Origin of the sequence: Pelosinus fermentans DSM 17108, assembly GCF_000271485.2 — a bacterium.
GTDB lineage: Bacteria > Bacillota > Negativicutes > DSM-13327 > DSM-13327 > Pelosinus > Pelosinus fermentans.
Map to the genome: position 1 here is coordinate 1,055,073 of NZ_AKVN02000001.1, position 115,343 is coordinate 1,170,415.

Here is a 115,343-nt window from a genome sequence, read left to right on the forward strand (position 1 = left end):
CATAATGATGCAGACGGATTGGTTTCTGGAGCCATTCATTCTACGGCAGACACGCTAAGACCTGCCCTGCAAATTATTAAGACTGCACCGGGTACCAGCTTGGTTTCATCCTTTTTTATTATGGTAATACCTGATTGTGAATATGGAGAGGATGGAGTATTCTTATTCTCGGATTGCGGTTTAAATGAAAATCCGAATGCAGAGCAGCTTTCTGAGATTGCAATTTCATCTGCTAATACTATGCAGAATCTGCTTGGCATTACCCCCAGTGTCGCTATGCTTTCCTATTCAACCTATGGCAGTGCCAATAGTGTCCTCACCCAAAAGGTGGTACAAGCGACTGCCTTGGCAAAACAAAAGGCACCTGCTCTGCTTATTGATGGAGAAATGCAGGTAGATGCAGCATTGGTTGCTAGTACGGCTAAGTTAAAAGCACCAAATAGTACGGTAGCAGGCAAGGCCAATGTGCTGATATTCCCGGATCTCAATGCAGGAAATATTGGTTATAAACTTGTGGAGCGGCTTGCAAAAGCCCAAGCTTATGGACCTGTTACCCAGGGACTTGCCAAACCGATTAATGACTTATCAAGAGGCTGCAAGGCAGAAGACATTGTTGGAGTCATTGCCATGACAGCCGTCCAAGCACAGGCATAATAGTAAGTCGAGATTGCTTCGTGCCTCGCAAAGGTCTTGAAATAAATAACCTTTTTAAGGGGTGGACTCGTAGGGAAAAACATTTTGAAACACGAAGACGCGAAGAGCAGGAAGGTCGCGAAGTAAAAAAATATCCTCCTTTCGTGACCTTAGCCCCCTTCGCATCTTCGCGTTTCAAAAGGCTTTATTTTAAAAGAAAGTGTCAGCGTTTTTAAGGAATTCTGATATCGATAAGGCAATTTTTAATAGCTATTGCTTAGTATTGCAAAAACGTATAAAATAGGTAAAGCAAGAAATAAAATTATGGGCAAGGAGGGATTTATCATGGCAAAGCATATTATTACTGTTAATAAAGCTTCTTTACAGGAAACTGTACATACTGGTGGCTGTGGAGAGTGCCAGACTTCCTGCCAATCGGCCTGCAAGACATCATGCACCGTTGGCAATCAGGTCTGCCAAAAGTAGACCGTCAAGACAGCCCTCTGTCCTAATGGCAGAGGGCTTGATTTCAAGTAAGAGCGGCGAAGGCTTTTGCCTGCGTCTTAGGACTTGGCGTAAGCCAAGTCTCTTCTTAAGTAATGAATCAACCACAAATAATTTGGCTTAAAGGTGAATAACAAAAATGAGTATACATAAGTTTTATTTAAATGGTCTATATATTATATTAGATATTAACAGTGGAGCTGTCCACGTTGTAGATAAATTGGTTTATGATATGATGGATGTTTTTGATGGCAGTAATGATGAAGCGGTATTGGCAGAATTCTCTACTCATTACGCGGTTGAAGAAATAAAGGAAGTATTAGCAGAACTGCATCAATTAATGGATGAGGATAAATTGTTTTCCAAGATGGTAGAAGTACCGCTGCATTTTAGTCAGAAGGCCTTAGTAAAGTCTGTGTGTTTACATGTAGCTCATGACTGTAATTTACGCTGTAACTATTGCTTTGCTGGGACAGGAGACTTTGGGCATACCCGTGGTTTGATGAGTAAGGAAGTAGCCGAAAGAGCGGTAGAGTTCATTATTGAAAACAGTGGACCACGCATTAACAGCGAGATTGACTTTTTCGGCGGTGAACCTCTTATGAATATGAGTACAGTGCGTCATGCGGTATCCTATATTCGTCGTCGTGAAAATGAGACTGGTAAAAAGTTTAAACTGACCTTGACGACCAATGGTGTACTTTTAAATGAAGAGATCAACCAGTATTTAAATGATAATAATATTAGCCTGGTACTTAGTTTAGATGGACGGCGCGAAGTGCACGACAACATGCGTCCCTTTGTAAATGGTGCCGGCAGTTATGATATGATTTTGAAGAATGTAACTAAAACCATTGAGTCTCGCAACGGTCAGAATTATTATCTGCGAGGTACTTTTACGGCTCATAATTTAGATTTTGCTGCGGATGTACTAGATATCGCTGATAAAGGATTCACCCAATTATCCGTGGAGCCTGTTGTAGCCCAGGACTGTGATTATGCTCTTACGAAAGAGCATCTTCCTCAATTGTTCGCTCAATATGATCTATTGGCACAAGCGTATCTGGAGCGTAAACGTAAGGGACAGGGTTTTGAGTTTTTTCATTTTAATTTAGACCTTGATAATGGTCCTTGTGTCGCAAAGCGTTTAAGCGGCTGTGGCGCTGGGCATGAGTATTTTGCTGTAACGCCTGAAGGTGATTTATACCCTTGTCATCAGTTTGTCGGACGGGAAGAATTTCTGCTGGGTAATGTGTTTGAGGGTGTAAAAAATACTACATTGCCAGACCAGTTTCGTCAGAGTCATGTTTTAAATAAAAGCGAATGTCGTGACTGTTGGGCGCGTTTTTATTGCAGCGGCGGCTGTCATGCAAATGCAGACTTATTTAACAAGGATATTAATATTCCCTATGAAATTGGCTGTGAACTGCAAAAAAAACGATTGGAATGTGCCTTAATGATTCAGGCAATATTAAGATTGGAAAGCGGAAAATAGTAGAGGGGACAATACTATGCAGCGTCTTGCCATACACATACGAGGTATTGTACAAGGGGTGGGATTCCGCCCCTTTGTTTATAATCTAGCACAGCGTTATCACATAACGGGTTGGGTGCTGAATAATTCCCAGGGGGTTGAAATTGAGGCAGAAGGGGATTCTCCGGCAGTTTCCTGCTTTCTAGAGGAACTGAACATTTCTGCGCCTCCTCTTGCAGTAGTGGAGGAAGTGATTGTCAATCCAGTCAGTCTGCTTGGAGATACGGAATTTATAATCCGGTACAGCAGGGAAGAGACGCAAAAGACAGCATGGGTTTCTCCCGATGTCGCTACTTGTTCTGATTGCTTAAGGGAAATGACAGACCCTGAGAACAGGCGGTATCGTTATGGGTTTACCAATTGTACAAACTGTGGTCCACGTTATAGCATTATTAAAGATGTTCCTTATGATCGTGCTGCTACCACGATGAATACGTTTCCGATGTGCCCTAGCTGCCAGGCTGAATATGATAATCCCCGTGACAGGCGGTTTCATGCCCAGCCTAATGCTTGCCCGGAATGCGGCCCTGCTTTTCGTCTTCTTACGAGGGAGGGAACACCGATTGCTTGTGATGTCTATAGGGAAACCAGACGGCTGATTGCAGCAGGACATATTGTGGCAATAAAAGGGATTGGCGGCTATCACTTAGCTTGTGATGCCCGTCAGGAACAAGCCGTCAGTCAATTGCGCACTCGTAAGATCAGAGCAGATAAGCCCTTTGCCCTTATGTGTGGCAGTTTAGAAAGAATCAGACAGTTATGTGACGTGTCAAAGGAAGAAGAAAATTTATTGACAAGTGCCGCGCGCCCTATTGTATTATTAGCAAAAAAGGCGGGGGCTGATTTAGCGCAGAGTATTGCGCCAGGCACAGATTTTCTGGGAGTGATGCTGCCTTATGCTCCGATCCATTGGCTGCTGCTGGCAGACCAGGACACATGGGTAATGACCAGCGGTAATATAAGTGATGAGCCGATTGTATATAAAGATCAAGAAGCCCTTCGATTATTAGGAAGGATCGCAGATTATTTTTTGGTGCATAATCGGGAAATTTTTCAGCAAAGTGATGATTCTGTGGTGCGAATAGTGGGGAGCAAGCGACAAATACTGCGGCGCAGTCGAGGATTGGCTCCTAAACCAATAAAAATTTCCCAGGAAATACCGTCTATTTTGGCGGTTGGTGGCGAAGCTAAAAATACTTTTTGCCTGGCTCGCGGATCCTTTGCTTTTCTGAGCAGTCACATGGGGGATTTAGAGAATATGGCAACTTATGAGGCATATCTTACTGCTATTGAACATTATAAACAACTATTTTCTATCGAACCTGCTTTAGTTGCTTATGATTGGCATCCTGAATATTTAGCCTCAAAATATGCCTTGTCTCTGCCTATTTCCCATCTAGGGGTTCAGCATCATCATGCTCATATTGCGTCAGTACTGGCAGAGCATGATATTCGCGAAAAGGTGATTGGTGTCGCTTTTGACGGTACTGGCTATGGATGCGATGGAACCTTGTGGGGAGGAGAATTCTTAGTAGCTGACAGCACAGATTTCCTTCGCCTTGGTCATTGCAAATATTTACCTTTGCCTGGCGGTGCAAAAGCCATTAAAGAACCATGGCGCATAGCGGCCTGGGTGTTATATAATCTATATGGAAAAGAGTTTGCTGCTTTTGATATCAAACTGTGTCATGATTTGTCTCCAGGCTGGGAGTTGATGGTACAGGCCGCTGCAAAAGGAATTAATGCTCCGCTGACTTCGAGTGCAGGCCGCTTATTTGATATTGCTGCAGGAATATTAGGCATTTGTCATACCATTCATTACGAAGGGCAAGGAGCCATTGCGTTAGAAAGAGCTGGGCATAAGCAATATGGAGATGTACTGCCCTATGAAATTTCTCAGGGAAGTCCCTATATTTTAGATTTTATGCTTACCTTTGCTGCCCTGACAGAAGCGCTTCGCAAAGGAAGTTCAGTTGATTTTTTAGCAGCTTGTTTTCATGCAACCATAGCAGACGCGGTTGTCACTATGGTTAAGAAGATAAAAGATGATACAGGTATACGAAAGGTCGCACTCAGTGGCGGTGTGTGGCAAAATACGACTATTTTAAAAAAAGTATTCGGAATCTTGCAACAAGAGGGCATGAGTGTGTATACGAATGAGCTTGTTCCGCCTAATGACGGGGGTCTTGCTTTCGGGCAGGCAGCTGTGGCTGGAGCATGTATGAAAAAGAGGTGATCCTATGTGTTTAGCTGTACCAGGAAAAATTCTAGCGAGGCAGGATATGTTGGCTACGATTGAAGTAGGGGGTGTGACGCGAAATGTGAGTGTTATGCTTTTGCCTGAGGCTCAGGTAGGAGATTTTGTATTAATGCATGCAGGATTTGCGGTTCAGGTTATTGACGAGGAAGAAGCAAAGAAAACCTTGGCCCTATTCAAGGAGTTGGAACAATATGCTGAGCATGACAAATGAAGAAGTAAAAAAAGCTGCTGCTTTTTTTACCAGGGAAATTGAAAAATTAGCAAGCGGGCGATCTCTTCGTTTAATGGAAGTATGCGGTACTCATACCGTGTCGATTTTTAAGTCTGGTATTCGTCAGCTGCTGCCGGAAAATGTAGAACTGGTTAGCGGTCCGGGATGCCCTGTATGTGTGACGCCAAATGAATATTTAGACACTGCGATTGCTTATAGCAGAAAATCTGATGTTATGATTACGACTTTTGGGGATATGCTAAAAGTACCTGGTTCTTCTTCTACATTAGCGAAAGAAAAAGCCCAAGGATCTGATATCCGTATTGTGTATTCTTCTTTGGAGGCGTTGGAATTTGCTGCAAAGAATCCGGATAAAAAGGTGATTTTCTTGGCAGTTGGCTTTGAAACAACGGCTCCCACTGCAGCGGCAGCAATTTTGATGGCGGATGAGACACATCTTACTAATTTTTATGTTTTGTCAGCTCATAAATTAGTGCCGCCTGCTCTTAGGGCTCTGCTGGCATCTGGTAAAAGTCATGTCGATGGCTTCTTGCTACCCGGTCATGTCAGTGCTATCATTGGGCTGCAGCCATATGATTTTTTAAGCAAGGAATATCATATTCCAGGGGTTGTAGCGGGTTTTGAACCCTTAGATATTCTGCAAGCGGTGTACATGCTTCTGCTGCAAATTCACGATCAGACAGCAAGGCTGGAGAATCAGTACAGCCGCATTGTACCCAAAGAAGGCAATCCTTCGGCCTGTAGGATTTTGTCCCAGGTATATCAGCAATCGGATGCTGTGTGGCGGGGCCTTGGCAAAATTCCTAATTCAGGGATGTCCATTCGAGAAAAATATCAGGCATTTGATGCTCTTTTGAACATACCTATAATAGTAGAGGAGACAAAAGAAGCCAGTCAGTGTCAGTGCGGAAAAGTACTGCGCGGACTGCTCCAGCCGTCGAACTGTCTTTTGTTTGGAAAAGCTTGTAGACCTGAACATCCCATTGGATCATGTATGGTGTCTGTAGAAGGTACTTGTGCAGCATGGTATAAGTACGGAGCAGGGAGGTGGCAGGTGTGAGTAATGAATGTGTTCAGTTAGCCCATGGCAGCGGCGGGAAGTTAAGTCATGATTTAATAAAGGATGTAATGTGGCCTGCTTTTGCCAATGAGATCTTAGGAGAAATGAATGATGGGGCGCAGCTTCATATCAGCGGATGCCGATTGGCTTTTTCTACAGACTCTTATGTAGTAAAACCTTTGTTTTTTCCTGGCGGAGATATTGGCAAGCTGGCAGTATGCGGCACAGTAAATGACGTAGCGATGAATGGTGCTCTTCCTTTGTATTTAAGCGCGGGTTTTGTACTGGAAGAAGGTTTTCCTATCGCTGATCTGCAGCGTATTGTTGCCTCCATGCAGCAAGCTGCCAAGGAGGCTGGCGTGCATATTGTAACCGGAGATACGAAGGTCGTGGAAAAAGGAGCGGTGGATGGTATTTATATCAATACTGCTGGAATTGGCAAGATCATGGATGGTATTCATATCTCAGGTAAAAATGCTTTGCCTGGGCAGAATATTATTTTGAGCGGCTATCTAGGTGAGCATTCTTTGGCAGTAATGGGAGAACGACATGGATTACAGTTTCCTCAAAGTGTACGCAGTGACTGTGCACCACTCAATGGCCTGGTAGAGGCGATGCTGACGGCAGTACCTAAGGTCGCTGTGCTGCGAGATCCAACTCGAGGCGGTCTTGCAACAACTCTAAATGAGATTGCTCTGCAATCGGGGGTCGGTATTATGCTGGAGGAAACTCATATTCCTATATCATCAGCTGTACAGGCTGCATGCGATATTTTAGGTTTTGATCCGCTGTATTTGGCGAATGAAGGAAAAATGGTTGTTTTTGTGGAGCCGGAGTCGACCAATCAAGTATTGGATATTATGCAGCAGCATGTTTACGGGAGTGAGGCGCGAGTGATCGGAACCGTTGTGAAGGAACCGCGTGGACAGGTTGGCTTACGTACCAGGATTGGCGGCGTTCGATTACTGGATATGCTGGTAGGTGATCAATTGCCGCGCATATGTTGAATAAGCTATAGGAGGTGATTCCTATCAACCTAGGTTATGGTCTTAAATTAGAATTGAACCAAAAGTTAATGATGACACCTGAACTACGGCAGGCAATCGCCATTTTGCAGCTTTCTGCTTTGGAATTGTCAGATATGATCGAACAAGAAATTATAGAGAATCCTGTATTAGAGATAGCAGAAAAAGAGGTTGATGATCCTGAAGCAGATCCTGTAAATGAAAATCCAAAAGAACAGCTGGATGATTACTTGAACTGGGATGATTACTTTAATCAAGGAATTGATAAGAAGTCCGAGTATATGGTAGTTGATGATGAAAAAACTACTGTAGAAAAGTTCGTCAAAAACAATGTTTCTTTGCATGAGCATTTGGAATTCCAATTGCATTTGGCGGTACGGGATGAGGCTGCCAAACGAATAGGGCATTATCTGATTGGCTGCATTGATGAAAATGGTTATTTATGCGGTACATTGTCAGAAGCTGCGGATACCTTAGGCACTAACGAAGATCGGGTTTTGGAAGTTCTTAACCTGATCCAGACCTTTGATCCTATGGGTGTAGGAGCTCGGGACTTACAAGAATGCTTATTGCTGCAGTGTCAGCAAAAAGGCACTTATACTACACTGGTGGAAGATATTATTTGTCATTATCTGCCTGAGGTGGCAGCGGGTAAGTATAAAGCAATTGCAGAAAAACTAAACTGCAGTCCTCAGGAAATACAACAAGCGGTAGATGTAATTCGTACCTTTGATCCCAAACCAGGCCGCGCATTTGGGAATGACCAGTGCAGTTATATCGTAGCGGATATGACTGTGGAAAGAGTAAATGGCAAGTATGTGATTACTGTAAATGACACGAGTGTTCCTAAATTGACGATTAATCCTTATTATCGCCGTGTGGCGGTTGATGCTGACAGTGAGTCCAAGAAGTTTATTGAAGGCCGTTTAAACTCTGCCGTTTGGCTGATTAAGAGTATTGAACAGCGCCGTCGCACTTTATATAATGTGATGGAAGCGATTATTGAGCTGCAGCAGGACTTTTTTGATAAAGGCGCAAAATTCTTACGCCCTTTGGTCATGAAAAAAGTAGCTGAAAAGATAGAAGTCCATGAATCTACCGTGAGTCGTGCAATTGCTAATAAATATGTAGATACGCCTCATGGGCTCGTCAGCTTGCGCAGCTTTTTTTCGACAGCTGTGCAAAGCAGTGATGGCAGCCAGGATGTATCTGCAACGAAAGTGAAGCAAAAAATTAAAGAATTAATTAATACCGAAGATTCTTCGGATCCTTTTAGTGATCAAGCATTATCAGAGATTCTCTGTCAACATGGAATGAAAATTTCCAGGCGGACTGTAGCTAAATACCGGGAGGAACAGAATATCCCCTCATCGGCAAAACGTAAGCGGTATTGAAGTAATAAGAGGCGTAACTTGTAGTTACGTCTCTTATTATGACGAAAAAGATATGAACCACAAAGGCACAATGCCGCTGACGCGGCACACAAAGGAGTAGGCAAAAATATAAATAAAAACCACTTTGTGTCCTTTGCGCCTTTGTGGTTCAATTCGTCCTGATTGCTTTTATTACCCCTGTCTATCTTTTCTTTGTGCTCTCTGCGGTTTGTTTTCTTATATTTATGCAGCAGAATACGCACTTGTCAGATTATTAAATTGGCAATGATTGTGTGCAGTGAGAAAAGAATGTATACTATACGTTAGATATTGTGATTTATATGGGGTTATTTTGCACCTTTGATGCACACAAGGGGGGTTAGGATATGGTATTGGAGTGGGAGATGGCGATTCGACTATTACTGGCCAGTTTTCTGGGCGGTTTTATTGGCTATGAACGGGAATCACATCATAAAGCGGCAGGACTCAGGACGCATATTTTGGTGTCCATTGGTTCTTGTTTAATCATGATCTTATCAATTAAAATCTATGCATCAGTACAGGGATATACAAATGCCGATCCTACCCGGCTGGCAGCCCAGGTAGTCAGTGGCATTGGTTTTCTAGGTGCAGGCAGTATTATGAAAGAAGGTTCTACAGTTAGAGGATTAACAACGGCAGCCAGCTTGTGGGTGGTATCCGGTGTGGGCTTGGCTGTAGGCAGCGGATATTATATGGGAGCTTTCATGACGACTGCTTTTGTATTTCTGACATTAAGCATTTTATCCCGTATTGAAAAAAAAGATCATTATTCCCTTGTGGAATTGGCGATTACAACCATTGACACACCCGGGCAAATCGGGAAAATTGCTTCTATACTGGGTGTATATGGCATCCAAATTCGAAATGTAGATGTTCGGGAGCAAAAAGAATTGCTTAAAATAGTCTTTACGGTATATATTCCTAAGAAAGCAGAACGGAATCAGGTGACAGTTGGTCTTTTAAATATCTCTGGGATTACCAATGTAGCATTTGATGCACAATGATACAGTTGTGAATGGGGGTAATGGGTTGTGAATTACAATTTGTTGCTGAATATACTAAAAGCTGAAGTATTGCCAACGGTGGGGAGCCTGGAGGCTGGGGCAATTGCATTGGCTGCTGCTCATGCCAGTGAGACATTAGGCGGAAGATTTGACAGCATTTCCATCATCGTGAATGCAAAGGTGAATACAGATGGTGCTGCTGCAGTTATTCCCGGTACAAAGGAAACAAGTTTGGAGATTGCAGCAGTGCTAGGAGCCATAAAAAGACAACCTGAAAAGCAGCTGTCTATATTAGCGAGTATAACGACTGAAGAACTGGATCAAGGAAAAGAATTTTTAAAACAAAAAGACGTTACCATTTCCATTGATGATAGCAGGAAAGGTTTATGGATTGAGGCATATCTTAGATTCGGCCAGGAAGAGTGTCATGTTATTATCAAAGATACACATACGAATGTAGTCAGTATTACAAAAAATGGACAATTTATTTTTAAACAAGATGGGAGTGGGGAGACGGCAAAGGAACGTGCTGTTTTTCAAGGAGATGAAATACGCATTGCAGATATGATTTCCATTGTTGAGAAGATGCCTTGGTATGAGATGGAGTTTCTGCTGGATGGTGTAGAAATGAATTGTTTTGCCGCAGAAATTGGTATTGCCAGAAAAATGGGCCTGGGTATTGGAGCATTCTTTCACTCCTTAATAGCAGAGGGTGTGTTATCAGATGATATTGTCAATTATGCAAAGATGTTGACAGCCGCTGCTGCTGATGCCCGTATGTCTGGTGAAAACATTAAGATTATGAGCTGCGCAGGCAGTGGCCGCTATGGAATAACGGCGATTCTTCCCGTGTATGCTGTAGGTAAAAAAATACGTGTTTCCAAAGAACGATTAGCCAGGGCTATTGCCATTAGCCTTGGGATTACCATTTATATAAAAGTTCGTACCGATCATCTGCCAGCTTTATGTGGCCGCCCGGTGGCAGCTGTATCAGGTGCCAGTGCTGCCATTACATGGTTGATGAATGGTGATAGCACAATGGTTGCAAATTCCATGAAAAATGTGTTTGGCAATTTGGCAGGGATGATTGGTGATGACGGTAAAGCGGAATGGGGGATAAATTTGTCTATAGCAGCAGCGGTTGCCGTAGAGAGCTCTTTAATGGCTCAGCATCATATTGCTGTACCAATTCACGGCGGAATGACTGATGATACCATTGAACAGACGATCAAAAATTGTGGTAAGTAGTCATAGGGCTGTAGTAAGCATACATGCCTCTTCTATACAAAATGTATGAATGAACATACAATTTGGCATAGTAAGAGGCATTTTTATATAAATTGAGTAATATGTAGAAATAAATAAAAATGAACCATTAAAAGTAAAAAAAATCCAACTAAAGATAGAACATATTTTTACGAATAGATGAAACTTAACAAAAAATGACAAAAAAACCCATGGTAAAATATTCAATAAATGTTATAATTAGAATATAACGACAATTTTTCCGGGATTTTCGATTGCGGAGGCGCTAATCGAGAAAAAGGGAAAAAATTATATTTTTTAGTATTATAAGGGGCGATTTTATGCTCGTGGAATGTTTATGTCTATTTGGAAGCAGTGACCTGCTTATCTGCCTGTAGTAGAGAGGTAAGACTTAGGTACAGGAAATTCATCTATTACTATAGCAATAAAATAGAAAGGGAGTTAAGAGAAAATATATAGTCTTGGACTAGAGATAAAGAGAAGTCCATTTATTCCTCGATATAAATCATTATTGAGGTATGAATGGATATCTTTTTTGTCTCAAAGTGCTTTTAGGTGTCAGATTGGTAATAAAGAATAAAAAAGCTGATTCATCTTTTTTATTTCCTTCATGGGATGATTCTTCTAGCTGTATGATTTTAAGCTAAGCACAATATTCAAACAATGTGTGTTGTATAAAACGTTTCAAGAAGAAGAAGCTTTAGGAGGGGAACTATGGACTGGTATGTGCTGCGCACTTTATGTGGAAAAGAAGAAGTAGTTTTATCAATCTTAAAAAAAATGGAAGTATTTTCAGATTTTGAAGTTTTTTGCCCTAAAAGGAGAATCGGATGGCGAAAAAGTGGACAGGTCGTCAGTATCATCAGACCTTTATTTGAGGGCTACCTATTTGTATCGGTAAATAAAAAAGATATTGGTAAATTTGATCGCTTATTGCGTGTCTACAAAATTAATGTAGTCAAACTAGTGAGAAGTGCAGGGTCCTTAGTCCCCATATCCTATCAAGAACGAACGCTGCTTCAGGGGCTGATGGATTATGGAAGAATCGTTGAAGTAAGCAAAATAGAAAGAACAGAAGAAAAAATAAAGGTGATCGATGGGCCATTGCTGGGATTTGAGCATATGATTAAAAAATTTTCCAGCAGAAATCGGCGTATTACTGTAGAAGTACCAATATTGGAGGAAAAAAAGATCATAGAGTTGGAAGGTATTTTGATAAATGCTAAAAAAGAGAATGTGTAAGAGGAAGATAAAAGACGATAAAAAATATTCAGCAAATCACATCTAGGATTTACTGAATATTTTTTATCTTGTGACATTTTATCTGCTTATCTTATTTAGTTTTCAGTTTTAAAGATTCGTATCAGACAGGAAGGTCTTCTTTATGTTAAGCATACTGCAGAAGAGCGAAACTTAAAGAAACACCGGCAGGCACCTCGCTGAAGTGACTATGATACAGCTGGATGAATGTAAAACTCCAGCTGCAAACTAGGAGGTTGGATGTGCGTACTTTTTTTATCGATCGTCCGAATTTTGCTATTGTTTTATCACTGTTTATTGTGATTGTTGGCTTAATTGCAGCATTTCACTTGCCTATTTCCCAATATCCCCAGATTGTGCCTCCAAGAGTGAATGTCAATACGAGCTATTCTGGTGCAAATTCGGAAGTAGTGGAACAGTCAATCGCTCAACTGCTTGAACAGCAGATTAACGGAGTTCAAGATATGGTAGAAATGCAATCTACCAGCCAGGATAACGGGTATTATTCGCTGAATGTCAAATTTGAATTAGGTAAAAATGAAGACATGTCATTAGTGCAAATCCAAAATGCAGTAGCCCAGACCAATGCAAATATGCCTCAAGAAGCGCAGCAGAATGGAATCATTGCCCGTAAAGTAACACCGGATACGGTTTTATATTTTGTACTGTGGTCTCCAAATGGAACTTATGATCGTGTACTTATGAAAAACTATGCTACGATCAATATAAATGATGAGATCAGGCGCATAAAAGGTGTGGGGAATGTCAACGAATATGGAGCTGATTTTGGAATGCGGATTTGGCTGCAGCCAGATAAGATGGCTCAGCTAGCAATCACAACAAGTGATATATATGATGCCATTCAGAAACAGAATGTGCAAGCGCCAGCAGGGATCATCGGTCAGGCACCTTATGCCCCAGGGCAGGAATATCAGTATACTGGTCGAGTAAAAGGAAGATTAACAGAAGAACGGGAATTTGAGAACATCATCCTTCGAGCCAAATCCGACGGTTCGCTGGTACGACTTAGTGATGTCAGTAAGGTTCAATTAGGCGGCAGGCATTATGCTTATTCCAGTGACTTTAACGGGAAAGATGCTGTGCTGTTTGGTATACAGCTAACTCCAGATGCCAATGCTTTTGAGACAGTTGCTCAGGTAAAAAAAGTAATCAAGCGTGCACAGGCGGAATTTCCTTCTGATCTACAATGCAATATTGGTGTTGATAATACTAGTTATGTGGATGAATCCTTAAGAGAAGTAATTAAAACTTTTGTGGGATCGATTTTATTAGTACTTTTCATTGTATTTATATTCTTAGGCAGCTGGAGGGCCACTCTCATTCCGATGCTGGCAATTCCCGTTTCGCTAATTGGGACGTTTGGTGCATTTTTACTGTTGGGCTTTTCGATTAATACGCTAACTTTATTTGCTATGGTATTGGCTGTAGGATTAGTTGTGGACGATGCGATTGTCGTGGTTGAGGCAGTTGAACGCCATATACGTTATAGCAAATTGTCTCCCAGAGAGGCGACAAAACAGGCAATGGGCGAGGTGACCAGACCGGTTATAGCGATTGCTTTTGTACTGGCGGCTGTGTTTATTCCCGTAGCCTTTATGGGAGGGACAGTAGGAGTATTATACAAACAGTTTGCTTTAACGATTGTAGTATCAATGCTGCTGTCGGCCTTTGTGGCACTTACTACGACGCCGGCACTTTGTGCAATGCTCTTAAGGCCGTATAACCCCAAGGATTATACTGGGGCATTAGGAAAAATATTAGAAGGTTTTAATACGTGGTTTGAACGAATGCTTGAGAAATATGAGGTTGGTGTTGGATGGGCTATTCAAAAAATACGTCTCTGTCTGATGCTGTTATTAGTTTTGATCATTATGATCGGTATGCTGATTCATGTTCTGCCATCTTCTTTTGTGCCTGGTGAAGATCAGGGAAATTACATTGCGGCTATAAGTTTGCCGGAAGGGGCAACTATGAGTCGTACAAGGGAGGCAGCCAATAAAGTATGTGAAATCTTTGCAGATATACCTGGTGTTGAATCTACTACCGTATTTACTGGGTATGATGTATTGGCGGATGCTGGAAAACCGAATGCTGCAGCAATCTTTGTCCTGCTCAAACCTTGGTCTGAGCGGCAAGAACCAGAACTGCAGATTGAAAATCAGATACGCACTGCGTTCATGAAAACAAGTCAGATTTCAGAAGCAATGATATTGGTTTTCGAACCGCCTACACTTCCAGGGGTTGGTACCTATGGCGGATTTACATATATGCTTCAGGATAAGACCGGTGGCAGCATTGAGAATCTAGATGATATTTCTCGAAAGTTCATAGGTGCGGCCAGGCAAAGGCCGGAAATTGGACTGGTGTATTCCACTTTTCGAACGGATACTCCCGGCTACCGTTTTGAAGTGGACCGTGAGAAGACGATGAAACTGGGAATACAGGTAAAAGACGTATTTAATGCTTTGCAAACCTTTCTAAGCGGTTTGGAGGTTAATGATTTTAATCAGTTTGGGCGTACTTATAAGGTGATTATGCAGGCAGAAGCCCAATATCGAAGTAGCGTAGATGCTACACGGTTCTTATTCCTGCGCAGTGCTGCAGGAGAAATGATACCTCTTAACACGCTGTTAAAAACAGTGCCGATTAATGCGCCAACTGTTATTAAACGATTTAACGGCTTTAGAGCAGTACAGATTGGAGGAAATCCTGCGCCTGGCTATAGTTCTGGACAAGCTATGGCGGCATTGGAAGAAGTGGCAGCTCAAATCCTGCCGCCGGGTTTTAGTTATGAATGGGCCGAGCAAAGCCGGGATGAAAAAATTGCAGGTGAGCGTGCTCCCATCATATTTACTTTTGCACTGTTATTTGTATTTCTTTGTTTGATAGCACTTTATGAAAGCTGGATTGTACCTTTTGCAGTTCTCTTATCAGTCCCTACAGCCATTTTTGGATCGTTCCTGTTCCAATATGTAAGAAATCTTGAAAACAATATTTATATGCAGATTGGGCTGATAATGCTCATTGGGCTAACTGCCAAAAATGCGATTCTAATTGTAGAATTTGCTAAAGTTAGAGTGGATCATGGCATGGACCCTGTTCATGCGGCAATTGAAGCGGCAAAGCTTCGCTTACGTCCCATAGTAATGACTTCAATGGCTTTTATACTTGGATGCATCCCTCTGGCAGTGGCTACTGGTGCCGGCGCCGGTGCCCGTATTTCTATGGGAACTTCGGTAATAGGAGGGATGCTTATGGCTACAATTATGGGGATTTTTATTATTCCGGTGTTATATGTGGCTGTTGAACGGATTGCCAAGAGATTGACAGGCAAGAAGCAAAAAAAGCAAGATCCGTCTATTCCTATAGGCTAATGCAATTGTAGAAATACGTATCAGAATTTTGCTGCAGAGGTTGAACGAAAGAGATAAGAAAAAACATATCGTTGGAAAGGAGAAAAATGCTTGAAAAAATCCAAAATATTTATGTTTTCAGGTCAAGGATCACAGTATTATCGTATGGGCAGGGAGCTGTATGCCACGAATATAACGTTTCACCATTGGATGTCTAGAATGAATCACATAATACAGCAAAATGCTGGAATTAACATTCTAGAAGAAATATACAACCCAGCAATACATAGATCTACCGTATTTGATAAGCTGTCCTACACGCATCCGGCTATTTTTATGGTGGAATATTCCTTAGCACGAGTATGCATAGAAAATGGGATTGAACCGGATTATGTGTTAGGAGCAAGCTTAGGAGAATTTGTTTCAGCAGCGATTACTGGCATTTTATCATTGGAAGCAGCGTTAGAATGTCTATTGATTCAGTCTGCGTTAATCCAGAGTGATTGTCGGCCAGGCAGTATGACAGCGATTGTTCATCATCCTGAATTATATAAGCAAACTTCTGTTATCCATGACCATTTTGAGCTTGCTGCGATCAATTATTCTTCCCATTTTATTATATCCGGCAATTATCGTGATGAATTGATGACTGTAGAAGCATATTTAAAGAGGGAGGGAATTATTTTTCAGACACTTCCTGTAAGGTATGGCTTTCATTCTGCCAATATTGAACCGATAGAGAGGGAATATAAGAAAAAATTAAGTAATTTAACATTCAATCATCCTCAGGTACCTTTCATATCATGTGTATCGGCTGGCAGCGTTGACGATATTGATTCGGAGCATTTTTGGAATGTACTTCGGCAGCCGATTGATTTTCAAAAAACGATACAAAGGCTGGAAGCAGGTAATCAGTTTATGTATATTGATTTAGGTCCATCTGGAACATTGGCTAATTTTGTGAAAAGAAACCTAACTCCTGACTCGGAGTCAAAAGTGCATACTATTTTAACTCCTTTTGGACAGGATGTCAGGAAACTGCAAAAAGTAATAGAATCATTAAATTAAATGATGAAAGGGGTTATTGTGCATGATTACATATGTTTTTCCTGGTCAGGGTTCCCAGAGTAAAGGGATGGGGGGATCACTTTTTGATGAATTTAAGGAATTGACGTTAAAAGCAGATGAGGTTCTGGGGTATTCAATTAAGCAGCTTTGTCTGGAAGATGCAGAGTCCAATTTAGGTGAAACACAATATACTCAGCCTGCTTTGTATGTAGTGAATGCATTAGGTTATCTTAAAAAAGTTAAAGATACAGGAAAAGAACCCGATTATGTTGCTGGCCATAGCCTGGGGGAATATAATGCCTTATTTGCTGCAGGAGCATTTGATTTTACGACGGGATTAAAACTTGTACAAAAGAGGGGACAACTTATGAGCCGCGCTGTTGGAGGCGGCATGGGAGCAGTAATTGGTCTAAATGAAGAACAAATATCCGATGCTTTAAAGAAAAATAATATGCTGACGATCGATATTGCAAATTATAATTCGCCTACGCAGATTGTAATTTCTGGATTAAGAAAAGATATTGAAGATGCACAGCCTGTTTTCGAAGGAATGAAGGATGTGCAAATGTTTCTTTTACTGAAAACAAGCGGCGCATTTCATTCTCGCTATATGCAGGAAGCCAGAAAGGAATTTGAAATATTCTTGCAGAATTTTACATTCTCTGATCTGCGCATCCCTGTAATTTCAAATGTTTATGCCAGACCCTGTAAACAATTCGCTGTAAAGCAAAACTTAATTGAACAGATCACTCAACCCGTTAAATGGACTGAAAGCATTCGATACCTGATGGGACTTGGAGAAATGGAATTCGTAGAAATTGGATCTGGTAATGTCTTAACAGGATTGATTAGACGAATTAAAAGAGAAGCACAGCCATTAAAACTTACAGATATTGAAAGCAAGAATGATTTGAAAAAAGATGATCTTTCTATACCGCCAGAGAGAGCATCTTTTTTAATTGATACAGAAACAGCTGAGGTACATAATCAGAAAAGTAATAATGAAAAAGCAAAAGAAAATAATAGAAAATTTGAAGGAATATCCTCATCATCTTTGGGAAGTGCTGCGTTTAAGAAAGACTATAATATTCAATATGCCTATATAACTGGTGCAATGTACCGGGGAATTGCTTCAAAAGAAATGGTAGTAAAAATGGGGAAGGCAAAAATGATGGGGTTTCTTGGAACTGGCGGTCTAAACGTATCACAAATTGAAGCAGCCATTCAATATATTCAAAAGGAGCTTTCCGAAGGACAGGCCTATGGGATGAATTTGCTCCATAATCCAATTGATCCTAAGAAAGAAGAAGAAATAGTAGATCTTTATTTGTTGCATGGTGTGAAAACTTTGGAAGCAGCGGCTTTTATCAGTATTACTCCAGCCTTGGTTAAATACCGGGCCAAAGGAATGACGCGAAATCCTCAGGGCGAAGCTATTGCATTCAACAGGATCATTGCTAAAGTATCACGGCCGGAAGTGGCAGAAACATTCTTTAGCCCTGCTCCGGAGCGGATTGTTGCGAAGCTGCTGGCAGAAAAGAAAATTACAGAGGAAGAAGCAGATCTATTAAAGGCGGTTCCTATGGCTGATGATATTTGTGCCGAAGCCGATTCGGCAGGGCATACAGATGGAGGAGTAGCTTCTGCGCTAATACCGGCAATGATTACGCTGCGAGATCAGATGATGAGAAAATATCAATACCAGAAAAAAGTACGAGTTGGCGCAGCCGGAGGCATTGGGACTCCTGAGGCTGCAGCTGCGGCCTTTATTATGGGGGCAGATTTTATCGTGACGGGTTCCATTAATCAGTGTACAGTAGAGGCATCTACAAGCAGCAATGTAAAAGATCTGCTGCAGCAGATGAATGTTCAGGATACGGATTATGCGCCTGCAGGAGATATGTTTGAAATGGGTGCCAAAATTCAGGTATTAAAAAAGGGACTATTCTTTCCGATACGGGCGAATAAATTGTATGAATTGTATCGGAGGTATAATTCATTGGACGAGATTGATGAAAAAACTAAGGTACAGATACAGGAAAAATATTTTAAAAAAAGTTTTAGCGATGTATATCAAGATATTAAATCCTTTTATCCTGCTGAAGAAATCGAAAAAGCAGAACGAAATCCTAAGCACAAAATGGCCCTCATTTTTCGGTGGTATTTTGGTTATAGTACTCGATTGGCTTTAGGAGGAAGTGAGGAAAATAAAGTTGACTATCAAATACATTGCGGACCTGCTCTCGGGGCATTCAATCAATGGGTTAAAGGAACAAATTTAGAAGATTGGAAGCAGAGGAACGTAGATGTGATTGCAGTAAAATTAATGAATGAGACTGTAGAATTATTAAATCAGCGCTATAAAAACTTCTTGGAGAATTGCAATTAATAGATGGAACCCTAATGCCATCTTAACGAAGGAAGAGAGAGCAGAAGAATAAGAGGAGGTTCTTTTTATGATACGCTGTGACAAATGTATAATGCCGGAAACAAATCCCCATGTTGTTTTAGATGAAAAAGGGGTATGCAATATCTGCAATCAGCAGAAAGACAGGAAGGATGAGGATACCAGCAGCAGCCAAGACAAAAATTTTGAAGTGTTAAAAGCTAAAATAGAAAAATCCAGATCCAAAAATACTGGGAAATATGATTGTGCAGTGGGGCTTTCCGGCGGTAAGGATAGTACGATGACCTTATATCTGGCTAAAAAAGAATTAGGATTGAATCCATTGGCAATTTTTATTGATAACGGGTTTGCTCTTGAAGAAATGTACTATAATATACAGACTGTTACCAGTAAATTAGGAGTAGATCTCATTGTTTATAAGCCAGGTGAAATTAAAGATTTCTTAATCTACCTTTTGAAATCGAAGAAGCCCATATATTATTGCAGGCCCTGTCATGAATTGCTTGATGTGTATGTCAGGGATATAGCATCCAAACACGGGATAAACTTAATCCTGGGGGGATACACTAAAGGACAGGAGTATGTTAAGAATACGGAGTTATACTGGTTATTTGATATATCTGATAAAAGTATTCATGATGAACTTAGCAAAGAACCTGATTTTAAAGATATCTTATCTATTTTAGATGACCATGCGCTATATCTATATGAGACGTTTGAATCTATGGTTCAAATAAACCCTTTTCAATATATGAAATATGATGATGAAAGCATAATTAAATTTCTTACCCGGGAATTTAACGTCAGATTTCCTAAGAAGAGTTGGCCGGCAGATTCAACAAATTGCTTTTTTAACTACGTGTCTCAGCATTTAGCAGTAAAAAACTTTGGTTATTCACAGCATGAGACTGAACTAAGCACTCTCATCCGCAAAGGTGAATTGAGCAGAGAGAGGGCACTTCATATTATTAATGCACCAATTCCCATGGAATATGTTGAGGATGCCCTTAGCAGACTTGGCTTAAAATATGAGGACGTAATATAAGGAATTTTTTGCAGTTATAACCTGCCTGGCTGAAAGCCGGCAGGTTATAACTGTTTTCTAAACACGTAGGATAGTACGAAATGACGATCAGTCAAAGAAAATCGATTGAGGAGAGGGATCGTATGGGTAATGACGGTAAATTCAGCTGCTATATTATTGGTGACGGGGCATTACTTACTGCTTGCGGGGAACTCATAATTGATTCCGGTCATGATATTTACGGAGTTATTTCTTCCAATCCTTCCATTCGGGAATGGGCTGAAGACAAAGGAATAACATGTGCAGATCATGACAGCGATTATGGGGATTTCTTAAAACAAAAGCCTTTTGATTATTTATTTAGCATCGTTTATCTTAGCCTAATACCCAGAAACATACTTGCATTGCCGCAAAAAATGGCGATAAATTTTCATGATGCATTATTGCCCGAATATGCGGGGATACACGCGACTTCTTGGGCTATAATGAATCAGGAGAAACAGCATGGAATCACCTGGCACGAAATGGTCTCTGCGGTTGATAAAGGAAATATTCTAAAACAAATGATAATACCAGTCGAAGAGGGGGAGACAGCACATTCTTTAAATGTGAAATGTTATAAGGCGGGGTTGGAATCTTTTAGGGATCTGGTAGAGGAACTGGCTAAGGGCAGCTATTCACTAACCTTTCAAGATTTAAATCGTCGAACGTATTATGGAAAATATCAGCATCCTCCTGCCGGATGTGTTTTATCATGGGGCTCTTCTGCTGAGGAAATGGATGCAGTTGTAAGAGCGCTGCAATTTGGAAAATATCAGAATCAACTTGGAATTGCCAAGTTGGCAGTGAATGATGAATATATTATTGTTGACCAGATTTTTGTTACCAAAAATAAATCAGATGCAAAGCCTGGAACGATTGTTGCTATTACAGATTTGAACTTTACAGTGGCGACGGTAAGCAATGATATTGAGATACGTTCAATCAGATCTATTCATGGAGCCCAATGGCCAATTTCTGATTGCATAAAAAAATATCATTTAAAGGCAGGAGGCTTATTGCCTGGAATTGCTAGGAAAACAAGTACGAGAATTACAGCATTGCATAAGGAAATAAGCCGATTCGAAGACTATTGGATTAAAAAATTGTCAAAAATGGATGCTGCTATCTGGCCAGGTGCTATTCAAAATGCAGAGGACATAGATAGCATTCATAATTCCTTCGTAGATTTTACAATAGCGGAAGGGTTTATCACTTATGCAGAGCAGGATTACGGCAGTCGATTGGCAAGTTGTTTAGCTGCCATTAGTACGTTTTTATCCAAAGAATGCAAGACAAACAGTGTTCAAATTTTTCTTGGATACCAGGAATTAAGAGCCGATTTTCAAGGCGTGGATACGCTGTTTGCTGTCCATGTGCCCGTGGAGTTGGAATTGAATGATACTTTTACTTTTAGAGATATTTGTGATATTGCAAGGGCAGAAATACAATCTGTAAAGGAGCACCAGACTTTTCTTCATGATCTTATTGTTCGAACTCCTCAACTGAAGGCGAATTCTGTTGTACATGAAAAAAAATTGCTGTCATTCACAGTGGAATATGTAAAAGAGCTTACGGATTATTCTCAGCAGGCCTGCAATAGGTACGGCATTTCATTAATTGTGCCAGAAATGGGCAATACTTGGCGGATTGTTTTTAATGAGGCGCTGTTAACAACAACAAAAGCTGTTAACGGTACGAATCGGCTTGCAGCATGTATGGCGCGAGCTGCTGCCACGCCAGATGCTCCCATAAGTAAATTGACTGCCTTGACAGATGCTGAATTTCACAAAGCAATATATGAGAGAAATCATACAGTTGCTGAATATCCAAGAGATAAGTGCATGCATGAATTATTTAAAGAGAGAGTTAAGCAATCACCGGAAAAAATTGCTGTACTGTACAGGGATGAAAGTCTGACGTGTATGGAATTAGAAGAAAAAGCATCACGTCTTGCTTCCTTTTTAAATCGAGTTGGGGTAGGCAGAGGGAACTTGGTAGGGATTTTTATGGAACGATCATTGGATATGCTGGTGGGATTACTGGGCGTATTGAAAGCGGGAGGAACCTATGTGCCGATTGATCCCCTTTATCCTGGAGAAAGAATTTTGCACATGATTGAAGATGCAGATATTAAAATGGTTCTGACACAGAATGAGATCAAGCATAAGCTACCTGGCAGCAATGCCAGGATCATTTGTCTGGATACAGACTGGGAGGAAATATCTAAGAATAGCGGCAAAAGCTCTTCGCGGAAATATTACTCTTATGCGAGCAAGACTATCAGACCTGAGGATTCGGCATATGTTATTTTTACATCAGGTTCAACGGGAAAGCCAAAAGGTGTGGAAGTAACCCAGAGGGGATTGACAAATTTTCTTTGTGCGATGGCGAAGTGTCCAGGTTTTACAAAAGAAGACCGAGTTCTGGCGTTAACGACAATCTGCTTTGATATTGCAGGTCTTGAGTTATATTTGCCTCTTATTACTGGAGGGCAGGTTGAAATATTGCCTACAGAAATCGCCCGAGATGGATTTGCACTAAAAGAACGGATTGAGAAGGAATGGGCTACTGTTGTTCAGGCTACGCCTGCAACATGGGAGATGCTTCTAGAGGCTGGCTGGGATAAAAGAACATCGATTAAGATATTATGCGGCGGAGAAGCGTTAAGCAGACAATTAGCACAAAAGCTCTTAGACAGAAGTAATGAAGTTTGGAATATGTATGGACCGACAGAAACGACAATTTGGTCTTCTGTTTCCAAAATCAATTTTGGGGAAGAAATAACGATCGGATATCCTATTGGAAATACTCAATTTTATATAGTAGATGAGCATCTAAATCCAGTACCTGATGGAGTGGAAGGGGAACTGTGTATTGGCGGTGACGGGTTAGCAAAAGGATATTTGAATCGTCCGGAATTGACCAGTGAGAAATTTATTTTGAATCCATTTGCTGCGGATTTACAATTAAAAATGTATCGAACTGGAGATTGTGCTACGTATTTACCGGATGGCAGAGTAGTTTGTTTAGGAAGAATCGATAATCAAGTGAAGTTGAGAGGATTCAGGATTGAGCTTGGTGAAATTGAGGCAGTCTTACAAAAACAACTTCATGTCAAGCAGGCAGTAGTCGTAATGAAAGAAGACAGCACAGGATATAAAAGCTTAGCTGCATTTATGGTGCCAGGTAAATTCCAAGATATTATCGCAGGAAGCAAGCTTAGGGAAGCAATGAGAGAATTCCTTCCCGATTATATGATTCCTGCCTCCTTTGTGTATCTGGAGATGTTACCCTTGACTCTTAATTTGAAAGTAGATAGAAAAGTGCTGACAGCTGTCCCTGACTTTCAGCTGATAGAGAAGTATGGCTATAAAGAAATGAATCATCATATATACGTCCCTGCTAATGACAGCATAAAGACTCTTGAATGGAAAGAAGAGGCGCCGAAGGCTGCAGGTCATTTTGCAGAGGACCTGACTAAGATCATTGCAGGAGTAGTTAAAATTTCGGCTGAGGAGATTCATGCTGAAATTCCCATGGGTGAATATGGTTTTGACTCAATCCGCTTTACCGTACTAAGTAAAAGAATCAAAGATGCATATAACATATCGGTTACTCCTGCCCAGTTTTATACTTATGAAACCGTTAATAAACTAATTGACTACATGTCAAGGGCTTATCAGGAGGAACTTGACAGGCATTATGGCAAAGAGTCGAAAGGGATACAGGATTCACTTTCCAAAAGTAAAGTTGAAGCAGCCGATTCAGCGCATGAAGCAGCTTTTGAATTCGATTCAGATCAGAGGAAATGGAAAAAAGAGCCCGTAGCAATCATTGGTATAGGAGGTACATTTCCTCAAGCCCCTGATTTGGATACTTTCTGGGATCATATTGTAAATAAGAGAGATTTGATTACCCCAATACCTTGGGAGCGTTGGGATTCCAATCATTATTATGCTAAAATCGCAGAGGAAAAGAAGATTCCTTTTGCAAAGTGGGGAGGTTTTTTAGAAGATGTTGATAAATTTGATGCAGCATTCTTTAATATCTCACCCCGTGAAGCTGAGCAGATGGATCCTCAGCAGCGCATATTTCTTGAAACGGTATGGAAAGCAATTGAGATTGCGGGCTATAAGGCATCAGAATTCTCTGGTACTAAGACTGGCGTATATGTTGGAGCAGTAAGTTCAGATTATTGGGATATGATGTTATGTTCCGGACTTGAGGCTGATTCGTATACCATTTCAGGGAATATCAACTGTGTGATTGCAAACAGGGTTTCTTATTTATTGAATCTTCAAGGAGCCAGTGCAACCATTGATACCGCATGCTCAAGTTCTTTAGTAGCAATCCATAGAGCTGTGGCCGCGATACAACATGGTGATTGCGACATGGCAATTGCTGGCGGCGTTAATGTTATATTGAATCCTTTCATGCATACTGCTCTGGGGATCAATGGAATGCTTAGTGTGGATGGGCGGTGCAAAACCTTTGACAGCCAGGCAAATGGCTATGTAAGAGGGGAAGGGGCAGGAGTACTCATTTTAAAGCCTCTCAGCAAAGCCATTGAGGATGGTGACAATATCCATGCAGTTATTAAAGGTTCTTCTGAAAACCATGGAGGAAGGACAAATTCATTAACGGCTCCGAATCCTAATGCACAAGCCGATTTGCTTATCAGTGCTTACAGTGAGGCACAAATCGATCCATCGACAGTAACCTATATTGAAGCCCACGGGACAGGGACTAGCTTGGGAGATCCAATTGAAATTAACGGCATAAAGATGGCCTTTGAAGAATTGGGTAAAAAGTGGGGAAGGATAGGAGCTGAAAAGTACTGCGGTCTTGGATCCGTAAAGAGCAATATAGGACATTTGGAGGCTGGTGCCGGTGTCGCAGGGCTGCTAAAAATAGTACTGGCAATGCAAAAAGGCGTCCTGCCTGGAATGATTCATTTTAAAGAACAAAATCCGTACATCAACTTAGAAGGAACGCCGTTTTATATTGCAGCTGAGACACAGGAATGGAAACGGATAAGGGATAGTGCAGGGCAAACCGTACCAAGGAGAGCCGGTGTGAGTTCTTTTGGCTTTGGCGGCTCCAATGCACATGTTGTTCTAGAGGAATATTGCAGTACGAAAACAAATGCTGAAATAAACGATAACATTCCCAATGTTTTTCTGCTTTCTGCCAAGAGTGAGGACAGGCTTAGAGCATATGCTGCCGATATGCTTGCATTTTTAGAAGAATTTGCAGCACGTGAAGAAAAAGGAGAATGGATAGGGACTCTTTTTACTGATATGATGTATACCTTGCAGATGGGGCGCGAGGCTATGAATAAACGACTTGCCATCGTCGCTTCTAATATAAAAGAGCTGACTGAGAAGCTAAGACAGTACTGTGCCGATGAAAAAGAAATAACACAAGTCTATACAGGAGCCGGCGGACTGGAAACAAAGAACATTTCAGCCCTGCTTGAAGGAAGCAACGGCAAAGAGTTTCTTGCAGCGATCATAAGACAAAAGGAATATAAGAAATTGGCTCATCTTTGGATTGGGGGAGCAGCGGTAGATTGGAGTTTGCTATACAGCCATTCGAAGCCCGCACGAATCAGCCTGCCATCATATCCTTTTGCCAGGGAGCGCCATTGGCTGCCTATCAATAAAAATGTACTGGTAAGTAAATCTGAAGTACAGCCAGGCCGGCTTCATCCTTTGCTGCACCAAAATACCTCTGACTTTTTTGAACAGCGTTTTAGTTCAGTCTTTTCAGGGAATGAATTTTTTCTTAAGGATCATATTGTTAAGGGGCAGCGGGTGCTGCCAGGAGTTGCTTACCTTGAAATTGCTCATGCGGCAGTCGTACTGGCTTCAGGTATGAAAGAGAAACAGAATAGTATTAAGATCAAGAATGTGACTTGGATTCGTCCGATGATTGTGGGAGATATAGAATTGCAGGTACAAATCAGGCTCTTGCCGGAAGAAAATGGAGATATCAATTATGAAATATATAGTCAGTCAGCCTTAGGCGGCACTGCAGCAACCGTACATAGTCAGGGGCGTGCTGTACTGAGTCCGGTTACCGAACCTTCCGCATTAGATCTGCAAGCCTTACAGAGACAATGCAGTCATGGCACTATTTCATCTGGTCAGTGCTATGAAGCTTACAGGACGATGGGAATTGATTATGGACCAGGACATCAGGGCATCAGGGAAATCTATGTGGGAGAATATCAGGTTCTGGCAAAGATCTCTATGCCATCGTATGTTCGTGATATGCAGGAAGAGTTTATCATGCATCCCAGCATAATGGATTCAGCCTTACAAGCATCAATTGGCTTAATCATGAGCTATGGCGAAATAGAGCCTTCAAAACCAATTGTACCCTTTGCCTTACAAGAGATTGAGATTTTTCAGAAATGCACTTCTGCTATGTGGGCTCATGTCCGTTATAGTAACGGCAGTAAACCAGGCGATAAAATACAAAAATTAGATATTGATGTATGCGATGAGCTGGGAGGAATTTGTGTACGATTAAAAGGCTTCTCCGCCAGAGTAATGGAGAAAGATAATATTCAGAAGGAATCATCAGCGGTTCTGGAAACGCTGATGTTCCATTCCAGCTGGATAGTAAAAGATGCCAATGCAGAAGCTGCTTTCCCGGATGATACGCAGCAGATCGTAATCTTTTGTGAACCAGATGAAATGGTTAAGGAAAAAATCAAGGAAAAGATGAACAGCAATCGTTACCTTATTTTACAGTCGAATCAGGAGCAGGTAGAGGAGCGGTTTCAATCCTATGTATTTCAAGTATTTGATGAAATTCAAAATGTACTTAGAAGCAAGCCTAGAAACAATGTTTTAATCCAAATTATCATCTCAATACAAGAAGAGCAGCAGCTCTTTTCTGCACTTTTTGCCTTAATAAAAACAGCTCATCTTGAAAATCCCAAGGTATGGGGACAATTGATTGAAGTGGAATTAGGGGAGTCTTGGGAAAGACTTTCGGAAAAGCTGGCAGAGAATAGTCGATGCCCGATGGATAGGAGAATTCAATATCTGAATGGGAAACGCCGGGTTGCTGTTTGGAGGGAAATAGAAAGCTCCCTGGAGGTTTTACCAACTCCATGGAAAGAGCAGGGAATCTATTTGATCACAGGAGGTGCAGGAGGCCTAGGGTTACTATTCGCTCAAGAGATTGCACAGCAAGTTAAGAATCCGGTCATTATTTTAACTGGCCGATCTGCCCTTAATGAAGAAAAGCGTGAAAAACTGAAGAGATTGGTGGAATTGGGGGCTAAGATCGAATACAGGCAGGCCGACATAACGGATAAGAAAGGGGTTATCAGATTGATCCAAACCATTCAGGAGCAATTTGGTGATCTTCATGGCATTATTCATGCTGCAGGAGTAATCCGGGATAATTTTATTATAAAAAAGACGAAAGAAGAAATACAGGAAGTTTTGGCTCCGAAGGTTTCAGGGCTAGTGTATCTGGATCATGCCACTAGAAATATGAAGCTGGATTTTTTCATTCTGTTTTCCTCTATATCAGGAAGTCTGGGCAATGTGGGACAGGCTGATTATGCTGTGGCCAATGACTTTATGAATGCATATGCCGGATATCGTAATGCTCTGGCTGCAGCAAAACAGCGGCAGGGTCAGACGCTTGCCATAAATTGGCCTTTATGGCAAGCGGGCGGGATGAATGTTAATGAAGCAATCGAAAAAATGATACGAAATATGGGTATGGCAGCCATGCCTACTGCCAGCGGTCTAAGATTATTCTATTTAGGGATGAATACAGATAAGGATCAAGTGCTGGTAATGACAGGCGATCCAGGGCGAATACAGGAAAAGCTGCTTTTAACAGCACAGCTCTCCCAGCCTGATAAAATCATTGCAGCATCAACTTTTACGGAAGCGGCTTATGGCAGTAATCTGCTGGACATAATCCAGTCACTTTTAATACAAATGACATCCAAGCTGCTTAAGGTCAGGATAGAAGAAATAGATAGCAACACGGAATTGAATGAATATGGTTTTGACTCCATTACATTCACTGAATTTGCAAATCAGCTCAACCAAGAGTATAAGCTTGAATTAACACCTGTTATATTTTTTGAATATCCAACTCTCCATCGTTTTGCTGAGTACTTGCTCGAAAGTTACCAAGCTGTATTTTCATCACAATTAGCAGCGCAAAAGGATACAGATCTCATTTCACCTAAAGTCATTGATAATGGCAGTCTGCTAGAGAATATACAGATGATTTTAATCCAAGTCGTATCGGGATTGCTCAAAGTTAGAGCCAATGATATAGACAGGAATACGGAACTAAATGAATATGGATTTGACTCCATTATGTATACTGAATTTGCTAATCTACTGAACCAGGAATATAAATTTGAATTAACTCCTGCTGTATTCTTTGAATATTCTACCATTCAAAGTTTTGCAGAATATCTCACTAAAGAGTATCGCACTCTGCTGGTATCACAATTTGCAGCAGCTGTGAATGTTGAACAAACCACGATACATGTGCCCACAGAGGGCCTGCATACGAAAAGCTATTCTCGATTTATAAGGACAATGCCCCTGACGTTGTCCAAAGTGGATGAAAAGGATCAGGAAGCCATTGCAATAGTTGGGGTCAGTGGCATATTCCCCATGGCTAAAGATATGAATGAACTTTGGAAGAATCTTCTGGAGAATAAGGATTGTATTACAGAGATTCCTAAAAGTCGCTGGGATTGGCGGGAGTATTATGGTGATCCTGTAAAAGACATCAATAAGACTAACATTAAGTGGGGAGGATTTATTGATGGCATAGAGGAGTTTGACCCTTTATTCTTTGGAATTTCTCCACGAGAAGCTGAATTAATGGATCCGCAGCAGCGCCTGTTAATGACTTATGCCTGGAAGGCAATAGAAGATGCCGGTTACTCGGCTCAAAGTCTTTCTGGCACGCAAACAGGAATTTTCGTAGGGACTGCAAGCTGCAGCGGCTATAGCGGCTTACTATCGCTTTCTAATACAGCACTTGAAGGATATTCTTCCACAGGTACGCTGCCGTCGGTAGGGCCGAATCGGATGAGTTATTTCTTAAATATCCATGGGCCCAGCGAACCGATTGAAACGGCTTGTTCAAGTTCCTTAGTAGCGATTCATCGGGCTGTAACTGCGATAGAAAATGGAGCCTGTGAGATGGCGATTGCCGGTGGCATTAATACAATGGTAACACCGGAGAATCATATCAGCTTTAATAAAGCAGGTATGCTCTCAGAGGATGGACGCTGCAAGACCTTCTCCGACCAAGCCAACGGTTATGTACGAGGCGAAGGAGTGGGAATGCTGTTTCTAAAGAAGCTAAAAGATGCGGAGGCAGCCGGAGACCATATTTATGGGATTGTTAAAGGAACTGCTGAGAATCATGGAGGGCACGCTAATTCTTTGACGGCTCCCAATCCCAAGGCACAGGCCAAGCTGCTGGAAACTGCATATACAAAAGCAGGAATTGATCCCAGGACCGTTACCTATATTGAAGCCCATGGAACGGGCACTGAGCTTGGCGATCCTATTGAAATCAATGGACTGAAAGCAGCTTTTAAGGAATTGTACCAAGCAACAGGAGAGGCTGCAGTGACAAGCAGGCATTGCGGTTTAGGTTCAGTGAAGACCAATATTGGTCATTTGGAGCTGGCAGCAGGAGTAGCAGGCGTGATCAAAGTGCTGCTGCAGCTAAAACATAAAACTCTGGTGAAAAGTCTTCATTGCGATACGATAAATCCATACATACGGCTTGCAGGGAGCCCGTTTTACATTGTGCAGGAACAGACAGAATGGAAAGCCCTGCAGGACGCAGCAGGAAAAGAAATTCCAAGACGGGGCGGAGTGAGTTCCTTTGGTTTTGGCGGTGTAAATGCTCATGTGGTAATTGAAGAATATATCTCCAAAGAGCAGAACACGAATCCAATTCCGGTCAATGCTCAGAATCCGGTACTGATTGTATTGTCAGCCAAGAATGAAGAGCGGCTGAAAGAACAGGTGCAGCAGCTCTTGGTCACGATGGAGGAACAGCATTTTGAGGATCATCACCTGGCTGATATAGCGTATACCCTTCAGGTAGGACGAGAAGCTATGGAGGAACGCTTGGCAGTGATGGCGGAATCCATTGCACAACTTAAGGAGAATTTAAGAAGCTTCTTAAAAGAGCCGGAAAATAATAAGGACGTATATCGCGGACAGGTCAAGCGCAATAAAGATACTGTCGCTGTTTTTACAGCTGATGAAGATTTTGAACAAATCATTGGTATTTGGGCAGCCAAAAGAAAGTATACCAAGATTTTAAATTTATGGACGAAGGGACTGTCTTTTGACTGGAATAAGCTTTATGGTGAGGCAAAGCCTCGAAGAGTCAGTCTGCCTACATATCCATTTGCCAAGGAACGTTATTGGGTATCCAGTGGGGCTAAATCTGCTTCTGGTTTAACATCTGCAACCGTTCTGCATCCGCTGCTGCATCAAAATATCTCTGATTTTTCTGAACAGCGGTTTATCTCAAACTTTATGGGACAAGAATTTTTTATAAATCATACTGCTGTGAATGATCATAGGTCTTTGACAGCAGTTGCTTATCTTGAAATAGCGCGAGCAGCAATCTCCCATTCGGCGGGATCTTTTTATAAAGACAGAAATGAAATACGGCTGAAAAATGTGGTTTGGGCCAGCCCGGATGCAATCGGCGAGCAGGGGATTCAGCTATATATCGGACTTTGTCCTGAAGATAATGGAGAAATTTCTTACGAAATTTATAGTGAGAATGAAAAGTCTGATGCAAAGCTGCAAGTTTACAGCCAGGGAAGTGCAGAATTATTTTCCGCTGAAGAATCTCCAGCATTAGATATTGAAGCATTGCAAAAGGAGTGCTGCCAGACGATCCTTACATCTGTTCAAATTTATGAGAGGTTAGAGCGTATCTATAAGACAGAGTATAAAGGGATTGAAAAGGTGTACGCAGGAGTAGGACAGGCACTAGCAAAACTGACTTTGCCGTCCTCTCTTGCAGATACACAGCATCAGTTTATCCTGCATCCTGTTTTAATGGATGCTGCCTTGCAGGCAGCAATGGCTCTAATGGATGGATTTGGTAATGAAAGCATGTATGCTCTCCTTGCATTACAAGAAATCGAGATCCTTTGCCCGCCGGATCTTACAATGTGGGCTCTAATTCGTAATCCTAATGGCAGTGAAACCCAGGATAAATTTCCTGCGTTTGATATCAGCTTATTGAATGAACAAGGGAAGATTTGTATTCGGATGAAAGGCATCAAAATACAGGAGAATACAGAAAGGAAGCTATTGAAATGATGACATTTGAAGAAGTCTGGCAGGAGAAAACTTTGCCAAATCATGGGCCGGTTAAGATCAGAACACTGGTTTGTTTTCTGTCCAATGCAGAAAATCAAAACAAGGCAGCAGAAGAGCTTCAAACCCTTGATCCGCAAACAAAAATACTCTTCATCTCTCAACATCCAAATCATACAGCATCCTCCCATACCATTTATTCCATTTCCCGCAAAGATCCTTCTAGCTATGAACAGGCATTTCAAAGCATCCGGGAGGAGTACGGCGAGATAGACGGGATGCTGTATCTGTGGCCAATAGAAGATGCCACATGTATTGAAGACTATTCCGTCATTGTGTATCTGCTGCAAAGTATTGCTGCCGTAAAACTAAAAGCCAGGCGAGTCTTGCTGGGAGCACAGTTTGAAACAGGGCTGGAACGCTGCTATCTGGATTCCTGGATTGGTTTTGAGCGCTCTTTAGGGCTTGTTCTGCCCAATACGCAAGTAGCTGTGATGTATCAAAAGAGCAGCGGGCCAGATGCAAAATCGACTATGGAAGATTGGCTGACCAAACTCTGGTCAGAACTGGAGACCGAGAAACTCCAAAGCGTTTTCTACCAAGGGGGAAAACGCTATGTATACCAGGTTCAGGAAACGTTTCTAGAGACAGGCAGCAGCCTTTTACAGGCAGGAGGAACCTATCTCATAACAGGAGGGTGCGGAGGACTGGGCTTTCTATTTGCCAGGCACTTTGCCAAAACCCATGGGGCGAATCTAATCCTAACAGGCAGATCAGCCCTGGATGAGGAAAAGCAGGCAAAAATCCGGGAATTAGAAGCACTAGGCAGCCATGCCCTATACCTGCAGGCAGACAGCTGCGATGTAAGCAGTATGAAGAGGGCTTTGGGAGAGGCGAAAGCAAAATATGGCAAGATCCATGGAGTGATTCATGCAGCGGGTCTGGCAGGCAGCCAAAGTCTATTTGAAAAAGACCTGGCAGGATTCAGCAAGATAATCGAACCGAAAATTAAAGGCACTCTGGTGCTGGATGAAGTGCTTCAGGAAGAGGCGCTTCATTTTATGTGCTATTTTTCCTCTTCATCGGCCATCCTAGGGGATTTTGGTTCTTGTGACTATGCCATCGGCAACCGTTTTCAGATGGCGTATGCTCACTATCGGCAGGAAAAACAGCTGGAGGGAAAGGCATATGGCAAGAGTCTGGTGATAAACTGGCCTTTATGGAAGGATGGGGGAATGGGAGTCGGTGAGGAAGAGAACAGCAAGCTCTATTTAAAATCCAGCGGACAGCGTTTTTTAGAAGCGGAAGAAGGCGTTGGGATATTTGATCAATTGTTAACGCAAAACAAAGCCCAGCATTTAATCGTAGTTGGAGAGCGCAGCCGGGTACAGCGCTTTTTAAGGCTGTCATCACAAGAACAGCCTGTTGTATCAGCGGCGACTGCTTCTATGTCTGGCCGCCCGGGAAGACGAGCCGAAATGAAGGGATTTACCCTGGAGCAATGCATTGAATGGGATCTGAAAGAACAAGCCAGCCAGCTGCTGAAAATTCCGCGGGACAAGTTGGAGCGGGATGAAAATCTGGCAGAGTTTGGTTTTGATTCCATTGCTTTAACTCAATTCTCAAACTTGTTAACTCATCATTATGGAATAGAAGTGACTCCTGCTATATTTTTCGGGTATTCAACCCTTGAGCGGTTAACACAATATTATTTGAAGGAACATCAAGACATGCTGCAGCTTTTCTATCAAGAGACGCATGCAAAGCTGGTTATAAACCCGCAGCAAATTCCGGCAGTTACCTTAACCTCCAAACGCCAGGCAGCCACGCAATTCAGATTTATAAAGAAACCAGCTTCTCAACAGATACAGGGGCAGGAACCCATTGCCATCATTGGAATGAGCGGCCGCTTCCCGGAAGCCAGAACCGTAGATGAAATGTGGCAGATTCTTGCCGCAGGCAAAGACGTAATCCAAGACTTTCCGGCAGACCGCTTCTCAGGAAAAGGGAAAAGTCCATATCAATACGGTGCCATTCCGGGAGTCAGTGAATTTGACCCGCTGTTCTTTGAGATATCCCCCCGGGAAGCCGAAAGCATGGACCCCAGACAGCGGCTGCTGCTGCAGGAATCATGGAAGGCCTTAGAAGATGCAGGCTATGGAAGCTCCCAGATCCAAAAGAGTAAAATCGGTATGTTTGTGGGAGTGGAAGAAGGGGATTATCGCTTGCTGCTCAAAGAAAAGAGCAGCATTACGTCCAATCATAATGCCGTTTTATCGGCCCGCTTAGCCTATTTCCTAAACCTAAGCGGACCGAATATGGCAATTAATACGGCCTGCTCCTCCGGCTTAGTGGCAGTACATCAAGCCTGCCAAAGCATCCGCCAGCAAGAATGTGACACCGCCCTGGCGGCCGGCGTGAATCTGCTGCTGACACCGCAGATGTTTCAAGGAATGAGTGAAGCGGGTATGCTGTCAGAGGATGGGAAGTGCTTTGCCTTTGATAAAAGAGCCAATGGGATGGTTCCAGCGGAAGCGGTTGCGGTAGTGGTACTAAAACGCCTGTCCCAGGCAAAGGCAGATAAAGATCCGATCTATGCCGTAATCAAAGGAAGCGGTATTAACTATGACGGAAAAACCAATGGAATCACCGCTCCCAGTGGTGCTTCCCAAACGAAGCTTCTAAAATCGGTGTATGATCAGTACCAGATAAACCCCGAAGACCTTGAATACATTGTCACTCATGGGACGGGGACGAAATTAGGAGATCCCATTGAAGTCAATGCTCTGTATGATGCATTTAAAGACTATACGAAAAAGCAGGGCTACTGCGCCCTGACGTCGACCAAGACCAACTTTGGACATGCACTGGCGGCTTCCGGTCTGGTGAGCTTAATTAGCCTGGTTCAGGCATTTCGTCATGAAACCATACCAGCCAGCCTTCACTTTCAAGAAGAGAATGAATACATTCATTGGTCGGGAAGTCCGTTCTATGTAAATAAAGAAAGCAAAGCTTGGCCTGAACAGGAAGAAAAGAGGAGAATGGGTGGGGTAAGTGCCTTTGGAATGAGCGGTACGAATGTGCATATGGTACTGGAAAGCTATTCGGAGAACAGGATAGAAGTACAAAAACCATTCCCCTGCTATCTGCTGGCCTTTTCTGCCAAAACCCAAGAGAGCCTGCAGGAAAAATGCAAAGAAATGATCGTCTGCTTAGAAACGGAAAAGGCAAAAAGCTTAGGGGAGATTAGCTTTACCTTGCTGGAAGGGCGTCAGCACTTTGCCCATCGCTGTGCGGTGGTAGTGCAGGACAAAGAAGATGGGATCTATGTACTGCAGCAGATGGGGAGTAAAGAAAAACTCCCCAATCTGTTTAAAGGGACAGTAGCCCGGGATTTTACAGGGCAGAAAGCGATCGAGGAATATGGTCAAGAGTTGTTAGCGCAAAGCTTCTCCCAGCAGGCAGATATAAATCGCTATAAAGAGATACTGCATGCTTTGGCAGATCTCTATTGCCAGGGATATGACCTTGCCTGGCGGCAGCTATATGGTGAAGAAAAACCGAACCGTCTTCATCTGCCCGGCTATCCCTTTGCAAAAGAAAGCTATTGGACATCAGGCAGTGGGAGTCCATTTGTCAGCATAGGCTGCGAAAGGGAGAACTTGGTCCTTCATCCCCTGCTGCAGCAAAATACATCGGATTTTTCAGAACAGCGTTTCAGTTCCAGTTTTACGGGCGAAGAGTTTTTCCTGAAAGATCATGTGGTGAAGGGGCAGCGTATACTGCCTGGGGTAGCGTATCTGGAAATGGCCCGGGCTGCAGCCCAGCAGGCGGCAGGAAGAAGCGGGAAAGAAAACGTTGGGATACAGATGAAACATGTGGTTTGGGCTCGTCCAATGCTGGCAGGAGAAGAGGCTGTTCAGGTACATATAGGACTTTTCCCGGAAGAGAATGGGGAGATTGCCTATGAAATCTACAGCCATTTGGATGAAAGTCTTGAAGAAGCAGTGGTGCACAGCCAGGGAACTATCCTATTGCGTCCGGCATGTGAAGTTCAGTTGCTGCCGATAGAACAGATACGGAATCAGTGCAGTCGTGGAATGTTGAGTTCCTGCCAATGCTATGAGCAATTGCGAAAGATGGGACTGGAATACGGACCAGGGCATCAGGGAATTGAAACATTGTACATTGGGGACAATCAGGTTCTGGCAAAACTGCTGCTGCCTGCCTTTCTGTTGGATACGCAGGATCAGTTTATCCTGCATCCCAGTATAATGGACTCCGCCCTGCAGGCATCCATGGGTCTGATGATTGGCTCCGGCAGCCTTAAACCTGCGCTGCCCTTTGCCCTGCAGGAACTGGAATTAATGGAAGCCTGCACCCCCAGTATGTGGGCAGTAGTACGGTACAGCCCGGGCAGCAAAGGGGAAGATAAGGTACAGAAACTGGATATTGATCTATGCAATGAAGAAGGAACCGTTTGTGTACGCATGAAGGGCTTTTCTGCAAGAATCCTGGAAGGAGAAATCGATTCAGGGGCAAAGGAACAGATCGGCATGTTACGATATCAGCCCGTCTGGAAAGAGGAGCAGGCAATAGTGGAAACAACTGCCTCCCCATATCTTCAGCATGTGGTAATGCTCTGCGAGCTGAAGGAAAGTATTCAAGAAGATCTGGAAAACCATCTGCCTGGAGTACGCTGCATTACCTTACAAGCCGAACAGAAAAACATCGAAGAAAGGTTTCTGTCTTATACTGAGCAGGTATTTCAGGAAGTGAAAAAGATACTGGAGAACAAGCCCAAAGGGCAGGTACTCTTGCAGCTTGTCATTTGCAGTCAACAGGAACAGCGGCTCTTTTCCGGTCTTTCCGGACTGTTGAAGACGGCTCATCTAGAAAACTCCAAACTGATTGGACAGGTAATTGAGGTAGAAGATACGGAACAATTGGCGGAGAAACTGCAAAAAGAGAGCAGCATGAGCTCGATAAACAGTCATATTCGCTATCAGGATGGCAAACGATGGGTTGCTGAGTGGAAGGAAATGAAAGATACGCAAGATACTGTGAAGATTCCCTGGAAAGACCAGGGAGTCTATTTAATTACAGGAGGAGCAGGAGGGCTGGGCCTTAGTTTTGCTCAGGATATTGCCCGGCAGGCAAAATCGGCCACCATAATCCTTACAGGCCGATCTGCCCTCACCCAAGAAATACAGACGAAATGGCAAGGAATTGTGACATTGGGGGCACGGGTGGAATACCGGCAGGCAGATGTAACAGATCAGCAGGCCGTGAGTCGTTTGATTGCAAAGATTCAGGAAGAATTTGGCGGTTTGCATGGTATTCTGCATTGTGCCGGCGTAATCCGTGATAATTTTATCTTGAAAAAGACACAGGAAGAAATGCAGGAAGTTCTGTCGCCCAAGGTGCTGGGGCTGGTGAATCTGGATCAGGCTGCAAAGGACATGAAGCTGGATGTCTTTATCTTGTTTTCCTCCATAGCCGGCAGTCTGGGGAATGCAGGCCAGGCTGATTATGCTGCTGGCAATGCCTTTATGGATGCGTATGCCGAATATCGCAATGAATTGGCTGCCCGGCAGCAGAGGCATGGGAAAACGCTCTCCATGAACTGGCCGTTGTGGCAAGATGGCGGAATGGGTGTTGATGAAGCAACGAAAGAAATGATGATGCGCAGTATGGGTATGATTGCGCTGCAGACAGCAAGCGGTATCCAGGCGCTGTATCAAAGTATAGGCGACGGGAAAAATCAGGTAATGGTAATGGAAGGCAAGATGATGCGAATGAGGCAGAAGCTGCTTGCAGTTACAAACCCCATTCCTGTCCAAGCAAAGATATCTTCAGAATCGGATGCCAATGGGCAGATTGATTCGAGCCAGCTGCTGGGCAAAATAGAAAATGCATTGATGCAGGCAGTATCCCAGCTGCTTAAGGTGAAGCTGTCTGATATCGATATCAGTACAGAATTGAGTGAATATGGTTTTGATTCCATAACATTTACGGAGTTTGCCAATAAGCTGAACCAGGATTATAAAATGGAATTAACTCCTACCGTATTCTTTGAATACCCAACCATTCAAAGCTTTGCAGAATATTTGAGGTTAGAATATTTTACCCTTTTTGCATCACAGTTTACGATACCAGCTGATGCGTCTGGTATACACGTTGTGGAAAAGAAATTTGAAGAAGAGACATTTCATAGGATTAAATCCCGTTTTATTCAAAAAGCATTGCCAGCAGCCAAGCCAATTGGAAATACTTCTGAACCTATTGCGATTGTGGGAATGACAGGTAAATTCCCCAAAGCAAAAGATGTAAATGAATTCTGGGAAAACCTGTTGGAAGGGAGGGACTGCATTGCAGAAGTTCCCTCCGGCCGATGGGATTGGCGGGAATATTACGGCGATCCGGCTAAAGAAGTCAATAAAACCAATATCAAATGGGGTGGTTTCATTGATGGTGTAGAGGAGTTTGATCCCTTGTTCTTTGGGATTTCTCCCCGGGAAGCTGAACTGATGGATCCTCAGCAGCGTCTCTTAATGACATACGTCTGGAAAGTCATTGAAGATGCCGGATATTCCCCTCAGGATTTGTCGGGAACGGAAACGGGAATTTTTGTGGGGACTGGGAGCAGCGGTTATGATGGGCTGATTTCTAAGGCAAATGTAGCAATTGAAGGTTATTCTTCCACGGGAATCGTTCCGTCAGTAGGTCCGAATCGGATGAGTTATCTGCTAAACCTTCATGGACCCAGCGAACCGATTGAAACGGCATGCTCCAGTTCCTTGGTAGCCATCCACCGGGCCGTACAGGCTCTGGAAAGCGGTGCCTGCGAAATGGCAATTGCCGGGGGTGTCAACACGCTCGTGACACCCGATCTTTATATCAGTTTTAATAAAGCAGGCATGCTTGCAGAGGATGGACGCTGCAAGACCTTCTCCGATCAAGCGAATGGCTATGTGCGGGGTGAAGGAGCAGGAATGCTGCTCCTCAAGAAACTAAAAGATGCAGAGTCTGCCGGAGATCATATTTACGGGATCATTAAAGGAACTGCTGAAAACCATGGAGGACGTGCCAATTCTTTAACGGCACCCAATCCCAAGGCACAGGCCAAGCTGCTGGAAACTGCGTATACAAAAGCAGGAATTGATCCTAGGACCGTTACCTATATTGAGGCTCATGGAACGGGTACTGAACTTGGCGATCCTATCGAAATCAATGGACTGAAGGCGGCATTTAAAGAATTGTATGAAGCAACAGGAGATGCTGAGGTGACAAATAGTCATTGTGGCTTAGGTTCTGTGAAGACGAATATTGGTCATTTAGAGCTTGCAGCAGGAGTGGCGGGCGTGATCAAAGTGCTGCTGCAGCTGCAGCATAAAACCCTGGTGAAAAGTCTTCACTGCGACAAGGTGAATCCATATATACAGCTTACAGACAGTCCCTTTTATATTGTCCAGGAAAAAAGGGAATGGAAATCCCTGCAGGATGAGACGGGAAAAGAGATCCCAAGACGAGGGGGAGTGAGTTCCTTTGGTTTTGGCGGTGTGAATGCTCATGTGGTAATTGAAGAATATATCCCTCCAAGACGCAAACAAGAGTCAATACCAATTAATGACCACAATCCAGCATTGATTGTATTGTCAGCCAGGAATGAAGAGAGGCTGAAAGAGCAGGCACAGCAGCTGTTGCGTGCGATTAAAGAAGAAGGATTTTCCGATTGTCATTTAGCTGACATGGCTTATACGCTGCAAATAGGACGTGAAGCTATGGAGGAACGTTTGGCAGTGATGGCAGGTTCTATTAAGGAGCTGGAAGAAAAGCTGCAGAGCTTTGTGAGCAGTCAGGAAAAGAGTGAGGATGTATATCGTGGTCAGGTCAAACGTCATAAAGAGACCTTAGCTTTGTTGGTGATCGATGAAGATATGACAAAGGCGATTGACGCCTGGATCAGTAAGAAAAAATATGCAAAGCTGTTAAGTCTGTGGGTTAAAGGATTATCTTTTGACTGGACTAAGCTGTATGGTGAGGCAAGACCTCGGAGAATGAGTCTTCCTACCTATCCTTTCGCCAGAGAAAGCTATTGGATTCCAAAAAACGAACTGGATTTAGAAATGAATTATGGGTCAAAGGAAGCATTTAGCGTTGCTGATGGGAATGATTTGACACTGGCTTCTGTAGATTATATTAAAAAACTAATTGCAGAGGTAACAAAAATCTCCACGGACCGACTTGATTCTGAGGCATTGTTTGAAGATATAGGTCTGGATTCCATCATGATTTCTCAACTTAATCAAAAAATTCAGCAATGGGTAGGAAATTTAGATGCAACTTTATTTTTTAAATATAATACGATTCAATCATTAGCAGCTTATTTTGTAGAAAGCTATCCAGATATAATTGCCCCATTGATTCCTAAACATCAAAAAAATGTGTCAAATGCTCAAGCATTGCAGACTGCAAATTCAATACTACGGCAAGTAAAAACTTCCCAGGGCTATAAGGCGCCTGAAAAGAATGCAGCAGTTTATGATGTCGCAATTATTGGGGTTGCTGGGCGCTATCCCAAAGCAGCGACACTGGATGAATTCTGGCAAAATTTATATGAAGGCAGGGATTGTATTGAGGAGATTCCTCCTGAGCGCTGGCCCTTGGAGGGCTTTTTTGAACCTGACCGCGTTAAGGCTGTAGCAAAGGGTCTTAGTTATTGTAAATGGGGTGGATTTTTAGAGCATGTAGATTCTTTTGATCCCTTATTTTTTAATATTTCTCCTAGAGATGCCATGTTTATGGATCCTCATGAAAGATTATTTCTGGAAGTTTCCTGGGAATGTTTAGAGGATTCAGGATATACCCGAGACGCTTTGAAAAAAGATGGATATGGCAATCAAATCGGAGTATTCGTTGGTGCAACATTTAATAATTATCAGCTGTTTATGGCAGAAGCTGCCCGGCATATCAATCAAAAGATGTATGCCGTCAATAGTCAGATATTCTCGATTGCCAATCGTGTGTCTTATTTACTAAACTTTACTGGACCTAGTTTGACTGTTGATACTGCCTGTTCTTCATCGCTTTATGCGATTCACCTGGCTTGTGAAAGTATTAGGAGCGGGCAGTCGCGTATGGCAATTGCAGGCGGTGTCAATTTGTCTCTTCATCCGAGCAAGTATATTACCTTGTCAAAAGGTCAATTCAGTGCGTCTGACGGGCGGTGTCGGGCATTTTGTGAAGGAGGTACAGGTTATGTTCCTGCAGAAGGGGTGGGAGCAATTTTCTTGAAGCCGCTGCAGGAGGCTATTAGAGATAATGACAGTATTTATGGCGTGATTAAAGGGAGTGCTGCCAGTCATGCCGGTAAAACCAATGGATACACTGTTCCAAATCCAGTGTCGCAATCCATGGTCATTGAACATGCTCTTACCCAAAGTCAGATTGATCCTCGAAGTATCAGCTGCATGGAAGCGCATGGTACAGGAACCGCTTTAGGGGATCCAATTGAGGTAACTGGATTGACGGATGTTTTTCGCAAGTATACGAAAGAGACCGGATTTTGTTCCCTGTCCTCTGTCAAATCAAATATTGGCCATGCAGAAGCAGCTGCAGGAATTGCGCAAATGACAAAAGTTATTCTGCAATTAAAGCATCAAACCTTGGTAAAGAATGTAATGCATGGAAAAGGCTTAAACCCTAACATTGACTTTGCTCAAACTCCTTTCAGCGTGCAAGAAAAAACGGAAGAGTGGAAGCGTCCTACGCTTCAGGGACAGGAAATTCCGCGGCGAGCCGGCATTTCATCTTTTGGAGCAGGAGGAGCAAATGCCCATGTGGTGGTAGAAGAATATATTTCTAAGGAACCAGAGCAATCAAAAATTTCCAATACTCTTCTAGTTCCTTCACTTATTTTACTTTCAGCCAAAAACAGAGAAAGGCTTAATGTACAGCTGCAGCAGTTTTTGACTGCGATTGAAAATCAGCGTTTTGTTGATGCTGACTTGAAAGATGTGGCTTACACTCTGCAGATTGGGAGAGAAGCCATGGATGAAAGAATGGCTGTCATTGCAATATCAATCAATGAGCTCGAAGAAAAGCTAAGGAGTTTCTTGGCAGAGGTGGATGATGTCACAGATCTTTACCGGGGTCATGTAAGTCGTAGAAAGGATAATATAACAGTTCTGTCGGAAGAATGTCAGGAACAAATGGAAGAATGGCTGGAATGTGCTGACTACAGGAAGCTTGCTGACAGTTGGGTTAAAGGAACAGACGTTGATTGGAATAAGTTGTACGGTGAGAAAAAGCCGCGTAGAATCAGCTTGCCCACATATCCCTTTTCTAAAGAACGCTATTGGATTTCGGAAGAGAAACAGACAATAGCAGATACCCGTCTTGTACAGCAAAATGAGAGTCGGTTCAATGAAGCGTTATACACTCAGGTGATAGAGGAAATGGTAAGTGAAAATATAAGTATTGATACTGCTGTTCAGAGGTTAAAAACGATATCTAAATAAAACTGATAGGTAGGAGGCAAATATGAAGGATTTTCTGGAGTATATTCTGTATGAAGTAAAAAACAAACGCTTACTAAAAGCAGATGCGGTAGATTTGATACATCAATTTCAAATGAAAACGGTTTCAAAACATGATTTGCTTCATCCGTTGTTACAGCAAAACACTTCTGACTTATCTAGGCAGTGTTTCAGTTCCAGTTTTACGGGTATGGAGTTTTTCCTGAAAGATCATATAGTAAAGGGGCAGCGTGTACTGCCTGGCGTGGCATATTTGGAAATGGCCCGGGCTGCAGTAAAACTGGCTGCAGGGCCATTAATGGAAGGGAAAACTGGAATGCGCCTGAAAAATGTGGTTTGGGCTCGGCCAATAGCGGTAGGGGAAAGAACAGTTCAGGTACATATAGAGCTTTCTTCAGAGGAGAATGGAGAGATTGCCTATGAGATTTACAGTCAGCCGGAAGATGATGCTGAAGAAGCTGTAATTCATAGTCAAGGGAGTGCTGTTTTTACAAATTTTATTGAGAAAAAGGAAATGCTGGATCTTGGGGCATTGAAAATGGAGTGCAGCCAAAGTATTTTATCATCGACTCAATGTTATGAAGCATTTAGCAAGATGGGAATTGCTTATGGACCAGGGCATCAGGGGATTGAAACACTGTTTTTAGGAGCAGACAAAATAGTAGCGAAACTGACATTACCTTCTTCTGTAATGGATACTCAGGATCAGTTTATCCTGCATCCCAGTATAATGGACTCCGCCCTGCAGGCATCCATGGGTCTGATGATTGGCTCCGGCAGTCTTAAACCCGCGCTGCCCTTTGCCCTGCAGGAACTGGAATTAATGGAAGCCTGCACCTCCAGTATGTGGGCAGTAGTACGGTACAGCCCGGGCAGCAAAGGGGAAGATAAGGTACAGAAACTGGATATTGATCTATGCAATGAAGAAGGAACCGTTTGTGTACGCATGAAGGGCTTTTCTGCAAGAATCCTGGAAGGAGAAATCGATTCAGGGGCAAAGGAACAGATCGGCATGTTACGATATCAGCCCGTCTGGAAAGAGGAGCAGGCAATAGTGGAAACAACTGCCTCCCCATATCTTCAGCATGTGGTAATGCTCTGCGAGCTGAAGGAAAGTATTCAAGAAGATCTGGAAAACCATCTGCCTGGAGTACGCTGCATTACCTTACAAGCCGAACAGAAAAACATCGAAGAAAGGTTTCTGTCTTATACTGAGCAGGTATTTCAGGAAGTGAAAAAGATACTGGAGAACAAGCCCAAAGGGCAGGTACTCTTGCAGCTTGTCATTTGCAGTCAACAGGAACAGCGGCTCTTTTCCGGTCTTTCCGGACTGTTGAAGACGGCTCATCTAGAAAACTCCAAACTGATTGGACAGGTAATTGAGGTAGAAGATACGGAACAATTGGCGGAGAAACTGCAAAAAGAGAGCAGCATGAGCTCGATAAACAGTCATATTCGCTATCAGGATGGCAAACGATGGGTTGCTGAGTGGAAGGAAATGAAAGATACGCAAGATACTGTGAAGATTCCCTGGAAAGACCAGGGAGTCTATTTAATTACAGGAGGAGCAGGAGGGCTGGGCCTTAGTTTTGCTCAGGATATTGCCCGGCAGGCAAAATCAGCCACCATAATCCTTACAGGCCGATCTGCCCTCACCCAAGAAATGCAGACGAAATGGCAAGGAATTGTGACATTGGGAGCACGGGTGGAATATCGGCAGGCAGATGTAACAGATCAGCAGGCCGTGAGTCGTTTGATTGAGAAGATTCAAGAAGAATTTGGCGGTTTGCATGGTATTCTGCATTGTGCCGGGGTAATCCGCGATAATTTTATCTTGAAAAAGACACAGGAAGAAATGCAGGAAGTTCTGTCACCCAAGGTGCTGGGGCTGGTGAATCTGGATCAGGCTGCAAAGGACATGAAGCTGGATTTCTTTATCTTGTTTTCCTCCATAGCCGGCAGTCTGGGGAACGCAGGCCAGGCTGATTATGCTGCTGCCAATGCCTTTATGGATGCTTATGCCGAATATCGCAATGATTTGGCTGCCCGGCAGCAGAGGCATGGGAAAACGCTCTCCATGAACTGGCCGTTGTGGCAAGATGGCGGAATGGGTGTTGATGAAGCAACGAAAGAAATGATGATGCGCAGTATGGGTATGATTGCGCTGCAGACAGCAAGCGGTATCCAGGCGCTGTATCAAAGTATAGGCGACGGGAAAAATCAGGTAATGGTAATGGAAGGCAAGATGATGCGAATGAGGCAGAAGCTGCTTGCAGTTACAAACCCCATTCCTGTCCAAGCAAAGATATCTTCAGAATCGGATGCCAATGGGCAGATTGATTCGAGCCAGCTGCTGGGCAAAATAGAAAATGCATTGATGCAGGCAGTATCCCAGCTGCTTAAGGTGAAGCTGTCTGATATCGATATCAGTACAGAATTGAGTGAATATGGTTTTGATTCCATAACATTTACGGAGTTTGCCAATAAGCTGAACCAGGATTATAAAATGGAATTAACTCCTACCGTATTCTTTGAATACCCAACCATTCAAAGCTTTGCAGAATATTTGACAGAAGAGTATCGATCTTTGCTGGCATCACAATTTCTAGCGTCAGACAAGGCAGATTGTTTAGAACAGCCAGTGGTAAATGAGCCTAAAGAAAATCTTAAAAATAAAAGGCAACACTCTCAATTTGCAAGAATGATGCCGCCAGTTTTAGCAAACACAGAAGAAAGTGACAAAGAACCTATTGCGATTGTGGGAATGGCTGGGAAATTCCCCAAAGCAAAAGATGTAAATGAATTCTGGGAAAACCTGCTGGAAGGGAGGGACTGCATTGCAGAAATTCCCCCCGGCCGATGGGATTGGCGGGAATATTACGGCGATCCGGCTAAAGAAGTCAATAAAACCAATATCAAATGGGGTGGTTTCATTGATGGTGTAGAGGAGTTTGATCCCTTGTTCTTTGGGATTTCTCCCCGGGAAGCTGAACTGATGGATCCTCAGCAGCGTCTCTTAATGACATACGTCTGGAAAGTCATTGAAGATGCCGGATATTCCCCTCAGGATTTGTCGGGAACGGAAACGGGAATTTTTGTGGGGACTGGGAGCAGCGGTTATGATGGGCTGATTTCTAAGGCAAATGTAGCAATTGAAGGTTATTCTTCCACGGGAATCGTTCCGTCAGTAGGTCCGAATCGGATGAGTTATCTGCTAAACCTTCATGGACCCAGCGAACCGATTGAAACGGCATGCTCCAGTTCCTTGGTAGCCATCCACCGGGCCGTACAGGCTCTGGAAAGCGGTGCCTGCGAAATGGCAATTGCCGGGGGTGTCAACACGCTCGTGACACCCGATCTTTATATCAGTTTTAATAAAGCAGGCATGCTTGCAGAGGATGGACGCTGCAAGACCTTCTCCGATCAAGCGAATGGCTATGTGCGGGGTGAAGGAGCAGGAATGCTGCTCCTCAAGAAACTAAAAGATGCAGAGTCTGCCGGAGATCATATTTACGGGATCATTAAAGGAACTGCTGAAAACCATGGAGGACGTGCCAATTCTTTAACGGCACCCAATCCCAAGGCACAGGCCAAGCTGCTGGAAACTGCGTATACAAAAGCAGGAATTGATCCTAGGACCGTTACCTATATTGAGGCTCATGGAACGGGTACTGAACTTGGCGATCCTATCGAAATCAATGGACTGAAGGCGGCATTTAAAGAATTGTATGAAGCAACAGGAGATGCTGAGGTGACAAATAGTCATTGTGGCTTAGGTTCTGTGAAGACGAATATTGGTCATTTAGAGCTTGCAGCAGGAGTGGCGGGCGTGATCAAAGTGCTGCTGCAGCTGCAGCATAAAACCCTGGTGAAAAGTCTTCACTGCGACAAGGTGAATCCATATATACAGCTTACAGACAGTCCCTTTTATATTGTCCAGGAAAAAAGGGAATGGAAATCCCTGCAGGATGAGACGGGAAAAGAGATCCCAAGACGAGGGGGAGTGAGTTCCTTTGGTTTTGGCGGTGTGAATGCTCATGTGGTAATTGAAGAATATATCCCTCCAAGACGCAAACAAGAGTCAATACCAATTAATGACCACAATCCAGCATTGATTGTATTGTCAGCCAGGAATGAAGAGAGGCTGAAAGAGCAGGCACAGCAGCTGTTGCGTGCGATTAAAGAAGAAGGATTTTCCGATTGTCATTTAGCTGACATGGCTTATACGCTGCAAATAGGACGTGAAGCTATGGAGGAACGTTTGGCAGTGATGGCAGGTTCTATTAAGGAGCTGGAAGAAAAGCTGCAGAGCTTTGTGACGGGGCAGGATAATAATGGTTTATATCGAGGGCAGGTTAAGCGCAGTAAAGATACGGTTGCTATTTTTACTGCAGATGAAGATTTAGAAAAGGCGGTTGATGCCTGGATCAGTAAGAGGAAATATGAGAAGATTTTAAATCTGTGGGTCAAAGGGCTAGCCCTTGACTGGAACAAAATATATGGAGCTGCAAAGCCTCAGCGAATCAGTCTGCCTACCTATCCTTTTGCCAGGGAAAGCTACTGGATACCGAAGAAAGAACTGCAGTTTGCAGCCAGCACCATTGCAAAGCTAACACCTTTGCTGCATCGGAATACGTCTACTTTTTCTGAGCAGCGGTTTAGTTCAACCTTCACTGGCCAGGATTTTTTCCTGAAGGATTATTCTGTGAAGGGGAAGCGAATCTTCTCAGAAGCTGCTTATCTTGAAATGGCCCGGGAGGCTGTGAGCCAGGCAGCGGGTTTCTCAAAAGGACAGATGGAGATTCGGCTGAGCAATGTGTTATGGATGCAGCCTTTCGTTTTCAGTGAAGAGGAATTTGATATGCATATTGAACTAATACCGGAGGAAAGCGGTCAAATTGCCTTTGAAATATATGGTCAGCCTGGAGGCAAAAATAAAGAGGCTATCGTATATAGCCTGGGAACTGCTGTACTGAATGGAGTCCCTGGAAAAAGCATGCCGTTGGATTTGGCTGATCTTCAAGTGCAGTGCAGCGGCAGATGTTTTAATGCCAGTCAATGTTATGAGGCGTTAGCTGGTATAGGGATTGATTGCGGTCCAGGATACCAAGGAATTGAGGCAGTATATGCAGGAACGAAACAAGTACTTGCTCAATTGACATTGTCTCCTTGTGTCTTAGACACGCACGACCAATTTGTACTGCACCCCAGTTTGCTGAATTCAGCTATTTGGGCATCCATAGGTTTCATGATGGATTCAGAAGAATGTGAGACGAGGCTGCCAGCTGCCTTGCAGGAACTTGAAATTCTTGGTCCTTGCTCACCTGCCATGTGGGCTTGGATTCGTTACAGTGAAGGCAGTGCTGCTGCTGCTTCATTACAACAGTTTGATATTGATCTGTGCGACACCCAGGGTAAGGTTTGCATACGTATGAAAGGTTTGGAAATGCAAGGGGATACAGAAGAAAGCACGTCTGGCGATTCTGTAGAGGTGGCAAGACAAAGCATGGCAGTTCCTAAAAAACAGGAAGCTTTTGAAATGATGACATTTGAAGAAACCTGGCAGGAGCAAGCTTTGTCAAATCGTGGTCCGGCTAAGATCAGAACACTGGTTTGTTTTCTGTCCAATGCAGAAAATCAAAACAAGGCAGCAGAAGAGCTTCAAACCCTTGATCCGCAAACAAAAATACTCTTCATCTCTCAACATCCAAATCATACAGCATCCTCCCATACCATTTATTCCATTTCCCGCAAAGATCCTTCTAGCTATGAACAGGCATTTCAAAGCATCCGGGAGGAGTACGGCGAGATAGACGGGATGCTGTATCTGTGGCCAATAGAAGATGCCACATGTATTGAAGACTATTCCGTCATTGTGTATCTGCTGCAAAGTATTGCTGCCGTAAAACTAAAAGCCAGGCGAGTCTTGCTGGGAGCACAGTTTGAAACAGGGCTGGAACGCTGCTATCTGGATTCCTGGATTGGTTTTGAGCGCTCTTTAGGGCTTGTTCTGCCCAATACGCAAGTAGCTGTGATGTATCAAAAGAGCAGCGGGCCAGATGCAAAATCGACTATGGAAGATTGGCTGACCAAACTCTGGTCAGAACTGGAGACCGAGAAACTCCAAAGCGTTTTCTACCAAGGGGGAAAACGCTATGTATACCAGGTTCAGGAAACGTTTCTAGAGACAGGCAGCAGCCTTTTACAGGCAGGAGGAACCTATCTCATAACAGGAGGGTGCGGAGGACTGGGCTTTCTATTTGCCAGGCACTTTGCCAAAACCCATGGGGCGAATCTAATCCTAACAGGCAGATCAGCCCTGGATGAGGAAAAGCAGGCAAAAATCCGGGAATTAGAAGCACTAGGCAGTCATGCCCTATACCTGCAGGCAGACAGCTGCGATGTAAGCAGTATGAAAACCGCTTTGGGAGAGGCGAAAGCAAAATATGGCAAGATTCATGGAGTGATTCATGCAGCAGGTCTGGCAGGCAGCCAAAGTCTATTTGAAAAAGACCTGGCAGGATTCAGCAAGATAATCGAACCGAAAATTAAAGGCACTCTGGTGCTGGATGAAGTGCTTCAGGAAGAGGCACTTCATTTTATGTGCTATTTTTCCTCTTCCTCTGCCATTCTAGGGGATTTTGGTTCTTGTGACTATGCCATCGGCAACCGTTTTCAGATGGCGTATGCTAACTATCGGCAGGAAAAGCAGCTGGAGGGAAAGGCATATGGCAAGAGTCTGGTGATAAACTGGCCTCTATGGAAGGATGGAGGAATGGGAGTCGGTGAGGAAGAGAACAGCAAGCTCTATTTAAAATCCAGCGGTCAGCGTTTTTTAGAAGCGGAAGAAGGCGTTGGGATATTTGATCAATTGTTAACACAAAACAAAACCCAGCATTTAATCGTAGTTGGAGAGCGCAGCCGGGTACAGCGCTTTTTAAGGCTGTCATCACAAGAACAGCCTGTTATAGCAGCAGCGACTATTTCCATGTCTGGCCGCCCGGGAAGACGAGCCGAAATGAAGGGGTTTACCCTGGAGCAATGCATTGAGTGGGATCTGAAAGAACAAGCCAGCCAGCTGCTGAAAATTCCACGGGACAAGTTGGAGCAGGATGAAAATCTGGCAGATTTTGGTTTTGATTCCATAAGTTTAGCTCAATTTGCAGGAATATTAACAAATCATTACAGCATCGAATTTACTCCTTCTTTATTTTTTGGATATTCAACACTTGAAAAATTAAAGAAATACTTTTTAATCGAGTATCAGGAGACCATGAAGGAGTATTACCAGGAATCTGCTGCTGAGGATATCAGCGAGAAAGTTCCAGTAATTGTAATGGCATCCAAACGGCAGGCTGCTAAGAAGTCTAGATTTGCAAGACAAAAGACTGTCCTAGCCTTACAGGAGCAGGAGCCCATTGCCATCATCGGAATGAGCGGCCGCTTCCCGGAAGCCAGAACCGTAGATGAAATGTGGCAGATTCTTGCCGCAGGCAAAGACGTAATCCAAGACTTTCCGGCAGACCGCTTCTCAGGAAAAGGGAAAAGTCCATATCAATACGGTGCCATTCCGGGAGTCAGTGAATTTGACCCGCTGTTCTTTGAGATATCCCCCCGGGAAGCCGAAAGCATGGACCCCAGACAGCGGCTGCTGCTGCAGGAATCATGGAAGGCCTTAGAAGATGCAGGCTATGGAAGCGCCCAGATCCAAAAGAGTAAAATCGGTATGTTTGTGGGAGTGGAAGAAGGGGATTATCGCTTGCTGCTCAAAGAAAAGAGCAGCATTACGTCCAATCATAATGCCGTTTTATCGGCCCGCTTAGCCTATTTCCTAAACCTAAGCGGACCGAATATGGCAATTAATACGGCCTGCTCCTCCGGCTTAGTGGCAGTACATCAAGCCTGCCAAAGCATCCGCCAGCAAGAATGCGACACCGCCCTGGCGGCCGGCGTGAATCTGCTGCTGACACCGCAGATGTTTCAAGGGATGAGTGAAGCGGGTATGCTGTCAGAGGACGGGAAGTGCTTTGCCTTTGATAAAAGAGCCAATGGGATGGTTCCAGCGGAAGCGGTTGCGGTAGTGGTACTAAAACGCCTGTCCCAGGCAAAGGCAGATAAAGATCCGATCTATGCCGTAATCAAAGGAAGCGGTATTAACTATGACGGAAAAACCAATGGAATCACCGCTCCCAGTGGTGCTTCCCAAACGAAGCTTCTAAAATCGGTGTATGATCAGTACCAGATAAACCCCGAAGACCTTGAATACATTGTCACTCATGGGACGGGGACGAAATTAGGAGATCCCATTGAAGTCAATGCTCTGTATGATGCATTTAAAGACTATACGAAAAAGCAGGGCTACTGCGCCCTGACGTCGACCAAGACCAACTTTGGACATGCACTGGCGGCTTCCGGTCTGGTGAGCTTAATTAGCCTGGTTCAGGCATTTCGTCATGAAACCATACCAGCCAGCCTTCACTTTCAAGAAGAGAATGAATACATTCATTGGTCGGGAAGTCCGTTCTATGTAAATAAAGAAAGCAAAGCTTGGCCTGAACAGGAAGAAAAGAGGAGAATGGGTGGGGTAAGTGCCTTTGGAATGAGCGGTACGAATGTGCATATGGTACTGGAAAGCTATTCGGAGAACAGGATAGAAGTACAAAAACCATTCCCCTGCTATCTGCTGGCCTTTTCTGCCAAAACCCAAGAGAGCCTGCAGGAAAAATGCAAAGAAATGATCGTCTGCTTAGAAACGGAAAAGGCAAAAAGCTTAGGGGAGATTAGCTTTACCTTGCTGGAAGGGCGTCAGCACTTTGCCCATCGCTGTGCAGTGGTAGTGCAGGACAAAGAAGATGGGATCTATGTACTGCAGCAGATGGGGAGTAAAGAAAAACTCCCCAATCTGTTTAAAGGGACAGTAGCCCGGGATTTTACAGGGCAGAAAGCGATCGAGGAATATGGTCAAGAGTTGTTAGCGCAAAGCTTCTCCCAGCAGGCAGATATAAATCGCTATAAAGAGATACTGCATGCTTTGGCAGATCTCTATTGCCAGGGATATGACCTTGCCTGGCGGCAGCTATATGGTGAAGAAAAACTAAACCGTCTTCATCTGCCCGGCTATCCCTTTGCAAAAGAAAGCTATTGGGTGCCGGAGATGGAAAGTTCACTCACTGACAGGAGCCATTTAGGAAGTGCAACAGTCCTTCATCCCCTGCTGCAGCAAAATACATCGGATTTTTCAGAACAGCGTTTCAGTTCCAGTTTTACGGGCGAAGAGTTTTTCCTGAAAGATCATGTGGTGAAGGGGCAGCGTATACTGCCTGGGGTAGCGTATCTGGAAATGGTCCGGGCCGCAGCCCAGCAGACAGCAGGAGCATTAATGGAAGAAAAAACAGGGATGCGGCTGAAAGACATAATTTGGGCACAGCCGATAGTAGTGGAAGAAGAGGCAGCTCAGGTACACATAGGACTTTTCCAAAAAGAAAATGGAGAAATATCCTATGAAATTTACAGTCAGATGAAAGACAATGTAAAAGAGGCTGTTATACATAATCAGGGGAGTATTGCTCTGGTAAGTTATTTGGAAGAAAGGAAAGTTTTAGATCTGAAAGCATTGCAGGCTGAATGCAGCCAAGGCACTTTATCAGCTGCTCAATGTTATAAAAGACTTAAAGCAGCAGGAGTGGAATATGATACGAGATACCAGGGAATCGAGAGTGTGTATCTGGGAGTGGATCAGGTCCTGGCTAAGTTAATGATCCCTTCTTCTATCTTGGATACCCAGGAACAATTTAACTTGCATCCATGTTTACTAGATTCGGTTATGCAGGTAATCGGTCTGCAGATGGCTGCCGAATGTTGCAGACCTGCTGCTATCATTGCTTTACAAGAACTTGCAATAATTGGTCAATATATTTCAGCACCTTGGGTTCGAATTTGCAGGGATAGGAAGTCGGAAAGATTTGATGTGGATTTCTGTGATGATCAAGGAATGGTTTACATGCAAATGAAAGGGCTGGAAATACAGGCGTATACAGAAGAGATGAATATGATACCTTCTGAAACCAATTCCCTATACCCTGAGATTCACAACAGCCAGTATCCAGTTGCCCAAGGAAGACGAGCTGAAATGAAGGGATTTACCTTGGAGCAATGTATTGATTGGGATTTGAAGGAGCAAGTCAGTCAGCTGCTTAAGATCTCCCGGGATAAATTAGATCGGGAAGAAAACCTGGCAGAGTTTGGTTTTGATTCCATAAGCTTATCCGAATTTGCAGGAATCATAACAGATCATTACAGCATCGAATTTACTCCTGCTCTATTTTTTGGATACTCAACGTTAAAAAGTTTAACTCAATACTTTTTAACAGAGTATCAGGATGTTATGCAATTGCATTATCGAGAAGCTGTTATGGAAGAGGGCAGACAAGTCGTTCAGGCAGTGCCGGCAGCTACCTTACCCTCTAAACGTCAGACCTCGACACAATCCAGATTTATGAATAAATCAGTTTGCCAGGAGATACAGGAGCAGGAACCCATTGCCATCATCGGAATGAGCGGCCGCTTCCCGGAAGCCAGAACCGTAGATGAAATGTGGCAGATTCTTGCCGCAGGCAAAGACGTAATCCAAGACTTTCCGGCAGACCGCTTCTCAGGAAAAGGGAAAAGTCCATATCAATACGGTGCCATTCCGGGAGTCAGTGAATTTGACCCGCTGTTCTTTGAGATATCCCCCCGGGAAGCCGAAAGCATGGACCCCAGACAGCGGCTGCTGCTGCAGGAATCATGGAAGGCCTTAGAAGATGCAGGCTATGGAAGCGCCCAGATCCAAAAGAGTAAAATCGGTATGTTTGTGGGAGTGGAAGAAGGGGATTATCGCTTGCTGCTCAAAGAAAAGAGCAGCATTACGTCCAATCATAATGCCGTTTTATCGGCCCGCTTAGCCTATTTCCTAAACCTAAGCGGACCGAATATGGCAATTAATACGGCCTGCTCCTCCGGCTTAGTGGCAGTACATCAAGCCTGCCAAAGCATCCGCCAGCAAGAATGCGACACCGCCCTGGCGGCCGGCGTGAATCTGCTGCTGACACCGCAGATGTTTCAAGGAATGAGTGAAGCGGGTATGCTGTCAGAGGACGGGAAGTGCTTTGCCTTTGATAAAAGAGCCAATGGAATGGTTCCAGCGGAAGCGGTTGCGGTAGTGGTACTAAAACGCCTGTCCCAGGCAAAGGCAGATAAGGATCCGATCTATGCCGTAATCAAAGGAAGCGGCATTAACTATGACGGAAAAACCAATGGAATCACCGCTCCCAGTGGTGCTTCCCAAACGAAGCTTCTAAAATCGGTGTATGATCAGTACCAGATAAACCCCGAAGACCTTGAATACATTGTCACTCATGGGACGGGGACGAAATTAGGAGATCCCATTGAAGTCAATGCTCTGTATGATGCATTTAAAGACTATACGAAAAAGCAGGGCTACTGCGCCCTGACGTCGACCAAGACCAACTTTGGACATGCACTGGCGGCTTCCGGTCTGGTGAGCTTAATTAGCCTGGTTCAGGCATTTCGTCATGAAACCATACCAGCCAGCCTTCACTTTCAAGAAGAGAATGAATACATTCATTGGTCGGGAAGTCCGTTCTATGTAAATAAAGAAAGCAAAGCTTGGCCTGAACAGGAAGAAAAGAGGAGAATGGGTGGGGTAAGTGCCTTTGGAATGAGCGGTACGAATGTGCATATGGTACTGGAAAGCTATTCGGAGAACAGGATAGAAGTACAAAAACCATTCCCCTGCTATCTGCTGGCCTTTTCTGCCAAAACCCAAGAGAGCCTGCAGGAAAAATGCAAAGAAATGATCGTCTGCTTAGAAACGGAAAAGGCAAAAAGCTTAGGGGAGATTAGCTTTACCTTGCTGGAAGGGCGTCAGCACTTTGCCCATCGCTGTGCAGTGGTAGTGCAGGACAAAGAAGATGGGATCTATGTACTGCAGCAGATGGGGAGTAAAGAAAAACTCCCCAATCTGTTTAAAGGGACAGTAGCCCGGGATTTTACAGGGCAGAAAGCGATCGAGGAATATGGTCAAGAGTTGTTAGCGCAAAGCTTCTCCCAGCAGGCAGATATAAATCGCTATAAAGAGATACTGCATGCTTTGGCAGATCTCTATTGCCAGGGATATGACCTTGCCTGGCGGCAGCTATATGGTGAAGAAAAACCGAACCGTCTTCATCTGCCCGGCTATCCCTTTGCAAAAGAAAGCTATTGGACATCAGGCAGTGGGAGTCCATTTGTCAGCATAGGCTGCGAAAGGGAGAACTTGGTCCTTCATCCCCTGCTGCAGCAAAATACATCGGATTTTTCAGAACAGCGTTTCAGTTCCAGTTTTACGGGCGAAGAGTTTTTCCTGAAAGATCATGTGGTGAAGGGGCAGCGTATACTGCCTGGGGTAGCGTATCTGGAAATGGCCCGGGCTGCAGCCCAGCAGGCGGCAGGAAGAAGCGGGAAAGAAAACGTTGGGATACAGATGAAACATGTGGTTTGGGCTCGTCCAATGCTGGCAGGAGAAGAGGCTGTTCAGGTACATATAGGACTTTTCCCGGAAGAGAATGGGGAGATTGCCTATGAAATCTACAGCCATTTGGATGAAAGTCTTGAAGAAGCAGTGGTGCACAGCCAGGGAACTATCCTATTGCGTCCGGCATGTGAAGTTCAGTTGCTGCCGATAGAACAGATACGGAATCAGTGCAGTCGTGGAATGTTGAGTTCCTGCCAATGCTATGAGCAATTGCGAAAGATGGGACTGGAATACGGACCAGGGCATCAGGGAATTGAAACATTGTACATTGGGGACAATCAGGTTCTGGCAAAACTGCTGCTGCCTGCCTTTCTGTTGGATACGCAGGATCAGTTTATCCTGCATCCCAGTATAATGGACTCCGCCCTGCAGGCATCCATGGGTCTGATGATTGGCTCCGGCAGCCTTAAACCTGCGCTGCCCTTTGCCCTGCAGGAACTGGAATTAATGGAAGCCTGCACCCCCAGTATGTGGGCAGTAGTACGGTACAGCCCGGGCAGCAAAGGGGAAGATAAGGTACAGAAACTGGATATTGATCTATGCAATGAAGAAGGAACCGTTTGTGTACGCATGAAGGGCTTTTCAGCAAGAATTCTGGAAAGGGAAATTGATTCAAGGGAAAAAATTGACATGTTACTGTATCAGCCTGGATGGAAGGAAAAAAGCATTGATCGAGCAGCGGCAGCCCCACACATTGACCAGCACGTGGTAATCCTATGCGAGCCGGATCAAGGAATACAAGAGAGTATGGCAATGAATATGAATGGAGTACGTTGTATTGCTTTGCAAAGGAAAAGAGGAAGTATCGCGGTACGGTTTCAAAAGTATGCAGATGAAATTTTTGAAGAGATTCGAGCCATTCTCAAAGAGAAGACAAATAGCAAGGCCTTAATTCAGATTGTAATTTTCTCCAAAGAACAGATGCCGTTCTCTGGATTCTCAGGGTTATTAAAGACGGCTCATTTGGAAAACGCAAGACTGGTTGGACAAATTATTGAGGCAGAACCTGAGGATAGTGCTCAAAGCATCAGGGAAAAACTGATAGAGAATAGTCATCAGCCCTTCGACAGTCATATTCGCTATCAGGATGGCAAACGATGGATTGCTGAGTGGAAGGAAATGAAAGATACGCAAGATACTGTGAAGATTCCCTGGAAAGACGAGGGAGTCTATTTAATTACAGGAGGAGCAGGAGGGCTGGGACTTATTTTTGCTCAGGATATTGCCCGGCAGGCAAAATCAGCCACCATAATCCTTACAGGCCGATCGGCCCTCACCCAAGAAATGCAGACGAAATGGCAAGGAATTGTGACATTGGGAGCACGGGTGGAATACCGGCAGGCAGATGTAACAGATCAGCAGGCCGTGAGTCGTTTGATTGAGAAGATTCAAGAAGAATTTGGCGGTTTGCATGGTATTCTGCATTGTGCCGGCGTAATCCGCGATAATTTTATCTTGAAAAAGACACAGGAAGAAATGCAGGAAGTTCTGTCACCCAAGGTGCTGGGGCTGGTGAATCTGGATCAGGCTGCAAAGGACATGAAGCTGGATGTCTTTATCTTGTTTTCCTCCATAGCCGGCAGTCTGGGGAATGCAGGCCAGGCTGATTATGCTGCTGCCAATGCCTTTATGGATGCTTATGCCGAATATCGCAATGACTTGGCTGCCCGGCAGCAGAGGCAGGGGAAAACGCTCTCCATAAACTGGCCGTTGTGGCAAGAGGGCGGAATGGGGGTTGATGAAATAACGAAAAAAATAATGATGCAGAATATGGGGATGATTGCACTGCAGACAGCAAATGGTATCCAGGCGCTGTATCAAAGTATAGGCCCAGGGCAAAATCAGGTAATGGTCATGGCAGGGAAAGCAGATCAGCTCAGGATGGCTCTGGAACAAAATCATCCTGATGAAAGGGGTGAACACAGCAGTGTATATGCTGCTGCAGGCGACAAAATCATAAATCAGGATTTATATCAAAAGCTTTTCGATGAAATAGCAGCCGGAGTGTTATCAGAAGAAGAATTTAGTACATTAATGAAGGTGTGAAGAGGGGGAGAAAAAGAGAAATGGAGAGTCAATTATCGTCTTTATATAAGCAGATAAAAGATAAAAAAATAAGCCGAGAAGATGCGATAAAGCAGATTCAAGAGTATAAAGCAAAGCATACACAGCAACACATACTTCCCATCCTAGAAAATCATGCGTTATCTAAGACTGCTACTCTGATAGAGGAAATACAGACTGTTTTGCTGCAGATGGCATCTGAATTATCCAGGGTAACAATTGAAGATATTGATCTAGAGGCCCAGTGGAATGAAAACGGGCTGGATCAGGTTATGCTGGCTGCATTAGCGGATCGGCTAAATCAGGACTATAAGCTTGAACTGCTTCCGAGCATATTTTATACACAATTAACCATACAGAGCTTTGCCGAATACTTGGTTAATGAACATTGCGATATGCTTGCTGGCCAGATGCAAGCAAAAGAATTATCACATCCCATAACTGAGAAAAGCAAAGTAATGACAGAATTTGAAGAAGAGCTGCTGAAGGAAAAAGCAATACGTTATTTCAAGCAGCAATTATCTTCTGTTCTTAAGCTTCCGGTGCATCGAATAGACGAAAATGCGCAAATGGAAAAATACGGGATCGATTCGATTATGGTTATGCAGTTAACCAATGAGTTAGAAAAAATATTTGGTTCTCTGCCAAAAACATTATTTTTTGAATACGAGAGTCTCCACCAGATAACCGACTACTTCCTTGCCGCTTATCGCACTGAGCTGATCAGAATTTTAAATGTGGAAGACGGGACTGCCATTTCGGCTAAATCTGACAGCAGTACTGGTGCAGAAAAGAAAAACTCATTGTTTAGGAGTTCCAGGAAGCTGCGTCCTCCAGAGTTTAGTGAAGGCAGCATTCGGCAAAAAGCAGCAGCGGGGGTGGATGTTGCGATCATTGGCGTTTCTGGACGTTATCCTGGTGCAAGAAATCTTCAGGAATATTGGAGAAACTTGCGGGATGGCAAGGATTGTATCACAGAAATTCCTAAAGATCGCTGGGATCATAGTTTATATTTTGATGAAGACAAGAATAAATTTGGTAAAACCTATAGTAAATGGGGTGGTTTTTTAGAGGGTGTAGACCAATTCGACCCTCTCTTCTTTAATATTTCGCCGCGGGAAGCCCAATTTATTGATCCACAGGAACGATTGTTTCTGCAATGTGTATTTGAAACGCTGGAAGATGCAGGATATACCAGGCAAAGCCTTGGATTAAAAGAGAATTTTAATATTGAAGGAAACGTAGGAGTTTATGTAGGAGTGATGTATGAAGAGTATCAGCTCTACGGTGCTCAGGAACAAATCCAGGGAAGGCCCATTGCTCTCAGCGGAAATCCATCGTCGGTTGCCAATCGAGTATCCTACTTCTTTAATTTTCATGGACCTAGTATGGCTATTGACACCATGTGTTCTTCTTCTTTGACAGCAATTCATTTAGCATGCCAAAGTTTGCAGCAAGGAGGATGTGAACTTGCAATTGCAGGTGGTGTAAATGTCTCAATTCATCCCAACAAATATCTGATGCTGGGACAAGGAAAGTTTATTTCAAGCAAGGGAAGGTGTGAAAGCTTCGGTCAGGGAGGTGATGGCTATGTACCCGGTGAAGGAGTTGGCGCTGTACTGCTCAAACCGCTGACGCAAGCCATTGCTGATGGTGATAATATATATGGAATTATTAAAGCAACAGCAATCAATCATGGCGGGAAAACGAATGGCTATACAGTTCCTAATCCCAATGCGCAAGCTCGGGTTATTAATCAGGCTTTTGCTGAAACTAGAATCAACCCCAGAATGATCAGCTATATTGAAGCACACGGTACGGGAACTTCTTTAGGAGATCCTATTGAAATCGCAGGACTGAGTAAATTTTTTAAAGAGCATACCAGAGACAAACAATTTTGTGCAATTGGATCTGCCAAATCAAATATTGGGCATTGTGAAAGTGCAGCCGGCATTGCAGGAGTGACTAAAGTATTGCTGCAGCTTAAATATCGCCAGCTAGTACCATCATTGCACTCCAAAACACTAAACCCGAATATCGATTTTAACAATACGCCATTCTTTGTTCAGCAAGAACTTGCAGAATGGAAAAGACCATTGATTAACATACATGGAAAAACAGAAGAACAGCCGAGAATTGCGGGTATTTCATCTTTTGGTGCGGGAGGATCAAATGCTCATGTTGTGATTGAAGAGTATATCCCGGAGAAGCAAAATCCGGTTATACATCAGATTTCACAGCAGCATCCAGCAATGATTGTATTATCAGCCAAAAATGAAGAGCGTCTTTTAGAAAAGGTAAGACAATTGCTGCTTATGATAAAGGAAGTGGGGTTCTTTGATGCAAATCTGGCGGAGATAGCTTATACGCTGCAAATTGGCCGGGAAACAATGGATGAACGTTTGGCGATTGCAGTGAATTCTATTAAAGAGCTGGAAGAAAAATTGAGTCGCTTTTTGGAAAGAGATGAGGATATCGAAAATTTGTACCGAGGGAAAAATAAGAACAATAAGGAAATATTGGCTGCTTTAGGCCCGGATGAAGATATGGCAGTTATGATTGATTCTTGGATGAGAAAAGGAAAATATACGAAGCTTCTCGAGGTTTGGGTGAAAGGACTAATCATTGACTGGAAAAAGTTATATGGAAAGGCAAGGCCTCGCAGAATCAGTCTGCCCACATATCCTTTTGCCAGAGAAAGATATTGGGTACCTGAAATTGAAACAGCGGCTGCCAATCCTATTCTGACCAGTACTGGAAATGCACGAATGCTTCATCCTCTGCTTCATCAGAATACATCGGATTTAGCAGAGCAGCGTTTTACCTCTACATTCTCGGGGAAAGAAACCTTCTTCGTGAATCATGTTAAAGGATTTAGAGCTCTGCCGGAGGCTGCCTGCCTTGAAATGGTGCGAGAGGCTTTACAGCAGGCTGCTGGAAGGCTACAAGAGGGACAGAAAATTTTGCTTACCAATATCAGGTGGATGTTTCCTATTGGTGTAGATGAATCTTTGCTTGAAGTACATATTGGACTAATACCTGAGGACAGCGGCGAAATTATCTTTGAAGTCTATAGCCAGGCCGGAGGCAGAGAGGAAGAAACGATCGTATACAGCCAAGGAACTGCTGTATTTAGTGGAGTTTCTGCAGAGAATATAGAATTGGACTTGGCTGCTATTCAAGAGCAGTGCAGGAATCATTTCAATGCCAGTCAGTATTATGAGGCATTGAGAAATGCCGGATATAATTATGGTCCGGAATACCAGGGAGTAGAAGCTGTATATGTCGGAAGAGAGCAAGTATTGGCAAAGCTGGTGATACCTTCCTGCATCGCAGAGACCCACCCGCAATTTATGCTGCATCCCAGCCTGCTGAATGCTGGGATGCAAGGGACAATCGGTTTCACATTGAATTCAGAAGACAGCAGGCTAATGCTGCCAGCTGCCTTGCAGGAACTTGAAATTCTTGGTCCTTGCTCGCCTGCCATGTGGGCTTGGATTCGTTACAGTGAAGGCAGTGCTGCTGCTGATCCATTACAACAGTTTGATATTGATCTGTGCGACACCCAGGGTAAGGTTTGCATACGTATGAAAGGTTTGGAAATGCAAGGGGATACAGAAGAAAGCACGTTTGGCGATTCTGTAGAGGTGGCAAGACAAAGCCTGGCAGTTCCTAAAAAACAGGAAGCTTTTGAAATGATGACATTTGAAGAAACCTGGCAGGAGAAAGCTTTGTCAAATCGTGGTCCGGCTAAGATCAGAACACTGGTTTGTTTTCTGTCCAATGCAGACAATCAAAACAAGGCAGCAGAAGAGCTTCAAACCCTTGATCCGCAAACAAGAATACTCTTCATCTCTCAACATCCAAATCATACAGCATCCTCCCATATCATTTATTCCATTTCCCGCAAAGATCCCTCTGCCTATGAACAGACATTTCAAAGCATCCGGGAGGAGTACGGCGAGATAGACGGGATGCTCTATCTGTGGTCAATAGAAGATGCCACATGTATTGAAGACTATTCCGTCATTGTGTATCTGCTGCAAAGTATTGCTGCCGTAAAACTAAAAGCCGGACGAGTCTTGCTGGGAGCACAGTTTGAAACAGGGCTGGAACGCTGCTATCTGGATTCCTGGATTGGTTTTGAACGCTCTTTAGGGCTTGTTCTGCCCAATACGCAAGTAGCTGTGATGTATCAAGAAAAAAGCGTCCGAGACCGGAAAGCGGCCATGGAAGATTGGCTGACCAAACTCTGGTCAGAACTGCAGACCGAGAAACTCCAAAGCGTTTTCTACCAAGGGGGAAAACGCTATGTATACCAGATTCAGGAAACGTTTCTAGAGACAGGCAGCAGCCTTTTACAGGCAGGAGGAACCTATCTCATAACAGGAGGGTGCGGAGGACTGGGCTTTCTATTTGCCAGGCACTTTGCCAAAACCCATGGGGCAAATCTAATTCTAACAGGCAGATCAGCCCTGGATGAGGAAAAGCAGGCAAAAATCAGGGAATTAGAAGCACTAGGCAGCCATGCCCTATACCTGCAGGCAGACAGCTGCGATGTAAGCAGTATGAAAACCGCTTTGGGAGAGGCGAAAGCAAAATATGGCAAGATTCATGGAGTGATTCATGCAGCGGGTCTGGCAGGCAGCCAAAGTCTATTTGAAAAAGACCTGGCAGGATTCAGGACGATAATCGAACCGAAAATTAAAGGCACTCTGGTGCTGGATGAAGTGCTTCAGGAAGAGGCACTTCATTTTATGTGCTATTTTTCCTCTTCCTCTGCCATCCTAGGGGATTTTGGTTCTTGTGACTATGCCATCGGCAATCGTTTTCAGATGGCGTATGCTCACTATCGGCAGGAAAAGCAGCTGGAGGGAAAGGCATATGGCAAGAGTCTGGTGATAAACTGGCCTCTATGGAAGGATGGAGGAATGGGAGTCGGTGAGGAAGAGAACAGCAAGCTCTATTTAAAATCCAGCGGCCAGCGTTTTTTAGAGGCCGAAGAAGGTACGGTTATGTTTGACTGCATTCTGTCCCAAAGTACAATCCAGCAGTTAGTATTAGTGGGGCAGCCCAGTCGGATAAAACGATTTTTAGGCTTAACTCAGGATGATGTTTCTCTTTCCCTCGTAAGCCTTAATTCACCGTCGAGAGGAAGACGGCCAGAAATGAAAGGCTTAAATCTGGAACAGTGTGTTGAATGGGACTTGAAAGAATATATCAGCCAATTGCTGAAGATTCCGTTCAATAAGCTGGATAAAGAAGACAACCTGGCAGACTTTGGCTTCGATTCCATTAGTCTGGCGCAGCTTGCTGCCTTATTGCGCAGCCATTATGGAATTGAAGTGACAGCAACACTGTTCTTTGGATATTCTACGATTGAAAAACTGACCCAGTATTTTGTAACTGACTATCGTAATATCATGGATGAATTCTATAAAGAAGAAGCTGTTTGGCAGCCTGTGGAGCAAAAGCACTCTACAGAAAAAGCAGTAGTGGGTCCCAAATTCCAAAATACCAGATTTGCTAGAAGGAGAGAAAAAAATGCTGAGGATACAAAACAGCAGGGTTCTATAGCAATTGTAGGTATGAGCGGTAAATTTCCTATGGCTGAAGATGTGCATGAATTATGGGAAAATATTGCGGAAGGCAGGGAATGTATTGCTGAGATTCCAAAAGAGCGCTGGGACTGGCAGGAATTTTATGGAGACTCTGTCAAAGAATTCAATAAAACCAAAATAAAATGGGGGGGCTTTATTACTGAGATTGATGAGTTTGATTCATTGTTCTTTAAAATTTCGCCAAAAGAAGCTGAAAGCATGGATCCTAAACAGCGTATGCTCATGACATTTGTCTGGCGGGCCATGGAAGATGCAGGGATTACCCCAAAAGAAATGTCAAAGAAATCTACGGGAGTCTTTATCGCAGCATGTCCCAGTGAATATACGGATTCGGTGTCGATGCAGAATAACAGTTTGGCACTGACATCTACTACGCCGACAGTGCTTCCTGCCCGTATTTCCTATGCCTTAGATTTGCAAGGCCCCAGCGAATATTGCGATACAGCTTGTTCCTCCACGCTTGTTGCATTGCACCGGGCAGTACAAGCTATTCAAAATGGTGAATGTGAACAGGCCATTGTAGGTGCTGTCAATTTACTGCTTTCGCCTTTAGGATTTGTTGGTCTTGATTCATTGGGGTATCTCAGCCCGGACGGAAAGGTAAGATCATTTCAGGCGGATGCTAATGGATATGCGAGGAGCGAAGGAGTCGGCGTACTCATTATAAAACCCTTGCAGCAAGCGATTAAAGACAAGGACCAAATTTTTGCAGTCGTGAAGGGAACGGGGGTTTCTCATGGCGGCAAAGGGATGTCGTTAACTGCCCCAAATGCAAATGGAATGAAAGCGGCTATGATTCAGGCATACCAAGCCGCAAAAATTGACCCGCGGACAGTGTCTTACATCGAAGCTCACGGGATTGCCTCTCTCTTAGGAGATGGTATTGAAATTGACGCATTGAAGGCAGGTTATCAGGAACTTGTGGCACGGCAAGCTTCAGAACATGTACAAAATCAGCACGTATGTCATATCAGCAGTTTGAAGCCATGCATTGGCAATGCTGAAGTGGCTTCAGGAATGGCTGCATTGATAAAAGTCATTTCAGCCATGCGCAATCGGATAATTCCGGGTATTGCTGGATTTACTGCTTTATCCGATCAGATTTCTTTAGAAGGGAGTCCGTTTCAAATTGCCGCGGGCAACTATGAGTGGAGTGCGTTAAAGAATATTCATGGCAGCAGTTTGCCTCGGCGTGCCAGCATCAATGGCTACGGATTTAGCGGGGTTAATGCACATGCAGTCCTGGAGGAATATGTTCCTAAGCGGGAAAAGGCGATTCTTCCAGAAGAAAATTTACCTTATATAGTGCCTTTATCAGCAAAAAACAGAGCTCGTCTTGATGATTATGTTCGAAAGCTCCTTCTATTTCTAAAAGCAAGAGATGGGTCAGCGGCGGATTCTGCCCTGCATTTAGCCGATGTAGCCTATACCTTTCAAGTAGGGCGCGAAGCAATGGAAACCAGAATCGCCTTTATTGTCAAAGACATAAAGGAGCTGATGGAAAAGCTGGCGAACTTCATCAATGGAACAGAAAATATTGAAAATTGTTTTATCGGAGATACTAAGCAAAGAATTGCTGCTCAGTTATTTGGGACAGATGATGATTTTGACGAGTTGCTTCATAAGTGGATTACAAAGGGAAAAATGAAAAAGGTGGCAGAACTATGGAGTAAGGGGATTTCCATCGAATGGGAATTGCTCTATCAGGATAGGAAACCCCAACGAATCAGCTTGCCAACCTATCCCTTTGCGAAGGATCATTATAAGATTTTTTCACAACAGGAAAAAAAATCTTCGGTTATTATCGAAAAGGCAGATATACAATCCGGAAATGAGAATCCTGTTCAAAGTAATCAGAAGGATAATTTGGAATATATTACCAGACTAGTTCAGGATACATTAGGGCTGCCTGCAAATGTTGCAATTGATCCTCAGAGCCAATTAAGAGAATTTGGAATGGACTCGATATCCGGGATTCAAATACTGGAAAAGATAAGGCAGAAACTAGGTGTCCAATTAGACGGCAGAAAATTTTTTACGGAATTTACGCTGCAAAGCATTATCAGTCAATTAGATGCAGTATCCCAGCAGGATACAACTCCTCTATCACCATGGGAAATGGACAAAAAACTACCTATGAACGTAACATTAAAATTGAAGAAAACTTCCTTTACGCATACTTCCTTGCCGGAGAACATCCTTTTGACTGGAGCAACTGGACTAATAGGGGCTTTTCTGTGCAATGAAATTCTACAGCAGACGTCTGCAACTGTCTATTGCCTTGTTCGCGCCGAATCAGCATCTTTAGGATTGCAGCGTCTACAAGAAAATTTAAATAAATTTGCATTGTGGCAATCGGATTATCATTCCCGAATTATTCCTGTTTTAGGAGATATAACAATGCCCCAATTAGGAATAGAAGAAATGATATATGACAAATTAAGTCATTCCATTGATGTGATTTATCATTGCGCCGCACTTCCCAACCATATATTAAATTATTATTCACTGAAAAGTGCGAATGTGAATGGTACCTTAGCGATGATAGAATTTGCGGCAAAGGGAAAAGTTAAACCAATACATTTTACGTCAACTATTGCAGTTTGCTCTCAGATGGATGGCGATGCCATATTGCCGGCACATCAAGAGGAAACTTTACTGGAACAAGGCAAGAATTTGACTAGTGGTTATGCACAGTCTAAATGGGTCTCAGAGCATCATCTCATGCAAGCTCAAGAAAGAGGGATTCCGGTTACCGTTTTCCGATGTGGAGAAATTACTGGATCTAGTCAGACGGGATATGGAATTGCTGAAGATATGGTGCATAATTTTTTAAAGATCTTTAGTGAAGTCAAAGTAATTCCAGATTGGGATGAAGGTGTAATGGATATCGTTCCCATTGACTATGTAAGTAAAGTAATTTTAACAGTGAGTCAGCAAAAAGACTGCTACGGGAAAATTTATCATTTAAATCATATACGGCCATTTCCAGTCAGAGATTTTTTTACCTATCTAGAGAGAAGAAATCCTTTGCTCACAAAAACGACCTTTGATGAATGGGCGGATTCTTGTTTACGCTATATTAGCGAATTAGCGGAAAGTCCAGTGAAAACGATCATGTTAGGATTTTTTACAAAACTTGATTCCGGTCCGAGAATATTTGAGTACTATTTTACTGATTTGGGCCTGAAAAATGAGAACCTTCAAAAGGTCTTGCAAAATCTTGACATTCACTTTCCACAGATGAACGATCAATGGTGGGAAAAGTGTATGAAGCAAATGCTGTTATTTGGACAAAAAGACACCCAGCTGGTAGATGGGGTAAAAGTTTCAGCATCTGTTTAAAAAGGGCGCATAGTTAAAGCTGATTTCCTCCCAAATACGGGTGTGTTTTTGGGAGGAAATCAAAAGAGTTGAAGGATGATAATTTGTAAAAAAATAATGAATTGGGAGTATAAGCGATTGAAGAGAAGTCGTGTTTATATAGATAAGCTGGACTTGATTAGAGCGGAAGGCAGCTACACAGCGTATCTATGCTGCTGCTATTTATCTGAAAAAATCGATTATGAAGGAGTGCTTCCTTATCTGCATGATCAAGAACGCCATTACTACAATACATTAAAATTTGAAAAGCGGATGAGAAGTTATCTGATAGGACGTTTTGCGGCTAAACAGGCAGTTGGTGCTCTAAATGGTGAAGAGAATTTAACAAACATTTTAATCGGATCGGGTATTTTTAACCAGCCCATTGTAGTTTCCAATAGACAAAACATTAAGGTTAGTATTACGCATTCGGGAGATCTTGGAGCAGCCCTTGCTTTTCCGGAAGCTCATCCTATGGGAATTGATCTTGAAACTGTTAATTGTCAGCAAAGAGAAGCTTTGGAAGGGCAGGCAACAGAGTGGGAAAAACAGAAGATTGTCTCTTTGCCAATAGAGTATGATGCAGGTCTTACGTTGCTATGGACAGCAAAAGAAGCACTCTCCAAACTTTTGAAAACCGGATTAATGACTCCATTTGAAATTTTTGCAATTTCAAAAATGGAACTAAACGACCATTATATAATGTGTTATTATAAGAATTTTCCTCAATATAAGGTTATTGGATTTACGATTCATAATTGTATATGTTCCATTGCTTACCCTTTAAAGACCGAACTAAATTTCAATCCATTAACCTTAAAATTAAAAATTTTTGATTTGCTAACACCAGAATACAGATGAAATCTTTAAGTTCGGTCTAGTGATTAGTAGTAAACTTTTAGTATTTTTTTGTAAAGTGATGATTCATAATAGAAATAAATTTCTTTGTTTGGTATAATGAAGCGACGAAACTGCTGAGATAAACTTTTTTTGTGTGATTGACAATGAAATCTAATATTGTAAACAATGTTAGATTTATAACATCATAGAATTAATAATCTAAATAAAAATAGTAGTTTTTTTAGATCAGTTCTTCAAATCTTTAGAGGGTGACTGCGTTCGAAATTTGAAATTTAGAGTACTGTTCAATTTCATTTTGCTAAAGTCTGAGCTTATGGTAATGAAGTAATTATAAATAAAAATGAATGGAGTGGAAAAATGACAATGGACGTTCTTAAATTTTTAGCCAGTGGCCCTGTAATTCCGTCGGCCCGTTCTATGGAAGATTTTAAGGTGGCTTTAACCCATACGGTTTCTCCCAGTGTAGTATTACTTTTTGGTGATATTAATACATTGCCAACTCTTATTTCCCAAGCAAATGAATATAAAAAACGCATTGTTCTGCACTTAGATCTATTTGATGGTATTGGTAAAGACAAAGCAGGTATTAAATTCTTAGCACGACTAGGGATTCACGCTATTATTACAACTAAATCCCATTTGTGCCGATTTGCGCGGGATGAAGGAATGATTGTGGTACAACGTTTATTCTTAATGGATTCAGATTCATTGCGTACCGGTTTGAATTTAGTGCGTAATTTTAAACCAGATGCCATTGAAATATTACCTGGATCGGTGCCTGAAAGTGCAGTACAGGAACTAGTTCGTGAAACTGGTCTGCCAATTTTAGCCGGTGGTTTAATACGCACAAAGGAAGATGTGAAGAATGCGATAGAAAGAGGAATTTCGGCAGTGAGTACCAGTCGGCGGGATTTATGGGATGATATTATGGTTAATGACAAGTAAAAAGATAAAGCCCATTATTACCGTATAAAAAACACATTTTAAAAAATTATTAAATAATATGATAAATTCAGTTTATTTAGCAGGAGTTTTAACTGCTGTGTAGAAGTATAACAACATAGAGAAAAAGAATCCGCTTGATAGTTTAAATACATGAATGTTGCAACAAAGTAGTAACTAAAAATTTAGTTTTAAAATGTTAAAATTTTCAGTCTATTTAGCAGGAGATTTCAATATGATGTAGAAGATATAATTAAAGTAGAATTTGTTTTTTCTATTATGGGATTCAAAATAAATAACTTTGGACTAGAGATTAAAGAGAAGTCCGTTTATTCCTCTGAATATGTATATATAGAGGCGTGAATGGAGTTCTCTTTTTTGTCTAAATATTTAATGGTAAAGGATGGTGGTTATGGAAATAAAAAGGTGAGAGTTTGGTGAATAAAAGAAAAAACTCTATTCGAAAAATTAAGGAGGAATTGGACTAATGCCAAATTTATTATTAGGTGAATTTATTGGATCTGCGATTTTCTTTGCTTTTGGTTGCGGTGTTGTAGCTAACGTATCATTGAATAAGTCAAAAGGTAATGGTGGTGGACCTATTGTAGTTTATACTGGATGGGCAATGGGGGTAATATTAGGTGTAACTGTGTCCCTTGCCATTGGTAATACTGGTGATTTGAATTGTGCGGTTACTTTTTATAAAATGTTAATGGGCTTGTATACGGTACCTGTTGCTCTCAGCATAATGGCAGTGCAAATTCTTGGTGGTGTTCTTGCTGGTGCGCTGGTTTGGTTAGCATACCTTCCTCACTGGGAAGCTACTGAGGACAAAGGTGCTAAACTGGGTGTGTTCTGCACTAGCCCTGCGATTCGTAGTTATGGTGCCAATGCGCTTTGCGAATTTTTGGTAAGTACAATGTTATTTTTAGTATTCTTTAGTATGGGTAGCAAGTTTGTGTCCGGTCCTAATGGTTTTCCTAGTGGATTCGGTACTTATATGGTCGGTTTGTGCGTTTGGGCAGTTGGTTTGAGTTTCTGCGGTCCTACTGGGTATGCTTTGAACCCTTGCCGTGATCTTGGCCCTCGTATTGCTCATGCTATTTTGCCTATCGCTGGTAAAGGTGGTTCCGACTGGGCTTATTCTTGGGTACCAGTAGTAGCTCCTATGGCTGGTGGCGGCGCTGCTTATGTAATTGCCAAAGCGCTTGGACTTATTTAATAGTTAATATTGAAGTTAGTTGTTTAAAGTACATTTATTTAGTAAATCTTGGAGAGCATAAGTATAAGATAAATTATTAAGAGGTTAAAGATCTTGAAATATTAAAGGAGTGACTTTTAAAATGACAAAAAAATATGTAATGGCCCTTGATGCAGGTACGACAAGTAACAGAGCGATCATATTTGATCAAGATTCTAATATTATTGCAGTAGCACAAAAAGAATTTACACAAATTTTCCCTAAAGCTGGTTGGGTTGAGCATGATGCGGATGAAATCTGGAGCACACAAATTGAAGTAATGAAGCAAGTTGTGCAGCAAGCTGGTCTGAATGCTACTGATATTTCCGCGATTGGTATCACCAATCAACGTGAAACTGCAGTGGTTTGGGATAAAACTACTGGCAGACCGATTTATAATGCAATTGTATGGCAGTCCCGCCAAACAATGGATATCTGCAATGATTTAAAAGCCAAAGGTTTGGAAGCTGAATTCAAACAAAAAACAGGTTTGGTTGTAGATGCATATTTCTCTGGAACCAAAGTAAAATGGATTTTAGATCATGTAGAAGGTGCTCGCTCTAAAGCAGAAAAATGCGAATTGCTGTTTGGTACCATTGATACTTGGCTAATCTGGAAATTAACTGGCGGAAAAGTACATGTTACTGACTACTCCAATGCTTCCCGTACGCTGATGTACAACATTCGCGAATTAAAATGGGATGAAAAACTTCTTGAGTATTTAACTGTACCGGCATGTGTACTTCCAGAAGTTAAATCTTCCAGTGAGGTATATGGTCAAACAGATGTTGCTGTCTTTGGTGCTGCTGTGCCTATTTCTGGTGCTGCTGGTGATCAGCAGGCTGCATTGTTCGGTCAAACTTGCTTCCAGCCTGGTATGGCAAAAAATACCTATGGAACTGGCTGCTTCATGCTGATGAACACAGGCAGTAAAGTATATGAATCTAAAAATGGCTTATTAACTACCATTGCTTGGGGTCTTGATGGTAAAGTGGATTATGCTTTGGAAGGAAGCATCTTCGTAGCTGGCTCGGCAGTACAGTGGCTGCGCGATGGTTTGAGACTGATAGAAGCGGCTCCTGATTCTGAATATATTGCTAAAAAAGTAAAAGATGCTGATGGCGTATATGTAGTACCTGCCTTTGTTGGTCTTGGTGCTCCATATTGGGATATGAAAGCTCGCGGTGCGATTCTTGGTTTGACCCGTGGAACCAGCAAATCTCACGTTGTTCGTGCGACGTTAGATTCTATGGCTTACCAGACAAAAGACGTACTGAGTGCCATGGAAGCTGATTCCGGCATTAAATTGCAGGCATTAAAAGTAGATGGCGGCGCTGTTGCTAATAACTTGTTAATGCAATTCCAGGCAGATATCTTAGGCGTTCCAGTGGATCGTCCTAAAGTGACTGAAACGACTGCTCTTGGTGCAGCTTATCTTGCAGGTTTAGCTGTTGGCGTATGGAAAACCAAAGAAGAGCTGATCAGTACTTGGCAGCTTGACAATCGTTTCGAGCCTACCATGGATGCTGCCCAAAGTGCAACATTGTACAAAGGCTGGCAAAAAGCGGTTAAGCGCGCTATGGACTGGGAAGACTAAATCCAATTTAATAGCTATTAAAGGGCTGAGATAAGAGATCCCTTTGTGTTCGATCAAACGGATACAAAGGGATCGTATTTGCTTTTTCCTGATTCTCAATAGAGTTTGTAAATTTGGGGAAAAAGCGCGGAAAGAATACGGATAACCGCAGAGACGCAGAGCGCACTGAGGGGTATTTTTTATATCTATCTATTTTTCTCTGTGTTCTCTGCGCCTCTGCGGTTAAAAACACAGGTGCAGCTAAGTTTTGGTTCAAGGATTTACTTTAGAAAAGGGGGATTGAGATGCAAAAGACGACAGTTGTAGTAATTGGTGGCGGTGCCACAGGGGTTGGTATTCTGCGTGATTTATGCATGCGGGGAGTTGATGCAATTCTTCTTGAGCAGCAGGATTTAGCCTATGGTACCAGCTCGCGTTATCATGGACTTTTGCATAGCGGTGGTCGTTATGCGGTAAAAGATGCCGAGGCAGGCAAGGAATGTATTGAGGAAAATACAATTTTACGTAAAATTGGCAGACATTGTGTAGAGCAAACAGAAGGATTTTTTGCTCGCACGCATTTAGATGACGAGGCATTTGAAGGAAAATGGGTGGAAGCATGCGCAAAAGTAGGAATTCCTACTATTCCCATTTCCGTAGAGGAGGCTCTTCGTTTAGAACCCAATCTAAGTCCCAAAATTAAGTCTGTATATCGGGTGCCGGATGCGGCCATCGATGGTTTTCGCATGGTCTGGCAAAATGTAGCATCGGCACGCAAATATGGCGGACGGGTACTAACCTACACTACCGTTATAGGTATCGAACAAAGTAATAATCAAGTGGTGGGCATTAAGGTTCGCAACACATTAACTGGTGAAGTCAGTAACATTGCTTGTGATTTCATTGTCAGTGCTGCTGGCTCTTGGGCTGGAGAAATTGCTGCTTTGGCAGGGATTAACGTAAATGTGCAGCCAGACAGAGGAACTTTAATTGCTTTTAATCATCGGATTACCAGCCGTATCGTGAATCGTTTGCGTCCGGCTTCCGACGGAGACATTTTTGTTCCCCACGGCTCCATAACGATTTTAGGTACCACATCTGCATCAGTAAACAAGCCGGATGATACGGTGCCGAACGCAAAAGAAGTAGTAGAACTCTTGAATATTGGGGAAGCTTTATTTGAAGATATCAGAAGCTATCGCATGCTCAGAGCCTTTGCCGGAACCAGGCCGCTGTATAGTGCGGATCCAAATGCAACAGGCCGTGGAGCATCTCGTGGTTTTGTGACTCTTGATCATGCACACGACGGATTAAAGGGTTTTGTCAGCGTAGTAGGGGGGAAATTCACTACCTATCGCTTAATGGCAGAAAAGGTAACCGATCTAGTATGTGGTTACTTGAATGTCAAAACACCTTGCCGTACAGCGGTAGAAAATCTTGTTGAGGATACTTCTCCTGCACTGATGGCAAAAGCTCGCTTGTATTTTCCTGCTTATGGTGCTGAACTTGCTGCTTCACGATTAGGTTCAGAAGGCTTGGAAAAGGTAATTGCCCGTATACAGGAAAAACCGGAAAAACGCCAATTATTGTGTGAGTGTGAAAATGTAACAATGGCTGAAGTGGAAGAAGCGGCAGCTGACAGTACCAGCTATATGATTAGCGATGTTCGTCGTAAGACTCGTATGGGGATGGGAACTTGTCAGGGAGCTTTCTGCACATTCCGCAGTGTAGGCGCAGTGGATGCCAATGGATTGTCATGGGGCAAAGATACCAATGTGTTATTCAAAGAATTCCTGCAAGGCCGCTGGAAAGGGATTCGTCCTATTTTGTGGGGCAATGTCATGCGTGAAATGGAACTGACCCGGGGAATTTATGAAGGAACTTTAAACATAAATGGAGCGATTGACAATGAGGGAATATGATATTGTAGTAATTGGCGGCGGCTTAGCAGGTTTAATGGCGGCGGCTGCAGCGACAAAACGCGGCAAGAAAGTAACACTATTGTCTTTAGGTTCGGGAACCTTAACCATTGGCGGCGGCATCGTTGATGTAATGGGATATTTGGAAGGCGGCATACCGGCAGCTACTCCAAGTGCAGGGCTGCTGCAAGTCGGTGAAGGTCATCCATACAAAAAAATTGGTCGCCCGGCAATCGAAGAATCGATTCGCTTCTTTAAAGAAATTTGCGAGCAAGAAGGATATTCCTATATTGGAAATCTAGACAAAACCCAATGGATACCGACTGCTGCTGGTACATTAAAACCAACTTGTCTTGTTCCCAAAACAATGGACACGACAGAACTTAAAAAAGCAGACAAAGTAACTGTATTGGGATTTGATGCATTAAAGGATTTTTATCCTAGCTTAATCGCCAAAAACTTTAAAAAGATTCCTGCATTTGCGCAAAAAGAGTATGAAGTCGTGATGGTTGATCCAAAACTATCTGAAGGCCGGGATGTTACTGCTTTGGATGTGGCTCGTTGGTTAGATACAGAGGAAGGTCTTGCAAGCTGCATTGAAAAGATGCGTAACGTGATTGATTCCGGCAGTGTGGTTATCATTCCGCCCGTATTAGGGACTCGTCCGGATTATGCAGTTAAAGAAAAATTAGAAAAAGCTTTAGGGTGTCATTTCATAGAAACAGCTTCTGTGCCTCCATCCATTACTGGTTTGCGCCTGCGTACCATGTTAGTACGATATCTGAAAAAAAATGGCGTACGAATTGTAGAACAAGCTATTGTAGCAAAATCCATTGTGGAAGACGGCAAATGCGTGGCAGTGATCACAGAAGGTGTGGATCGGGAACGTACCTACTATGCTAAATCCTTTATTTTAGCAAATGGCGGTTTCTATGGCGGTGGTCTGCTTGCAGAGCCAGGTAAGGTGATCGAGCCTATTTTCAATTTACCTGTAGAGGCTCCAACGGATCATGAATTGTGGGCGAATTATTCTTTATTCTCCAGTGAAGCACAGCCTTTTGCGAAACTTGGTTTAGATGTTGACGAAAAAATGCGTCCTCTTGATGCCAACGGCAAAGTGCTACTAAATAATGTTTATGTTGCGGGACGTAATCTGCGCGGCTATGATTTCAGCTTTGAGAAATCAGGGAATGGTGTAGCAATTGCGTCAGGTTATCAAGCGGCTATGTCAGTGTAAGGGGAGAAAAAAACAATGAAGAAACATCATAATAATCCAGATAGCTGTACAGCTTGTACGGTGTGTATTGCCAATTGCCCGGTAACAGCTGCGACTCGGAAGTTTCGTGGGCCTAAAATGGTTGGTCCTACCTTAGAAAGAATGAGATTATCACAAGATGATATAGAACCTTCCTTGGAGTATTGTTCTAATTGTAAGAATTGTGATATGTCATGCCCTTCTGGCGTTCCTATTTCAACTCTTAATATGTTAGCTCGAGCTAAATATTTTAAGAATCGTAAACGCAGCTTACGGGATTGGATTTTATCTCACGGCGAAAAAATGGCTAAATTGAGTGCTGCTACTCCAGGTATGGCTAATTTTGGAATGAAAATGAGCCGGGGTATATTGAAAAAGATCGGTATCTCTGATAAGGCGCCATTGCCGGCATATGCATCAAAATCTTTTAGCAAATTATTTAAAAATCTGAAACAAACCAGTTACCCGGATAAGGTTGTATTTTATCCTGGCTGCTTTATTAATTACAACGATCCCCAAGTTGGTATGGATTTTGTAGCAGTTATGCAAGCGAATAAATTGGAAGTGATTGTAGAAGAGGATTTTGTTTGCTGCGGTTCTCCATTAGTGGTAAACGGATTTTTGGATGAAGCAGAAGAAAATGCAAAACAGAATGTTCAAATCCTCAAGAAATGGACAGATAAAGGATATCCGATCATTACTTGCTGCACCAGCTGCGGTTTGATGTTGAAACAAGAATATCAGGAACTGTTCCATATTGAAGGTGTGGCAGAATATGCAAAACATTTGTATGATGCAGATGAATTTTTACTGGATCTTCATGATCAAGGACGTTTGAATACAAATTTTGGCACATTAAATGAAAAATATATGTATCATGCTCCTTGTCATTTAAGAGCGCAAGGTATGGGGTTACCAGGAGTCGAGTTGTTAGCTTTAATTCCAGGGCTTGATGTGCAGGATGCAGATGCTGGCTGTTGCGGTATTTCGGGTAATTATGGTTTTAAAGACGACAAATATGATATTTCCATGGAGATCGGCTCAGGCTTATTCAAAGCAATTAAGGATAGTGGCCGTGATACCGTTGTTTCGGAATGTGGAACATGCCGTTTGCAAATTGGCCACGGAGCCAATGTAAAGACATTGCACCCATTGACATTAGTGCGTAAATCCTATGAAGCGTATCACAAATAGGATTACTCTTGATTTAATTCCTTGAATACTCTCTACCTGGTGGCTAATACCTAATGCAGCAAATCATAGTTGGGTGAAAATTGGCCCTGCAGTAGAATTCGGTTTGATTCATAGTTGCTAAATGCTGAATACACATATGGGAGGGAAAACCTTATGATACAGAAAAGAGTAGGTCTGTTTCACTTGATAATTGTGATGCTCGTTGGTATAATAGCACCATTTCTAGTGGAGTATATAGGGAATTTGGGAGCAATAGTCAGTGTTTTGGTAGTGGCTGGTGTTTCAACAGCCGTTTTAATCAGAACTTGGCCTCGGACTGGAGACATAGAGAGAAGTCAGGTCCAATCTTCTGTAAAACAAACTCAATCGATGCCCCAGGTGGATATGTACGGTATTTCCGAAGATTTATCCTTTATATCCCAGCAGTTGGCTTGGGTTGCAGGGCATAGCAACACCGCATTAAAAAAGCTAACCAAACAGTCCAATACCATAGCCCAAGAAAGTGAAACCACGGCAAGCAGTGCCCAGGAGGCTTCTGCAGGTGTAGAAGAAATTGCTTCTAATGCAGCGGTTGTGGCAAATGCTTCCCAGCAAGCTTTAAAACAGTGCCAGAGTTCCACGCAATTAGCACTGAATAATCAGCTGCAAATTACACAGGCAAGCAATACCATGCTGGAAGTAGCCCAGGTAGTGGAAACTTCGGTACGTGATATGGAAGAATTGAATGTAGCATCAAAGCGGATTGGTGCTTTTGTCGGCAAAATTCAAGGGATTGCCAGTCAAACAAACTTATTGGCTTTGAATGCAGCCATTGAGGCAGCCCGTGCAGGAGAACAAGGCCGGGGGTTTGCCGTTGTGGCAGAAGAAGTACGCAAATTGGCTAGTGAAAGTGAAGCCGTAACTCATGAAGTGGAAGAAACAGTGAGGGATATCACCAATCGTACGAGCTATGTTACGGCACATATGCAAGGCAGCAAGGAAAAAATTCAGGGTATTGAGCAATTGGCAAGAAAATCTGCAGAGAGTATGCAGGAAATAGTGAATACTGTTAACGAAATCGAAAGCACAGTAGAAAAATTGTGCAGCCTTTCCAATGACCAGCAAATGACTACAGAACAAATGGCCCAAGCGGTAGAGAGTATTGGGAGTGCTACCGTTGAAATTGCTGCTGGCACGCAAGAAGCATTGAAAAGTATTGGCCAGCAGGAACATGATATTGAAGAAGTATATGCATTAACGAAAAAAATGACAGCTGCTGTAGATCAAATACAAGAAGTTGCCGCTATTTTTAAAACCGGCAAAGAATTAGTATTTGGTTTTAACCCATTTACAGCGCCACAAGTAATTAAAGAAAATTATACGCCGATATTAGAAGCGATTGCCAAGAAATTAGGACTAGAACCTAAAATCATTATCGTTTCTGATTATGATTCTTTGGGGCGGTCCTTATTGAAAGGTACAATTGATGTAGGGTGGTTTTCTCCTTTTGCCTATGTTTCTGCAAAAGATAAAGGTGAGATTACTCCTTTAGTGACTACGGTAGTGAACAAAAATGCTTCCTATCATGGTTATATCATTGCTCGTAAAGATAAAGCGTTTCAGTCGATAGATAGTCTGCAAGGTAAACGTTTTGCCTTTGTTGACAAACAATCAGCCTCTGGATACGTATATCCAAAGGCCATGTTATTAGAACAGGGGAAAGATCCGGAAACATTTTTCTCAGAGACGGTCTTCTTAGGCAGTCACAATCGGGTCATTGATGCAGTCCTGGATGGTACGGTTGATGCAGGCGCTACTTATTCAGAAGCTGTAGAAACTGCTAAAGAGTATGGACTTGCTGTACATAATTTGGTAATATTAAAGCAAACCGATGCGATACCCAAAGATGTTATTGCTGGGCGACCTGGACTTGATGAACAATTGTTGGCAAGTCTTAAACAGGTTTTTATAGAAACTACCGATAGGACATCTGCACATGCTTCAGTGATGAAAAAAACTGGATTAAATGGTTTTATTGAAGCCCAGGATCAGGTGTATGATGTGATCAGAAAAGCAGCCAATGTACTAAAATAAAAAGTGAAGAGAGTGTGAATGTAGTAGTATGATCAAGAAGACGAAAATTGTATGTACAATGGGTCCTAGCACAGGAAAGCAAGAAATCATGGAAAAACTAATAGAGGCGGGTATGAATGTAGCGCGCTTTAATTTTTCCCATGGTGACCATGCAGAACACAGTGTTCGTATCAACATGCTGCGTGCCGCGTCGGCAGCCAAGAAAACTCCGGTAGCCGTATTACTTGATACCAAGGGACCCGAAATGCGCCTTGGCAATTTTGTAGAAGGCAAAGTGACCATTGAACAAGGTCAAAAATTTATCCTAACCTCCAGAGACATAGAAGGAACAAAAGAGATTTGCTCCGTGAATCATCGTCATTTGCCCCAAGAAGTAGCTGCCGGCAATCAAATTCTGCTATCCGATGGACTGATTTGTCTTCAAGTTGATAAAGTAGAAGGAGATGATATTCATACTACGGTATTAAATACGGGTGTGATTGGGAATCGCAAACGTGTAGCAGCCCCAGGTGTATCGGTCAATTTACCCCCTTTATCGGAACAAGATATTAAAGACGTATTGTTTGCTGCCAAAGAAGGCATGGATTTTATTGCAGCCTCCTTTATCCAAAGAGCAGCTGACGTATTGACCATTCGCAAATTATTGGAAGAAGCCAACTCCGATATCCATATTATCTCTAAAATTGAAAATGCCGAAGGCGTAAAAAACATTGATGAAATCATTAAAGTATCCGATGGAATTATGGTTGCCCGAGGTGATTTAGGAGTAGAAATTCCAACGGAAGAAGTTCCATTGGTGCAGAAAATGATCATTGAAAAGTGTAATAAGCTAGGCAAACCTGTAATTACCGCTACTCAAATGCTGGAATCCATGATCAACAATCCTCGCCCTACCCGTGCAGAAGCCAGTGATGTTGCAAATGCCATTCTGGATGGAACGGATGCCATCATGCTCAGTGGTGAAACCGCCAGCGGCGATTATCCAGTAGAAGCAGTAGAAATGATGTCAAAAATAGCAGTACGTACGGAACAAGGCTTAAAGTACAGTGAAATTCTGCATAATAAAGGCATGTTAACCCAGCGTACCACAACGGAAGCCATCAGTCATGCAACGGTACAAGTGGCTCATGAACTCAGTGCAGCGTCTATTATTACAGATACCCAAACCGGCTACAGTGCCAGAATGGTATCCAAATACCGTCCTTTGGCTCACATTGTAGCGGTAACGCCTTATGAAAGAACCGTTCGTAAAATGCTTCTGCTATGGGGTGTACAGCCAGTTCTTCGTGCCGCATCAAAAAATAGTGATGAAATGGTGCAAAATGATATTAACAGTGCAGTTGCCTCTGGAATTGTCAGTGAAGGTGACTTAGTGGTAATTACGGCAGGTGTTCATGCAACAGGCACAGGAACGACGAATATGATTCGGGTGCATGTAGTAGGCAACATTTTATTACGAGGCGTTGGTATTGGCGCAACAGCAGTAACGGGTAAAGTTTGTATAGCCCATTCCATCAAAGATGTGCAGAGCAAATTTAAAGAAGGCGAAATACTAGTGGTTTCCCATGTGGATGATGAAACGGCAAAATATGCAGCCAAAGCGTCAGCTGTGATAGCAGAAGAAGGCGGCTTGACCTCACATGCAGCAATTGTAGGCATTAGTGCAGGCATACCGGTGATTGTGGGTGCAGATGGTGCTACGGAACGCTTAACCGATGGTGCGGTTGTAACAGTAGATGCAGCTCGCGGACTAGTTTACAGCGGCGAAATTAACGCACGGTAATAGTTTGAAAATTGTTTACAATTTTTCTCGTAATTTTTGTTAAAACTAGCAGGAGTTACTTATTGTATGGCGAAGTTAGTATATTAGAAATAATGTACCTTCGCTGGTAGTATATTTTTTTGACAAGATGGGACAAAAATTGTGCCATGGGGACGTTAAATGTCCCGAAGGAAGAGGTCATGTGGAAAAAAGCCGTCCAGCTTCAGCGTAAAATTGCTCCTGAATTTATTGCAGCCATTGAAGAACGATATGATATTTTGAGATCCATTCAGCATAGTGAACCTGTGGGGCGAAGAGCATTAGCCGCCATGTTAGAAAAAGGCGAGCGGGTGGTGCGTGCCCAGGTAGAATTTTTGAAGAATGCTGGATTGGTAGATTTCTCTCAAATGGGCATGACAATCACGTTGGAAGGTCAGTTGTTGCTGAAAGATTTATCTGAATATATCAAAGCTCTTCATGGACTAACGACATTAGAAGATGAACTTTCGGAAAAGCTAGGACTTAAACAAGTCATTATTATTCCTGGTGACAGCGATAGTGACACTGGGGTACGCAGGGAATTAGGGCGTGCTGCTGCTAATGTACTGGCTCAACATTTAAATAAGAATGATATGATTGTTGCGGTAAGCGGCGGAACCATTATGGCCAATGTGGCAGAAGCTATTCATTTTACTCAGCCTTCTGTTACTGTTGTTCCAGCCCGGGGCGGGCTTGGGGAGAAAGTAGAGAACCAGGCCAATACCATTGCAGCTGCTATGGCTACCAAATTAGGCGGCAAATATCGTATGATTCATGTGCCTGAGGGGATCAGTGAAGAAATGCTCGGTGTGATGGTGGCTAATAATAGCAATATTCTTACTGTAGCAGATATGATTAAACATGCAGATGTTCTGATACATGGCATTGGTCAAGCGCAGGAAATGGCTGTTCGCCGAGGGTTTGATGAGGAATTTGTTTCTAAACTCATCAATAGCGGTGCTGTTGGCGAGGCATTAGGGCATTATTGTACCGTAGAAGGTAAAAACATTTATATTACAAGCAGTGTGGGGTTACATCTGGATGATTTGGCGGATATCGGTGTAGTAGTAGCTGTAGCAGGAGGCCAAAGGAAAGCAGAGGCCATTGTGGCTGTTACGAATGCCGGTGGGCAGGATGTGCTGATTACAGACGAATCTGCAGCCAAAGCCATTCAGAGTATTATATAAGCCCTAATGGCATATCCTATGGAATGGTATTAGGCGAAAATAAATAAATTATAATTGGGAGGTATTTTTAACAATGGCAGTAAAAGTAGCGATCAATGGTTTCGGGCGTATTGGACGTCTTGCATTTAGGCAAATGTTCGGGGCAGAAGGATATGATGTTGTTGCAATCAATGACTTAACAAGCCCTAAAATGCTGGCACACTTATTGAAATATGATTCAACTCAGGGAACTTATGCTCTAGCCAGCAAAGTAACTGCAGGTGAGGATTCTATCACTATTGACGGCAAAGAAATCAAAATCTATAAATCAGCAAAAGCAGAAGAACTGCCTTGGGGTGAAATTGGTGTAGACGTTGTTCTTGAATGCACAGGTTTCTATACTTCCAAAGAAAAAGCTTCTGCGCATATCAAAGCTGGCGCTAAAAAAGTAGTTATCTCTGCTCCAGCAGGAAATGATCTGCCTACTGTTGTTTTTAATGTAAACCACGATATATTAAAAGCTAGCGATACAGTTATTTCTGCAGCTTCTTGCACGACAAACTGCTTAGCTCCTATGGCTAAGGCACTTAACGATTTGGCTCCAATTAAGAGTGGTATTATGTCCACAATCCACGCTTATACTGGTGATCAAATGACTCTTGACGGCCCTCAGAGAAATGGTGACCTCAGAAGATCCCGTGCTGCAGCAGTTAATATTGTTCCTAACTCTACTGGGGCTGCTAAAGCAATCGGTTTAGTTATTCCTGAATTAAACGGTAAATTAATCGGTTCAGCACAACGTGTTCCAACCCCAACCGGTTCTACTACGATTTTAATATCAGTTGTTGAAGGCACAGTTACCAAAGAACAAGTCAATGCAGCTATGAAAGCAGCAGCTGATGAATCTTTCGGTTACACGGAAGATGAATTGGTATCCAGTGATATCGTTGGTATCAGATATGGTTCCTTGTTCGATGCTACACAAACTATGGTAGCTCCTATTGATAACGGATTGACGCAAGTCCAGACTGTTTCTTGGTATGATAATGAAAGCAGCTACACAAGCCAAATGGTTCGTACTATTAAGTATTTTGCTGAACTTGCATAATTATTAAAAGATCTTACGGCCCGGCCTTTTTGGGCCGGGCAATATTTTTAAGGAGAAACAAAAATGTTGAATAAAAAGTCTATTAGAGACATTGATGTAGCGGGAAAGAAAGTCTTTATTCGTGTAGATTACAATGTTCCCATGGACAAAGCGGGTAATATCACAGAAGATACTCGCATTCGTGCTACTTTGCCAACATTAAAATATTTATTGTCACAAAATGCTGCGATTATTATTGCCAGCCACTTAGGACGCCCGAAAGGTGAAGTAGTGCCTGCCTTTTCCCTAGCACCTGTGGCAAAACGACTTTCCGATTTACTTGGCCAGGAAGTAGCCATTGCATCTGATTGTGTTGGTTCCGAGGCAGAAGCAAAAGCGAAAGCCTTGCAGCCAGGTCAGATTTTGATGTTAGAAAATCTTCGCTATCATAAAGCCGAAGAAAAGAACGATCCGGAATTTTCTCGTCAATTGGCAAGCCTAGCGGATGTAGCTGTTAATGATGCCTTTGGTGTATCTCACCGGGCACACGCTTCTGTAGAAGGAATTACGAAATATCTGCCTGCAGTAGCTGGTTTCCTCATGGAAAAGGAAATTTTGTTCGTAGGTCAAACCGTAGCAAATCCTACTCACCCTTTTGTAGCGATTATTGGCGGGGCAAAGGTTTCTGATAAAATCGGCGTAATTGAGAATTTATTGAAGAAAGTGGATACGCTAATCATTGGCGGCGGTATGGCCAATACATTCCTTGCTGCCCAAGGTTATAATATTGGAAAATCGCTGCTGGAAGCTGATAAGGTGGAATTGGCAAAAAGTCTGATTGTTACGGCTAAAGAACGGGGTGTAAGCTTACTTTTACCTACTGATGTCGTGATTGCGGATAAATTTGCTGCAGATGCCCAGCATAAAGCGGTAGCAGTTGCTAACATTGACAGTGAGTGGATGGCTCTTGATATTGGACCTGAAACAGCAACGGTATATGCGAAAGCCGTAGAAACAGCTCAAACCATCGTATGGAACGGACCAATGGGCGTATTTGAAATGGATGCTTTTGCAAATGGCACGGAAACAGTAGCTAAAGCAGTTGCAGCATCTAAGGCAACCAGCATTGTAGGCGGCGGCGACTCCATTGCGGCATTAGAAAAAGTGGGCTTAGCGGATAAGATTACCCACATCTCCACTGGCGGCGGTGCATCCTTAGAATTCCTGGAAGGTAAAGTACTCCCAGGCATCGCAGCTTTAGCTGATAAGTAAGCACAGACAGAATAAAGAAGTTGTGAACCGCGAAGGCACGAAGATTCACGAAGAACACGAAGGGGTAAAAAACAAATAAACCCTTTGTGTCCTTTGCGGCTTCGCGGTTCAAAGGTTTTATCTTTTAAGACGCGAAGTGTTTCTTATGAACATATCAAAAATGATAATGGAGGATTACAAGATGCGTAAACCAATTATTGCGGGTAACTGGAAGTTACATAATACAAGCAGCCAGGGTGTGGCATTAGTGCAGGAACTTGGTAAATTAACTGCTGATGCAAAAGATGTTGACATTGTAGTTTGCCCTACTTTTACTACATTAACTGCTGTAGCAAATGCACTGCATGGCACGAATATTCACTTAGGTGCTCAAAACTTGCATTGGGAAAAGAAAGGTGCTTTCACAGGTGAAGTGACAGCAGAGATGCTGCGTGATGTCTGCTGCGAGTATGTACTTGTAGGACATTCTGAGCGTCGTCAATATTTTGCTGAAACAGATGAATCGGTGAACAAAAAAGTGAAAGCTGCTTTGGAAGGCAAATTAGTACCGATTGTATGTGTTGGCGAATCCTTAGAAGAACGGGAAGCGGGAACAACCGAAGTACTTGTTGGCAAGCAAGTAAAAGCTGCTTTAGAAGGTCTGACAAAAGATCAGGTAGCCAGCCTAGTCATTGCTTATGAGCCTATCTGGGCAATTGGTACTGGACGCACTGCAACTGCTGATCAAGCGAATGAAGTATGTGCCTTTATTCGTCGTACGGTAGGGGAAGTCTTTGGACAAGATACTGCTGATAAAACCCGTATCCAATACGGCGGCAGCGTAAAAGCTGATAATATTGCAGAATTAATGGGCAAAAGCGATATTGACGGCGCATTAGTTGGTGGTGCAAGTCTTGACGCTGCAGGCTTTAGTAAAATCGTTAAATTTTAGGAGGCGTTTTGGTGAGTAAATTAAAAGCACCAATTGCACTAGTAATTTTAGATGGTTGGGGCCTGGGAGATGAGAAAGACGGATATAATGCAATTGTCCGCTCTGAACCACCTCATATGAAACTGCTATCGGAATTATATCCGACAACAACATTAACTTGCTCTGGCGAAGCGGTAGGATTACCTGAAGGACAAATGGGCAATTCAGAGGTAGGTCATTTAAATATTGGTGCAGGTAGAGTTGTTTATCAGGAATTAACTCGTATTACCAAAGAAATCCGTGAAGGATTCTTTTTTACAAATCCAATTCTGGTAAAGGCAGTGGAAGAAGCTATCGTGAATGATAGTGCCTTGCACTTAATGGGGCTTTTATCAGATGGAGGCGTTCATAGTCACAATGATCATTTATATGCCCTTTTAGAATTAGCAAAACGCTATAATTTGAAAAAGGTATATATCCATGCCTTCCTAGATGGCCGTGATGTACCACCTTCCAGCGGAATTGAGTATATCAAAGCCTTGGAAGAAAAAATCAGGGAAATCGGTGTTGGTCGTATTGCAACAGTTGCCGGACGTTATTACGCCATGGATCGGGATAAACGGTGGGAACGAATCGAAAAAGCATATAATGCTATGGTTTGCCGTGAAGGTGTACATACAACTTCTGCCATTGATGCGGTTGCCGAATCTTATAAAGAGGGTAAAACAGATGAGTTTGTTTTGCCATCGGTAATTGATGGATGCGGTGATTGCGGCGTTAAAGCAAAAGACAGCGTTATTTTCTTTAACTTCCGCCCTGATCGTGCCCGGGAAATTACCCGTGTTTTTGTAGACGAAAACTTTGATGGTTTTGCCCGCTGCGGTGGTCGGCTGCCATTATACTTTGCCTGCATGACACAGTATGATGAAACGCTGGAAGCATCGATTGCCTATAAGCCTCAATTCTTAAAAAATACCCTGGGTCAAGTGTTGGAAAATGTTGGATTGACGCAATTGAGAATTGCGGAAACAGAAAAATATGCTCATGTCACATTTTTCTTTAATGGCGGAGAAGAAAAACCCTATCAAGGTGAAGAACGTATTTTAGTTCCTTCCCCGAAAGTAGCAACGTATGACTTACAGCCGGAAATGAGTGCCTTTGAAGTCACTGATAAACTTATTGATGCGATAAAATCAGGTAAGTTTGATGTGATTATCTTGAACTTTGCCAATACGGATATGGTAGGACATACAGGAAAACTAGATGCGGCAATGAAAGCTGTGTCTGCTGTTGATGTTTGTGTTGGACGTATTGTGGAAACCATGCGTAGCCAGGGAGGGATTACTCTCATTACTGCTGATCACGGTAATGCAGAAAAAATGCTTGACCATGTTACATGTGAGCCCTTTACAGCCCATACTACGAATGAAGTGCCTCTGATCTTGGTATCGGAAAAACATCGTGGTGCTGCCTTGCACAAAGGCAGTTTGGCAGATATTGCCCCTACGATTTTAACTTTGGCGGGTGTTGAAATTCCTGCTGAAATGACTGGAAAATCTTTAATAAAATAAATGGAGGTTCAAATAAATGATAATTACAGACGTTATAGCAAGAGAAATAATGGATTCCCGTGGCAACCCTACGGTAGAAGTAGATGTAGTGATTGAAGACGGTATAATGGGTCGTGCAGCAGTTCCCTCGGGAGCTTCCACAGGCGTTCATGAAGCCGTAGAACTTCGTGACGGCGACAAAGCACGCTACCAAGGCAAAGGCGTACTAAAAGCAGTAGACAACGTGAACAATCGCATTGCTGCTGAAGTAGTAGGCATGAATGTATTTGATCAAGTGGGTATTGACCAAGCGATGATCGAACTGGACGGCACTGCTAACAAATCCGAATTAGGAGCCAATGCCATTCTTGGCGTATCCATGGCAGTAGCAAAAGCAGCTGCCACTGCTGTTGGCTTACCTTTATACCAATACCTTGGCGGCTTTAATGCCAAAGAACTGCCCGTACCGATGATGAACATCTTAAATGGCGGCGCACATGCCGACAATAACGTAGACATTCAGGAATTCATGATTATGCCTGTTGGCGCACCGAGCTTTGCCGAAGCCCTCCGCATGTGTGCGGAAGTCTATCATACCCTGAAAAGCGTATTAAAAGGTCTTGGTCTTAACACTGCTATTGGTGATGAAGGCGGCTTTGCTCCGAACCTGACTTCCAATGAACAAGCCCTGGAAGTCATCGTTCAGGCGATCAGCAAAGCTGGTTACAAACCAGGTGAAGATTTCTGCCTGGCTCTTGATGTAGCTGCATCTGAAATTTACAAAGACGGTAAATACAACCTTGCTGGTGAAGGCGTTGTCAAAACCTCGGAAGAAATGGTTGAATTCTATAGCCAATTAGTAGCTAAATACCCAATCATCTCCATTGAAGATGGTATGTCCGAAGATGACTGGGCTGGCTGGAAGCTGATGACAGAAAAATTAGGCAGCAAAATTCAAATCGTCGGTGATGATTTATTTGTTACGAACACTGAGCGTCTAGTTCGGGGCATTGAAACCAGCACTGCCAACTCCATTTTGATTAAAGTAAATCAAATCGGTTCCCTAACGGAAACCTTCGATACCATTGAAATGGCAAAACGCGCAGGCTATACTTGCGTAATTTCCCATCGTTCCGGTGAAACGGAAGATTCCACGATTGCGGATATCGCAGTAGCAGTAAATGCTGGTCAAATTAAAACTGGCGCACCGACCCGTTCAGACCGTGTTGCCAAATACAATCAATTGCTTCGCATTGAAGAAGAATTGAGCACGATCTCCCAGTACAAAGGCCGCAAAGTATTCTATAACTTAAAATAATTTTCTCCAAAAAATAAACACCGAACTGTCAGCAGCCTGCACTGCTGCCCGTTCGGTGCTTTTATATTATATAATCCTATCTACCTGTCATTGTGAGCGCCAGCGAAGCAATCTCTTGGCAAAGGAGGGGATTGCTTCGCTGACGTTCGCAATGACAAAAAGGGCAAATAGAACGATTTAACCGCAGAGACGCAGAGGACGCTGAGGGGGATTTTAACCCTATCTATCTTTTCTCTGTGGCCCTCTGTGCCTCTGCGGTTCGGTATCTTTACTTCGTGTCCTTCATACTCTTCGCATCTTCGCGTTTTAAAATATTTATTTTTTTACTCTTCAAATAATATTTTACACAGTATCGCATGATTCAAAAAGCCGCATGGATCGAGGCCTGTGATTTCTTTGAATTTTTTCAAGCGAAATAATAAGGTGTTGCGATGGATGTAAAGACTTTTTGCTGTACTGGTAATATTCATGTTATTGTTGAGTAAACTAACAATGGTATTTTTCATATCATACTTTCGTGTCAGACTGGTGGTTAGCTTTGCTTTGATGATTTGTAATGGCTGACAAGGTTCTTTTGCATTCATTTCCTTTATGAGATAAGAAGATAAGATATCAAAATCATGTATGGCAGCAAGGGGAGCTTGCTTTGTAGCCATATGCAGAGCAAACAAAGCCTCTTGATAGGATTGTCCTAACGCGGTGTATTCCATAGCGAGGCTGCCTAAACCCAGGCATAGGGAGAGGTTCATCGTGTTCAATTGTCTTAACAGATCAGAGGCCCATGTTTTATAAGACAGTTCCCATGTCTTGTATTCAAAATGTTTAAGAATGATGAGCTTATCTTCGATGAAAACAACTAAATCCTGATGAGCGATATGAGAGGGATTGGATAATAATTTCATGATACTTTCTCGTGTTCTGGATGACACCAAATCATTAAGGCCAAAATTTTTATGGGCATGATCAAGAAGAGGTCCAATATCCACTACAAGTACCAAGCGGGGAAGAGACAACTCGTATTTTAGCAGTTTAGCGGTTTTTAACAATTTGTCATAATTCGTACTTGCATGATCCGATAAGAGGAGCGCTGCAAAGGTTTCCCGCAATTGAAATTGAGAGCGAACCTCTTCTTGCAGGACTTCCTGTTCTAAGATTAGCTCTGTTACCATTTTCACCATTCTGGCGATATCACGTACTTTGTCCGGATGACCAGAAATACCAACTACACCGATGATTTGATCATGCAGTACAATAGGCATATTAAGACCTGGCAGTGATCCTGTGTATCGGTCAAGATTGCCAGGAAAAATTTCTACGATTTGAAGACTGTTGATTACATCTTTTGCTCCTTGGTGAAAGGTATTGATCCTGTGCTTATGCCCGGAAGCGATGATCACACCCCTGCTGTCCATAATATTAATGTTTTGCTGGGCAATCGGCATGATATGATCTACGATGGGTTGGGCTAGATTGTTTGTCAGTAACAAATGCATTCACCTCGATTAGTTAAAATGTACAATATGATTCATAAATACCGGGCAGCGGGCATTCCCTCAAATAATGTTTCCATTGTACTTATTATAGTGAAAACTACTAATTGGGGCAAGCTTATTCAGGATTGTTCTATTATAGAGTCCAGGATTGATAGTAGGATTTATTGTTGCTCATTGATTAGATACTTTGCACAATATTCAGCGGCATAGAAGGAGATCTGTTATATATTTTGATCATTGTAATGGATTGATTTCTTACATACAATAGTACTATCAGTTGGAATACACCAAAGTATAAAGAGAAAGGATGGATGAAGATGCGTATTGTAGTTGCTCCCGATTCTTATAAAGGAAGTGTATCAGCAGTCGGTACTGCTAACGCTATGGAAAAAGGAATTAAGGCAGTTTTCCCTGACGCAGAAGTGATTAAAGTACCAATTGCTGATGGTGGAGAAGGTACCGTAGAGGCCCTTGTTACGGCTACTGCCGGGCAGGTTATACACCAGGATGTAGTGGGTCCCCTTGGTGATACGATACAATCCTATTGGGGAATTTTAGGGGATGGAAAAACTGCTGTTATCGAAATGGCATCTGCTTCTGGATTGCCTCTTGTTCCCAATGACAAAAAAGATCCTCGCATTACCACCACCTATGGGACGGGTCAATTAATACAAGCAGCTCTGGCAAAGGGTTTGAAAAAAATTATTATTGGAATTGGCGGCAGCGCTACGAATGATGGCGGATGCGGAATGGCTCAGGCCTTAGGCGGAAAGTTTTTGGATGCTGATGGACAAGAACTGCCTTATGGAGGCGCTGCTTTGGCTAAGTTGGATCGGGTTGATCTTTCTGGGCTCGATGTACGATTAAAGGATGCTGTGATCATCGTTGCCTGTGATGTGGATAATCCTTTATGCGGCGTAAAAGGAGCCACTGCTGTATATGGTCCTCAAAAAGGAGCAACTCCTGAAATGGTGCAGGAGCTTGATGCAACATTAAAGCATTTTGCCAGTAAAGTGAGCAAAGTGACTGGTAAAGAGATAGCAGAGTGTCCAGGGGCAGGTGCTGCTGGTGGGCTTGGTGCAGGGCTGTTGTTCTTCACCAATGCGACACTTAGGCCTGGAGTCGAAATTGTTCTCGAAACCACTGGATTTGACTCTTTAGTTCAATCTGCCCAGCTGGTTATTACAGGAGAAGGACGAACAGATTTTCAGACTGCTTTTGGAAAAGCCCCAGTGGGGGTAGCCAAATTGGCAGAAAAATATAATGTTCCTACATTGTGTCTTTCTGGTGGTTTAGGCCAGGGATACGAAGATGTTCTACAGCATGGTATAGATGGAGTTATGAGTACGGTACCAGGTCCGATGACGTTGGAAGAATGCATGGAGCGTGGAGCAGAACTCATTGAATTGGGAACCAAACGCCTCTGCCACGTTGTCAAAGTAGGTATAAAAATAAATGGGATGGTGAACTCATGATCAAGAAGACGAAAATTGTTTGTACAATGGGTCCTAGCACAGGAAAGCAAGAAATCATGGAAAAACTAATAGAGGCGGGTATGAATGTAGCGCGCTTCAATTTTTCCCATGGTGACCATGCAGAACACAGTGTTCGCATCAACATGCTGCGTGCCGCGTCGGCAGCCAAGAAAACTCCGGTAGCCGTATTACTCGATACCAAGGGACCCGAAATGCGCCTTGGCAATTTCGTAGAAGGCAAAGTGACCATTGAACAAGGTCAGAAATTTATCCTAACCTCCCGAGATGTAGAAGGCACCAAAGAGATTTGCTCGGTGAATCATCGTCACCTGCCCCAAGAAGTAGCTGCCGGCAATCAAATCCTGCTATCGGATGGACTGATTAGTCTTCACGTTGATAAAGTAGAAGGCGATGATATTCATACTACGGTATTAAATACAGGTGTGATTGGGAATCGCAAGCGTGTAGCAGCCCCTGGTGTATCGGTCAATTTACCCCCTTTATCCGAACAAGATATTAAAGACGTATTATTTGCCGCCAAAGAAGGCATGGATTTTATTGCAGCCTCCTTTATCCAAAGAGCAGCTGACGTATTGACCATTCGCAAATTATTGGAAGAAGCCAACTCCGATATCCATATTATCTCTAAAATTGAAAATGCTGAAGGCGTAAAAAACATTGATGAAATCATAAAAGTATCCGATGGAATCATGGTTGCCCGAGGTGATTTAGGAGTAGAAATTCCAACGGAAGAAGTGCCATTGGTACAAAAAATGATCATTGAAAAATGTAATAAACTAGGCAAACCTGTTATTACGGCCACTCAAATGCTGGAATCAATGATCAACAATCCTCGCCCTACCCGTGCAGAAGCCAGTGATGTTGCCAATGCCATTATGGATGGAACGGATGCCATCATGCTCAGTGGTGAAACAGCCAGCGGCGATTACCCAGTAGAAGCGGTACAAATGATGTCCAAAATAGCAGTACGTACGGAACAAGAGTTAAAATACAGTGAAATCCTGCATAATAAAGGCGTGTTAACCCAACGTACCACAACAGAAGCCATCAGTCATGCAACGGTACAAGTAGCACACGAACTTAATGCAGCCTCCATTATTACCGATACCCAAACCGGCTACAGTGCCAGAATGGTATCCAAATACCGTCCTTTGGCTCACATTGTAGCGGTAACACCTTATGAAAGAACCGTTCGAAAAATGCTTCTGCTATGGGGTGTACAGCCAGTGCTGCGATCAGCAACAAAGAATAGTGATGAAATGGTACAAAATGATATTAACAGTTCAGTTGCCTCCGGAATTGTCAATGAAGGTGATTTAGTTGTAATTACGGCTGGTGTTCATGCAACGGGCACAGGAACAACGAATATGATTCGCGTGCATGTAGTAGGCAACATTTTATTACGAGGCGTTGGTATTGGTGCAACAGCCGTAACGGGTAAAGTTTGCGTGGCCCATTCCATCAAAGATGTGCAGAGCAAATTTAAAGAAGGCGAAATACTAGTGGTTTCCCATGTAGATGATGAAACGGCAAAATATGCAGCCAAAGCGTCAGCTGTGATAGCAGAAGAAGGTGGCTTGACCTCACATGCAGCAATTGTAGGCATTAGTGCAGGCATACCGGTGATTGTGGGTGCAGATGGTGCTACGGAACGCTTAACCGATGGTGCGGTTGTAACAGTAGATGCAGCCCGCGGACTAGTTTACAGCGGCGAAATTAACGCAAGATAATAAATGGAGGTTTCATTGCATTGAAGAAGAATTGAGCACCATTTCCCAGTACAAAGGCCGCAAAGTATTCTATAACTTAAAATAATTGTTTATTTAAAAAAACACCGAACTGTCAGCAGCCTGCACTGCTGCCCGTTCGGTGCTTTTATATTTACGATAGAATCTATGATGGAAAAGAAGTCGTTGGGGTAAAAACAACGGAAACGCGAAGATGCAAAGGACACTGAGATCACGAAGGGGATATGATGTTTACTTCGTGTTCTTCATTCTCTTTGCATCTTCGCGTTTCAAAATGTTTTGTTAGGTGGTATAGACAAGGCGCTTTTTGTCTATAATGGGAGAAGTAGCAGTAAATGTATTCAAAATACTGGAGATTTTAATAATAAGTGGTTAAAACATTGTCAATTTGATTTTGAGTATGTTACAATAAAATTACTAGACATGTTAGGGGGTTATAATTACATTGGTTACATTTTTAATGATTTTAGAAGCCATTATTTGTATCGCATTGATTGCCGTTGTTGTGTTGCAGTCAGGCAAAGGAGGAGGACTAGCAGGTTCAATCGGCGGAGGAGCTGATAGTGTACTCGGAGGCGGTCAGAAAAAAGGATTAGATGCAGCCTTATCCAAAATCACCATGTTCCTTGGTGGGTTATTTGCTATTATCACTTTGATTTTAGTAAAACTGATGAGCTAAACATTTCAATACGGGACCAGATATGCGACAATTTATAGAACAGGTAATGCAGTACAATTAAAGTATGTAGAAGTATATGCCTAACCATTTAGCACCGGACCTTAGTGACGAAGAAATTTGTTTAATATAGGGAGGAATTGTTATAATGGACTTATTGTATATTGCGCCACTGGCCGGAATAGTAGCATTACTATTTGCGGCATATTTTATGAATAGCGTGCTTAGTGAAAGTTCTGGTAATGAAAGAATGCAGGAGTTGTCCCAGGCTATTTTTGAAGGGGCAATGGCCTATCTCAATCGACAGTATAAGACGCTAATTCCTTTTACTGTCATTATTTTTGCCGTTTTATTCTTTGTTGATGGTTATAGATTAGCGGTATCTTTTTTAGTAGGGGCTGTATTTTCGGCAGTTGCCGGTTATGTGGGAATGACTTCAACAACCAAGGCCAACGCAAGGACGACAGAAGCTGCTCGCCATAGTCTCAATAAAGCATTGAGCGTTTCATTTAGAGCGGGAGCAGTTATGGGTCTGTCTGTCGTAGGTCTTGGTTTATTAGGTGTATCTGTATTGTACATAATCTTCGGTGATCCTGTGGTGATTAATAGTTTTGCCTTTGGTGCCAGTGCCATTGCATTCTTTGCCCGTATCGGCGGTGGTATTTTTACTAAAGCAGCAGATGTGGGAGCGGATTTAGTTGGTAAAGTTGAAGCCGGTATTCCAGAGGATGATCCTCGCAATCCTGCCGTTATTGCTGATAATGTAGGTGATAATGTAGGCGATACAGCAGGCATGGGAGCCGATTTATTCGAATCCTATGGTGCTACAGCGATTGCCGCCATGTTAATCGGAAATACCTTATATGGCGTCAATGGAGTATTGTTTCCTTTATTAATTGGTGCAGCTGGTATTTTTGCTGCCATTGTCAGTATATTTTTAGTGCGGACAGGCGAAGATGGAGATCCCCAAGCTGCTCTGAATCGGGGATTGTGGAGCACCAACTTTTTGACAGCGATCATGGCTTATGCCTTATCCACCATGATCTTTGGTGACAAAGGTTTTGGTATATTTATCGCCATTGTAGCAGGTTTAGTGGTTAATGTACTGGTTGGTATGATTACCGAATATTATACTTCCAGTGCCAAAGCACCAACACAGCATATTGCTGATGCCTGCCAGACGGGGGCTGCCACGAATATCATCGCAGGTATTGCCACTGGTCTTAGAAGTACAGGTCTTCCTATGGTGGTATTCTCTGCAGCGATTTGGGTAGCGTTTAATCAGGCAGGGATTTACGGTATTGCCATGGCAGCCATGGGGATGCTGTGTACAGCAGGTATGGTAGTTGCTGTGGATTCTTTTGGCCCAGTTGCCGATAATGCAGGCGGTATTGCTGAAATGGCAGAACTGGGACCAGAGGTGCGTAAAACAACGGATAAACTTGATGCTGTAGGTAATACTACCGCTGCTATTGCCAAAGGCTTTGCCATTGGCTCAGCGGCCTTAACAGCATTGGCTCTTTTTACGGCTTTTGGTGAAGAAGTTGCTAAGAATCCTAAATTATCCGGATTATTGGTAAATGGTCATCTGGTTATCAATTTAACAGAGCCTACGGTTATCATTGGACTTTTCCTTGGTGCAACTCTGCCTTTCTTAGTATGTGCAATGACTATGGAAGCAGTAGGGAAAGCTGCATTTGAGATGATCGAAGAGGTTCGTCGGCAGTTTAGAGAAATTCCTGGAATTATGGAAGGCACTGGTCGTCCTGATTATGCAGCCTGCGTGGATATTAGCACCAAAGCTGCCCTTCGCGAGATGCTCATGCCAGGTATCTTTGCCGTAGGAATGCCTTTAGTAGTTGGTTTTCTTATGGGTGCTAAAGCGCTGGCTGGCTTTTTGGCAGGGGCAACAGCAACAGGGGTTCTGTTAGCCTTATTTATGTCTAATGCTGGCGGGGCTTGGGATAATGCTAAAAAGTATATTGAGACAGGAAAATATGGCGGTAAGGGTACACCTGCCCATGCTGCCGCTGTTATTGGTGATACAGTGGGTGATCCCTTTAAGGATACTTCCGGACCGGCAATGAATCCGCTAATCAAAGTAGCGGGTACGATATCATTAATTATTGCGCCCCTTTTATTATCATAGATAAAAAAGAACGGAAACACGAAGACGCGAAGAGATCTTAGTTCTCTTCGCGTTTTCGTAATTCAAAATGCTTTTTTTCTCTGTCATTGTGAGTGCTAATGAAGCAATCCCTTCCCAAGGGGGATTACCTTGTCTAACACAATATCTATGTCGGAGAGGAGAGTTATTGGGGGAAAAACGGAAACGCGAAGATGCGAAGGGAGTTAAGGTTACGAAGGGGGAATATCTGCTTCGTGTCCTTCCTATTCTTCGCGTCTTCGCGTTTCAAAATGTTTTTTATGCGTCTCTAGTAGCCGTTTACAACGACCTCTAGTTCTCCTGTATGGGGATTAAACATGAGTCCGTGGATGGGGACATCTTTTGGAATGAGAGGGTTTTTACGGATTTTTTCAACGACTTCTTTTACATTATTAATAGGATGATGAAAATTGTCAAGCCAGTCTTCTAATTCTTTTTCGATCATTTTGATTGCATCAGGGGATATTCCCCGAGCCAGCATTTTTTCCGTAAGACCCTGGGATGTTGTGTGGGAAACACCACAGTCTAAATGACCAATGACGAACACTTCTTTTACGCCTAGCTCAAAAATTCCTACAATTAAGCTGCGAATCGTGGCCTCAAATGGACCAGTAACTGAATTACCCGCATTTTTTATTACTTTTGCTTCACCACGTTTGATTCCCATTGCTGGTTCTAAGAAGTCCACCAGCCTGGTATCCATACAAGTAAAAATGGCCAATTGGCGTTTCGGTAATTTGCTGGGCTCAGAAAAATAGTGTACAAATTGATCAGATAAATTCTTAGTGAAAGTTTGATTTGCAGCTAATACTTGCTCTAAAACCTGCATCATGATTCCTTCCTTTTTCTAATAATACTGTCGTATATTTATATGTTAACCCAATTAAGATTATTATTGCGAAAATAAATGGCAATAATAAAAATGCTGTGTCATTTATACGTACCTGTTACTTGGCTGAGAACATTATGAAGAAAATAGTAATTTTTCATTTCGACGAGAATATGTTTTTATCCTGCCGTTGCCTAAATACGCCGAATAATCCGACTACAGGAAAAGAAAATAGGAGTCAATTCCTTCTATAATTTGGAATCTAATTAAGTTTTCTTTCTGGCAGGTAGAATTTTTATTCTATAAAATGGTATAATTGTAACAACAGCAATAACTTTAGGGGGGTTTGCTTTTGACAATAATGGAGGGAGCAGAACCATTTTTTTTACTCGGCGGTGAAAAAGGTGTTTTATTGTTACATGGTTTCACGGGTTCACCTGCTGAGATGCGCTTGCTTGGTGAAAAATTGCATCAGGAAGGCTATACTGTTTTTGCACCGCGACTTACTGGACATGGAACAACAGTGGAAGAATTAGCAAAAACAAAATGGCCTCAGTGGTATAGCGGAGTCGAAGATGGGTATCATATAGTAAGATCAGTATGTAAAGAAATTTCAGTTGTAGGATTATCCATGGGAGGGTTATTAGCCTTAAAACTGGCAGCGGAATATCCTGTCAATAAGGCAGTTTCTCTTAGTACTCCTATTTACATTGCTGACAAACGTTTGGACATGCTGCCTCTATATCGTGTATTATATCAATTTGTCCCGAAGAAACGTAAATCCTTTGCAGGTGTTGGCTCACAGTATTGTGTAGGTTATAATGCTACCCCTCTTAGCAGTCTAAGCAGTTTACTGGATTTAATTGAAGATGTGGATGTGCGTTTACCTGCAATAAATACGCCTTTATTAGTAGTACAAGCTCGCTTTGAACATACTGTACAGCCAAGAAGTGCGACTTATATTTTCGAACATGTGGGCAGTACAGAAAAAAAACTAGTCTGGCTGGAGAAATCCGGTCATATTGTCACTCTTGACATAGAACGTGAACAGGTATTTGAGGAAATAATTGATTTTCTACAAAGTGAAAAAAATGAAGACATAGTACATCTCTAGGTTTACTTGTAACGGTTTTGAATAAAGAATTGAGGTGATGCGAATGGAATTAAAGGATCAGTGGTGCTTTGCTTGCGGAAAGGACAATCCAATCGGGTTAAAACTCGAATTTGTAGAAGAGGAAGATACCTATCGTACGACATTTACAGCAAAGCCGGAACACCAAGGATATGATGGTATTATGCATGGCGGCCTTGTCAGTACTCTTTTAGATGAAGTCATGGCCCGTTACATTAACATGAAAGGCTTTAATGCAGTAACAGCACGTTTGGAAGTACGGTTTCGTCAGCCGACTCCCCTTGGACAGCAATTGACAGCAAGAGCCAGGATCGTATCTCAGCGTGGTAAACTGTACGAAATAAAGAGTGAATTATCACTGCCGGATGGGACTGTTACCGCAGAAGGTAAAGCCACCATTGCAGTGGTGGAGGATACAGCATCATGATAGTATTAAAAGAAAAAATTTTAGAATTCATGAGAACAGAAGCATATAAACCTTTGACTGCGGAAGAATTAGCCGAGCATATGGAGCTGAAGGGGACAGAATTAAGCGAATTATGGAAGGTTATTGAAGAGCTGGAAAGTAATGCAGATATTATTAAAACCCGCTATGATAAATACGGTGTACCTGAACGTATGAATTTAGTAGTAGGGAAGTTAAGCGCCAGCAATAAGGGATATGGCTTTGTAATTCCTGAAAAAGTTAAAACACCCAATGAAACAGATATTTTCATTCCTCCAGACGGGATGTTAAGTGCCATGCATCATGATCGGGTAGTTGTTCGTGTTCACACCCAGAGCGGGCAGGGCAAATCCCGGGATGGGGAAATCATCCGCATTGTAAAACGGGCTAATACCCGTATTGTGGGAACCTATGAAGCCAGCCGCAATTTTGGTTTTGTAACTCCTGATGATCTTCGTTTAGGTCAGGATATTTTTATTCCCAAGGATGGACAAAATATCGTCCCGAGTGGCGCAAAGGTGGTAGTAGAAGTCACCAAATGGCCAGAGAAAAAACGGAGTGCTGAAGGCAAGATCATAGAAGTTCTGGGGAATACGGGAGACAGCGGGATTGAAATTCTCTCCATTATCAAAAGGCACAATTTGCCGATTGATTTTCCAGCTGAAGTTGCCCAGGCTGCCGAGAATGCTCCAGATGCCATTAGTGAAGAGGAAATATCCGGTCGGCGTGATCTGCGGCATTTGCCCATTGTAACCATTGATGGAGAAGATGCCAAGGATTTGGATGATGGGGTATATGTCGAACGTTTGAAGAATGGCAACTATCTTCTGGGAGTTTACATTGCAGACGTCAGTTATTATGTTCGTGAAAATACGGTACTGGATAAAGAAGCCAGTGAGCGGGGAACCAGCGTGTATTTGGTAGACCGTGTATTGCCCATGCTGCCTCGCCGCTTGTCAAACGGTATCTGCAGCCTCAATGCCGGGGAAGATCGTTTGGCCATGTCGGCTCATATGGAAATTGACCATAAGGGACAAGTGGTTAAGTATGAATTATTCCCCAGTGTCATAAGAGTACAGAAACGTTTTTCCTATACGGTAGTGCGTAAGATTTTGGTAGAGCATGATGAAGAATTAATTCATGAGCATCAGGAATTGCTGGGACAATTAGAAAATATGGAGCGGTTGTGCCGAATCCTGCGGGAACGAAGAATGCGCCGCGGTGCCATCGATTTTGACTTCCCGGAACTAAAAGTGAAATTAGATGAAACGGGAAAACCTATTGAGATTATAAAACGAGTCCGCAGTCTAGCCGAATCCATCATTGAAGAATTTATGCTGGTGGCAAATGAAACTGTGGCTGAGCATATGCATAAGTTAAAGGTTCCTTTTGTTTTCCGTGTGCATGAAGAACCGGATTCGGAAAAAATGGTAAAACTAAATAATCTATTGCATAATTTTGGGCAGAGCTTATCCAAGGTAGATGAAGTACAGCCCGCTGCCTTGCAGAAAATTTTAAATCATATCTCAGGACGTCCAGAAGAAAGGATTATCAGTACGGTTATGCTGCGCTCATTAAAGCAAGCTCGCTATGAAGCACAGAACCTGGGACACTTTGGATTGGCAGCAACCTACTACACTCATTTTACATCCCCCATACGACGTTATCCTGATTTAATTGTACATCGCATCCTGCGGGAGACCTTTAATTCAGGAGATATATCAACAAAGCGCAAAGCAAAATTAGCAGCCATGCTCCCGGAGATTGCCCTGCATTCCTCTGAAAGAGAGCGGGCGGCTGCAGAAGCAGAACGGGAAACTGTTTCTCTGAAAACCGTAGAATATATGGCGCAGTTTGTAGGAGAGCATTTCGACGGGATCATTAACGGCGTTACGGCCTTTGGGATTTTTGTAGAGCTGGAAAATGGAGTAGAAGGTTTAGTACGTGTATCCAGTATGGAAGATGACTATTATCAATATGTGGAAGAACAATATTCCTTAATTGGTGAGCGCAGTCATAAGATATATCGTCTGGGTGATGCAGTAAAAGTTATCCTCACCAGAGTCAGCCCGGAAGAGCGCAACATCGACTTTGTCTTAGAGTCCAACAGCGCCTGGATTGAACGATCGATAAATCGAAGACCGAGCGGAGGAAGACCTCAAGGAAATGGTGTGAAGAGTGAGGGCGCTGGCAATGGCCGCAGAACTGTCTCTGCTGCGAAAAATAAGAGCAGTAAGGCGAAGAAGGTTGTGGTAAGCCGTGCCAAACCAAAACCAAAAAGAAATAAGCCCAAGAAGAAGTAAAGAGATAATGCGGTATCGAGGTGAGTTTTTTTGAAAGATGCAACAGCCAGTATTAAAATCATTACAGAAAACAGGAAAGCCAGACATGACTATCATATACATGAGAGTTATGAAACGGGTATCGTACTGACAGGGACAGAGGTGAAATCTCTGCGGGCGGGCAAGGCCAATTTAAAGGATGCCTATGCTAGGATTGAGAAATCCGAGCTCATGCTGCATAATGCCCATATTAGTCCCTATGATGCAGGGAATCGCTTTAACCACGAACCGCTGCGGGTTCGTAAGCTGTTAATGCATCGCAGCGAAATTGATAAATTGCTTGGTAAAACCAAAGAAAAAGGATATACCTTGGTGCCTTTGAAAATGTATTTTGCTCATGGTTTAGCAAAATTGCAATTAGGATTGGCTACAGGAAAGAAAAACTTTGATAAACGTCAAGATATGGCTGAGCGGGATGCCAAACGGGAAATGGACCGGGAATTTCGTGAAAGACAAAAAGAATGAATCAAGAGCAGGCTCTTCTGTGAGCCTGCTTTTTATTATTTTAAAAGAACGTGGCAGGAAGGTTTTTTTGTAACATCGACGAAGGATATAATGGGGAAAAACCAGGGAGGCAAAAGACGGTGAAAGATGTTCAAGATAGCAGTAAAGTAAGGCTGGCTTTAATTTCAACCTATCCAGGGATGTCCATGATATTTAAACAGGTAGCAGAACGGGCCGGATTCGATCCGTATATTACAGTAGCTGCTCTTGGCGAGGCGGCGATAATTGCAAAGAGTATTGAGCCGCAGATCGATGTGATTTTGAGCAGAGGCGGAACTGCTGAATATATAAAAGAAGCAGTTGAGATTCCGGTGGTGGCAATTCCTGTTACGCCATTTGATGTAATGCGCTCTATATCTGAAAATAAAAAATGTATGGAAAAACTTTATAAAAAAATCGCATTATTTTCTTATAAAGAAAAAATGTCTGGTATTCGTGATATCGAAAAAATGCTTGGATTAGAGATTTATGAGTATACGTTTCATTTGCAGGAAGATATAGAAGCGGGTATCCTGGATGCAAAGAAAAAAGGAATTGCCCTTGTTATGGGAGGTATTTTAGCGATACGATTAGCTCAAACCTATAATTTAGAAAGTATTTTAATTGAGTGCGGCGAGGAGGCGCTCTATCGTTCCATGTATGAAGCGGTAAATTTAGCTGAGCTGAGGCGTGTGGAACGCAGCAGAGCCGCTCGGATTAAAGTGGTATTGGATTCTGTTGTTCAGGGTGTTATTGCCACAGATGAAATGGGATATGTAACGATATATAACCCTGCAGCCCAGAGGATATTTAACATCCCGAGTGAACAGGTACTGGGAAAAAAGGTGCAGGATGTGATTCCCAATACGCAAATGCACAAAGTGTTAGAGAGCGGTGAGGTGCAAATGGCGGAATTACAGGAGGTAAATGGCGGCATTATTGCAACGAGCCGAATTCCGATTTTGGTTGACAGCAAACGGTTTGGTGTTGTTAGTACCTTTGAAGATGTGACTAAAATTCAATATTTGGAGCAGCAAATTCGGAAACAAATGCATGCCAAAGGCTTTATCGCCAAATATACCTTCAAGGATATTTTGACAATAAGTCCTATCATGATTGAACTAAAGGAGATGGCCGTCTTGTATGCCACCACGGACTCTTCTGTACTGATCCAAGGGGAGTCTGGCACAGGAAAAGAGCTGTTTTCACAAAGCATCCATTGTCACAGCAGGCGCAGCAGCGGACCCTTCGTAGCTGTTAACTGCGCTGCCATACCAGAGCATTTGCTGGAAAGTGAACTATTTGGCTATGAAGGCGGAGCTTTTACGGGGGCCAAAAAAGAAGGTAAACAAGGATTATTTGAATTAGCTCATAAAGGGACGATCTTCTTAGATGAGATTGGGGAAATTCCTAAAGCTTTGCAGGCAAGGCTGCTTCGGGTGCTGCAAGAAAAAGAAATTATGCGAGTCGGCGGGGATAAAATCATACCCATTGATATTCGAATCATTAGTGCCACGAATAAAAATCTTGAGAAAAAAATGGAACAAGGTGAATTCCGTGAGGATTTGTACTATCGTTTGAATGTATTTAATTTAAAAATACCTCCTCTTAGGGAACGAAAAGAGGATATTATTGTGCTTGCCATGGCATTTTTGGAACGGTTTTCTACAGATTTAGATTCCCCTGCCATAGCACGGGAACTAAAATCCTCATTGGTTGTATATGATTGGCCGGGCAACATTCGGGAATTATATAATATTATGGAACGTTTATCCTTAATGATTAGTATTTCAAAAAAAAAATGGAGCCTGGAAAAAATGCTGCAAAAAGTGATGTATGATTCCATCTCTAATCCCAATCATGATTCCATTGCGATCAAAGTGGATTTAGACCAGGGATTAAAGCCGGCAATTGAACAAGTGGAAAAAATAATCATTGATACCATGCTGGCAAGATGTGATCAAAGACAAGAATTGGCGGCAAAAAAGTTAGGGATTGGGCGTACTACTTTGTGGCGAAAGGGTAAAATTAGCGATAAATAAAAAACGTTTCAATAGTGGAATTTGATGTTTCTAAAATGATACGGAATATTAGTAAAAGAATTAAAGAAGATTAGAATTAAAAAATGAAAGTTACGTTTCAATAATGAAATAAGGTTTTTGATAAGCATGCCAATACTAAGGATTTTAGTATTGGCATGCTTTTTGCAACATATAGTGATAGGCGGCCTGAAGAGTAAGAACATTGGGAAGTCCTTTCAAAAAAACTAAACAGGTAGGAGGAGTTACAGATGCAGTATAATGGCGCATTAGCAGGAGTAAAAGTTTTAGATTTGACGAGGGTGCTTGCCGGACCTTTTGCCACGATGATGTTGGCGGATATGGGAGCAGAGGTAATCAAAATTGAGGTTCCCGGAAGTGGAGATGACAGTAGACAATTCGGACCATTTATAAATGGAGAAAGTTCTTATTACATGAATTTGAATCGTAATAAAAAAGGTGTCACTTTGAACTTAAAGGGGCGAGGCAAAGAAATCTTTTTGGAGATGGTAAAAAAGGCTGACATTGTAGTAGAAAATTATCGTCCAGGAACCATGGAAAAACTTGGGCTTGGTTATGAAGAGTTGAAAAAAGTTAATCCAAAGATTGTTTATGGAGCGGTGTCTGGGTTTGGTCATTATGGACCGTATAAAGATCGGGCAGGATATGACATCATTGGTCAGGCTATGAGCGGGCTTATGAGTACGACAGGCTGGCCTGGTGGTGAACCAACAAGGACGGGGACGGCCATGTCAGATATTTTGGCTGGACTTTCCGTTGCCATCGGTCTTTTAGCTGCCTTGCGTCATCGGGATGTTACAGGATATGGGCAGAAGGTGGATGTTTCCTTAGTGGATGCAACAGTGGCAAGCATGGAAATTATTAATCAAATTTACTTGGTAGAAGGGCGCCTGCCTCAGCGGATTGGCAATCGATATGAGTCTACCTATCCCTATGACTCTTTTAAAGCAAATGATGGGAGTTTGGTGATTGGTGCTGCCAATGATAAGTTATGGCAAAAACTATGTGTCATTATGGGGCAGCCGGAATTGGGGGAAAAGGCTGAATTTGATACCAACTGGAAACGGGTACAGCGGCATGAAGAGGTAAAAGTCCTTGTCGAAGCTTGGACAATTACGAAACCTGTGAAGGAAATTGTTGATGCATTGCTTGCAGTTGGTATTCCCGCAGCTCCGATTAATAATATCGAGCAAGTTGTCAATGATCCGCATATTGCTGGTGCTCGGGAAATGTTTGTAGAAGTGGATCATCCCAAAGCTGGCAAGATGAAAATTACGGGCAGCCATATAAAACTTTCGGATACGAAACCTTGTATTAAAACGCCGGCTCCCTTGCTTGGTCAGCATAATGAAGAGGTATATAAGGATTTTCTAGGCCTGAGTGCAGATGAAATCGCGGCTATGAAAAAGGATGGTCTATTATAAGAGGGGGAGAAGGATATGTTAGCGTTTCCTAAACAAGTTCAGATCGTTGAGGTTGGTCCTCGGGATGGTTTTCAAAATATTAAAACTTTTATTGAAACTAAGGTGAAGCAGCAGGTAATAGATGGTATAATCGCTGCGGGAGTGCAGGCTATGGAAGTGACGTCTTTTGTTCATCCTAAGGCGATTCCTCAGATGGTGGATGCGGCCCAGATCGCAAAAGCAGCTGCTCAGGCGGCGGGAGATACCTTTCGGGGACTCGCTCTTATCCCTAATTTAACAGGGGCAAAAAAAGCCTATGAGTGCGGCATTAGGGAAGTAACCTATGTGATATCAGCAAGTGAACAGCATAATCTTGCGAATATAAATCGAACAAGAGAACAGTCGTTGGAAGATCTTCAAAAGATTGTTACCCAAGTACCAGAGCTGGCAGTGAGGCTGGATGTTGCAACAGCCTTCGGCTGCCCTCTTGGGGGAAAGGTAGACGATGAAATGGTTGTTAGCCTGATTGAGTCAGCGCTGCAAATTGGTGTGCAGTCAGTAGTTTTATGCGATACCATTGGAGTTGCCCATCCTAAGCAGGTATATGAGCGGGCAAGAACTGTGAAAAATAGATTCTCCGATGTTTCTTTTGGTCTGCACCTTCATGATACTCGTGGTATGGGGCTTGCCAATACGCTGGCGGGTCTGGATGCTGGCATTACCATATTTGAGTCTTCCATCGGCGGTTTGGGCGGATGCCCCTTTGCTCCGGGAGCTGCTGGCAATACAGCTACAGAAGATTTGGTAAATATGTTTCATGGTATGGGGATCTCTACTGGTATTGATTTGGAACGATATTTAGCCGTGGTTCAAATGGTGCGAGAAAAAATTCAAGATGTATTGACGGGGCACATGGCATATGCCCGTCAATATGACGATATATAAAAAAATGCAGTTGGTGCAATTATAAAAGGAGGATTCATAATGACCCTAGCTGAAAAAAACGCTACCGCAGCAAAAAAGACTATGGGAAAAATGACAAATTACCGCTGGTGGGTGATGATGTTTATCTTTGTAATCTATACAGTTGCCAATGCTGACAGGGCAAATATCGGTTTTGCTCTGCCCTATATCCGCGAAGAGTTTGCCATGAGCAATACGGAGGCGGGAGCTCTTATTAGTTTATTTTTTATCGGATATTCCCTTGGGCAAATCCCTTCGGGATTTTTGACGAGCCGATTTGGTATTCGCAAAATGTTTACTGCGGGCATGTTTTTAACTTCTGCCTTTACAGGAATGATGGGAGTTGTAGACTCTGCCTTTCATCTCAAAATTCTTCGTACAATGGTGGGGTTGGCAGAGTCTCCTGTTGTGATTGGCTGCACAGCGACGATCAACAATTGGTTTCCTGCAAAAGAAAAGGGAACGGCTACGGGAATATTCTTGGCGGGATCTAAAGTCGGCCCTCTGATTGTTCCTCCATTATGTGCTTGGATTATTATGACCTTTGGCTGGCGAGAAATTTTTCTATTCTTCATGATACCAGGAGTGTTATTGTCGATATTCTGGTATCTAATGGTCAGAAGTCAGCCGGGAGAAAGCAAATTTGTTTCAGCGTCAGAACTTCAATATATTCAAACAGAAGAAACGGCTGTAGCGAAGGCGGAGCGAAATAAAGAATACAAACTTTGGTGGCTGGATAAAATAGTTCGTGCAAAAAAGGTTATACCCCTCAATAGTTCTAAGCAGGTGTTTCGTTCCTGGGATATATACGGTGCAGCACTGGGGTATTTCTTTATTATTGGTATTTCCAGCATTATGATGTCTTGGCTGCCGACATACTTGGTTACTATAAAAAAATTCGCGATTATGAAAACTGCTTTTGTTGCGGCATCACCTTTTGCCGGGACAGTAGTAGGTAATTTTCTTGGTGGCTGGTTATCGGATAAATATTTAAATAAGCGCCGTAAGCCATTGATGATGGTTACCGCCTTTTCCGCAAGTTTGATGATGTATTCATTGGTGCATGCGCCTAATGATCCTGTTTTGCTGGCGATGCTGCTCTTTATTACAGGCGTGTTCTTTAGCTTAGGATATTCGGCTTTTGCCTGCTATCCTATGGGACGGGTTGATAAAGAAAATTATCCAATTGCGTGGGGGATTGTTAACACGGGCGGCCAGCTTGGCGGAGCTTGTTTTCCTCTTATTGTCGGAATCATTTTGGATAAATTCAGCTGGAATGCGGTATTTGTCTCAATGGCTGTTGGTTCAATGATTTGCCTGTTAATTGTTTCAACGATTGTTGAGCCTGTTGAAGATCCGCTGGAGCGCCCCTTCCGCTGATAGGCAGTATGATGTAACTTTATAAAATTCATGATAAAATAAGATCACTTTTGTATTAAAACAAATTGTGGTCTTATTTGTCTGATAACTGGGAATTTTTGCTTAATTGTTTTTGAAGATTATATAATGCAGCAAATTATCATTTAGGAAAATTGTGCAGGAATTTTCTATTTAATGATAAATTAAAGAAATAATAAGCAACTAAGGAGTCTAAAATTATGCTGATTGTTCTTGTAATGTTTGCATTAGGGTTATTACTTGGTTTTATTGGTGCCGGGGGTGCCGGTGTGGTGATAGCGGTTTTAACCGTAGTATTCGGTATTCCTATACACACTGCTTTGGGAACGTCTCTTAGCGCTATGATTTTTACTATGATATCGGGTGCATACAGCCATTTTCGAGAAGGGAATGTGGTGGTGAAAAATGGCGCAGCAATTGGTATCTTTGGTGCTATAGGTGCTTTTATTGGAGCGCAGATTGCAGCTGGTTTGCCGGCGAAAGAGCTTAAGTGGATGACGGCCTGTATGCTGCTGCTATCAGCTCTTTTGCTTTGGTTAAGAATCTTTTTTGCTAATAAGGGAATTTTTGCACAAAGTGAAAGTGAAGCTGGTCCTACTGGAATATCTTTCTGGTTAACGGCCTCCGGTCTTGGTCTTGTTACAGGGGTTTTATCGGGAACCTTTGGAATTGGTGCTACTCCGTTTATTCAAATTGGCTTATTGGTCTTCTTTCATATGTCTATCCACCAGTCGGCGGGTACAACCATGCTTGTCATTCTGCCGATTGCATTATTGGGCGGCTTGGGCTATTTAACAGCTGGTCACTTGGATGTACTGCTGCTGTTTAAAGTAACCATAGGGCTGATTGTTGGCGCTTACATTGGCGCAAAATTTACCAGACGCTTAGATCCATTTATTTTAAAGATTTCCATGGTAGCCGTACCCATATTTGGCGGGCTGCTGCTGCTGTTTGGCCGCTAGAATTGAAGGGAAAATATGCAATACATAGATATTGTGTAAGATGTTATTTGAGGAGTAAAAAATATTTTGAAACGCGAAGATACGAAGAGTAGGAAGATCGCGAAGTAAAACATGATATCCTTTTTGCATTTTGGCTGTTCAATCGTTTTATTTTTGCTCGGTCTGTCATTGCGAGTGCTAGCGAAGCAATCCCCTCCTTGGAAAGAGATTGCTTCGCTGCTGCTCGCAATGACAGGTGGATTCAGAGAAAAAGCATTTTAAATCGCGAAGACGCGAAGAGTAGGAAGGTCACGAAGTAAACATGATATCCCTTCGTGATCTTCGAATTCATCGCGTCTTCGCGGTTCAAAAGTTTTTTTACGGCTATTTTAGTAGTTGTTTTCTTTTAGTATTACATCATGGGCTCCGCCTTCTACAATGCTGGTAGAGGAAACGATGGTTATTCTTGCAACTCTTTGCAGTTCTTTGGGAATGTCGAGGGGACGGGGTTATTGACAACACCTTTGTTCTAAATTGAGAAAGAAGCAAGGAAAACTCGTCAGTATCCAAGGGGGCGAGTAAAGCTGAAAACCCAGTCTTTACATAATAGCGAAGAATGCGAAAGAAATGGTATAGCGCATCAAATGTGAAATAGATGCTTGCAATCCCAACAAAAAGTACTATAATTAGTAATAGGTGGAAATTAAAAAGTCGCCGTGTCCTAAGAGTGTCTCACCACTCTCAGGCACGAGCAGGTGTGTTGGCACCTACACGTAACAGCTAAACTGTCCACGACGACAGATTTATTATACCGTGAACGTTTCTTGATTACAAGCAAAGGTATGTTCGAGGCGGTATCATAGAGAATGTAGTTTTGGCAGAGGCTAGCGGCTGTATTGAGTCATCGATTTGTCCTATCCAGTAACAGGCTGTAATTTCGGCAGGAACCTTTATTCATAAAGGGGGATTTTCTGCGATGTCTTTGTGGTACTCCAGCCGGGTTATAGGATATGGATACAAACGACGCAACAATAGCGCATGTGTAGGTTATAAAAAAACCTGGCATGCGCTTTTTAATTTCCCCATTAATAAGGCTGTTGCTGGATGTTCCCACAAGGGTGGCTTGCATCCTCACACAGCCAAAATGGGGGAATATAGAGTGATATTCAATCATTGCAAGTTGTACCTTACTGCAAAGGAGTTATTGCGATGAGGATTTTTGAAACAGCTGCGCGAGGGTTAAGACACATGCATGATGCAGAAGAGCTAAGATGCTTAGAGAATGTTTCAGAAGGGTATTATCAGGCAGAGCAGGCAAATGATCAGTTGAAAAAAAGGTTATTGGAAATCTTGCCGAAAGAGGGCATAGAAATTGTGGACAAAATGCAGGAGAACTTTACGAAGAAAGAAACTCTTGCAGGAGAAATCTATTATAATCAAGGATTCTGTGATGCCGTAAAGCTCATAATGCAGTCGTTAGCATGGGAGCCGGTTCGCAGGTAGAAAGCAAAAGAAGCAAAGGAATCATCCCTTGCTTCTATTCCTGCTCATGCAAAAGCCAGAAGACGTATTTGATTACTGCCGGACGAGGCTGTCCGATTCATACTGAAAAAATGGAAAAACATCCCCCGTTTTGATAACGGAGGGATGTTTTTTGCAGGTATTATAATTCCATGGTTGCGGAAAGCAGCAGCGTGCGTGGTGCACCGATGGCCAAATAACCTCCAGTAGTTCCTATCCAGTGACGTTTATTGAAAACATTGGCTACCGTGGCCCGCACGGTCACTGGCGTACCGCCTTGTTTGAAGGTATAGCGGGCACCTACGTCAAAGCGGGTCCAGGGAGCAACTTTAAGAGTATTGGCATTGTTTAGATATTGCGATCCATTGTATATCGCCTGCGCTGTTAACGTCAATCCCGGTTGGAAGGGGGTATCCCACTCGGCACCTAAGGTGGCTGTCCAGCGCGGCGTTCCCACGGAGGTATTACCGTCAAAAGTGCCGTTGGCAGTGCTCAGGAGTTTGCTGTCCATCAGCATGAAACCGCCCTGCAGTCGAGTGCCTTTTACGGGTTCACCAAAGATATTTAGCTCCAGACCACGATTGCGCTTTTTGCCGTTCAAGCTATAGATGTGAGTGATCGGATCGGTCAGTCCGCTTGGTTGTTTGATTTGGAAAGTGCTCAAGGTAGTGGCGAAAGTACCGGCATCCAGTTTTACACCAGCTTCATATTGTTTTGATTTATAAGGTGCAAAGACTTCACCAGCGTTGACTGCTGTATCCGGCGCGGTTGGCCCTTGTTGTAATCCTTCGATATAGTTGCCATAAAAAGAAAAATTGGGTCTAATTTTCACTATTAATCCTACTGCTGGAGTGGTGGCGCTTTCGTGGTAACTACTAGTTTTGGCTCCGTTGGTGCTGGAGAAACTATCTACTTCGACTTGTTGACGGCGAAAGCCCAGCGTCAGTTGCAGCCGATCATCTGGGGTAGACAGCGTATCACTCAGTACTACACTGGATAAGGTGGTATCCGATGCTTTCGGTATCTTGCCAATGGCAGGAATATCCGGTCGGATTCCCCAGAATGGGTGGTACAGATTTGACGAATATTCGCCAATATTCCAGTTTATGAGATGATCCCGATCAATGTGGAGCCGAGTACTGCTTAGCGCCAATTGATGCCGGAGGGAGCCAGTGGTAAGCTGGCCGCGGAGCCCGATTTCTTGGGTATGTGTTTTCGATTTGATAGGATACGAGGCAATGGAGGTAGTAAGGTCGCCAAGGCTGTTGGTCATCTCAGTAAAACCAAAGATGTAATCCAAGTCGTTTTGTCGAGCGCCAGCTGAGGCGAATACTGTCCAGTCTTGGTTTAGATCAAACTCGCCATGAATAACGCCAAAGGTATCTTTGCTGTTTACATAGGTCCAAGGCGGGTTGAAATTAAAAGTGTTTTTGGGAACAGTGGGTATAGATAGACCATCTGCTAGAGTTAGGGAACTTGTCGGGGCATCAATATTTCGTTGCTGATAGCCGAAATCGGCGGAAGCGCGAAAACGCTGGCCGCGCATATCCAGACCGAGAGTGGCGGCGCTGAACTTCTCCGACTCTCCGTCAAATCGTGTGTCACCATTGCGGTGAACACCGTTAAAGCGTACGCCGAATTGTTGATCTTTGCCGAAGCGGCGACCGATATCCAGGTGACCGCCCAACTGGCTGTCACCGTTGTAACTGGTGGTCAGCTTAGTCACAGGTTCTTCGCCAGCTCGCTTGGCGATCAGATTAATACTTCCTCCAATGCTGCCGAAGGGTGACATGCCGTTCAGGAGAGCAGTAGGACCTTTCAGCAATTCGACCCGCTCCACAAACTCAGTTCCGGAAGAAAATGTTGGCACAATGCCGTATAAACCGTTAAATCCAACATCTGCGTTACCTAGCGCAAGTCCGCGAACTGTCCAAGTTTCCTGATAGGTTGAGGTTGCATTGGAGCGTACCGATGCATCACTGGCAACTACTCCGGCTAGACTTCTGGCCTGCTGGTTTTCAATGAATTCGGCAGTATAGCTGGTGATATTAAAAGGAGTATCCAGAAAATCCTTATTGCCAAGTATACCCACCTGGCTGCCACGGGCGATCAGCCCGCCGGCATAGACTGGCGGTAGAGTGCTTATATGCTTTCGGCTCGCCGTTACTTCCACGCCTTCCAAAGAAAATTCATGCTGCTCTAAGGTTGCCGCTTCTTCGGCGGCATGAGTGATAAGGGGCGTTTGCCAGAATAGGCTGCCACAGAGCAAGGCATAGAGCAGCCGCTTTTTATTGCGGGTTAATGAGCGTTTCATACTGTCGACTCCTTCCTCTTGGGACAAAAAAGTTATTATTTTTAAGTGTTAAACGATAATGATTATCTTTTAACACTTTGCGTAGTGAATCAGAAAATAATATGGATTTACGTTAGCTAACAGTATTGACGTCAATGTATGATCGTAATCACCCCGGGCTTGTTGGTATTATAGCAAGGCTGGCTTGAGAACGTCAATGGACGGAATCGAGAAGAAAAGATAGGTTGTAAAGCAGGGAAAAGAACAATGGAGTGAGAATAAATATCATATACAGGAAGCTATGCAAATAAATTTGCCGTTGATTTAGAGCAGTACTTTGGCTATTTAGAGGGAAAAGTAATCCTCTATTTATGACAGGCTCATGCTATGATAGGGATACACAGAGGGGTCAAGGAGGGGTGGGCTACGGATACGGATGAGTATTGGTCGGGTAATGCGGGACTCGCAGCTCAGCTGGGCTGTGTAAACATTCTCAGGTGGGAGCAGCATTGGGTAAAATATTTTCTGCCGCCGGAACATGGGGATAGCTGGCTGGTTGACATTCAAGCCGCAAAGGGACTGTTTGTTACCAGTGCCTATTTTACATTATTGGAACCAGTTGCTCGGGAATATCGAATCCAGCAAACCGGACTTTGGATTTGTTCCTTGGAGCGTGGTGAAATTACGGTCATTGAGCAAGGGAAAAAGGCCTGGATATTGACGGAAGGCGTACATGTGTTAGTTAACCGAGGGCGCCCATTTAAGCTGATTTTCAGCAATGCTGAACCATTGTGCTATACCAGTGTGCTGGCATTTGAAGATTTGATTGCCGGCTGGCTGAAAGACCGACCACAGGGATTTGGCATTATTGCCCCAGAAAGTGCTTTGCAAGAAAATGAATATCGGGTATTTAGGCAGCAGACTTTTTCATTGAGGGACGCTTTGCGTTGGCTGCCGCCCCACTATAATATGCCTGAAGTCATATTACTTATGGATCAGATCAAGCTTGAAACGCGGGCAAGGCGTTTACCGCTCCTTTATTTTGAGTGTAAGGTCATTGAGCTGCTGGCGCTTATTATGCGCAATGTTCAGGATGAATGGCACTGGAAAATCATGAAGCAAGATCGCTCTAGTTACTTGAATTATCAGAATCGACAATATGTTGTACGAGTTAAGGAGGAGCTGGATCGAAATTTTATTACTCCGCTGCATATTAAGCAGCTTGCTGCTCTTGCTGAGATGGGGACTACCAAATTGCGCCAGTGTTTTAAATTATATTATCAGGTAACGATTAGCGAATATATCCAACAAGCCAGGATGAAACATGCATTGAGGATGTTATCGGACGATGCTTTAAGCATTCAAAATATTGCAGAACGGGTTGGTTATCAAAATGCTAGTAAATTTACAGCGGTGTTTAAACAGGTAAATGGCTGCACACCAAGGCAATTCAGACAGGCAATGAGGCTATAGGGTTACCAGAAAATATCACTAACAAGACAAGGGGATGGTGGTAGTGTCTTATATGTTTCAATATATTTGGGAATCTATATAAGACACATCCACCGTCCCCGCGTCTTTACCGCGTTTCAAACCGTCTTTCTTTACCCCTTTATAATTGCGAACCTAGCGACAGGTGGATTCAGAGAAAAAGCATTTTAAATCGCGAAGACGCGAAGAGTAGGAAGGTCACGAAGTAAACATGATATCCCTTCGTGATCTTCGAATTCATCGCGTCTTCGCGGTTCAAAAGTTTTTTTACTGCTATTTAGTAGTTGTTTTCTTTTAGTATTACATCATGGGCTCCGCCTTCTACAATGCTGGTAGAGGAAACGATGGTTATTCTTGCAACTCTTTGCAGTTCTTTAATGGATATGGCACCGCAGCTGCACATAGTTGATTTTATTTTGCTTAAGGTAACATCAATGTTATCTTTCAGTTTTCCTGCATAGGGTACATAGCTGTCCACGCCTTCTTCAAATTTAAGATTGCTGCCTTCTCCAAGGTCATACCGCTCCCAGTTACGAGCACGCTTTGAGCCTTCGCCCCAATATTCTTTCACGTAATTATTGCCAAGCTTTGTTTTGGGAGCAGGGCTTTCATCGAATCTTGCAAAATATCTTCCCATCATAATAAAGTCAGCGCCCATAGCTAAAGCTAATACCGTGTGATAGTCATGTACGACTCCGCCGTCGGAACAGATTGGAATGTAGATGCCTGTTTCTTTGAAATAATCATCTCTTGCCTGTGCAACCTCAATTACGGCAGAAGCCTGTCCTCTGCCAATTCCTTTGGTTTCCCTTGTAATACAGATAGAACCTCCGCCGATTCCAACCTTTACAAAATCTGCACCGGCTTCTACGAAGTACATGAATCCTTCTTTGTCGACTACGTTTCCACCGCCGATTTTAACCGTATCCTTATATTCTTCTTTTATATATTTTATGGTTTCTGCCTGCCATTCGCTAAAGCCGTCGGAAGAATCTACACATAATACATCGACTCCAGCCTTAACTAATGCAGGTACTCGATCTTTATAATCTCTTGTATTAATACCTGCGCCCACCATATATCTTTTTTCAGAGTCTAAAAGCTGCAGGGGATTTTCTTTGTGATCCTCATAATCTTTTCGGAAGACAAAGTACACCAATTGCTGCTGGTCGTTAATGATGGGAAGACAATTCAGCTTATGCTCCCAGATAATATCATTGGCTTCTTTAAGAGTGGTATGAATGGAACTAACGATGAGTTTTGAAAATGGTGTCATGAATTCTTTGATTTTCCTGTCTAAAGAATCCCGACTCATTCGATAGTCTCTGCTAGTAACGATTCCCACTAATTTAGAGTTAAGTGTTCCATCCTCTGTAATGGCAATGGTGGCATGTCCTAATTTTGATTTTAATTCTACAACGTCTTTTAAGGTTTGTTCTGGTGATAGATTGGCATTGCTAACTACGAAGCCGGCTTTGAAATTCTTTACTCTGCTCACCATCTCTGCCTGCTCTTCAATAGGCTGGGAGCCAAAAATAAAAGATAAGCCTCCACATTTAGAAAGAGCGATGGCGAGATTGTCATCGGATACAGATTGCATGATTGCAGAAACAAAAGGAATATTGATTTCTATTGGTGGCTGCTCATCTCTTTTAAATTTTACAATAGGTGTTTTTAAATTCACTTTGCTGGGGATACAATCTTTTCTTGTAAGATTAGGCACAAGAAGATATTCGCTAAAGGTTCGGGAAACTTCCTTATAATAGAATGCCATTGTTTACTGCCGCCTTCCTATATAAATTTTGACTATTGTATCAAAGTTAGTAGGTAGTGTCAACTTACAAAATATTTTGTTTACAGGAGTTCTGGATTCTGCAGAGAAATACAATAAAGATTTCTATGAAATGAATCCCGAATGGAGGGGAAATATGGATTATAAAATTTGTCTGATTGCTCCATTTGCCAGTATGAAGAAGCTGGCTGATGAAGTTATTTTAGAACGTGACCCTGAATGGCACGGGAACGTTGATGTTGCCCTTGGTGATTCCCAGGCTGGTCTGGAACAAGCACGGCTTGCCATGGAGCGGGGGGCAGAGGTCTTAATTAGCCGCGGTGGTACTGCTTTATTAATTGCTGAACAAGTTTCCGTGCCAGTGGTGCAGATACAGGTCACTGCTCTTGACATTCTGCGTACGATCAAACAGGTAGGAGTAAGCTTAGGTGTAATCGGTGTAGCTGGATTTCGGAATGTTATTTATGAGTGTGAGACACTGGCTGAGTTATTGGGCATATCGGTACGGGTTATTGCCCTGGAAAACAAGGCAGAAACGGCGGAAAGAATTGCTTTCGCTGCCAGTGAAGGCATTAAAGTAGTTATCGGTGATGCAAATTCAGTTGAGCTTGCCCGCCAGATCGGATTAGGCGGTTATGTAATCGGAACTGGTAAAGATGCAATCTATAAAGCCATCAAAGAGGCTGAATTGGTAGCGGAAGTTCGTCGTCGCGAGCAAGAACGGGCCGAGCTTTTGCAAGCTATTGTGAATTCATCTACAGATGGGATTGTTGCTGTAGATAAAGCAGCCCGCATCACCTTTTTTAATCCTGCAGCCTGTGATATTTTTCAAGTGTCACAGGCAATGGCTGTTGGGCGCTCAGTAAGTGAGGTGATACCCAATACTCGTTTGCCGGCAGTTCTTGATAATGGGGTAGCGGAAATGGGGGAAGTTCAGCATCTGGGAAATAAGGAATTAGCGACGAAGCGAATACCGATTAAGATCAAGGATGAAGTAGTTGGTGCAATCGCTAGTTTTCAGGATGTTACTCAACTACAGCGCTTTGAGCAGGCGATACGACAAAAGCTGCACTCAAAGGGGTTGGTGGCCAAAGTAAGTCTAAAGCAAATTGTTGGTTCTTCGCCGGCACTGGAGGCCGCTAAAAGGCAAGCGCACCGTTATGCCATGTCTAGTTCCACCGTTTTGATCACTGGTGAGTCTGGTACTGGCAAGGAAATGTTTGCTCAGAGTATACATAATCTCAGTTCTCGTGAGAAGAGTCCTTTTGTTGCTGTTAATTGTGCTGCTTTACCTGAAAATCTGCTGGAGAGTGAGTTATTGGGGTATGAAGAAGGGGCATTTACGGGAGCAAAGAAAGGCGGTAAACAGGGGTTATTTGAACTGGCCCATGGCGGTACGATGTTTCTGGATGAAATCGGAGAAATGCCCTTAGCCCTGCAAGCACGGCTGCTGCGGGTGCTGCAGGAAAAAGAAGTTATGCGTTTAGGCGGGGATCGTGTCATTCCTGTAGATGTAAGGGTGATTGCAGCTACGAATCAGGATATGGCTGAATTGGTTGCAAAAAAGCAGTTTCGGGAAGATTTATATTATCGTCTCGATATTTTACGTCTTTATTTGCCGCCCCTTAGAGATCGTAAAGGAGATATCCCTATGCTGGTGGAGTACTTTTACCGCAAGTTGAAGCAGCTAAATCCGGGGGTGAAAGGGATTGCTCCTGAGGCGCTGGTAATTTTAGAAAAGCTTTCTTGGCCGGGGAATGTGCGGGAATTGGCCAATCTTATGGAAAGAGCCTTGCTGCTATCGGATAATGAAGTAGTTACCGCTGAAGATATTAAGAGTATTTTACCTGTCCAGGCAGCTATTCACCAGGCAGATTCTTTATCTGGTGAATATGGTAATTTGGAAGAGATGGAGAAGGAAGCCATTGAACAAATATTGCGGGAAGAAAATTTTAACTATACTCGGGCAGCCAGCCGCTTAGGCATAAACCGCACTACTTTATGGCGAAAGATTCAAAAACAGAATCGATAATAAATAAAAGATAGATGCATAAAGCAACAACAAATGTTGCTTTATGCATCTATCTTTTATTCTCTAATAATCAGAATCTTGGGTAATCAAGGGGTGACAGTCTTGGCATGGTATTTGCATAAGAAGGTAGTCGTAGAAGTAGAGTAGATTGATAAGATGAAAATGTTTTTGACAATCTTAACAATCTATTTAGAAAGTAGCCTCTCGGAAAGTCTCATTTAGGACGGCAAAGGATGAGCATAACTAACGCTTCGCCGTTATACTTAACCTACGCTTATATTTATGCTCATCCTTTGCCTGTTTACGGCTATCTATGGTTGTTTTCCGAGAGGGCACTGAAAAAGAAGAGAGGGGAATCTATGAAAAAATTAAATGGGGAGCTTTTGCGCAGTGATTTCTTTTTGCCAGAAGATGCTGCAGCGCAAATCAACTCAAGCAATTTACCAGAAAGGGTGATCCAATTTGGTGAAGGCAATTTTCTAAGAGCGTTTGTTGATTGGATGATTCATCAGCTTAATAAGCAGGGCAAGTTTAATGGCAGGGTGGTGGTGGTGCAGCCAATTGCCCAAGGACTAGCCGGCAAATTAAATGAACAGGATGGTCTGTATACTCTATTGCTGAGGGGCTTGCAAGACGGACATCCCGTAGAGCAAAAAGAGATTATCAGTTCAATCAGCAGAGGAATTAATCCCTATACGGATTGGGATGCTTATCTTAAGTGTGCGGAGAACCCTGCTATTGAGTTTGTGATTTCAAATACGACCGAGGCGGGCATTGCTTATGATGAAAATGATCGTTTGGATCATAAGCCGCCAAGTTCTTTTCCTGGTAAGCTGG

General features: G+C 43.0%; 55 protein-coding genes (2 of these 55 cut by a window edge). 51 read left to right on the forward strand and 4 right to left on the reverse strand.

What is annotated here, in order from left to right:
* From pta to eno, 34 genes are all read left to right on the forward strand, one after another.
* Positions 1-654, forward strand: partial view of a phosphate acetyltransferase gene (pta, locus tag FR7_RS04850; protein ID WP_007952394.1) — the 3' portion only. The gene continues 336 nt to the left of window position 1, outside the view; the window shows 654 of its 990 coding nt (coding positions 337-990); its start codon lies beyond the left edge, outside the window; it ends in the stop codon at positions 652-654.
* Positions 655-978: 324 nt separating this feature from the next.
* On the forward strand, positions 979-1,119 hold the full coding sequence (gene scfA / locus FR7_RS04855; RefSeq protein ID WP_017531201.1) for a six-cysteine ranthipeptide SCIFF: 141 nt from the start codon (positions 979-981) through the stop codon (positions 1,117-1,119).
* Between the two features lie 157 nt (positions 1,120-1,276).
* Complete coding sequence (gene scfB / locus FR7_RS04860; RefSeq protein ID WP_007930383.1) at positions 1,277-2,632, forward strand: thioether cross-link-forming SCIFF peptide maturase; 1,356 nt, start codon at positions 1,277-1,279, stop codon at positions 2,630-2,632.
* 16 nt (positions 2,633-2,648) lie between these two features.
* Positions 2,649-4,907, forward strand: a complete 2,259-nt coding sequence (gene hypF / locus FR7_RS04865; RefSeq protein ID WP_007952397.1) for a carbamoyltransferase HypF — start codon at positions 2,649-2,651, stop codon at positions 4,905-4,907.
* A gap of 4 nt (positions 4,908-4,911) precedes the next feature.
* Entirely contained in the window at positions 4,912-5,142 is a 231-nt protein-coding gene (locus FR7_RS04870) for a HypC/HybG/HupF family hydrogenase formation chaperone (protein ID WP_007930390.1), read from the forward strand.
* A complete protein-coding gene (gene hypD, locus FR7_RS04875; RefSeq protein WP_007952399.1) occupies positions 5,123-6,223 on the forward strand; it encodes a hydrogenase formation protein HypD in 1,101 nt (366 codons plus the stop codon). Before FR7_RS04870 ends, hypD begins: the two co-directional genes overlap by 20 nt.
* Positions 6,220-7,230: a hydrogenase expression/formation protein HypE gene (hypE, locus tag FR7_RS04880; protein ID WP_007952401.1), complete on the forward strand. Its 1,011-nt coding sequence runs from the start codon at positions 6,220-6,222 to the stop codon at positions 7,228-7,230. Before hypD ends, hypE begins: the two co-directional genes overlap by 4 nt.
* Before the next feature lie 14 nt (positions 7,231-7,244).
* Positions 7,245-8,642 carry an RNA polymerase factor sigma-54 gene (gene rpoN, locus FR7_RS04885; protein WP_007930393.1) on the forward strand — a complete coding sequence of 466 codons (1,398 nt, stop codon included), beginning with the start codon at positions 7,245-7,247 and terminating at the stop codon, positions 8,640-8,642.
* Positions 8,643-9,007: 365 nt separating this feature from the next.
* Positions 9,008-9,667 carry an MgtC/SapB family protein gene (locus tag FR7_RS04890; RefSeq protein WP_007952403.1) on the forward strand — a complete coding sequence of 220 codons (660 nt, stop codon included), beginning with the start codon at positions 9,008-9,010 and terminating at the stop codon, positions 9,665-9,667.
* A 27-nt stretch (positions 9,668-9,694) separates the two neighbouring features.
* Positions 9,695-10,915 (forward strand): L-serine ammonia-lyase, iron-sulfur-dependent, subunit alpha, encoded by a 1,221-nt coding sequence (locus tag FR7_RS04895; RefSeq protein ID WP_007952405.1) that lies wholly within the window; start codon positions 9,695-9,697, stop codon positions 10,913-10,915.
* 732 nt (positions 10,916-11,647) lie between these two features.
* The gene (locus FR7_RS04900; RefSeq protein ID WP_007930396.1) at positions 11,648-12,175 is read left to right on the forward strand and encodes a transcription termination/antitermination NusG family protein; all 528 of its coding nucleotides are present in this window, start codon (positions 11,648-11,650) and stop codon (positions 12,173-12,175) included.
* A 260-nt stretch (positions 12,176-12,435) separates the two neighbouring features.
* Positions 12,436-15,588: an efflux RND transporter permease subunit gene (locus FR7_RS04905; RefSeq protein WP_007952407.1), complete on the forward strand. Its 3,153-nt coding sequence runs from the start codon at positions 12,436-12,438 to the stop codon at positions 15,586-15,588.
* 90 nt (positions 15,589-15,678) lie between these two features.
* Complete coding sequence (locus FR7_RS04910) at positions 15,679-16,635, forward strand: acyltransferase domain-containing protein (protein ID WP_007930400.1); 957 nt, start codon at positions 15,679-15,681, stop codon at positions 16,633-16,635.
* Between the two features lie 22 nt (positions 16,636-16,657).
* Positions 16,658-19,024 carry an ACP S-malonyltransferase gene (fabD, locus tag FR7_RS04915; protein WP_007952409.1) on the forward strand — a complete coding sequence of 789 codons (2,367 nt, stop codon included), beginning with the start codon at positions 16,658-16,660 and terminating at the stop codon, positions 19,022-19,024.
* Between the two features lie 67 nt (positions 19,025-19,091).
* On the forward strand, positions 19,092-20,087 hold the full coding sequence (locus FR7_RS04920) for a phosphoadenosine phosphosulfate reductase domain-containing protein (protein WP_007930405.1): 996 nt from the start codon (positions 19,092-19,094) through the stop codon (positions 20,085-20,087).
* Positions 20,088-20,209: 122 nt separating this feature from the next.
* Complete coding sequence (locus FR7_RS04925; RefSeq protein ID WP_007952411.1) at positions 20,210-31,477, forward strand: amino acid adenylation domain-containing protein; 11,268 nt, start codon at positions 20,210-20,212, stop codon at positions 31,475-31,477.
* On the forward strand, positions 31,474-41,997 hold the full coding sequence (locus tag FR7_RS04930; protein WP_064448903.1) for an SDR family NAD(P)-dependent oxidoreductase: 10,524 nt from the start codon (positions 31,474-31,476) through the stop codon (positions 41,995-41,997). Before FR7_RS04925 ends, FR7_RS04930 begins: the two co-directional genes overlap by 4 nt.
* A 22-nt stretch (positions 41,998-42,019) precedes the next feature.
* A complete protein-coding gene (locus FR7_RS23460; protein WP_064448904.1) occupies positions 42,020-56,635 on the forward strand; it encodes an SDR family NAD(P)-dependent oxidoreductase in 14,616 nt (4,871 codons plus the stop codon).
* 20 nt (positions 56,636-56,655) lie between these two features.
* Positions 56,656-65,619, forward strand: coding sequence for a thioester reductase domain-containing protein (locus tag FR7_RS04940; RefSeq protein ID WP_064448905.1), 8,964 nt, complete (start codon positions 56,656-56,658; stop codon positions 65,617-65,619).
* A gap of 117 nt (positions 65,620-65,736) precedes the next feature.
* Positions 65,737-66,498 carry a 4'-phosphopantetheinyl transferase family protein gene (locus tag FR7_RS04945; RefSeq protein WP_007950360.1) on the forward strand — a complete coding sequence of 254 codons (762 nt, stop codon included), beginning with the start codon at positions 65,737-65,739 and terminating at the stop codon, positions 66,496-66,498.
* Between the two features lie 357 nt (positions 66,499-66,855).
* Positions 66,856-67,443 (forward strand): glycerol-3-phosphate responsive antiterminator, encoded by a 588-nt coding sequence (locus FR7_RS04950; RefSeq protein ID WP_007950361.1) that lies wholly within the window; start codon positions 66,856-66,858, stop codon positions 67,441-67,443.
* Positions 67,444-67,927: 484 nt separating this feature from the next.
* Positions 67,928-68,662: an MIP/aquaporin family protein gene (locus FR7_RS04955; RefSeq protein WP_007950362.1), complete on the forward strand. Its 735-nt coding sequence runs from the start codon at positions 67,928-67,930 to the stop codon at positions 68,660-68,662.
* 121 nt (positions 68,663-68,783) lie between these two features.
* Positions 68,784-70,277 (forward strand): glycerol kinase GlpK, encoded by a 1,494-nt coding sequence (glpK, locus tag FR7_RS04960; protein WP_007950363.1) that lies wholly within the window; start codon positions 68,784-68,786, stop codon positions 70,275-70,277.
* Between the two features lie 284 nt (positions 70,278-70,561).
* Positions 70,562-72,178, forward strand: a complete 1,617-nt coding sequence (gene glpA / locus FR7_RS04965; RefSeq protein ID WP_007950364.1) for an anaerobic glycerol-3-phosphate dehydrogenase subunit GlpA — start codon at positions 70,562-70,564, stop codon at positions 72,176-72,178.
* Positions 72,165-73,412, forward strand: coding sequence for an anaerobic glycerol-3-phosphate dehydrogenase subunit GlpB (glpB, locus tag FR7_RS04970; protein ID WP_007950365.1), 1,248 nt, complete (start codon positions 72,165-72,167; stop codon positions 73,410-73,412). Before glpA ends, glpB begins: the two co-directional genes overlap by 14 nt.
* A 15-nt stretch (positions 73,413-73,427) precedes the next feature.
* Complete coding sequence (locus FR7_RS04975) at positions 73,428-74,624, forward strand: anaerobic glycerol-3-phosphate dehydrogenase subunit C (RefSeq protein ID WP_007950366.1); 1,197 nt, start codon at positions 73,428-73,430, stop codon at positions 74,622-74,624.
* A gap of 153 nt (positions 74,625-74,777) precedes the next feature.
* The gene (gene phnD, locus FR7_RS04980) at positions 74,778-76,697 is read left to right on the forward strand and encodes a phosphate/phosphite/phosphonate ABC transporter substrate-binding protein (protein WP_007950370.1); all 1,920 of its coding nucleotides are present in this window, start codon (positions 74,778-74,780) and stop codon (positions 76,695-76,697) included.
* Positions 76,698-76,725: 28 nt separating this feature from the next.
* Positions 76,726-78,480: a pyruvate kinase gene (pyk, locus tag FR7_RS04985; protein WP_007950372.1), complete on the forward strand. Its 1,755-nt coding sequence runs from the start codon at positions 76,726-76,728 to the stop codon at positions 78,478-78,480.
* 119 nt (positions 78,481-78,599) lie between these two features.
* Complete coding sequence (locus tag FR7_RS04990) at positions 78,600-79,685, forward strand: sugar-binding transcriptional regulator (protein ID WP_237769502.1); 1,086 nt, start codon at positions 78,600-78,602, stop codon at positions 79,683-79,685.
* Positions 79,686-79,758: 73 nt separating this feature from the next.
* Positions 79,759-80,772: a type I glyceraldehyde-3-phosphate dehydrogenase gene (gene gap / locus FR7_RS04995; RefSeq protein ID WP_007932230.1), complete on the forward strand. Its 1,014-nt coding sequence runs from the start codon at positions 79,759-79,761 to the stop codon at positions 80,770-80,772.
* A 63-nt stretch (positions 80,773-80,835) separates the two neighbouring features.
* Positions 80,836-82,023, forward strand: a complete 1,188-nt coding sequence (locus FR7_RS05000; protein ID WP_007950375.1) for a phosphoglycerate kinase — start codon at positions 80,836-80,838, stop codon at positions 82,021-82,023.
* 181 nt (positions 82,024-82,204) lie between these two features.
* Positions 82,205-82,954: a triose-phosphate isomerase gene (gene tpiA / locus FR7_RS05005; protein ID WP_007946717.1), complete on the forward strand. Its 750-nt coding sequence runs from the start codon at positions 82,205-82,207 to the stop codon at positions 82,952-82,954.
* Between the two features lie 11 nt (positions 82,955-82,965).
* Positions 82,966-84,504 carry a 2,3-bisphosphoglycerate-independent phosphoglycerate mutase gene (gpmI, locus tag FR7_RS05010; protein WP_007946716.1) on the forward strand — a complete coding sequence of 513 codons (1,539 nt, stop codon included), beginning with the start codon at positions 82,966-82,968 and terminating at the stop codon, positions 84,502-84,504.
* Between the two features lie 16 nt (positions 84,505-84,520).
* Complete coding sequence (gene eno / locus FR7_RS05015; RefSeq protein ID WP_007932221.1) at positions 84,521-85,801, forward strand: phosphopyruvate hydratase; 1,281 nt, start codon at positions 84,521-84,523, stop codon at positions 85,799-85,801.
* Positions 85,802-86,124: 323 nt separating this feature from the next.
* On the opposite strand, the gene FR7_RS05020 is transcribed toward eno, so the two are convergent.
* A complete protein-coding gene (locus FR7_RS05020; RefSeq protein WP_007947775.1) occupies positions 86,125-87,288 on the reverse strand; it encodes a CdaR family transcriptional regulator in 1,164 nt (387 codons plus the stop codon).
* 323 nt (positions 87,289-87,611) lie between these two features.
* Between FR7_RS05020 and FR7_RS05025 the strand changes: the two genes are divergently transcribed.
* From FR7_RS05025 to FR7_RS05040, 4 genes are all read left to right on the forward strand, one after another.
* Positions 87,612-88,769: a glycerate kinase gene (locus FR7_RS05025; RefSeq protein WP_007950376.1), complete on the forward strand. Its 1,158-nt coding sequence runs from the start codon at positions 87,612-87,614 to the stop codon at positions 88,767-88,769.
* Positions 88,766-90,520: a pyruvate kinase gene (pyk, locus tag FR7_RS05030; RefSeq protein WP_007950377.1), complete on the forward strand. Its 1,755-nt coding sequence runs from the start codon at positions 88,766-88,768 to the stop codon at positions 90,518-90,520. Before FR7_RS05025 ends, pyk (FR7_RS05030) begins: the two co-directional genes overlap by 4 nt.
* 463 nt (positions 90,521-90,983) lie before the next feature.
* On the forward strand, positions 90,984-91,217 hold the full coding sequence (gene secG, locus FR7_RS05035) for a preprotein translocase subunit SecG (RefSeq protein WP_007949994.1): 234 nt from the start codon (positions 90,984-90,986) through the stop codon (positions 91,215-91,217).
* Between the two features lie 145 nt (positions 91,218-91,362).
* Complete coding sequence (locus tag FR7_RS05040; RefSeq protein WP_007950378.1) at positions 91,363-93,363, forward strand: sodium-translocating pyrophosphatase; 2,001 nt, start codon at positions 91,363-91,365, stop codon at positions 93,361-93,363.
* Positions 93,364-93,649: 286 nt separating this feature from the next.
* Here FR7_RS05040 and FR7_RS05045 read toward each other — a convergent pair whose 3' ends face one another.
* A complete protein-coding gene (locus FR7_RS05045) occupies positions 93,650-94,210 on the reverse strand; it encodes a beta-class carbonic anhydrase (protein WP_007948097.1) in 561 nt (186 codons plus the stop codon).
* A gap of 352 nt (positions 94,211-94,562) precedes the next feature.
* On the opposite strand from FR7_RS05045, the gene FR7_RS05050 reads away from it, so the two are divergent.
* From FR7_RS05050 to FR7_RS05100, 10 genes are all read left to right on the forward strand, one after another.
* Complete coding sequence (locus FR7_RS05050) at positions 94,563-95,324, forward strand: alpha/beta hydrolase (protein WP_007932206.1); 762 nt, start codon at positions 94,563-94,565, stop codon at positions 95,322-95,324.
* A gap of 43 nt (positions 95,325-95,367) precedes the next feature.
* Positions 95,368-95,769, forward strand: coding sequence for a PaaI family thioesterase (locus FR7_RS05055; protein WP_007932205.1), 402 nt, complete (start codon positions 95,368-95,370; stop codon positions 95,767-95,769).
* Positions 95,766-98,090, forward strand: coding sequence for a ribonuclease R (rnr, locus tag FR7_RS05060; RefSeq protein ID WP_007932204.1), 2,325 nt, complete (start codon positions 95,766-95,768; stop codon positions 98,088-98,090). Before FR7_RS05055 ends, rnr begins: the two co-directional genes overlap by 4 nt.
* A 30-nt stretch (positions 98,091-98,120) precedes the next feature.
* The gene (gene smpB, locus FR7_RS05065; RefSeq protein WP_007932203.1) at positions 98,121-98,594 is read left to right on the forward strand and encodes an SsrA-binding protein SmpB; all 474 of its coding nucleotides are present in this window, start codon (positions 98,121-98,123) and stop codon (positions 98,592-98,594) included.
* 119 nt (positions 98,595-98,713) lie between these two features.
* Positions 98,714-100,654: a sigma-54-dependent Fis family transcriptional regulator gene (locus FR7_RS05070; RefSeq protein WP_007932202.1), complete on the forward strand. Its 1,941-nt coding sequence runs from the start codon at positions 98,714-98,716 to the stop codon at positions 100,652-100,654.
* Positions 100,655-100,902: 248 nt separating this feature from the next.
* The gene (locus FR7_RS05075; RefSeq protein WP_007932201.1) at positions 100,903-102,096 is read left to right on the forward strand and encodes a CaiB/BaiF CoA transferase family protein; all 1,194 of its coding nucleotides are present in this window, start codon (positions 100,903-100,905) and stop codon (positions 102,094-102,096) included.
* Positions 102,097-102,111: 15 nt separating this feature from the next.
* A complete protein-coding gene (locus FR7_RS05080; RefSeq protein ID WP_007932200.1) occupies positions 102,112-103,020 on the forward strand; it encodes a hydroxymethylglutaryl-CoA lyase in 909 nt (302 codons plus the stop codon).
* A 39-nt stretch (positions 103,021-103,059) separates the two neighbouring features.
* On the forward strand, positions 103,060-104,418 hold the full coding sequence (locus FR7_RS05085; RefSeq protein WP_007932198.1) for an MFS transporter: 1,359 nt from the start codon (positions 103,060-103,062) through the stop codon (positions 104,416-104,418).
* A gap of 218 nt (positions 104,419-104,636) precedes the next feature.
* A complete protein-coding gene (locus FR7_RS05090; RefSeq protein ID WP_007932196.1) occupies positions 104,637-105,398 on the forward strand; it encodes a sulfite exporter TauE/SafE family protein in 762 nt (253 codons plus the stop codon).
* A gap of 1,188 nt (positions 105,399-106,586) precedes the next feature.
* Positions 106,587-106,880 carry a hypothetical protein gene (locus FR7_RS05100; protein WP_064448906.1) on the forward strand — a complete coding sequence of 98 codons (294 nt, stop codon included), beginning with the start codon at positions 106,587-106,589 and terminating at the stop codon, positions 106,878-106,880.
* Positions 106,881-107,040: 160 nt separating this feature from the next.
* Here FR7_RS05100 and FR7_RS05105 read toward each other — a convergent pair whose 3' ends face one another.
* Positions 107,041-109,212 carry a TonB-dependent receptor gene (locus FR7_RS05105; protein ID WP_007932187.1) on the reverse strand — a complete coding sequence of 724 codons (2,172 nt, stop codon included), beginning with the start codon at positions 109,210-109,212 and terminating at the stop codon, positions 107,041-107,043.
* 366 nt (positions 109,213-109,578) lie between these two features.
* On the opposite strand from FR7_RS05105, the gene FR7_RS05110 reads away from it, so the two are divergent.
* On the forward strand, positions 109,579-110,664 hold the full coding sequence (locus FR7_RS05110; RefSeq protein WP_007932186.1) for a helix-turn-helix transcriptional regulator: 1,086 nt from the start codon (positions 109,579-109,581) through the stop codon (positions 110,662-110,664).
* Between the two features lie 295 nt (positions 110,665-110,959).
* On the opposite strand, the gene FR7_RS05115 is transcribed toward FR7_RS05110, so the two are convergent.
* Positions 110,960-112,456, reverse strand: a complete 1,497-nt coding sequence (locus FR7_RS05115; RefSeq protein ID WP_007932185.1) for an IMP dehydrogenase — start codon at positions 112,454-112,456, stop codon at positions 110,960-110,962.
* A gap of 154 nt (positions 112,457-112,610) precedes the next feature.
* Here FR7_RS05115 and FR7_RS05120 point away from each other — a divergent pair, with 154 nt between their 5' ends.
* Both FR7_RS05120 and FR7_RS05125 read left to right on the forward strand, forming a co-directional pair.
* Entirely contained in the window at positions 112,611-114,506 is a 1,896-nt protein-coding gene (locus FR7_RS05120) for a sigma-54-dependent Fis family transcriptional regulator (protein WP_007932184.1), read from the forward strand.
* Between the two features lie 359 nt (positions 114,507-114,865).
* Positions 114,866-115,343, forward strand: partial view of a tagaturonate reductase gene (locus FR7_RS05125; protein WP_007931702.1) — the start only. It continues 1,049 nt past the right edge of the window; only the first 478 of its 1,527 coding nucleotides appear in the window; the start codon lies at positions 114,866-114,868; its stop codon lies beyond the right edge, outside the window.

Excerpts from the sequence above, each read along its gene's own strand:
- scfA (WP_017531201.1), top strand. The coding sequence starts at position 979 with ATGGCAAAGCATATTATTACTGTTAATAAAGCTTCTTTACAGGAAACT.
- scfB (WP_007930383.1), top strand. The coding sequence starts at position 1,277 with ATGAGTATACATAAGTTTTATTTAAATGGTCTATATATTATATTAGAT.
- hypF (WP_007952397.1), top strand. The coding sequence starts at position 2,649 with ATGCAGCGTCTTGCCATACACATACGAGGTATTGTACAAGGGGTGGGA.
- FR7_RS04870 (WP_007930390.1), top strand. The coding sequence starts at position 4,912 with ATGTGTTTAGCTGTACCAGGAAAAATTCTAGCGAGGCAGGATATGTTG.
- hypD (WP_007952399.1), top strand. The coding sequence starts at position 5,123 with ATGCTGAGCATGACAAATGAAGAAGTAAAAAAAGCTGCTGCTTTTTTT.
- FR7_RS04890 (WP_007952403.1), top strand. The coding sequence starts at position 9,008 with ATGGTATTGGAGTGGGAGATGGCGATTCGACTATTACTGGCCAGTTTT.
- FR7_RS04900 (WP_007930396.1), top strand. The coding sequence starts at position 11,648 with ATGGACTGGTATGTGCTGCGCACTTTATGTGGAAAAGAAGAAGTAGTT.
- fabD (WP_007952409.1), top strand. The coding sequence starts at position 16,658 with ATGATTACATATGTTTTTCCTGGTCAGGGTTCCCAGAGTAAAGGGATG.
- FR7_RS04920 (WP_007930405.1), top strand. The coding sequence starts at position 19,092 with ATGATACGCTGTGACAAATGTATAATGCCGGAAACAAATCCCCATGTT.
- FR7_RS04925 (WP_007952411.1), top strand. The coding sequence starts at position 20,210 with ATGGGTAATGACGGTAAATTCAGCTGCTATATTATTGGTGACGGGGCA.
- FR7_RS04930 (WP_064448903.1), top strand. The coding sequence starts at position 31,474 with ATGATGACATTTGAAGAAGTCTGGCAGGAGAAAACTTTGCCAAATCAT.
- FR7_RS23460 (WP_064448904.1), top strand. The coding sequence starts at position 42,020 with ATGAAGGATTTTCTGGAGTATATTCTGTATGAAGTAAAAAACAAACGC.
- FR7_RS04940 (WP_064448905.1), top strand. The coding sequence starts at position 56,656 with ATGGAGAGTCAATTATCGTCTTTATATAAGCAGATAAAAGATAAAAAA.
- FR7_RS04950 (WP_007950361.1), top strand. The coding sequence starts at position 66,856 with ATGACAATGGACGTTCTTAAATTTTTAGCCAGTGGCCCTGTAATTCCG.
- FR7_RS04955 (WP_007950362.1), top strand. The coding sequence starts at position 67,928 with ATGCCAAATTTATTATTAGGTGAATTTATTGGATCTGCGATTTTCTTT.
- glpK (WP_007950363.1), top strand. The coding sequence starts at position 68,784 with ATGACAAAAAAATATGTAATGGCCCTTGATGCAGGTACGACAAGTAAC.
- glpA (WP_007950364.1), top strand. The coding sequence starts at position 70,562 with ATGCAAAAGACGACAGTTGTAGTAATTGGTGGCGGTGCCACAGGGGTT.
- glpB (WP_007950365.1), top strand. The coding sequence starts at position 72,165 with ATGAGGGAATATGATATTGTAGTAATTGGCGGCGGCTTAGCAGGTTTA.
- FR7_RS04975 (WP_007950366.1), top strand. The coding sequence starts at position 73,428 with ATGAAGAAACATCATAATAATCCAGATAGCTGTACAGCTTGTACGGTG.
- phnD (WP_007950370.1), top strand. The coding sequence starts at position 74,778 with ATGATACAGAAAAGAGTAGGTCTGTTTCACTTGATAATTGTGATGCTC.
- pyk (WP_007950372.1), top strand. The coding sequence starts at position 76,726 with ATGATCAAGAAGACGAAAATTGTATGTACAATGGGTCCTAGCACAGGA.
- gap (WP_007932230.1), top strand. The coding sequence starts at position 79,759 with ATGGCAGTAAAAGTAGCGATCAATGGTTTCGGGCGTATTGGACGTCTT.
- FR7_RS05000 (WP_007950375.1), top strand. The coding sequence starts at position 80,836 with ATGTTGAATAAAAAGTCTATTAGAGACATTGATGTAGCGGGAAAGAAA.
- tpiA (WP_007946717.1), top strand. The coding sequence starts at position 82,205 with ATGCGTAAACCAATTATTGCGGGTAACTGGAAGTTACATAATACAAGC.
- eno (WP_007932221.1), top strand. The coding sequence starts at position 84,521 with ATGATAATTACAGACGTTATAGCAAGAGAAATAATGGATTCCCGTGGC.
- FR7_RS05025 (WP_007950376.1), top strand. The coding sequence starts at position 87,612 with ATGCGTATTGTAGTTGCTCCCGATTCTTATAAAGGAAGTGTATCAGCA.
- pyk (WP_007950377.1), top strand. The coding sequence starts at position 88,766 with ATGATCAAGAAGACGAAAATTGTTTGTACAATGGGTCCTAGCACAGGA.
- FR7_RS05040 (WP_007950378.1), top strand. The coding sequence starts at position 91,363 with ATGGACTTATTGTATATTGCGCCACTGGCCGGAATAGTAGCATTACTA.
- FR7_RS05045 (WP_007948097.1), bottom strand. The coding sequence starts at position 94,210 with ATGCAGGTTTTAGAGCAAGTATTAGCTGCAAATCAAACTTTCACTAAG.
- FR7_RS05055 (WP_007932205.1), top strand. The coding sequence starts at position 95,368 with ATGGAATTAAAGGATCAGTGGTGCTTTGCTTGCGGAAAGGACAATCCA.
- rnr (WP_007932204.1), top strand. The coding sequence starts at position 95,766 with ATGATAGTATTAAAAGAAAAAATTTTAGAATTCATGAGAACAGAAGCA.
- FR7_RS05075 (WP_007932201.1), top strand. The coding sequence starts at position 100,903 with ATGCAGTATAATGGCGCATTAGCAGGAGTAAAAGTTTTAGATTTGACG.
- FR7_RS05080 (WP_007932200.1), top strand. The coding sequence starts at position 102,112 with ATGTTAGCGTTTCCTAAACAAGTTCAGATCGTTGAGGTTGGTCCTCGG.
- FR7_RS05085 (WP_007932198.1), top strand. The coding sequence starts at position 103,060 with ATGACCCTAGCTGAAAAAAACGCTACCGCAGCAAAAAAGACTATGGGA.
- FR7_RS05090 (WP_007932196.1), top strand. The coding sequence starts at position 104,637 with ATGCTGATTGTTCTTGTAATGTTTGCATTAGGGTTATTACTTGGTTTT.
- FR7_RS05100 (WP_064448906.1), top strand. The coding sequence starts at position 106,587 with ATGAGGATTTTTGAAACAGCTGCGCGAGGGTTAAGACACATGCATGAT.
- FR7_RS05105 (WP_007932187.1), bottom strand. The coding sequence starts at position 109,212 with ATGAAACGCTCATTAACCCGCAATAAAAAGCGGCTGCTCTATGCCTTG.
- FR7_RS05110 (WP_007932186.1), top strand. The coding sequence starts at position 109,579 with ATGATAGGGATACACAGAGGGGTCAAGGAGGGGTGGGCTACGGATACG.
- FR7_RS05115 (WP_007932185.1), bottom strand. The coding sequence starts at position 112,456 with ATGGCATTCTATTATAAGGAAGTTTCCCGAACCTTTAGCGAATATCTT.
- FR7_RS05120 (WP_007932184.1), top strand. The coding sequence starts at position 112,611 with ATGGATTATAAAATTTGTCTGATTGCTCCATTTGCCAGTATGAAGAAG.